Annotated in this window: 85 protein-coding genes (1 of these 85 cut by a window edge); 34 read left to right on the forward strand and 51 right to left on the reverse strand. The window is 68.8% G+C overall.

Annotated features, from left to right (window positions below; translation table 11 throughout):
- From ACPYN9_RS09730 to ACPYN9_RS09740, 3 genes are all read right to left on the reverse strand, one after another.
- Window positions 1–1,371, reverse strand: the 5' portion of a protein-coding gene (locus ACPYN9_RS09730) for a hypothetical protein (RefSeq protein ID WP_424466086.1). Its footprint begins 177 nt before the window's first position; the window shows 1,371 of its 1,548 coding nt (coding positions 1–1,371); its start codon is at window positions 1,369–1,371; its stop codon lies beyond the left edge, outside the window.
- A gap of 68 nt (window positions 1,372–1,439) precedes the next feature.
- On the reverse strand, window positions 1,440–2,285 hold the full coding sequence (locus ACPYN9_RS09735; RefSeq protein WP_424466088.1) for a hypothetical protein: 846 nt from the start codon (window positions 2,283–2,285) through the stop codon (window positions 1,440–1,442).
- Window positions 2,286–2,302: 17 nt separating this feature from the next.
- Window positions 2,303–2,596 carry a hypothetical protein gene (locus tag ACPYN9_RS09740; protein WP_424466222.1) on the reverse strand — a complete coding sequence of 98 codons (294 nt, stop codon included), beginning with the start codon at window positions 2,594–2,596 and terminating at the stop codon, window positions 2,303–2,305.
- Between the two features lie 318 nt (window positions 2,597–2,914).
- Here ACPYN9_RS09740 and ACPYN9_RS09745 point away from each other — a divergent pair, with 318 nt between their 5' ends.
- The 3 genes from ACPYN9_RS09745 to ACPYN9_RS09755 are packed head-to-tail and all read left to right on the forward strand — an operon-like array spanning window position 2,915 to window position 5,603.
- Window positions 2,915–3,427, forward strand: coding sequence for a hypothetical protein (locus ACPYN9_RS09745; RefSeq protein WP_424466090.1), 513 nt, complete (start codon window positions 2,915–2,917; stop codon window positions 3,425–3,427).
- Window positions 3,424–4,602, forward strand: coding sequence for a M23 family metallopeptidase (locus tag ACPYN9_RS09750; RefSeq protein ID WP_424466092.1), 1,179 nt, complete (start codon window positions 3,424–3,426; stop codon window positions 4,600–4,602). Before ACPYN9_RS09745 ends, ACPYN9_RS09750 begins: the two co-directional genes overlap by 4 nt.
- Entirely contained in the window at window positions 4,602–5,603 is a 1,002-nt protein-coding gene (locus tag ACPYN9_RS09755; RefSeq protein ID WP_424466094.1) for an FHA domain-containing protein, read from the forward strand. The genes ACPYN9_RS09750 and ACPYN9_RS09755 overlap by 1 nt, the downstream gene beginning before the upstream one ends.
- A 31-nt stretch (window positions 5,604–5,634) precedes the next feature.
- On the opposite strand, the gene ACPYN9_RS09760 is transcribed toward ACPYN9_RS09755, so the two are convergent.
- The 3 genes from ACPYN9_RS09760 to ACPYN9_RS09770 form a co-directional block, all read right to left on the reverse strand.
- Window positions 5,635–5,898: a glutaredoxin family protein gene (locus tag ACPYN9_RS09760; RefSeq protein ID WP_424466096.1), complete on the reverse strand. Its 264-nt coding sequence runs from the start codon at window positions 5,896–5,898 to the stop codon at window positions 5,635–5,637.
- 126 nt (window positions 5,899–6,024) lie between these two features.
- On the reverse strand, window positions 6,025–6,123 hold the full coding sequence (locus tag ACPYN9_RS09765) for a 30S ribosomal protein bS22 (protein ID WP_082775156.1): 99 nt from the start codon (window positions 6,121–6,123) through the stop codon (window positions 6,025–6,027).
- Between the two features lie 123 nt (window positions 6,124–6,246).
- Entirely contained in the window at window positions 6,247–6,459 is a 213-nt protein-coding gene (locus tag ACPYN9_RS09770) for a helix-turn-helix domain-containing protein (RefSeq protein WP_424466099.1), read from the reverse strand.
- Window positions 6,460–6,669: 210 nt separating this feature from the next.
- Between ACPYN9_RS09770 and ACPYN9_RS09775 the strand changes: the two genes are divergently transcribed.
- The gene (locus ACPYN9_RS09775; protein ID WP_424466100.1) at window positions 6,670–8,127 is read left to right on the forward strand and encodes a TrkH family potassium uptake protein; all 1,458 of its coding nucleotides are present in this window, start codon (window positions 6,670–6,672) and stop codon (window positions 8,125–8,127) included.
- Window positions 8,120–8,788, forward strand: coding sequence for a potassium channel family protein (locus ACPYN9_RS09780; protein ID WP_068478414.1), 669 nt, complete (start codon window positions 8,120–8,122; stop codon window positions 8,786–8,788). Before ACPYN9_RS09775 ends, ACPYN9_RS09780 begins: the two co-directional genes overlap by 8 nt.
- Here the strand turns inward: ACPYN9_RS09780 and ACPYN9_RS09785 are convergent.
- On the reverse strand, window positions 8,781–9,839 hold the full coding sequence (locus ACPYN9_RS09785) for an AsnC family transcriptional regulator (RefSeq protein WP_424466102.1): 1,059 nt from the start codon (window positions 9,837–9,839) through the stop codon (window positions 8,781–8,783). The two genes, ACPYN9_RS09780 and ACPYN9_RS09785, sit on opposite strands and share 8 nt — an antisense overlap.
- A gap of 109 nt (window positions 9,840–9,948) precedes the next feature.
- On the opposite strand from ACPYN9_RS09785, the gene ACPYN9_RS09790 reads away from it, so the two are divergent.
- Both ACPYN9_RS09790 and ACPYN9_RS09795 read left to right on the forward strand, forming a co-directional pair.
- Window positions 9,949–11,523 (forward strand): AbgT family transporter, encoded by a 1,575-nt coding sequence (locus ACPYN9_RS09790; protein ID WP_424466103.1) that lies wholly within the window; start codon window positions 9,949–9,951, stop codon window positions 11,521–11,523.
- A 56-nt stretch (window positions 11,524–11,579) separates the two neighbouring features.
- Complete coding sequence (locus ACPYN9_RS09795; RefSeq protein WP_424466105.1) at window positions 11,580–12,779, forward strand: M20 family metallopeptidase; 1,200 nt, start codon at window positions 11,580–11,582, stop codon at window positions 12,777–12,779.
- 133 nt (window positions 12,780–12,912) lie between these two features.
- Here the strand turns inward: ACPYN9_RS09795 and ACPYN9_RS09800 are convergent, their stop codons facing one another.
- The 3 genes from ACPYN9_RS09800 to proC all read right to left on the reverse strand — a co-directional run bounded on the left by ACPYN9_RS09800 (window position 12,913) and on the right by proC (window position 16,677).
- Window positions 12,913–14,118 (reverse strand): CPBP family intramembrane glutamic endopeptidase, encoded by a 1,206-nt coding sequence (locus ACPYN9_RS09800; RefSeq protein ID WP_424466107.1) that lies wholly within the window; start codon window positions 14,116–14,118, stop codon window positions 12,913–12,915.
- A gap of 85 nt (window positions 14,119–14,203) precedes the next feature.
- Window positions 14,204–15,757, reverse strand: coding sequence for a J domain-containing protein (locus tag ACPYN9_RS09805; protein ID WP_424466109.1), 1,554 nt, complete (start codon window positions 15,755–15,757; stop codon window positions 14,204–14,206).
- 80 nt (window positions 15,758–15,837) lie between these two features.
- On the reverse strand, window positions 15,838–16,677 hold the full coding sequence (gene proC, locus ACPYN9_RS09810) for a pyrroline-5-carboxylate reductase (RefSeq protein ID WP_424466110.1): 840 nt from the start codon (window positions 16,675–16,677) through the stop codon (window positions 15,838–15,840).
- Between the two features lie 114 nt (window positions 16,678–16,791).
- Between proC and ACPYN9_RS09815 the strand changes: the two genes are divergently transcribed.
- The gene (locus ACPYN9_RS09815) at window positions 16,792–17,091 is read left to right on the forward strand and encodes a hypothetical protein (RefSeq protein WP_424466112.1); all 300 of its coding nucleotides are present in this window, start codon (window positions 16,792–16,794) and stop codon (window positions 17,089–17,091) included.
- A 54-nt stretch (window positions 17,092–17,145) separates the two neighbouring features.
- Here the strand turns inward: ACPYN9_RS09815 and ACPYN9_RS09820 are convergent, their stop codons facing one another.
- Entirely contained in the window at window positions 17,146–17,607 is a 462-nt protein-coding gene (locus ACPYN9_RS09820; RefSeq protein ID WP_424466113.1) for a nucleoside deaminase, read from the reverse strand.
- Between the two features lie 81 nt (window positions 17,608–17,688).
- Here ACPYN9_RS09820 and upp point away from each other — a divergent pair, with 81 nt between their 5' ends.
- The 4 genes from upp to ACPYN9_RS09840 all read left to right on the forward strand — a co-directional run bounded on the left by upp (window position 17,689) and on the right by ACPYN9_RS09840 (window position 20,376).
- Window positions 17,689–18,324 carry a uracil phosphoribosyltransferase gene (gene upp, locus ACPYN9_RS09825; RefSeq protein WP_424466114.1) on the forward strand — a complete coding sequence of 212 codons (636 nt, stop codon included), beginning with the start codon at window positions 17,689–17,691 and terminating at the stop codon, window positions 18,322–18,324.
- A 379-nt stretch (window positions 18,325–18,703) separates the two neighbouring features.
- On the forward strand, window positions 18,704–19,399 hold the full coding sequence (locus tag ACPYN9_RS09830) for a winged helix-turn-helix domain-containing protein (RefSeq protein WP_424466115.1): 696 nt from the start codon (window positions 18,704–18,706) through the stop codon (window positions 19,397–19,399).
- Between the two features lie 196 nt (window positions 19,400–19,595).
- Window positions 19,596–20,060 (forward strand): MarR family winged helix-turn-helix transcriptional regulator, encoded by a 465-nt coding sequence (locus tag ACPYN9_RS09835; RefSeq protein WP_424466116.1) that lies wholly within the window; start codon window positions 19,596–19,598, stop codon window positions 20,058–20,060.
- On the forward strand, window positions 20,044–20,376 hold the full coding sequence (locus tag ACPYN9_RS09840) for an ArsR/SmtB family transcription factor (protein ID WP_424466118.1): 333 nt from the start codon (window positions 20,044–20,046) through the stop codon (window positions 20,374–20,376). The genes ACPYN9_RS09835 and ACPYN9_RS09840 overlap by 17 nt, the downstream gene beginning before the upstream one ends.
- A 102-nt stretch (window positions 20,377–20,478) precedes the next feature.
- Here the strand turns inward: ACPYN9_RS09840 and ACPYN9_RS09845 are convergent, their stop codons facing one another.
- The 4 genes from ACPYN9_RS09845 to ACPYN9_RS09860 are packed head-to-tail and all read right to left on the reverse strand — an operon-like array spanning window position 20,479 to window position 24,760.
- Entirely contained in the window at window positions 20,479–21,594 is a 1,116-nt protein-coding gene (locus ACPYN9_RS09845; RefSeq protein WP_424466120.1) for a bifunctional 2-methylcitrate synthase/citrate synthase, read from the reverse strand.
- Between the two features lie 54 nt (window positions 21,595–21,648).
- Window positions 21,649–22,548 carry a methylisocitrate lyase gene (prpB, locus tag ACPYN9_RS09850; protein ID WP_424466122.1) on the reverse strand — a complete coding sequence of 300 codons (900 nt, stop codon included), beginning with the start codon at window positions 22,546–22,548 and terminating at the stop codon, window positions 21,649–21,651.
- On the reverse strand, window positions 22,548–24,083 hold the full coding sequence (locus ACPYN9_RS09855) for an MmgE/PrpD family protein (RefSeq protein WP_424466124.1): 1,536 nt from the start codon (window positions 24,081–24,083) through the stop codon (window positions 22,548–22,550). Before ACPYN9_RS09855 ends, prpB begins: the two co-directional genes overlap by 1 nt.
- Window positions 24,080–24,760 (reverse strand): GntR family transcriptional regulator, encoded by a 681-nt coding sequence (locus tag ACPYN9_RS09860; RefSeq protein ID WP_424466126.1) that lies wholly within the window; start codon window positions 24,758–24,760, stop codon window positions 24,080–24,082. Before ACPYN9_RS09860 ends, ACPYN9_RS09855 begins: the two co-directional genes overlap by 4 nt.
- 173 nt (window positions 24,761–24,933) lie before the next feature.
- Between ACPYN9_RS09860 and ACPYN9_RS09865 the strand changes: the two genes are divergently transcribed.
- Complete coding sequence (locus ACPYN9_RS09865) at window positions 24,934–26,019, forward strand: AI-2E family transporter (RefSeq protein ID WP_424466128.1); 1,086 nt, start codon at window positions 24,934–24,936, stop codon at window positions 26,017–26,019.
- Window positions 26,020–26,034: 15 nt separating this feature from the next.
- Here ACPYN9_RS09865 and ACPYN9_RS09870 read toward each other — a convergent pair whose 3' ends face one another.
- Both ACPYN9_RS09870 and ACPYN9_RS09875 read right to left on the reverse strand, forming a co-directional pair.
- Complete coding sequence (locus tag ACPYN9_RS09870) at window positions 26,035–26,571, reverse strand: DUF1990 family protein (RefSeq protein WP_424466130.1); 537 nt, start codon at window positions 26,569–26,571, stop codon at window positions 26,035–26,037.
- 27 nt (window positions 26,572–26,598) lie between these two features.
- Entirely contained in the window at window positions 26,599–26,976 is a 378-nt protein-coding gene (locus ACPYN9_RS09875) for an ankyrin repeat domain-containing protein (protein ID WP_424466132.1), read from the reverse strand.
- A gap of 149 nt (window positions 26,977–27,125) precedes the next feature.
- On the opposite strand from ACPYN9_RS09875, the gene ACPYN9_RS09880 reads away from it, so the two are divergent.
- A complete protein-coding gene (locus ACPYN9_RS09880; RefSeq protein ID WP_424466134.1) occupies window positions 27,126–27,491 on the forward strand; it encodes an META domain-containing protein in 366 nt (121 codons plus the stop codon).
- 151 nt (window positions 27,492–27,642) lie between these two features.
- Window positions 27,643–28,596 (forward strand): beta-ketoacyl-ACP synthase III, encoded by a 954-nt coding sequence (locus tag ACPYN9_RS09885; protein WP_424466136.1) that lies wholly within the window; start codon window positions 27,643–27,645, stop codon window positions 28,594–28,596.
- A 203-nt stretch (window positions 28,597–28,799) separates the two neighbouring features.
- Here the strand turns inward: ACPYN9_RS09885 and ACPYN9_RS09890 are convergent, their stop codons facing one another.
- The 10 genes from ACPYN9_RS09890 to ACPYN9_RS09935 form a co-directional block, all read right to left on the reverse strand.
- Complete coding sequence (locus tag ACPYN9_RS09890) at window positions 28,800–29,951, reverse strand: ROK family protein (RefSeq protein ID WP_424466137.1); 1,152 nt, start codon at window positions 29,949–29,951, stop codon at window positions 28,800–28,802.
- Window positions 29,952–30,052: 101 nt separating this feature from the next.
- Window positions 30,053–31,213 carry a multiple monosaccharide ABC transporter permease gene (gene mmsB / locus ACPYN9_RS09895; RefSeq protein WP_424466224.1) on the reverse strand — a complete coding sequence of 387 codons (1,161 nt, stop codon included), beginning with the start codon at window positions 31,211–31,213 and terminating at the stop codon, window positions 30,053–30,055.
- A gap of 44 nt (window positions 31,214–31,257) precedes the next feature.
- Complete coding sequence (gene mmsA, locus ACPYN9_RS09900) at window positions 31,258–32,772, reverse strand: multiple monosaccharide ABC transporter ATP-binding protein (RefSeq protein WP_424466139.1); 1,515 nt, start codon at window positions 32,770–32,772, stop codon at window positions 31,258–31,260.
- A 161-nt stretch (window positions 32,773–32,933) separates the two neighbouring features.
- Window positions 32,934–34,055: a multiple monosaccharide ABC transporter substrate-binding protein gene (chvE, locus tag ACPYN9_RS09905; RefSeq protein WP_424466141.1), complete on the reverse strand. Its 1,122-nt coding sequence runs from the start codon at window positions 34,053–34,055 to the stop codon at window positions 32,934–32,936.
- Between the two features lie 188 nt (window positions 34,056–34,243).
- A complete protein-coding gene (locus ACPYN9_RS09910; RefSeq protein WP_424466142.1) occupies window positions 34,244–35,659 on the reverse strand; it encodes a GH1 family beta-glucosidase in 1,416 nt (471 codons plus the stop codon).
- On the reverse strand, window positions 35,656–38,004 hold the full coding sequence (yicI, locus tag ACPYN9_RS09915) for an alpha-xylosidase (protein ID WP_424466144.1): 2,349 nt from the start codon (window positions 38,002–38,004) through the stop codon (window positions 35,656–35,658). Before yicI ends, ACPYN9_RS09910 begins: the two co-directional genes overlap by 4 nt.
- A 14-nt stretch (window positions 38,005–38,018) precedes the next feature.
- Window positions 38,019–38,900, reverse strand: a complete 882-nt coding sequence (locus ACPYN9_RS09920) for a carbohydrate ABC transporter permease (RefSeq protein ID WP_424466145.1) — start codon at window positions 38,898–38,900, stop codon at window positions 38,019–38,021.
- Window positions 38,897–39,871: a carbohydrate ABC transporter permease gene (locus ACPYN9_RS09925; RefSeq protein ID WP_424466147.1), complete on the reverse strand. Its 975-nt coding sequence runs from the start codon at window positions 39,869–39,871 to the stop codon at window positions 38,897–38,899. The genes ACPYN9_RS09920 and ACPYN9_RS09925 overlap by 4 nt, the downstream gene beginning before the upstream one ends.
- Window positions 39,872–39,932: 61 nt before the next feature.
- A complete protein-coding gene (locus ACPYN9_RS09930; RefSeq protein ID WP_424466148.1) occupies window positions 39,933–41,216 on the reverse strand; it encodes an ABC transporter substrate-binding protein in 1,284 nt (427 codons plus the stop codon).
- A gap of 150 nt (window positions 41,217–41,366) precedes the next feature.
- A complete protein-coding gene (locus ACPYN9_RS09935) occupies window positions 41,367–42,524 on the reverse strand; it encodes an ROK family protein (RefSeq protein ID WP_424466150.1) in 1,158 nt (385 codons plus the stop codon).
- A 127-nt stretch (window positions 42,525–42,651) separates the two neighbouring features.
- Here ACPYN9_RS09935 and xylA point away from each other — a divergent pair, with 127 nt between their 5' ends.
- Window positions 42,652–43,848, forward strand: coding sequence for a xylose isomerase (gene xylA / locus ACPYN9_RS09940; protein ID WP_424466152.1), 1,197 nt, complete (start codon window positions 42,652–42,654; stop codon window positions 43,846–43,848).
- A 203-nt stretch (window positions 43,849–44,051) separates the two neighbouring features.
- A complete protein-coding gene (gene xylB, locus ACPYN9_RS09945; protein WP_424466225.1) occupies window positions 44,052–45,494 on the forward strand; it encodes a xylulokinase in 1,443 nt (480 codons plus the stop codon).
- Window positions 45,495–45,616: 122 nt separating this feature from the next.
- Here xylB and ACPYN9_RS09950 read toward each other — a convergent pair whose 3' ends face one another.
- A complete protein-coding gene (locus ACPYN9_RS09950; RefSeq protein WP_424466154.1) occupies window positions 45,617–46,039 on the reverse strand; it encodes an Hsp20/alpha crystallin family protein in 423 nt (140 codons plus the stop codon).
- 146 nt (window positions 46,040–46,185) lie between these two features.
- Window positions 46,186–47,118 (reverse strand): DNA-3-methyladenine glycosylase family protein, encoded by a 933-nt coding sequence (locus ACPYN9_RS09955; RefSeq protein WP_424466155.1) that lies wholly within the window; start codon window positions 47,116–47,118, stop codon window positions 46,186–46,188.
- Between the two features lie 109 nt (window positions 47,119–47,227).
- Here ACPYN9_RS09955 and ACPYN9_RS09960 point away from each other — a divergent pair, with 109 nt between their 5' ends.
- From ACPYN9_RS09960 to ACPYN9_RS09980, 5 genes are all read left to right on the forward strand, one after another.
- Window positions 47,228–48,145: a rhodanese-related sulfurtransferase gene (locus tag ACPYN9_RS09960; RefSeq protein WP_424466156.1), complete on the forward strand. Its 918-nt coding sequence runs from the start codon at window positions 47,228–47,230 to the stop codon at window positions 48,143–48,145.
- Window positions 48,146–48,492: 347 nt separating this feature from the next.
- Window positions 48,493–49,854 (forward strand): branched-chain amino acid ABC transporter permease, encoded by a 1,362-nt coding sequence (locus ACPYN9_RS09965; protein WP_424466158.1) that lies wholly within the window; start codon window positions 48,493–48,495, stop codon window positions 49,852–49,854.
- Window positions 49,855–49,863: 9 nt separating this feature from the next.
- Complete coding sequence (locus ACPYN9_RS09970) at window positions 49,864–50,844, forward strand: branched-chain amino acid ABC transporter permease (protein ID WP_424466160.1); 981 nt, start codon at window positions 49,864–49,866, stop codon at window positions 50,842–50,844.
- Complete coding sequence (locus ACPYN9_RS09975; protein WP_424466162.1) at window positions 50,837–51,874, forward strand: ABC transporter ATP-binding protein; 1,038 nt, start codon at window positions 50,837–50,839, stop codon at window positions 51,872–51,874. Before ACPYN9_RS09970 ends, ACPYN9_RS09975 begins: the two co-directional genes overlap by 8 nt.
- Window positions 51,871–52,683: an ABC transporter ATP-binding protein gene (locus ACPYN9_RS09980; RefSeq protein WP_424466163.1), complete on the forward strand. Its 813-nt coding sequence runs from the start codon at window positions 51,871–51,873 to the stop codon at window positions 52,681–52,683. The genes ACPYN9_RS09975 and ACPYN9_RS09980 overlap by 4 nt, the downstream gene beginning before the upstream one ends.
- A 656-nt stretch (window positions 52,684–53,339) precedes the next feature.
- Here the strand turns inward: ACPYN9_RS09980 and ACPYN9_RS09985 are convergent.
- The gene (locus ACPYN9_RS09985) at window positions 53,340–54,695 is read right to left on the reverse strand and encodes an ABC transporter substrate-binding protein (protein ID WP_424466165.1); all 1,356 of its coding nucleotides are present in this window, start codon (window positions 54,693–54,695) and stop codon (window positions 53,340–53,342) included.
- Between the two features lie 110 nt (window positions 54,696–54,805).
- Entirely contained in the window at window positions 54,806–55,282 is a 477-nt protein-coding gene (locus ACPYN9_RS09990; protein ID WP_424466167.1) for a GNAT family N-acetyltransferase, read from the reverse strand.
- Window positions 55,283–55,369: 87 nt separating this feature from the next.
- On the opposite strand from ACPYN9_RS09990, the gene ACPYN9_RS09995 reads away from it, so the two are divergent.
- Window positions 55,370–56,389 carry an MDR family oxidoreductase gene (locus ACPYN9_RS09995; protein WP_424466168.1) on the forward strand — a complete coding sequence of 340 codons (1,020 nt, stop codon included), beginning with the start codon at window positions 55,370–55,372 and terminating at the stop codon, window positions 56,387–56,389.
- 52 nt (window positions 56,390–56,441) lie between these two features.
- Here the strand turns inward: ACPYN9_RS09995 and ACPYN9_RS10000 are convergent, their stop codons facing one another.
- Window positions 56,442–56,792, reverse strand: coding sequence for a winged helix-turn-helix transcriptional regulator (locus ACPYN9_RS10000; RefSeq protein WP_424466169.1), 351 nt, complete (start codon window positions 56,790–56,792; stop codon window positions 56,442–56,444).
- An 81-nt stretch (window positions 56,793–56,873) separates the two neighbouring features.
- On the opposite strand from ACPYN9_RS10000, the gene ACPYN9_RS10005 reads away from it, so the two are divergent.
- Window positions 56,874–57,533: an FMN-dependent NADH-azoreductase gene (locus tag ACPYN9_RS10005; RefSeq protein ID WP_424466171.1), complete on the forward strand. Its 660-nt coding sequence runs from the start codon at window positions 56,874–56,876 to the stop codon at window positions 57,531–57,533.
- Window positions 57,534–57,811: 278 nt separating this feature from the next.
- Here ACPYN9_RS10005 and ACPYN9_RS10010 read toward each other — a convergent pair whose 3' ends face one another.
- From ACPYN9_RS10010 to hemE, 12 genes are all read right to left on the reverse strand, one after another.
- Window positions 57,812–58,450 (reverse strand): DedA family protein, encoded by a 639-nt coding sequence (locus tag ACPYN9_RS10010; RefSeq protein WP_424466172.1) that lies wholly within the window; start codon window positions 58,448–58,450, stop codon window positions 57,812–57,814.
- Window positions 58,451–58,494: 44 nt separating this feature from the next.
- Entirely contained in the window at window positions 58,495–59,847 is a 1,353-nt protein-coding gene (gene hemL, locus ACPYN9_RS10015; protein ID WP_424466174.1) for a glutamate-1-semialdehyde 2,1-aminomutase, read from the reverse strand.
- Window positions 59,844–60,869 (reverse strand): porphobilinogen synthase, encoded by a 1,026-nt coding sequence (gene hemB, locus ACPYN9_RS10020; RefSeq protein ID WP_424466175.1) that lies wholly within the window; start codon window positions 60,867–60,869, stop codon window positions 59,844–59,846. The genes hemL and hemB overlap by 4 nt, the downstream gene beginning before the upstream one ends.
- Window positions 60,870–60,964: 95 nt before the next feature.
- Window positions 60,965–61,876, reverse strand: coding sequence for a uroporphyrinogen-III synthase (locus ACPYN9_RS10025; RefSeq protein ID WP_424466177.1), 912 nt, complete (start codon window positions 61,874–61,876; stop codon window positions 60,965–60,967).
- A 42-nt stretch (window positions 61,877–61,918) separates the two neighbouring features.
- Entirely contained in the window at window positions 61,919–62,842 is a 924-nt protein-coding gene (gene hemC, locus ACPYN9_RS10030) for a hydroxymethylbilane synthase (protein ID WP_424466178.1), read from the reverse strand.
- Entirely contained in the window at window positions 62,839–64,032 is a 1,194-nt protein-coding gene (locus ACPYN9_RS10035; protein ID WP_424466227.1) for a ferrochelatase, read from the reverse strand. The genes hemC and ACPYN9_RS10035 overlap by 4 nt, the downstream gene beginning before the upstream one ends.
- 89 nt (window positions 64,033–64,121) lie before the next feature.
- Window positions 64,122–64,916 carry a hydrogen peroxide-dependent heme synthase gene (gene hemQ / locus ACPYN9_RS10040; protein ID WP_424466180.1) on the reverse strand — a complete coding sequence of 265 codons (795 nt, stop codon included), beginning with the start codon at window positions 64,914–64,916 and terminating at the stop codon, window positions 64,122–64,124.
- A 59-nt stretch (window positions 64,917–64,975) separates the two neighbouring features.
- Entirely contained in the window at window positions 64,976–65,272 is a 297-nt protein-coding gene (locus ACPYN9_RS10045) for a DUF3618 domain-containing protein (RefSeq protein WP_424466182.1), read from the reverse strand.
- Window positions 65,265–65,726 carry a phage holin family protein gene (locus tag ACPYN9_RS10050; protein WP_424466184.1) on the reverse strand — a complete coding sequence of 154 codons (462 nt, stop codon included), beginning with the start codon at window positions 65,724–65,726 and terminating at the stop codon, window positions 65,265–65,267. Before ACPYN9_RS10050 ends, ACPYN9_RS10045 begins: the two co-directional genes overlap by 8 nt.
- A 30-nt stretch (window positions 65,727–65,756) precedes the next feature.
- Window positions 65,757–66,077 carry a YtxH domain-containing protein gene (locus ACPYN9_RS10055; RefSeq protein ID WP_424466186.1) on the reverse strand — a complete coding sequence of 107 codons (321 nt, stop codon included), beginning with the start codon at window positions 66,075–66,077 and terminating at the stop codon, window positions 65,757–65,759.
- A 97-nt stretch (window positions 66,078–66,174) separates the two neighbouring features.
- Complete coding sequence (locus ACPYN9_RS10060) at window positions 66,175–67,713, reverse strand: protoporphyrinogen/coproporphyrinogen oxidase (protein ID WP_424466187.1); 1,539 nt, start codon at window positions 67,711–67,713, stop codon at window positions 66,175–66,177.
- The gene (gene hemE, locus ACPYN9_RS10065) at window positions 67,710–68,861 is read right to left on the reverse strand and encodes a uroporphyrinogen decarboxylase (protein WP_424466189.1); all 1,152 of its coding nucleotides are present in this window, start codon (window positions 68,859–68,861) and stop codon (window positions 67,710–67,712) included. The genes ACPYN9_RS10060 and hemE overlap by 4 nt, the downstream gene beginning before the upstream one ends.
- A 141-nt stretch (window positions 68,862–69,002) precedes the next feature.
- On the opposite strand from hemE, the gene ACPYN9_RS10070 reads away from it, so the two are divergent.
- Together ACPYN9_RS10070 and ACPYN9_RS10075 are read left to right on the forward strand one after the other, a co-directional pair.
- Window positions 69,003–70,349, forward strand: a complete 1,347-nt coding sequence (locus ACPYN9_RS10070; RefSeq protein WP_424466191.1) for a glutamyl-tRNA reductase — start codon at window positions 69,003–69,005, stop codon at window positions 70,347–70,349.
- A 191-nt stretch (window positions 70,350–70,540) separates the two neighbouring features.
- Window positions 70,541–71,041: a hypothetical protein gene (locus tag ACPYN9_RS10075; RefSeq protein WP_424466192.1), complete on the forward strand. Its 501-nt coding sequence runs from the start codon at window positions 70,541–70,543 to the stop codon at window positions 71,039–71,041.
- 55 nt (window positions 71,042–71,096) lie between these two features.
- Here the strand turns inward: ACPYN9_RS10075 and ACPYN9_RS10080 are convergent, their stop codons facing one another.
- Window positions 71,097–73,109, reverse strand: coding sequence for a M13 family metallopeptidase (locus ACPYN9_RS10080; protein WP_424466194.1), 2,013 nt, complete (start codon window positions 73,107–73,109; stop codon window positions 71,097–71,099).
- Between the two features lie 90 nt (window positions 73,110–73,199).
- Between ACPYN9_RS10080 and ACPYN9_RS10085 the strand changes: the two genes are divergently transcribed.
- Both ACPYN9_RS10085 and ACPYN9_RS10090 read left to right on the forward strand, forming a co-directional pair.
- On the forward strand, window positions 73,200–74,561 hold the full coding sequence (locus ACPYN9_RS10085; RefSeq protein ID WP_424466196.1) for an MATE family efflux transporter: 1,362 nt from the start codon (window positions 73,200–73,202) through the stop codon (window positions 74,559–74,561).
- 175 nt (window positions 74,562–74,736) lie between these two features.
- Window positions 74,737–75,867 (forward strand): hypothetical protein, encoded by a 1,131-nt coding sequence (locus tag ACPYN9_RS10090; protein ID WP_424466197.1) that lies wholly within the window; start codon window positions 74,737–74,739, stop codon window positions 75,865–75,867.
- On the opposite strand, the gene ACPYN9_RS10095 is transcribed toward ACPYN9_RS10090, so the two are convergent.
- On the reverse strand, window positions 75,864–77,015 hold the full coding sequence (locus ACPYN9_RS10095) for a hypothetical protein (RefSeq protein ID WP_424466199.1): 1,152 nt from the start codon (window positions 77,013–77,015) through the stop codon (window positions 75,864–75,866). The two genes, ACPYN9_RS10090 and ACPYN9_RS10095, sit on opposite strands and share 4 nt — an antisense overlap.
- A gap of 147 nt (window positions 77,016–77,162) precedes the next feature.
- Here ACPYN9_RS10095 and ACPYN9_RS10100 point away from each other — a divergent pair, with 147 nt between their 5' ends.
- The 5 genes from ACPYN9_RS10100 (at window position 77,163) to ACPYN9_RS10120 (ending at window position 81,280) form a co-directional block, all read left to right on the forward strand.
- Window positions 77,163–77,795, forward strand: a complete 633-nt coding sequence (locus tag ACPYN9_RS10100) for a LysE family translocator (RefSeq protein WP_424466201.1) — start codon at window positions 77,163–77,165, stop codon at window positions 77,793–77,795.
- Window positions 77,796–77,905: 110 nt separating this feature from the next.
- The gene (nucS, locus tag ACPYN9_RS10105; RefSeq protein ID WP_424466202.1) at window positions 77,906–78,601 is read left to right on the forward strand and encodes an endonuclease NucS; all 696 of its coding nucleotides are present in this window, start codon (window positions 77,906–77,908) and stop codon (window positions 78,599–78,601) included.
- A 70-nt stretch (window positions 78,602–78,671) separates the two neighbouring features.
- Entirely contained in the window at window positions 78,672–79,439 is a 768-nt protein-coding gene (locus tag ACPYN9_RS10110; RefSeq protein ID WP_424466203.1) for an HAD hydrolase-like protein, read from the forward strand.
- A 114-nt stretch (window positions 79,440–79,553) separates the two neighbouring features.
- The gene (locus ACPYN9_RS10115; RefSeq protein ID WP_424466205.1) at window positions 79,554–80,036 is read left to right on the forward strand and encodes a DUF3224 domain-containing protein; all 483 of its coding nucleotides are present in this window, start codon (window positions 79,554–79,556) and stop codon (window positions 80,034–80,036) included.
- Between the two features lie 83 nt (window positions 80,037–80,119).
- A complete protein-coding gene (locus tag ACPYN9_RS10120; protein ID WP_424466207.1) occupies window positions 80,120–81,280 on the forward strand; it encodes an AAA family ATPase in 1,161 nt (386 codons plus the stop codon).
- A gap of 81 nt (window positions 81,281–81,361) precedes the next feature.
- Here the strand turns inward: ACPYN9_RS10120 and ACPYN9_RS10125 are convergent, their stop codons facing one another.
- The 4 genes from ACPYN9_RS10125 to ACPYN9_RS10140 all read right to left on the reverse strand — a co-directional run bounded on the left by ACPYN9_RS10125 (window position 81,362) and on the right by ACPYN9_RS10140 (window position 85,064).
- Window positions 81,362–82,060 carry a GNAT family N-acetyltransferase gene (locus ACPYN9_RS10125; RefSeq protein WP_424466208.1) on the reverse strand — a complete coding sequence of 233 codons (699 nt, stop codon included), beginning with the start codon at window positions 82,058–82,060 and terminating at the stop codon, window positions 81,362–81,364.
- Window positions 82,061–82,171: 111 nt separating this feature from the next.
- Window positions 82,172–82,636: a peroxiredoxin gene (locus tag ACPYN9_RS10130; protein ID WP_424466210.1), complete on the reverse strand. Its 465-nt coding sequence runs from the start codon at window positions 82,634–82,636 to the stop codon at window positions 82,172–82,174.
- Between the two features lie 211 nt (window positions 82,637–82,847).
- Window positions 82,848–83,777 (reverse strand): HpcH/HpaI aldolase/citrate lyase family protein, encoded by a 930-nt coding sequence (locus ACPYN9_RS10135; RefSeq protein ID WP_424466228.1) that lies wholly within the window; start codon window positions 83,775–83,777, stop codon window positions 82,848–82,850.
- A gap of 123 nt (window positions 83,778–83,900) precedes the next feature.
- Window positions 83,901–85,064, reverse strand: a complete 1,164-nt coding sequence (locus ACPYN9_RS10140; protein WP_424466212.1) for a hypothetical protein — start codon at window positions 85,062–85,064, stop codon at window positions 83,901–83,903.
- A 94-nt stretch (window positions 85,065–85,158) separates the two neighbouring features.
- Here ACPYN9_RS10140 and ACPYN9_RS10145 point away from each other — a divergent pair, with 94 nt between their 5' ends.
- On the forward strand, window positions 85,159–86,094 hold the full coding sequence (locus tag ACPYN9_RS10145) for an N-acetylglucosamine kinase (protein WP_424466213.1): 936 nt from the start codon (window positions 85,159–85,161) through the stop codon (window positions 86,092–86,094).
- A gap of 105 nt (window positions 86,095–86,199) precedes the next feature.
- On the opposite strand, the gene ACPYN9_RS10150 is transcribed toward ACPYN9_RS10145, so the two are convergent.
- A partial coding sequence (locus tag ACPYN9_RS10150; RefSeq protein ID WP_424466215.1) for a DUF222 domain-containing protein occupies window positions 86,200–87,371 on the reverse strand: 1,172 nt, incomplete at its 5' end.

The raw sequence follows: 87,371 nt of genomic DNA on the forward strand, positions 1-87,371 counted from the left end.
GGCCGCCGACCCGGAGGTGGCCGCCGACCTGGAAGCGGCGGCGCCGGACGAAGCCGCGGATGACGCGCCGGAGGTTCCGGGGCGCCCGCTTGCGCCTGGAGGTGGCGCGGCTGGCGGACGTGCGGCCGAGCCGCCTGGCGGACGTCCTGGGCTCCTCGCGTTACCCGGCGAGCCCGTGCTCCCCTGAGGCCCGGGGCTCTGGCGTGGGCGCGCGCCGTCCGGCACACGATCGGCGACCGACGTCGCGATCGACGCTCCCCCGCCGCTCGATGCGAGCGCCCCAACCATTGGCGTGACGAACCGCATGAGCGCGGGGAGCGCGACGATCGCCAGGGCCAGGATCACCAGCCCGGTGTAGGTGGTCAGCACGGCAGTGCCGCCAGGGTTCGGCGCTTCCCCGCTCATGCGGAAACCGGCGGCGTAGACGATCGCGGCTGCGGGCTTGTAGAGCACAAACGCGGTCAGCCAGGCCACGCACCGCTGGAACCAGCCGCGGCCGAGCTCGGTGTTCGTCGCAGACGCGGCCAGCGGCAGGATGCCGGCGAGGATGACGAGCATCCCCCCGCGCACGATCATGAGCAGCACTTGCACCACCGAGACGAGGCCGACGATGGCACCGATGAAGATCCCGTTCGCGATGCCGGAGGTCGCCGCACCGCCCGAGCTGCCGGCCGCGGCACCCACCAGCCCTGCCGGCGACATCCCGAGCATGACGCCGACGTTGTCCTTGAAGCAGTTGGGTGCGCCGTCGAGGTCGCACTCGAGCGACTCGTCGATGATCCAGGAGGCGAAGGAGTCGCCAGCCCTGACGAGCAGCCACTCGATCGTGAGCCCGGCACTCGAGACCACGACCAGCGTGAGCAGGCTCTTCACGAGCTCCTGCCCCGGCCGCGCTCGCTGCTCCCAGGCCATGCGAGCGCCGCCGATCATGACCGACACGATGGCGCACGCCCCGGCAAGCCACCACGTCGACGCCTGGAGGAAGGTCGCGGTGTTGGTCGACGCGGCCGGTGCGGTCGGGATGAGCGCAGAGACCACCGAGGAGGCTCCGGCGATCAGCACCCCACCGGCGAGCACCGCGAAGAACCTGCCGTGGAACGGGATGCCGTCGCCGGACCGGATCCGCAGGCCAACCATGACGGCGAGGAACACGAGCCCGATGACCGCGACCGTGCCGGAGATCCAGCTGACGTACCCCAGGACGGTCGAGAGCTGCGTCTCCACGACGTCCGTGGGGGCGGAGAGCGGGGAGCCGGCCGGGGCCCCCGTCGTGCCGAGGTCCGGGGTCGGCACGTCGACCCACATCGTGCCAAGCGTCGACAGCTGCTCGGCGACCCACTCGTTGACGTCGTTCTGCAGCGCGTCTCGCATCCGAGTCCACATTGACGAGGCCACCTCCTTCGAGAAGCACTCAAAGTCCCCGATTCCGCAGTCGCCCATCAGGCGCTCCATCTCACGTAGCCGCCGACGTCGCTGAGGGCTTGCATGCGCACCGGACGCGGTTCGTGTGTCGGGATGCGCCAGTCGCCGTCGACCCATTCGAGCTCAACGACGGCCGCGATGAAGGTGCTGGCGCCGTCGACGGTTACTCGTTGCGCGACGTCGACCCGCGCCGTAGTGCCGTCGAACGCGAGCATCCGGTAGCCGACGATCTGCATGCGGACGACGTCGCCCGTCGCCGCCGACTCGGCCAGGAGCGCGTCCCGGTGCGATCCGGGCGCGAGTGCGTACTCGAGGACCGGGCCGCGAAGGCCCGGCGTGTTCGACTGCACGAGGAGATTCGCGGCGGCCGAGAGCGCACCTTCCGGCGATCGCTGGTAGCAGTAGGCGAAGCCGCTGTCGTGCGTGGCCGCGGGGCCCGCGTGCGGCAGGGTCGGGGCGAGGTTCACGTCGACGTCGCGCCAGCTGGTCTCCGGGGCGATCGCCAGCCGCCAGGTCGACGCGTCGCCGGTGGCCGCGGCCTGCTCCGGGTTCGGGTCTGGCAGGCCGCAGCTGCTCGGCGTCGCGACGTCGACGCCGTCACTTCCGTCGCCGCGGCCGTCTTCGAGCTCCTCGGGGCCGCCAGCGGGGCTCGTGGTCGAGTCGGGGGTGGATGCGGCTGCGAGCGCGGCGTGATCGGCCGCCCCGTCCGAGGCGGCGAGGATCGAAACGACGAGTCCCGCCAGGATCAGAAGCGAGACGCCGACGGACGCCGTGGTGAATCCCGGGCGCTGCAGCGGTGATCTCGCGGAGACGACGCTGGCCTCGTGCCGAGGCGCAGCGCGGCGGCCTTGCCGAGCGTGCATGGTGTTCGCCGACCCGCTCAGACGAAGAAGCCGACGAGACTTGTGGCCGCGGAGATGATGATGACTCCGCCGAGCGCCATACCGATCTTCCCCGCGTGTTCACCGCCTTCGCCACGTCGCGACTGGATCGCCATCATGGTTCCTGCCGCGATGAGCCCGAGGACGCACACGGCGAGCCCGACCCATTTCACCCAGCCGAGGAGGGTCGTGAGGCCCTCCGTGCCTGGAGGTTGCACCGGGTCGGGGTCGGGCAGTGCGCTGAGGCGCGCGGAGGCGTCGAGCAGCAGTTCGGTCAATGCGCCGGTTGTCATGGTCAATGGGCTCCTGTCGAGATGATGGCGTGCGCAAGCGCGCCGAAGGGTGGTTCCGCGCGCGGCGGAGTCGGGCCTCCACCGGGGAGGGACGCGAGCGCTCGAGTCGGCTCGCGACGCACCGCCCCGCGGTGCGAGAGCCGGTGCGTCGAGACCTCAGATCGGGTCTCGCCGGTCGCACCGGCCCGGCTCTGGGAGAGGACTCTACGCACGACCGAGCGGGCCACTCGGAGTTATCCACAGCCCACGTTCGGGGCGCGGCGATCGACCTAGATTGTTGCTCGCCGCGACGGAACCGTGGCAGGGAGGAGGTGCCAAGTGCGCCGTGAGATGACTGTCGTCGCGCTCGCCATGCTTGCCGCGACGCTCTGCGGATGCGCGCCCTCACCGGAACGAGGGCCCGGCAGCGACCTGGACCTGGCCGCGAGATCGACGCCCCTCGCCCACCTGTCGGCCGAGGAGCATCTCGAGGCGGAGGCAGCCCAGCCCTCGCCGACGCACGGCCCGGCGTCGGACGCCGAGGCCATCGCCGTCGCATCCGCGACCCTCGCCGCCTACGCCCGCTCCGACCTCCCGCAGCGACGCTGGCTCGAAGGGCTCCGGCCGCACCTGACCGCTGCCGCGCTCACGTCGCTGGGTTCGGTCGACCCCGCGGCGATTCCGATGGCGACGGCCTCCGGGCCGATCGTGCTGCAGCGAGACTCGAGCGGGTACCTCGCCCACGCCGAGGCCCCCGCGGGTGGTGGCGCATTCCAGCTCCTCCTCGTGCGCGAGGCGTCCGGGCCCTGGCTCGTCAGCAGCATCTCGATTGCGGAGGACGGTGGCTCGTGAGCGCACGGAACTCAGCCTGGTGGGGCCTCGCGCTCGCCGTCCTGCTCGCCCCGGGGCTGCTTCTCGGCGGTCTCGTGGCGGCCGTCATGACCGGCAGCTCTCTCGTGAGCGCCATGGTGTGCGCGACATCGGGTATCTCGATGCCCCTGCCGCAGGACGGGGACGCGTCGCACGCCGCTGCCGCCGCGCCGCCGCTCGACCCCGCGGCCGCGGCGTCACTGACTGCCAGCACCGTGATCGACGGCGAGCCCGTCGAGTTCGCCGGCGTGCAGCTCACCAACGCCGCGCACATCCTCGCGGCCGGCATCGGGCTGGGCCTGGATACCCGCGATCAGGTCATCGGAGTGATGACGGCAATCGGAGAGTCGACGCTCCACGTGCTCGACCACGGCGACGCGCCGGGGCCGGATTCGCGCGGCCTCTTCCAGCAGCGGGGCAACGGGGCGTGGGGGAGCTACGCCGACCGCATGGACCCGCACACCAGCGCGAGCAATTTCTTCGCCGCGCTCCTCGAGGTGGCAGAGCGCTCCGCGCTCACGCCGTCGGAGGCCGCGCATCGAGTGCAGGGGAACGCAGACCCAAACCACTACGAGAAGTACTGGGAGGCGGCGGTGGCCGTCAGTGAGACTGTTCTCGGCACACGGACGGGCCTTTCGGGCAGCCCCGCCGCGGCAGCAACGGAACAGGTCGCGCGAGGGAGCGCCGCCTGCGGCTCTGGAAGCGCGCCGGCAGGCGCCGCCGTCAGCGCGACAGCGGTGAGTCCGAGCGGATGGGCGCCACCCGGCGAGGGCGGGCTCACCGACGCCTTCGGCAACAGGTTCCACCCGACCGCCCTCGAGTGGCGAATGCACAACGGCATCGACCTCGCGGCGGGAGGCTGCGGAGGGCAGATCTGGGCCGCGCAGGCCGGAACGGTCGTCGAGGCGGCGCCGGACAGCGCGGGCAACGGAACGATCCGCATCGACCACGGTGCTGGCCTCGTCACGAAGTACCTGCACATGGAGGCCGACGGCTACCTGGTCGAAGTCGGGGCTGTCGTCGCCGCCGGTCAGCAGATCGCCATCACCGGCACGAGCGGGCAGTCGACCGGCTGCCACCTGCACTTCGAGGTGGTCGTCGACGGCAGTCGCGTCGACCCGGTCCCGTTCCTCAGCGCGCGCGGGGTGACCTTCTGATGGCGAGGCGGCGGGCCCGCGGCCAACTCGAACCGGGCGCGGCGGTTCCCACCTGGCCTCGCATCTCCGCGACCCTCGGGCCCGACGGACGCGGAGAGGTGTCCTGGAACTCGGTCCCCGAGACCATCTCCGCCGACGACCTCGAAGCGGCGCGAGCAGCCATCGTCGCGCGCTGCACACGCCTGGCCCAACAAGTCGCGCGCGCGGTCCGACTCGAGCTACACGAGGACGGGCGGACGCAGCGGCTAGCCGTCTCCCCGACGGGCACCGTGCAGACGATCGACGCCGACGGAGTGCCGGAGCTCGACGCAGCGGAGGGACGCGGCCGAACGCCGGTCGTCGGCACCTGCCTGCACTGCTCCGGCCCCGCAGGGGCAGCTGACGCGCACTGCCACGGCTGCGGCGCAGCGGAGCCCCTCAGCCGAGGGCCCCAGACGCCCAGCGGTCGAGGCACTGATGGCAGATCGCGCATCCGCCGTCACCCCGCACGCGCCGGAGGGGAGGACAAGATCCCCACAGTTCGGCCACGGACCGGACGGCGGGCACTCCGTCGCGACGCCGAGCCGGGCGTGCCGGCACGCGAGCGTGAGCCCGAGCGCGAGCCCGAGCCCGAGCGCGAGCGCGAGCGCGCACGACGATCGCACCGGCACGCGGCGGGGCGTCCGCAGGCAACCCGAGCCCTGGTGATCGAGTTCGAGGAGGAACCCCCTGCGGTGCTCGCCGGCAGCGCGGCGCTCGGGCGCAATCCCTCGCCAGTCGACGGACGCATTCCGGTCCGCGTCGACGGCCACGTCGACACGGTCTCACGCACACACGCGCTCGTCGACCTCGACCGCGCCGGGCGCATCCTCGACACCGACTACCACTCCACGCACGGCACACACCTCAACGGTGCACGCACCTCGACGTTCTCGCCGGGCGTCGTCTACCGCGTGCCAGAGGGAGCCGAGCTTCGCCTCGGAGACCTGGTCTGCCGCGTCAGCACCACGACCCAGGCCTAGCGCGCACACACGGCACGCCAACAGCCTCCCGTCAGCGGTGACTCGCCGCCGCGACCGCCGCATCCAGTCGCTCGGCCTCGACGAACCACTGCGAGTGCTGCACCCCGTCGATGAGCACGACGGGAATGAGCTCACCGTACTGCCGCTGCAGGCCCTCGTCGTCGAGGATATTCAGCACCGACAGCTCAGCTCCGTAGCGGGCCGCGATCTCGCGGACAACCGGCTCCGCGTCCTCGCACAAGTGGCACCCCGGCTTGCCGAGGAACGTGAGCGTCGGAACTCGTGCATCCGTCATACCTCGAGTCTCGCAGACCAGGGGCCTCCTCGAGGGCGCCCGCACATCGCACCCCGGTCGCAGCCACAAGGCGACTTAACGCAGAAAACGCCCGGCCCGAGGGCCCGGCGCTCTGCGTCGTCGCGACTACTTCTTGTTGCGACGCTGGTGGCGAGTCTTGCGAAGCAGCTTGCGGTGCTTCTTCTTCGCCATGCGCTTGCGGCGCTTCTTGACTACTGAACCCATAGGAACATCCTTTATCTACAAGTACGAGGTGCGCGCAGCGGTGGGCTGCGGCATCGCTCGCGCCAGCTTACACGTCACCTGCCGGTAACCCTGAGTCCAACGGAATTCAGGGCGCTGCAGGACTCAGGCGCTGTGCTGGCCGAGCTCGTCTCCGCGGCCGGACTGCTTGATGGCTTCGGAGACCGCCGACTCCGGCACCCGGAACGAGCGGCCAAAGCGCACCGCGGGAAGTTCACCGGAGTGCACAAGTCGGTACACCGTCATCTTCGAGACCCGCATGAGTTCTGCCACCTCGGCAACGGTGAGAAACCGCACATCAGACAGGTCGTTTGTCATGTGTTGCAGCTCCAAGGTGACGGATGGTCCGCGCGTGACGGAAGTGAAGTGAGTGTCAGTTGAATACCTTATGGCCCGGAGTACCGCAGAAACAAGGTGCAGAGCGAATCATCCTGTGCCATGTATTCGCGATTCCACCGGCGAGGAGTAGCATGACCGACGCCTCGCGCACGCGAGGCGTCAACGACTGTGCTGTGAATTGGGGATGGGATGCGCACTCCGCGGGCCTCGAGCATCCCCGCGCCGGTGGACACGGACGGGTTGCTGCGGCGCATCGTCGCAGCGATCGGTCGGAAAATCGACGACTTCGCCCACCACACGCCCTCTCGCTTCGCCGTGATCATCTTCACGAGCATCATCCTGCTGTGGACGACGATCTACATGCTGCCGATCTCGTCGGCGGATGGCACGGTCACCCCGTTCCATGAAGCGCTCTTCACGGCGGTCTCGACCATCTGCGTGACGGGCCTCTCAGTGGTCGACATGGCGACGCACTGGTCGGGCTTCGGCCACTTCATGGTGTTCCTCGGCATGCAGGTCGGCGCCATCGGCGTGCTGACCCTCGCGAGCATCATGGGTGCGATCGTGACGCGCCGCCTCGGCCTGCGGCAGAAGCTGGTCGCGGCGAGCGACAGCAACGCACTGCGCACGCACGCGGGCCCCGTCTCCGAGTCGCAGGCCGTGAAGCTCGGCGATATCGGCGGCATCCTCACGACCGTCGCGATCTCGCTCGTCATCATCGAGACGTTCATCGCGCTCCTCATCATTCCGCGCCTGCTGATCGCCGGGGAGCCGCTCTGGGATGCGATCCTCGACGGCTTCTTCTGGGCGACGTCGGCGTTCACCAACACCGGGTTTATGCCAACGAGTTCTGGCATCGAGCCGTTCGCGACGGATGCGTGGATGCTCACGTGCCTCGCCACGGCCGTGTTCCTCGGCAGCCTCGGCTTCCCCGTCATCTTCGCGCTCACACGCTGGGTGAAGACGAGGCAGCGCATCTCCGTGCACGTCAAGATGACGCTCTCGACCACCGTGCTCCTCTTCGTGCTCGGCGCGGCCGCGATCTACTTCCTCGAGGGCGACAACCCCGAGACGATTGGTGCGCAGAACCCGTGGTTCCGCCCGGTGACGGCAGGCTTCATGTCGGCGATGACCCGCTCGGGCGGGTTCTCGACGATCGACCTCGCCGACGCCGACCCGGCGACGATGCTCGCCATGCAGATGCTGATGTTCGTGGGCGGCGGTAGCGCGTCGACGGCGGGCGGCATCAAGGTCACGACCCTCGCCATCCTGTTCCTCGCCGCGTTCGCCGAGGCCAAGGGCGTCAACGACATCCAGGCGTTCGGCAGGCGCATCCCGAACGACGTGCTCCGCCTCGCCGTCAGCGTCACGCTGTGGGGCGCGACGATCGTGGCCGTCTCCTCCATCTCGCTCATGCACTTCGCCTCGGTGCCCTTCGACGAGGCGCTCTTTGAGGCGATCAGCGCGTTCGCGACCTGCGGGCTCTCGACTGGGCTCACCGGTGACTTACCGGAGCAGGGCGCGTACATTCTCTCCATCACCATGTGGCTCGGCCGCGTCGGCACAGTCACCATGGCCGCAGCCCTCGCTTCCAGCGAGCACAAGCAGCTCTTCAGGCTGCCTGAAGAAAGGATCATCGTTGGGTGAGCCGATTCCACACAATGCCCCAGTGCTCGTCATCGGCCTCGGCCGGTTTGGCGCCGCGACGGCAGGTCAGCTGCAGCGGCAGGGCCGCGAGGTGCTCGCGGTAGACACCGACGAGGGCCTCGTGCAGAAGTGGGCGGAGCGGGTGACGCACGCCGTGCAGGCGGATGCGCGCAACATCGAGGCGCTGCGACAGATCGGGGCCCACGAGTTCGCGGTCGCGGTCGTCGCAGTCGGCACCTCGCTCGAGTCGAGCGTGCTGGTCACGGCGAACCTCTCCGACCTCAAGGTGCCGCAGATCTGGGCCAAGGCGATGTCGGCGACGCACGGCAAGATCCTCGGCCGCATCGGCGCGCATCACGTCATCTACCCGGAGCGCGAGGCCGGCGAGCGCATCGCGCACCTGCTCTCGGGGCGCATGCTCGACTTCATCCAGTTCGACGACGACTTCGTGCTCGTGAAGCTCTACCCGCCGAAGGCGATCCGTGGGGTGCCGCTCATGGAGTCCGGCGTGCGCACGAAGTACCGCGTGACCGTCGTGGGTGTGAAGAGCCCGGGCAAGCCGTTCACCTACGCGATGGCCGACACCGTGGTTTCCAACCACGACCTCGTCATCGTGTCCGGCTCGGCCTCCGACGTGGAGCGCTTCGCCGCCCTCACGTAGTCGTCGTCGCTGGCGGGTCGCCAGCCGGGTTCGCGGATGCCATGCCGTCGACCCACGGGACATGACCGGTCCGGCGCTGCTCGGCGTCGAAGACGTGCCCCATGCGCTTGCTGTAGTGCAACATGATGCTGCGCTCGACGACCCGAACGTCCGAGTCCTGCACGATCTGCATCTCCACCTCTGGCGCCTCGGCGAGCGAGCTCAGCCAGACGATGGCGTAGAGGTTCGCGCTTCCTCCCGCGAGCGCGGCGCAGGCACGGACCGACTGCCGCCCGCTGATGCGAGCCGCTGCGGCGTACAGGCGGCCAGCCGGCACGACCATCCAGAGCACCAGCGAGTACGGCCAGCGGGGCTGCTCGAGCTGCACGTCGATTCGCTGCACGATCTGCCCGGAGCGCACGGCACGCCGCACGAAGCGCCGAGCGTACGCTTCCGAGACACCGAGCGCCTCGGCGAGTTCGCTGCTCGGCGCACGACCGTTGCGTTCGAGGATGCTGATCGCCGTCGCCAGGGCGGGCGTCAGCGGCGCTGCCGGCGAGGTGCTGCCCTCCCGTGACTGGACGTGCCGGGATGCGACCCCGAAGCCCGACCGCCAGTGCGACCCGTCCAGGAACATGCGGGTCACGAGCATGGTGCGCAGGCGCACGACGTCGGCGTGCGAGGTGAGGCCGACGCGCAGGAACCGTCGAAGCTCGTGCACGTCAGGGACAAGCACGGTGAGCATGAGGTCGTGGTCGCCGGTGATCTCGGCGATCGTGACGACCCGCGGGTGTCTGACGAAGGCCTCGATGACATTCTCGACCGTGCCAGGTCGGCACTGGACGGCGACAATGGCGGTGACGACGCCGGAGTTCCAGCCGGCGTGCGTGGTCACCCATGCGGCGTCGCCGTCGAGCAGTCGTCCCCATCGTCGGCGCGCGGTCGGCGCGCTGACTCCGATGGCCTGCCCGATCTGCGCCCAGGGCGCCCGCGGGTCCTCCTGCATGACGTCGATCAGCGCGAGGTCCGATTCGGACAACGCGGGCAGCGGATTTCGGGCATTGAGGTCCATATCGAACATCCTGTCCCAATTCCTGGCCCGATGTCGCCACCGAAACACACCCGTAAAGCAGAATCAGGACACTCAGGACAACGAAGTCCCCATGAACATCGGAGCGCACATGACTCGGACTGACACCACGGAGCTCACGCTCGCAGAGGCGCCAGGACTCAGCGGAAGGATGCTGCGCGGCGTCGAGCGCGTCGGCAACCGACTCCCGCATCCGTTCTTCCTCTTCCTCATCCTCGCCGGTCTCGTCGCGATCGCCTCGGCCATCGCTGCCGGCCTCGGGGCGACGACGACCGACCCCGCGACGGGCGAGGTCGTCCCGATCCGGAGCATCCTCTCGTCGGAGGGACTCGTCTACGCGGTCTCGACCGCGATCGAGAACTTCATCACGTTCCCGCCGTTCGGCCTCATCATCACGGTCATGCTGGGCATCGGCGTCGCGGAACGCACCGGCCTGCTGAGCACGTTCATGCGCGCGACGGTCCTCTCCGCCCCCAAATGGGCCGTGACCTACGTCGTCGTATTCGTGAGCCTTATGGGCAACCTCGCCTCAGACACGGCGGTCATCATCCTTCCACCGCTCGCGGCGGCGGCGTTCCTCGCCGCCGGTCGGCACCCCCTGGCCGGGTTTATCACGTCGTACGCGGCGGTCATCGCCGGATTCAGCGCCAACGTGGTCCCCGCAGGCACCGACGTGCTCATGTCTGGAATCACCACGAGCGCCGCGCAGATCGTCGACCCCGGTGCCGAGGTCTCTGTGCTCGCCAACTACTACTTCTTCGCCTCGTCCACCGTGATCCTCTCCATCGCGATCACGTTCGTCTGCCAGCGATTCCTGGAGCCGAAGCTCGGCACATTCGTGCCCCCGACGAACACCCTCATCCCGAGCGCACTCACCCCCGACACCGATTCGGGGCCTGTCACGAGCAGGGAGCGTCGGGCGCTCCTCATCGCGACCGCGGCGATCGTTGTCTACCTGGCGATCTTGGTTGTCCTCCTCCTGCTGCCCGGTTCGGCACTCCAAGGTGAGGCCGGAGCGATCCTGCGCTCGCCGTTCATGTCGAGCATCCCGATGTTCATCCTGTTCATGTTCCTCGTGGGCGGTGTCACCTACGGCATCACCGCTGGAACGCTGACGAGCTGGGCGCAGGTGCCGAGCATGATGACGGAGGCGGTGAAGGAGCTCGTGCCGTTCATCGTTGTCATCTTCACGGCCGCCCAGGCCATCGCCTGGTTCTCGTGGTCCCAGATCGGGTTGCTCCTCGCCACCGGTGGAGCTGACGCGATGGAGGCGACGGGGCTCGGCGGAATCGGCGGCCTCATGATCTTCAGCGTCTTCGTGTTCGTCCCGGCGCTCCTGCTCACCAGCGGATCGGCCCTCTGGACCCTGCTCGACCCGATCTTCGTGCCCATGTTCATGTTGAACGGCGTCGACCCCGCGTACGTGCAGGCGGCGTTCCGCATCACCGACTCCGCCTCGAACCCCCTCGTGCCGATGAACCCGCTGCTTCCGGTCGTCCTCGGCCTCATGCAGAAGTGGGCGCCGAAGGGCGGACTCGGCACACTCTTCAGCCTCGTCATGCCATTCACGATCGTGATCTGGGGTGTCTGGCTGTTGCAGCTGCTGGTGTGGGGAATCTTCGAGCTGCCCGTCGGCCCCGGCCACTCGCTCATGATGGGCGGCTGATGGGCGCGCCCCACGACTTGACCCCGACCCCCGAACACAGTGGAGGAACACTGAACATGGACATCCGCACAGACAGTTTGCCTGCCATCGTCGACGAGCTCAGCAGCCACCTGCCCGCTCGGCTCCCCGGCCTGGTCGATGTGGCCGCAGACCTGCACGCCAACCCCGAGATCCGCTTCACGGAGGTGCATGCTGCGGCGAGGCTCACCTCCGAGCTCGAGTCGGCTGGCTTCGCCGTGGAACGCGGTTTCGCTGACCTCGACACGGCGTTCGTTGGCCGATGGTCGACCCCGGATGCTCGCGAAGACACCCCCACGATCGCCGTGTTCTGCGAGTACGACGCGCTCGAAGGCATCGGCCACGCCTGCGGCCACAACCTCATCGCGGCGAGCGGCCTGGGCGCTGGCCTTCTGCTCAAGGACGCGCTGACCGCGACCCCAGGCACTCCGGCGAACGTCGTCGTCATCGGGAGCCCGGGCGAAGAGGGCGCGGCAGGCAAGGTCCCGATGATCGAAGGCGGCGTGCTCGACGGCATCGACCTCGCGATCATGGTGCATCCGGCGGCGACGAACACCGTCGGCGGGTCGACGCTGTCGCGGGTGGCCCTCGATGTCGAGTTCACGGGCCGCGCCAGCCATGCAGCCGCGAGCCCTGAGACGGGCATCAACGCCCTCGACGCGTCGACCCTGTCGCTGACGGCGATCGGGCTGCTCAGGCAGCAGCTCAGCGACGACGCTCGCGTGCACGCGATCGTCACCGACGGTGGCCAGGCGCCGAACATCATCCCCGAGCGCTCGGCACTGCGCATCTTCGTGCGCGCAGGCGAGCGCGACCACCTGCTCGAGGACATCGTGCCCAGGGTGCGCGCCTGCTTCGAAGGTGCCGCCATCGCGACCGGATGCTCGGTGCTGATCGAGGAGAACACGCCCGCTTACTACTCACTCATCTCGAACCCGGTGCTGTCGAGGCTCGCGGAGGCGGCCTACGGGCGCCTCGGGCGCGAGGTCACGGAGGAACCCATCACCGGCTCCACCGACATGGGGAACGTCAGCCACGTCGTCCCGGCCATCCACCCGATGATCCAGCTCATTCCAGACGGCGTCACGCACACGCGCGAGTTCGCCGATGCCGCCGGCGGCCCGAACGCGTCGGCGACGATCGCAGACGGCGCTGCCATGCTCGCCGCGACGGCCCTCGCCGTGTTCCGCGAGCCAAACCTTGCGGTGGAGGCGAAACGCGCGTTCGACGCGCGCTGAGCACCGCCCGCCGCGGGGCCGGGCCGCGGCACGCCCCACGACGGAGATCGCTGCCAGTCGACACGCCCGAATGGGGTCCCCCGTTCAGGCGTGTCGTCTGGCAGCGATGGCGTATCCGCCGGGATGCGCGGTGCTAGGCGCCTGGGGCGGGCGGCTGCTGACCGTAGCCCTGCGCCGTCGGAGCCTGCCCGAAGTTCTGTGGCGGCACCTGCCCTGAGGTCTGGCCCGGCACCTGTGGCGTCGGAGCGTAGGCCTGGCCGGGAACATGGCCGTAGGTCTGCATCGGCTGCTGCGCCGCGAGCTGCGCCTGCTGCTGCGCGTACAGCTCGTGGGCTGCGCGTGCTTCGTCCTCGCGACGCTGCTTGGCGGTGACAGGCGGGGCCGTCGTGGTCTCGATGCCCTCCTTCTTCGCTCGCCAGATGACGTACGCGGCGACCAGTGCGAGGAACACTGCTGGGAGCAGCATGATGGGGCCGCCCGCACCGGCGGAACGGTCGATGCCCTCGTTGAGCTGGCCGGTCAGCACCGAGGGGATGAACAGCATGACGTTGTTGGCCGCGTGGATGAGCACGGCGCTCTCGAGTCCGCCCGTGTACTTCACGGTGAACGACATGATCACGCCGAAGAAGAAGTAGTAGCCGATGAGCCACACGTCGCCCGCCCCGTGGGCGAGGCAGAAGAGCGTCGCCGAGACGACCGTGCCGACGACGAAGGACAGCTGCGGCGACGAGAGCCACGATCCTGCGGCCCGCTGGAAGCCGCCGCGCGCGACGTACTCTTCCGACGCGGCCTGGAACGGGGTCGTGAGTAGCACGAACACGAGCATGAGGATCGCGGCGCCGTCGATATTGACCTCGGCGGGCTCGAGTAGGAAGAGGCCGAGCGAGTAGACGGCGAAGAGCGGCACGATGACGATCGCGAGCCTGCGGAACCAGGCCCAGCGGAAGCGGCCGGTGACCGAGGAGATCGTGCCGGGTCGCACGCCGAAGAACATGCGCTGTCCGAGGTACGCGAGCGGCAGGAGTGCGGCGAGCGCAAGGTTGTTCGTCACGAAAATCGACGGCGTCATGGGGATGACGCCGCCCTCCACCATGGAGGTCAGCTGGGCCTCGGAGAGCTCGCCGGTCAGCCCCGCGATGAGGAAGCCGGCGAGTCCGATCGTTATGGAGGTGAGGAAGTAGCCGGCGATCAGGAAGACGATGAAGACCAGACCTCTCCACCACCCCCTGCCTCGACCGATGGGGCTCAGGGCGTGGTCGTAGGTGAGTCTGCTGCTGGGGGGCTGCTCGGTGAGCCGTGCACTCCCGGCGGGGGTCGGTGTCATGCCGTGGTTGCTCATGTCTCGACGGTACTCAGCGGCGGATGCCCGGGGATCGGCCGCAGGAATGATTCCGCGTCCAGGCGGCTCGGCTGCGCGACGGAGGTCAGCGCTTGTGGGCGATGAGGTCGCGAAGCAGCAGGCGGTCGACCCGGTTGCCGTCACCGGCGAGCCAGTCGCCGACCTCGCGGAGCAGTGACTCGGTCGTGGCGAGGCGGACCCGCTGCCAGGTGAGCGCATTGTCGACCTCGAGCGGGCCTTCCCGCTCGGCGACGACCGTCATCCAGCCGCGGACCACCGACATCTCCCCGAAGAGCTCGTGGAACCGCTCGACGGCGTGCGGGAAGTCCGCGGCGGGTGAGGAAAAGGCAACACCGTCGTGCGTGAGCTCCCCGTCGCGCGAGATGCCGTAGGTGCCGGGCGCCCACAGCTCGTCGTTGATGAGCGCGACCCTGCGACCGCTGATGACGGCGTGGGCGATGACGCCGGCCGCCTGTCCAGGTACGCGTAGGCCGTGCACGATGCGCACGCCCGGGATGCGCAGCAGCTGGGCGAGCGGTTCGCCGACGGAGCGCTGAGCGAGGAACGCACGCATGGGGTTCGTTCCGCCCGCCGTGCCCCCCGCATCCATGGCCGTCTGGCCGGGTTCACCCCAGACGCGACCTCCGCCGCCCGCCGGAGGCGCGGACTCGTTCGCGAGCTGCACGAGCAGCCGCTCCCGGGTCACCGCGGCCCGACGATCATTGAGGCTCGACCAGGCGAAGTAGCCGGAGACGGCCGCGGCGAGGTAGATCGCGGCCTGCACGAGCAGGCTCGCGAAGGCTGGGTTCTGCAGGCCGGTCGTGGTGGCGAAGAGCGACATGACGCCGAGGGTCGCCGAGAGCACGCCCGCGATGACAGCCACCGCCAGCGTGGCGAGCCACAGCACCAGCGCCCAGCGCTGCGCGCGCACGCGCAGCCGGAGCGTGAGCCACCCAGCGCTCAGCCCCACGTAGGCGACGACGGCGGGCCACATGGTCGGCGCCTCGCCGGGGCCGAGCATCGGAACCGTGAGCCGGGCGAACGAGGCATCGAGGATGAGCATGAGGGCGCCGACGAGCACGATCGCCGCGTGCACGGAGACCGCGATGATCTCGCGCCGGGTGTAGGGGCGCTTGGCCGCGACCGCGGGCGGCCAGTAGACGGGCTGCTCGGGCCATCGCGTGCGGAACCAGGCCATGCGGCGGACGTCGAAGACCTGGGCAGGGATGCGCGTGGGCGGCGGCGCATCTCTGGTCGCCGGCTCCGCGTGGGCGCTTCGGCGCGGGGTGGAGGTCTGGGAGGCTTTCGTCGCGCCGGAGCGGGGCGGGGTCCGGAACCGGCCGCCCCCACCTGCGGAGCGCCTGCTCGTGGGCGCCCACTGGGTGCGCTGCTGCGTGCGGACGCGGCCCGAGCCGCCGCTCGCGAGCCAGGCGTCGTGCTCCCTGCGCGTCGCCTCCTCCGTGAGCACCTCGACCGCGAGGCGGACTCGGACGAAGTCGTCAGCGCTGCCGCCGAGGTCGGGATGCGACTCGCGCTGCCTGGCGCGTCCGATCCGGCGGATCTCTTCGAGCGATGCAGTTCGGGAGACGCCGAGCACGAGGTACAGGTCTTCCGTGAAGACGTGCCTCCGACCGCTCATGGCCGCCCCTCCCGCTGCTGGTTCAAGTTCACAAGCCTATGCGCCGATCTCGTCCGCTCCCGTCGCCGGGCGGACGCAGGTCACGAGTTCTCGGCGGCAAGCTCCGCGGAACGACGCTGGTTGGCCTGGAAGGCGCGCTCGAACGTGCTCGCGAGGTCCGCATCCTGCAGCACGGCCACCGAGCGCTCCGTCGTTCCGTTCGGGCTCGTTACGCGGCGGCGAAGCTCGGAAGGCTCGGTCTCGGGGTCGCGCACGACCATTCCGACGGCCCCCTCGAACGTGCCGACGACGAGCTCCTTCGCGAGCTGCTCGTCGAATCCGAGACGCCTGGTGGCGTCGAGGTACTGCTCGATCAGCAGGAACACGTGAGCGGGTCCGGAGCCTGACACGGCAGCGAGCGCGTCGATGCGCTCCTCGTCGACGGTGGCGACTCGTCCGACACTCTCGAACAGCGAGACGGCGACGGCGAGCGACGCCGGGCTGGTGGACGCGTTCGCCGCGAGGCCCGTCACCCCGAGCCCGATGCTGGCGGGCGTGTTGGGCATGGACCGGACGATCTGCGCCCCGGCGGGCAGCCGCGCCGCGAGGCTCTCGAGGCGCACACCGGCGGCGACCGAGATGACCACAGCATCCGCCGCGATCGACGGGGCGATCTCATCGAGCAGCGCACCGATGAGGTAGGGCTTGACCCCGAGCACGACGACGTCGGCACCATCGACGGCCGCCTGGTTCGCGCGGGGGTCGTCTTCGAGCGCGGTCGTCGTGACTCGCCCATCGCGCTCCGCCGCGGCGGCGGAGGCCGAGGACTTCGTCGTGACCCGCACGCGCGCCCCCTCGCCGAGGGGCGAGTCGAGGAGGCCTCGCAGGATCGCGCCGTTCATATTGCCGCCGCCAAGGAACGCATACGTCAGTGCCGTCATACCCGGATTGTACGGATGCACCACCGACAGTCGCCGAATGCATCGTCTGCTCTGAGAGCCGCCAGGGTGGTCTCGGTATGCTGGCCGTTACTCGTCACCGTCGAAGGGGAACTCGTGCCGAATACGGAACTCGCCGCACACATCCGCGAACTGCTGCTCGAAAACCCGCACGTGGGTGAAGTGCTCCAGGTGCGCAGCGTGGAAGTCGATGACCGGGTCACGCTCGTCGGCGTGCGCGTCTCGGTGCTGAACCTCCCGCAGGTGCTCGACCTTCCGCCGGTGCTCGCGCAGCTCCGTGCCCTGGTTCGCGAGGCGGCTCCGCACGCCGAAGCGATCTTCGTGGAGCCCGACGTCACGGAGCGGCACAACGTGCACGTGAGCACCGAGTCGATCGTCATCCGCTCCGTCGACTGACGTACCCGTCGCCTGACGCGCTCCGTCGACTGATGCACCCGTCGTCGGCCTCGCTCAGTCTCGGAAGAACCCACGCACGAGCGCTGCGCATTCCGGCTCCCGCACGCCGGCGATGACGACGGCGCGTTCTGGCAGTCGCCGGTCTCGCACGAGGTCATAGCGTGAGCCGACGGCGCCGGCCTTGTCGTCCCAGGCCCCGTACACGAGGGTGCTGATGCGCGAGGACAGGATCGCGCCCGCGCACATGGCGCACGGCTCAAGCGTGACGACGAGCGTGCATCCGTCGAGCCGCCACGTGCCCAGCCGCTCGGCCGCCCGCCTGAGGGCGAGCACCTCGGCGTGGCCCGTCGGGTCGCCCGTCAGCTCGCGCTCGTTGTGCGCGGTGGCGATGACGCTGCCGGATGCGTCGGTCACGACGGCGCCGATGGGCACGTCGTCGCTGGCGAGCGCAAGCTCGGCTTCGGCGAGGGCGGTGCCCATGAGCTCGCTGAGTCGCTCGTCGACGTGGAGGGTCACGCTACCCATCCTCGCACTGCACGATGCGGCGGTCTGCGCGGCGGTCACCGGGATGCCGTCGGCTTCGTTACTCTGTATTTCATGCGCCTGCACGTAGCCGACCACCCGCTCATCACCCACAAGCTCTCGGTGCTGCGGGACGAGAAGACCTCGTCGCAGCAGTTCCGCTCGCTGGTCGAAGAGCTGGTGACGCTGCTGAGCTACGAGGCCACGCGCGATGTCCGCACGGAGTCCTACGAGCTGCAGACGCCCGTCGCCAAGACCACTGGTCTGCGCATGACCGACCCGGTGCCCCTCGTGGTGCCGATCATCCGCGCGGGCCTCGGCATGCTCGACGGGTTCCTGAAGCTGGTGCCGAACGTCGAGGTCGGCTTCCTCGGCATGCAGCGCAACGAGGAGACCCTGCAGCCCGAGACGTACGCGAAGCGGCTTCCCGAGAACCTCGCCAACCGGCAGTGCTTCGCGCTCGACCCGATGCTGGCGACCGGCGGTTCACTCGTCGCCGCCATCGACTTCCTCTTCGACGCAGGTGCGGTCGACGTGACCGCGATCTGCATCGTCGCGTCGCCCGAGGGCATCGAGCGGATGCGCGAGGCGTTCGCGGACCGGAACGTCACGGTGGTCGTCGGGGCGCTCGATGAAGGCTTGAACGAGGACGGGTTCATCGTTCCCGGACTCGGCGACGCCGGCGATCGCCTCTACGGCGTCGCGGAATAAACTTCGCGTCACCTGTTGACATGTGCCGTCACGAGGAAACATACTGGCGGCATGACGAACATCTCGCGACCCCTGACCGCCTTTTCGGCGACGGGAACCGCTGGCATGATGATGCCCAGCAACGCGATGTGCTGTCGAATGTGCCGCTGACTCCGGACCACCCCGTCGAGTCGCCGCACCTCCCGCCTCCTTCTCTCGCGAAATCCGCACATCAAGAAGGAATCCCGCGCCCCCTGGGCCGGCGCGATCCACGTGCGTTCTGCACCGGACCGCATCCCGTCGAGGCTCCAGCCCCTCGGCATCGTTCGCGAACCTCCGCGAACCGCACCCGCATCTCGGCGGGTGCCATGAGCATCATCACCTCAAAGGACTTCACCCCATGTCTCTCGCAACCGACTTCCGCCGCCCCCGCACCCTGAATGCCGTGACCCAGATTCCAGAGACCCCGCGCCCCGCCTACGTCCAGGCGGTCCCCGCCGCGCCAGAAGCGCGCGGCTTTGTCCTCTACGTCGGCCTCGATGAGGCGAAGGCAAACCTCGACGGCACGACGCTCACCGAGCTCGTCGAAGCACTGAAGCGCGTGACGGCCGAGGTCGCTCCCCACGCGGAGACGCACGCGGCCGTGGCGCTCGCTCCGAAGGGCGCGGGCGGCCGCGACGTCGAGGTCGTGCGCCTCGCCCTCCAGGACCCGCAGGCCCTGGCCGCGCGAGGCGTGGAGGAGGAGCACCAGCCGGATTCGGCGGAGGGCGTCACCATCGACACGACGCGCAAGCGCGTGAGCGTCTCGGGCGAGAACGCCGGGCTCACGTACAAGGAGTTCGAGTTGCTCCAGGCGCTCGTGCTGCGCGAGGGTCGCACCGTCGACCGCACCGAGATCATCGACATCCTCTGGCGAGACAGCGACGAGGAGCGCCCGAACGAGCGCACCATCGACGTGCACGTGCGTCGCCTGCGCTCGAAGCTCGGTGCCTACGGCGACATCGTGCGCACTGTGCGCGGCACGGGGTACCGCTTCGACCGTCACGCCGATGTCGAGGTCCTCTACCCGAACGCACAGTCCCCGGACCGCCTGTAGCGAAGCCGCGGGCACCCCGCAAGGCGCGCCGCCCTTCACCAGGGGCTCCGCCCGGGTCCCCGCACAACAGGTCCGCTGCGCCGCAGAGAGCGCTCTCATGCGGGTAATTCCGGCTTTCGTCGCGCCGATTCCTTCGCCTGGTGTACTGGCCAGTACACTCGACGGAAGCTGCCGGGACGAAGAAGCGGGAGGCTCGATGCCGACGACAAGCAACCCAGTAGAGGCTTGGGAGTCGCTCTTCCGCGCGCAGGTGTCGATCATGCGCGAGCTCCGCGGCGAGTTCTCGAGCAACTCGATGTCGATGAACGAGTACGACGTGCTCTTCAACGTGGTTCGCGAGCCGAACGGCCGCATCCGCCTGCGTGACCTGAACCGGAACGTGCTCATCACGCAGTCGTCGGTCTCGCGGCTCGTCGACCGCCTCGTCCAGCGGGGCTACCTCGTCAAGATCGACGACAGGCTCGACCTCCGCTCCACCCTCATCGAGATCACGCCTGACGGCCGCGCCGAGTTCACGCGCGCGGCTCGCACGCACATGCGCAACATTCAGGAGCGCATGACGAGCGCACTCGATGCAGAGGAGCTGCGAACGCTCCAGCACCTGTGCACGAAGCTCCGCCTCGGACAGGCCGGCGGGCGCGGGCGTGACCACGACGCCTGAGTTCGCCTGGGCCGGCGACGGGGCCCCGGCGCCCCTCGACGCGGCAGCGGCGAATGCGCTCGCCCACGGACTCCAGGTGCTCGCTGACCCGACGCGGCTGCGCATCCTCTCGCTCGTCGCAGCAAACCCCGATCGACCGACAACCGTGACTGAGCTCGTCTCGGCCCTCGGGTGCGCGCAGTCGACCGCGTCGCACCACCTGCGGATCCTCGTGGACGGCGGGTACCTCAGCTACGAACGCAGCGGCACGTGGGGGCTGTACCGTCTCGAGGCGTCAAGGCTCCTCGAAACGTCAGCGAGCATCCGCCCCCGCTGAGCCCCAACGTTCGGGCTGGAACGTTCGCTTCGTTGCCGGAAGTGTTCCAGCACGAAGCGATGTTCCCATCCCGAAACCTCGATCCTGGCGGGGGCTGACTCGTCAGCCGTCCAAGTGGCGCTCGTCGACGCCGTTGTAGACCGCCAGCGGGCGGATGAGCGAATTGGCGGCTGCCTGCTCCCTGATGTGCGCCGTCCATCCGGTAATGCGGGCGGCCGCGAAGAGCGGCGTGAACGTCGGCGTATCGAACCCCATGAGGTGATAGACGGGACCTGCCGGGTAGTCGAGGTTCGGTTTGATGCCCTTGCGCTCGCCGAAACTGCGCTCGAGGGCCTCGGAGAGCTCAAGCAGGTCGCGGCGGTCGTAGTGCTCGGCGAGTCGCTCCAGCGCCGCGTGCATAGTGGGCACACGTGAATCGCCGTTCTTGTAGACGCGGTGGCCGAAGCCCATGATCTTCTTCTTGCTCGCGAGTGCATCGTCGAGCCACGCCTCGACGTTCGCGGCGTCGCCGATCTCGGCGAACGTGTGCATGACGGCCTCGTTCGCGCCGCCGTGGAGGGCTCCCTTGAGCGCACCGATCGCTCCGACGACGGCCGAGTAGAGGTCGGCGGTCGTCGACGTGATCACCCGCGCGGTGAACGTGGATGCGTTGAAGGAGTGCTCGGCGTAGAGCACCATCGAAATACGGAAGGCGTCGACGACCTCGGGGGCCGCTTCCTCGCCGAAGGTCATCCAGAGGAAGTTCTGCGAGTAGTCGAGGTCGTCGCGGGGCTCGACGAGCTCGAGCCCGTGCCTGCGGCGCTGGTCGTAGGCGACGATCGCGGGCAACGCGGCGAACAGGGCCTTAGCTTTCGCCAGTTCGGCTTCGGGCGACGGGTCCTCGGCGTCGGGGTCGTTGGCGCCGATGACGCTCACGGCCGTGCGGACGACGTCCATTGGATGCGCGGTCGTCGGCAGCGCGTCGATCACGGCGCGCACGTTGTCCGCGAGCGCGCGACCTGCCCGCTCGTCTGCGGTGAACTCGGCGAGCTCGGCTTCGCTGGGGAGCTCGCCACCCCACAGCAGCAGGGCGACCTCCTCGAAGCTCTTCTGCGCCGCGAGCTCCTGCACCGGGTAGCCCCGGTAGAGCAGCGAGTTGGTCTCGGGGTTGACCTTCGAGATGGCGCTGTAGTCGACGGGCACCCCTGCGAGCCCCTTGTAGATCTCCTGCTCAGTCATCGTTGACCTGGCCTTTCCTGTGACGTGTGCTGCTGGGACGGGCGCTGCATGGTCTCAGCGCTTGACCGTGAAATTGAACACTCCGCTGTCGAAGTGGTTATACCCCTCGTAGTCGACAAGCTCGTACAGCTCCGCGCGGTGCTGCATCTCGTCGAGCTTGCCGGCGAGGGTGCCGTGCGCGATGAGTTCGTCGAGCGCCCCGGCCGTCGCGCCCATGGAGATGCGGAGGGTCGAGACGGGCCAGATGACGAGGTTCATGCCGACGTCGGCGAGCTGCTGCACCGTGAAGAGCTCGCTCTTGCCGAACTCGGTCATGTTGGCGAGCAGCGGCACGTCGATCGCGGCGCGCATGGCCTCGAACTCCTCGAGCGATGCCATGGCCTCGGGGAAGATCGCGTCGGCACCAGCATCGACGAGCTTCCTGGCGCGGTCGATCGAGGCGTCGAGGCCTTCGACGGCCCGAATGTCGGTGCGGGCCATGACGAGGAAGTTAGGGTCGCGACGCGCATCCACCGCGGCCCTGACTCGCTTGAGTGCGGTTTCCTCGTCGACCACTTGCTTGCCGTCGAGGTGCCCGCAGCGTTTCGGGTTGACCTGGTCTTCGATGTGCATGCCGGCGAGGCCCGCGTCTTCGAGCTCTTGGACGGTGCGGGCCACGTTCATGGGCTCACCGAATCCGGTGTCGGCGTCGATGATGGCCGGCAGCTCGGTCATGCGGGCGATCTGCCTGCCGCGGCCGGCAACTTCGGTGAGCGTGGTGAGGCCGATGTCGGGCAGGCCGAGGTCGGCCGAGAGCACCGCACCCGAGATGTAGACGCCTTCGAAGCCCTTCTGCTCGATGAGGCGGGCCGAGAGCGGGTTGAAGGCGCCGGGGAAGCGCAGCAGCTCGCCGCTCGCGAGGCTCGCGCGGAAGGCCGCGCGCTTGTCGGCCGGGCTGGTCTTCGCGTACAGCATCAGAAGATCCCTCCGCCGTCGCTGAACTCGATCACGCCGGGCAGCGCGACGAAGCCGAGCTGTCCGAGCTCGCCTGGCGCGAGCTCTGGCAGGCGCTGGACCGTGTCGAGGAACCGCTCGATCTCGTGGTCGTCGACGACGTCGGCCGCGAGGGTGCGGAATTTGTCGACGTACTCGGCGCGGGCGAACGGCCTGGCGCCGAGGGGATGCGCGTCGGCGACCGCGATCTCGTCGCGGATGACGCTGCCATCGGTGAGCGTGATCTCGACGCTGCCGCCGAACGCCTTCTCGGCGATGTCGAGCGAGTGGTAGCGGCGCGTCCACTCGGGGTCTTCCTCGGTCACGACCCTCTTCCACAGCTCGACCGTGTCCGGTCTCGCCGCGCGCTCCGGCGCGTACGAGCCGACGTGATGCCAGGCGCCGTCCTGCAGGGCGACGGTGAAGATATAGGGGATCGAGTGGTCGAGCGTCTCCCGGCTGGCCGTCGGGTCGTACTTCTGCGGGTCGTTGGCGCCGGAGCCGATCACGAAGTGTGTGTGGTGCGAGGAGCGGATGAGGATGCGCTCGATGCGGTCGGGGGCCGTGGCGAGCTGCGGGTGCTCGTTGTGGAGCTTGCGGGCGAGGTCGATCCAGGCCTGGGCCTGGTACTCCGCCGAGTGCTCCTTCGTGTAGCTGTCGAGGATGGCGGTCTTCGCCTCGCCGGCGCCGGGGAGCGGCACCTGGTAGCGCGCATCCGCACCCCCGAGCAGCCAGGCGATGACGCCGTCTTCACCCTCGTAGATGGGGGTGGGGCTCGTCTGGCCGCGCATCGCGCGGTCGACGGCCTCGACCGCCATCTTGCCCGCGAAGGCCGGGGCGTGCGCCTTCCACGTGGAGATCTCGCCCTTGCGCGACTGCCGGGTCGCGGTTGTCGTGTGCAGCGCCTGGCCGACGGCCTGGAAGATCGTCTCGGTGTCGAGGCCGAGCAGCGTGCCGATGCCGGCCGCCGCCGACGGGCCGAGGTGCGCGACGTGGTCGATCTTGTGCTTGTGCAGGCAGATGCCCTTGGCGAGGTCGATCTGAATCTCGTAGCCGGTCGCGATGCCCCGCACGAGCTGCTCGCCGGAGATCGCCTTCTGGCCGGCCAGGTGCTGGGCGACGGCCAGGATCGGCGGGATGTTGTCGCCCGGATGCGAGTACTCGGCCGCGAGGAACGTGTCGTGGTAGTCGAGCTCGCGCACCGCCACGCCGTTCGCCCAGGCCGCCCACTCCGGGGAGGTGCGCTGCGCATCCTCGAGCCCGAACAGCGTGGAGCCAGCGCCGTGGCGTGAGACGCCGTGCGCGAGCGCCTGGTTGCGGGCGGCCACGATGGGGGCACGGGCGAGGGAGGCGGCCGCGACCGCGGCGTTGTCGATCACGCGGTTGATGACCATGTCGGTCACCTCGTCCTGGACCGGCACGGGGTCGGCGGCGACCTCGGCGATCTTCCACGCCAGCTGGTCGTGGCGCTCAAGGTTCTCGTCGCTGCGGTGGACTCGGACGTCGTGGAGGTTCACGTGGAGGGGATCCCTTCGGGAGAGCTTGGCTGTGGCGCGCTCGGCTGCAGGGAGGCGAGCGCCGTTGTGAGGCTGCGGTGGAGGTGGAAGTGGGTTGCGTGGGACGCGAGGCGCGGGTCGTTCGCGAGGATCGCATCCACGACACCGAGATGCTCGCTCGCCGCCTCGCGGAGGCGGTCGGGATTGTGGCTCGAGAGCCGACGCACACGCGAGGAATGCAGGCGGCACGATTCGAGGGCCACGCTCAGATACTCACTCGCGGCCGCCTCGTCGATGGCACGGTCGAGGGCGTCCACGAGTTCGAAGTACTCGGCGATGCCCTCCTGGCCGAGGTCGAGGAGCCCGGGGGCCTCGAGCAGGCGGATGCGGAGGCGCTCGAACTGCGCGGGGTCACGGCGCATCGCGGCGAGGGCCGCGGCCTGCGTCTCGAGCGCCTCGCGGAGCTCGTAGAGCTGCACGACCCGCTCCGGGCTGATCTCGGAGACGACGAGCACGCGGGGCGACTGACTGCGTACGAGGCCGTCGGCGAGGAGCCGAGTGAACGCGCCGCGGACGGGCGTGCGGGACACCTCGAGGCGACTGGCCTGCTCGACCTCGGTGAGCACGGTTCCAGGCAGGAGCGCACCGGCGAGGATCTCCTCACGGAGCACCGCGTAGACGCGATCGCTGGCGAGCATGAGACCTCCTCGTTCGAACTCCCACCAATGTATGCACTGAGTCGCCGTTCAACAAGATTTCTCCAGTGATTGCCAGCCTTTGCATACATAACCGTGGCGCCCGAACGTGCCCTAGCCTTGGCGAGCAGGCCCGCCCGCGGGCACGCGCATCCACCGTCGCCGAGGAGGCACCGATGTCCGACCGATCACGACCGGCGATCGCCAAGACAGCGACCGATCTGTTCCGCAGGAACCCCGTCATGTGGGGCTTCTCGGTCGCGATCGGGCTGCTCCTCGCCGCCCTGCTGGCAACAACCGTCATCCAGCTGCAGTCGGTTGTGCTCTCGGTCTTCATCGCGTTCTTCATCACGCTCGGCCTCGACCCGCTCATCCGCCTCCTCCAACGGTGGGGACTCAAGCGCGGCATGGCGATCGTCTCAGTGATCGTCGTCTTCGTGCTTATCGTCGCCGGGCTCATCTGGATCGTCGTCCCGATCCTCGTCAGCCAGATCAGCACCCTCGTCACCACCGTGCCGCAAGAGATCACGCGCCTCAACAACGAGGGCTGGTTCGACACCATCAACGAGGCCACGAACGGCGCGGCAAGCAACGCGCTCGACTGGGCGCAGAAGACGGCGACCGACCCGAACACGTGGGCCACGATCGGCGGCGGCGCCGTGCAGGTCGGCTCCACGATCGTGAACGGGGTCAGCACGGGCCTCTTCGTCTTCATCCTGACGCTCAACTTCATCGCGACCCTCGGAGGCATCAAGAAGGCCGGCTACTCGCTCGTCAACGCCTCCGTGCGGCCCCGCTTCGAGGAGTACGCGGAGCGCATCATGGCGTCGGTCGGCTCCTACCTCAACGGCATGGTCGTGCTCGCCTTCATCAATGCCGTCTTCAGCGGGCTCCTCCTGTGGGCGGTCGGCGCCCCGTACCCGTTCGTGATCGCCGTGATCTGCTTCTTCATCACGCTCATCCCGCTCATCGGAACGATCATCACGACCATCTTCATGACGGTCATCGCGCTCTTCGCCTCCCCCATCGCCGCGCTAGTTGTGCTCGTCGCGATGCTCGTTTACATGCAGGTCGAGGCGTACATCCTCACGCCCCGCGTCATGTCGAAGGCCGTGCAGATCCCCGGCTCCCTCGTGCTCATCGCGGCGCTCGCCGGCGGCACGCTCCTCGGGCTCGTCGGGGCGCTCGTCGCGATCCCCATGGCGGCCGGCGTGGTCCTGCTCGTCCGCGAGGTCGTGATCCCGCGCAAGGCGCGCGCCTGACGCGCCGGCGACACCTCAGCGCAGCGCGCGAACGTACCGCCGGCGTGCGACGAGCTGCGCGACCCTGAGCAGCGGATGCAGCGCCCGCCACGCACCGGAAGGCGCCGGGCTGGTCAGCGAGCGGATCGTGAACTCGACTCGCGCATCCACCCGACACACAACAAACGCCTCCTCGCCGCGCACGGGGTGACCCGGGAGGGTGCGGTACGCGAACCCGACCCGATCGGGCTGCTCGACGACGGCCACGACCTCGACGGGCTCCAGGATGCGCACCCCGCCCCACCCGGCCACGATCGTCGGCCGCGCGTCGACCGTCGCAGGCGTATCCGCCGGGTGCACCTCGAAGCCACTGCGCGTCTTCACCCGCCACAGCAACACATCCGCCGCCGCTCGCCGCCAGAGCTCGTCGCCCTCCCCGATGACCACGGTCGTCTCGAAACGGCGAAACGGGGCCGCCGCGGGTGACCCCGAGTCTGGCCCCACGCGCGGCGACAAGGCCGGCCACACGTCGAGGTGTGGCTGCGTGAGCGAGTGCGGATCGGGTGCGGGCATGCACCTAGCCTGGCACTGACGGCCGGGTCAGCTCAGCAGGTGCGCCTGCCCGAACATCTCGGCGGTCGCCCGCGCCGACGGCGTCCCGGCGTCGAGGTCGGCACCGGCGCCCCGCAGCAGCCGCACGATGTCGTCCTCCCCCTTGAAGAGAGCACCGGCGATCGGCGACTGGTCACGGGCGTTGCGCAGATCGACGTCTGCTCCGCTGCCAATGAGCGCCTCCACGGTCCCCGCGTGCCCGCTGTAGGCCGCAAGCATCAGCGCGGTGTTGCCGGCCGCATCCTGCAGGTTCACGGGCATGCCCTGATCGATGAGCTTCAGCAGCGTCTCGCTGTCGCCGCGGCGGGCACAGCCCATGGCGAGCTCCGTCAGCGTCAGCACCTGTTCGGGGGTCAGTTCGGGCATGCCACCAGGGTAGGCGCTCCCCCGCGCTACGCACCGGAGGACGACCCGCGCCGGATCCCGCGGCAAAGTGCGGCCAGCGCAGCCGAAACGACGCGGCTCGAACCGCCGACTCGCTACGATGTGGCCATCCCCTGAGCATCGGAGCCCACGTGAAGAAGATCGGCGTCAGCGTCGCCATCGCGGCAGCAACCCTCCTGTTCCTCTCCGGCTGCGCACAGTCGGCGGCATCCGCAGCGGGCACCTGGGGAACCCCAGACTCGAGTGGCCAGGGCGAGCCAGGCCTGAACCTCGCCGACGACGGCAAGGTCACCGGCAACGACGGCTGCAACCGCCTCATGGGTGACTGGACCGAGACCGACGGAAAGGTTGCGTTCGGCGCGCTGGCCTCGACCATGATGTTCTGCGAAGGCGTCGACACGTGGCTGGTCGCCGCGACGTCAGCCGAGGTCGACGGCGACTCGCTCATTGTCTTCAACGAGGCCGGCGAAGAGATCGGAACCCTCCCCCGCGGCTAACGTCTCCGCGCCCGCACCCGGGCGTCTCTTCGCGCGCGCAACCGTCGCAATCCGCCGCACCTCCGCGCTCCGAATAGCCCCACAGAGACAGTCACTGACCGGAGGGTAGGATTCTGCGTTGATCATGCTTTCCTTCTCCCAGCCTCAGCCAGTGCACTCGCGCATCGTCGGAGTCGGCTACGAGTCGCCAGAGCGAGTCGTCACCAACGACGAGCTGTCGCTGACCCTCGACACCAGCGACGAGTGGATCACCTCACGCGTCGGCATCCGCGAACGCCGCCTGGCGGCCGACGGGCAGAGCGTCACCGACCTCGCGGCAGCCGCGGGCGTCAAGGCGCTGCTCTCCGCCGACGTGCATGGCACGGACATCGACATGGTCATCGTCGCCACCATGACCGCCATGGACCGCTCGCCGTCGACAGCCGCGCAGGTCGCGACACGCATCGGCGCCGCGCATCCGGTCGCCTTCGACCTCAACGCCGCCTGCGCGGGCTTCTCTCAGGCGCTCGCCGTCGCCGACCAGGCCATCCGGGCGGGGTCCGCGAGCCGGGCACTCATCATCGGCGCCGAGCGCATGAGCGACTTCATGGATTGGACCGACCGCACCACCGCCATCCTCATGGCCGACGGTGCCGGGGCCGTCGTGCTCGAGCGCAGCGAGACCGCGGGCGTCGCCCCCGTCGCCTGGGGGTCGCAACCCGAACTCGGCAACCTGGTGCGCATCCAGCAGCCATCTGGCCGCTTCGAGCAGGAAGGGCGCAGCGTCTTCCGCTGGGCCATCACGCAGGCGCAGCACGTCGCGATCGACGCCCTCGCCAAGGGTGGCGTGCGAGCAGAAGACCTCGTCGCGTTCGTCCCGCACCAGGCGAACCTGCGCATCATCGACGCCCTGGGCAAGCAGCTGGGGCTCGCCGATGAGGTCGTCGCCCGCGATGTCGTGTACTCCGGCAACACGTCCGCGGCGTCCATTCCTATCGCCCTCGCCAAGCAGGTCGAGGCGGGCGTCGCCGAACCCGGCGGGCCCGCGCTGCTGCTCGGCTTCGGCGGCGGCTTCTGCTACTCGGGCCAGGTCATCGCGTTCCCCGAGGTCCGCAACCCCGCCTAGCCGGCCCCGGCGCACATCCTGCCGACCCGCCCGTCCCACCGTCCTGCCTGCGTGCAGCCTCGGGCGTCATCAGCGGAGTCTGCGGATGAGTCCCTCATCTCCGGATGGGTTGCGAGCCATCCGGAGATGAGGAACCCATCCCGAGACGTGGGGTGGAACCCAGAGACCAAGCAGGCGCGAGCGACGAAGAAGGCGCGCGGACCCTAGCGGCGCAGGTGGGCGCGCTCGATGAGCGCCTGGAATTGGAGCTCGGCGGCGCCGATGAATAGCAGGTCGCTGCCGAGACCGGCACGCACGACTTCGACTTCTCCGTAGTTGGGGGCCAACGTGTGCTCTTCAAGGATCTCGAGGAAGTAGTCGCGTTCGAGGTCGAGGAGCACTCCGAGGAACCCGCCGAGCACAACCCGCTCCGGGTTGAGGATGTTGATCATGTTTCGCACGCCGACACTGAGGACCCCGAGCTGCCGGTGGGTCTCGAGCTTCACGGACGGGTCGGTGCTCTGGAGCAGCATGCGTTCGAGTTCGTCGTCGCTGGCGCTCTTCGTGCCGAGGGCGGCGAGCAGCCGACGCCTGCTGACGACCCGTTCGAGTTCGTCGTCTCCTGAGGTACCGAGGGCCGCGGGGGTCGCGACGAGGTTGTGGCCGAACTCGCCCGCGTAGCCGGCGACGCCGTGGAGGAGGCGGTCGTCGGCGATGATGCCGCCGCCGATACCGCTGGCGCCGCCGTTCATGTAGAGCATGTTGCTGATGCCGCGGCCTGCGCCGAAGATGTGCTCGGCGACGGCGCCAAGGTTGGCGTCGTTGGCGGCGAGCACGGGCAGCCCCGTGGCTTTCTGCAGCTGCTCGGCGAGGGGCACGTCGCGCCATTCGAAGTGTGGGACCCAGCGCACGAATCCGTCGGAGGCGCGCACGAGGCCGGGCACGGCGACGCCGATGCCGACGCACTCGTAGAGCGTGTCGAGGCTTTCACTGAGGCCCTCGACGAGGGCCTTCACGATGGCGACGGCCTCTTTCGCTGTCGGTGGCTTGTCGGTTTCGAAGCGGATGCGCTTGAGCAGCTCGCCGCGGAAGCTGACGACGCCCACGTTCAGCGCATCCACCTCGGGGACGACGGCGACGGCGACGATCTTGTCGCAGAGCCCGACGATGGGGCTCGGCCGGCCGACGAGGTTGGTGGCGACGGGCTCCTGCTCCTCGACGATGCCGCGGTCGGCGAGCTCGGAGACGAGGGCCGCGATGGTGGATCGGTTGAGGCCCGTCTCGCGGGTCAGCTCGGCTCGGGAGGCTTGGCCGCCGCGGTGGAGTCGTTCGAGGATGATCGAGAGGTTGGAGGTGGCGACGCGATCGGTGGGCATGCCTCTCCTCTCTCTCGTGTAGTCGGATGTGGTCGTGCGAGTGTCGGCGGGCTGCGCCGTTCCGTCGCCCGCGCCGCGGTGGCGCGGGCGACGGAGACCGGTCAGCTTCGTCCGCCGCGGCGCTTGCCGAGTACGTCGATCGCGACCGCGAGCAGTAGCACGAGGCCCTTGATGACCGACTGCCAGGCCGAGTCGACCGACAGGATCGAGAGTCCCATGTTGAGGACACCCATGATCATCGCGCCGATGACCGCGCCGATAACGGTACCAACTCCACCGGTCACTGCTGCGCCGCCGATGAAGGCCGCGGCAATCGCGTCGAGTTCGTAGGTGTTTCCGGCGGATGCGACGGCGCCACCTGCGCGAGCCGTGGTGACGATACCGGCGAGGGCCGCGAGCACACCCATATTGACGAAGATGAGGAAGTTGACGCGTTCGGTGCGAACACCGCTCATCTTGGCGGCGAACAGGTTGCCACCCATGGCGTAGACGTTCCGGCCGAAGACGGTGCGCTGCAGGATGAACGTGTAGAGCATGATCAGCACGGCCAGGATGATGAGGATGATCGGCAGGCCCTTGTGCGCCGAGAGAAGCCACGCGAAGGCGAGCACCGCGATGGCGACGATCGCGAGCTTCGCGATGAGGGCTGCGCCCGGCTCGACGGGGAGGTCGAGCTTCTTGCGGCGGGCGCGAGTGCGCAGCTGGCTGCCGATGACGGCGGCGACGACGACGAGGGCGATGAGCATCGTGACGACGTCGTGTCCGCCGAGCATCGTGCCGAACGACTGCGGCAGCGAGCCCTTGCCGATGGCGACGAACTCGTCGGGGAGGGCGTTGATGGTGCCGCCGGTGAGGAGCACCAGGGTGAGGCCTCGGAAGAGGAGCATGCCGGCGAGGGTCACGATGAACGCGGGTATGCCGACGTAGGCGATCCAGAACCCCTGCCAGATGCCGATCACCGCCCCGGCAGCGAGGCCGATGAGCACTGCCGCGAACCACGGCATGCCCCATTGGGTGATGGCTATGGCTGTGAGCGCGCCGACGACCGCGACGACGGATCCGACGGACAGGTCGATGTGGCCGGCGATGATGACGATGATCATGCCGACCGCGAGGATCAGCACGTAGGCGTTCTGCTGGATGAGGTTGTTGATGTTGGCGGGCAGCAGCAGCTTCCCGCCGGTGAGGATCTGGAAGAGGATGATGATGACGGCGAGTGCGCCGAGGATCCCGTACTGACGGACGTCGACCGACATCCTCATCTTCCGGGTGCCTGCTTCGTTCGCGGCCTCGGTGTTCGTGGTGGTCACGACTCGTCCTTTCCAGCGGTCATGTACTGCATGAGGAGTTCCTGGGTTGCGTTCTCTTTGGAGACCTCACCGGTGAGGCGTCCTTCGGAGATCGTGTAGATGCGGTCGGCGAGGCCGAGCAGCTCGGGGAGCTCTGAGGAGATCACGACGACCGCCCTGCCCTGTTCGACGAGCTTGTTGATGAGTCCGTAGATCTCGTACTTGGCGCCGACGTCGATGCCGCGGGTGGGCTCGTCGAGGAACAGCACGTCGGGGTCGGTCTGCAGCCACTTGCTGAGCACGACCTTCTGCTGGTTGCCTCCGGAGAGCTTGCCGGTGAGGGTCGCGACGCTCGCCGTCTTGATGTTCATCGACTTGCGGTAGCCCTCAGCGACGCCGTTCTCTTTGATGCCATCGACGATGCCCCAGCGCGCAACTTTCTTCGCGGCGGCCGCGGAGATGTTCGCCTGGATGTCGCCGATGAGGTTGAGGCCCAGGTGCTTGCGGTCTTCCGTGGTGTAGGCGAGGCCGTTCTTGATGGACTCGTCGATCGTTTTCGTGGAGATCGGCTGGCCGGCCTTGTACACCTGACCGGTGATGTTGGTGCCGTAGCTGCGTCCGAAGATGCTCATGGCGAGCTCGGTGCGGCCCGCGCCCATGAGTCCCGCGAAGCCGATGATCTCGCCGGCGCGCACGTGGAACGACACGTCATCCACGACCTTGCGGCTGGGGTCGGCTGGGTGATGGACCGTCCAGTTCTCGACGCGCAGCTTCTCTTCCCCGATGACCGCGTCGCGCGGCGGGAACATAGAGCTGAGCTCGCGGCCGACCATGGCGCGGATGATCCGCCCCTCGGTCGCATCCGCTTCGCTCATGTCGATGGAGTCGATCGTCGCCCCGTCGCGGATGATCGTGACGCGGTCTGCGATGCGCCTGATCTCCTTGAGCTTGTGGGAGATGATGATCGACGTGATGCCCTGGTCGCGCAGCTGCTCGATGAGGCCGAGGAGGTGCGCGGAGTCTTCGTCGTTCAGCGCCGCGGTCGGCTCGTCGAGGATGAGCAGCTTCACGTCTTTAGAGAGCGCCTTCGCGATCTCGACGAGCTGCTGCTTGCCGACGCCGATCTCGCGGATCACCGTGGCGGGGTTCTCGTTGAGACCGACCCGCTTGAGCAGCTCTGCCGCTCGACGGTTGGTCTCGTCCCAGTCGATGATGCCGAAGCGCTGCACTTCGTTGCCGAGGAAGATGTTCTCCGCGATCGACAGGTAGGGGCTGAGGGCGAGCTCCTGGTGGATGATGACGATGCCGTCGTGCTCGCTGTCGTTGATGTTCTTGTATCGCACCTCGCGGCCATCGAACTCGATGGTCCCCTCGAAGGTGCCGTGGGGGTAGACGCCGCTCAGGACCTTCATGAGCGTCGACTTGCCCGCGCCGTTCTCGCCGCAGATGCCGTGCACCTCGCCGCGCCGAACTTCGATGTCGACGCCCGAGAGGGCCCGCACACCGCTGAATTCCTTCACGATGTTCGACATCTTCAGGATTGTGTCGTCTTGCACCATTGCTCCGTCTCACTTTCCGAGCGTCGCTGCTCGGCATTGCTCCGCGCCTGTGCGCGAGCTGCCACAGAGGCGCGCTCGGGCTGGTGTGGGGGCACAGCCAGCCCGAGCGCGTTCCGTGTGGTGTTGGTGACTCGTTAGAGTCCGACGTCCGATGCCTTGAGGAAGCCGCTGTCGATGAGCTTCTCCTGCACGAGGTCCTTCGTGACGACCTCAGGGTCGAGGAGGTACGAGGGGACGACCTTGACGCCGTTGTCGTAGCTCTCGGTGTCGTTCACGTCGACCTCGGTGCCTGCCTTGAGGGACTCGATCATCGCGAAGACCTGGTCTCCGAGGAGTCGCGTGTCCTTCCAGACCGTCATCGACTGCTTGTCGGCGAGGATGTTCACGACCGAGGCCTTGTCGGCGTCCTGGCCCGTGAGGATGGGCCACTCGGAACCTGGGGTGTAGCCGGAGGAGACGAGCGCCTCGGCGATGCCCTGGGCGAGGCTGTCGTTCGGGGAAAGGACGACGTCAACCTTCTTGTCGCTGTAGTTCGAGGCGAGACGGTTCTCCATCTCGTCCTGAGCGCCAGCGCTCTCCCAGCCCTGGATGCCGACGGTGGCCCAGTCGTCGTTCGACTTAGGTGCCTTGCCGGAGGCGACGACGAGCTTGCCTTCGTCGATGTAGGGCGTGAGGACGTCCCATGCGCCGGAGAAGAAGAACTTCGCGTTGTTGTCGTCCGGGCTGCCGGCGAAGGGCTCGAGGTAGAACGGGCCGGGCTGGTTCTCGAGGTCGAGCGTGTCGACGATGTACTCGCCCTGGAGCTTGCCGACCGCGTAGTTGTCGAACGTGGCGTAGTAGTCGACGTTCTCGGTGTCGTTGATGAGGCGGTCGTAGGCGATGATCGTGATGCCTTCGTCAGCCGCGTCCTGGAGGACCGGTGCGAGCACCGAGCCGTCGATGGCGGCGACGACGAGCACGTCAACGCCGGAGGCGATCTGGTTCTGGATCTGCGAGATCTGCGTGTCCGGGTCGTTCTCGGCGTACTGCAGGTCGGTCGTGAAACCGGCCTCGTCGAGCTTGCTCTGGAGCTGTGCGCCGTCGTTGATCCAACGCTCGAGCTCGCGGGTCGGCATGGAGATGCCGACGCTCTCGATCTCGACTGCTGCTCCTGCGTCGCCGGTTGCTGCTGGGTCTGCTGGCGCGTCGCATGCGGTGAGACCGAGTGCGAGGCCTCCAACGACTGCGAGACCGAGCAACTTCTTCGTTGCTGACATGAAGGTCATTTCCTCTCTGAAATGTCTTGCCCTAAGTTGTCGCGCCAAACATATACCCACTTGGGTGCCCGCGCGACTCGTTCAGAGAATTTCGTGACCGAACTGCGACCATCCTGTTCCTGACTGGCGGGCACGTCCCGTGCGCGTGCCCGCCAGATCCACGTCAGTCCTTGGTTGTCTCCTCCAACTTATTCACCACTGAGCTCGTCAATTTGTCGGTGTTCGATGAGGTCGGCGAGCCAGCGACCGCTTCCCTTGATGATTCGCTCCTGCGTCTCGTAATCGACGAACACGATGCCGAATCGCTTCGAGTAGCCGTACCCCCATTCGAAGTTGTCCATGAGCGACCACACGAGGTAGCCGCGCAGGTCGACACCGCGCGCCATCGCTCGCGCTGCGGCCGCGAAGTGGCGGCGCAGGTAGTCGACGCGGTCGGGGTCGTCGACCGACTTCTTGTCGCCGTCGACGGAGACCGTGTCCGCGAAGGCGGCCCCGTTCTCCGTGATCATGAGCGGGAGGTCGGGGAACTGCTCGCTGAGCGATACGAGCAGGTCCTCGAGCGCATCAGGTGCGATGTTCCACCCCATGTCGGTGTACGGGCCGGGCTGTGGGAGGAAGTCGATGTCGGTGCTGCCAGGCCACGGCGAGCCACCCATGTCCTTGTGTCCGTCGTTCTTGACTCGGTCGCTCACGCCGTCCCAGGTGCGGACGGTGACGGTCGAGTAGTAGTTGACGCCGAGGAAGTCGATGGGCTGGTGGATGCGCGCGAGGTCGCCGTCTTCGACGAACGACCAGTCGGTGACGGATGCGGTGTCGCGCAGCAGGTCGTCGTCGTAACGGCCGAGCAGCATGGGCGACGTGAACGCCCGGTTCGCGAGCGCATCCACCCTCCGCTTCGCCTCCGCATCGTCGCCACGCGGGACGTGGAAGTTGAGCGTGACGGACACCTCTGGCTCGTTACTCGCGGCGCTGCGAATGGCGGAGACCGCGAGCCCGTGGGCGAGATTCAGGTGGTGCACCGCCGCGAGCGCCTCCGCGCCGTCGGTCCGGCCTGGCGCGTGCGCGCCGGAGCCGTAGCCGAGGTAGGCGGAGCACCACGGCTCGTTGAGCGTCGTCCACGTGTGCACGCGGTCGCCGAGATGGGAAGCCGTGAGGTGCGCGTACTCCTCGAAGCGGAAGGCGGTCTCCCGGTTGACCCACCCGTTCGCGTCTTCGAGGGCCTGCGGCAGGTCCCAGTGGTAGAGCGTCGCGATGGGGCGGATGCCGCGCTCGAGCAGGCCATCGACAAGGCGGTCGTAGAAGGCCAGGCCTCGCGGCTCGACGCGTCCCGATCCCTGCGGCTGGATTCGCGGCCAGGCGATGGAGAACCGGTACGCGTCGAGCCCGAGCTCAGCCATGAGGTCGAGGTCGGATTCGAGGCGGTGGTAGTGGTCTGCTGCGACGTCGCCGGTGTCGCCGTTCCAGGTCTTGCCCGGTGTGCGGCTGAACGTGTCCCAGATCGAGGGCCCGCGTCCGTCTTCGGCGGCGGCACCCTCGATCTGGAAGGAGGCGGTCGCCGCGCCGAGGACGAAGTCGGACGGGAAGGTGGCGAGGGTGCTTGTCATCGGGCGATCCTCGCCGCCCCGCCGCTTGCGGCGACTCGGGTGCCGGCAACCTCCAGCGACCACGGAGTGTCGTTCGGCCCGGTCGCCGTCACCTCGTCGGCGTCCCAGGAGACGTCGAAGGCGGCGCTCGCCCCGCCCGGCGTGCGCACGGTGACGCGGGTCGTCGTCTCGACGGCACTCGGGTAGGCCGAGAGGACGGCTCCGTCCAGGTAGTCGTGGTCGGGGCGGTCGACTCGGTCGTGCCGTGCGATGACGGCGCCCTCCCTGACGTAGAGGGGCAGGCTGTCGAAGCCGTGACGCTCCCGGCGCCAGGCGCCGCCGTCGACGGTGCTGCCGTCGAGCAGTGAGGTCCAGCGGCCGGCTGGCAGGTAGAACTCGACCTCGCCGTCGGCGGAGAAGACCGGCGCGACCAGGAGGTGTTCGCCGAGGAGGTACTGGCGCTCGAGATACGCGCAACTCGGGTCGTCCGGGAACGCGAGCGCCATGGCGCGCATGATCGGGATGCCCCGCTCGTGTGCATCCAGGCCGGCCGCGTAGAGGTAGGGCATGAGTTGCAGCTTCAGGTGCGTGAACGAGCGGAGCACGGAGACGGCACTCTGGGGGTCCGACTCGTCGAGCCCGTCGGCTTCGTCGAAGACCCACGGCACCCGGTAGGAGCTGGAGCCGTGCAGCCGCGAGTGGCTGCTGAGGAGGCCAAAGGCCACCCACCGCTTGAAGACACCCGCATCCGGCATGCCCTCGAAGCCGCCGATGTCGTGGCTCCAAAACCCGAAGCCGCTGAGCGCGAGCGACAGGCCTCCGCGGAGCGTCTCGGCCATCGACACGTAGCTCGAGGTGGAGTCGCCGCCCCAGTGCACGGGGAGGCGCTGGCCGCCGACGGTGGCCGAGCGGGCGAAGAGCACCGCGTCACCCTCGCCGCGGGCCTCCTCGAGCACTTCGAAGACGGCCTCGTTGTAGAGCTGCGTGTAGTAGTTGTGCATGCCGACCGGGTCGGACCCGTCCGCGTACACGACGTCCACGGGGATGCGCTCGCCGAAGTCGGTCTTGAAGCAGTCGACCCCCTGTTCGATGAGCCCGCGCAGCTTGTCCTGGTACCAGGCGGTCGCCTCGCGGTTGGTGAAGTCCACCAGCGCCATGCCTGCCTGCCACTTGTCCCACTGCCAGACATCGCCGTTCGGCTTGCGCACGAGGAACCCGCGCTCCTTGGCCTCGGCGAAGAGGTGGGAGCGTTGCCCGATGTACGGGTTGATCCAGACGCTGACGCGCAGGTCCTTCTCGTGCAGCCTCGCGAGCATCCGCTCGGGCTCCGGGAACGTGCGCGCATCCCAGGTGAAGTCGGACCAGTTGAACTCGCGCATCCAGAAGCAGTCGAAGTGGAACACGCTCAGGGGAAGCTCGCGCTCGGTCATCGCGTCGATGAACTCGTTGACCGTCGACTCCTCGTAGTCGGTCGTGAAGCTCGTCGAGAGCCAGAGCCCGTACGACCAGGCCGGCACTTTCGCGGGCCTGCCGACGAGCTGCGTGTAGCGCTCGAGCACCGCCTCGGGGCTGCCGCCGCCGATGACGTAGTAGGTGAGGCGCTCGCCTGGCACCGAGAATTGGACCCGCTCGACGGCCTCCGACCCCACCTCGAAGCTGACGTGACCCGCGTTGTCGACGAGCACGCCGTATCCACGACTGCTCAGGTAGAACGGCACGTTCTTGTAGGCCTGCTCGCTCGACGTCCCGCCGTCGGCGTTCCAGACGTCGACGGTCTGCCCGTTTTTGACGAGCGGCCCGAACCGCTCGCCGAGGCCGTAGATGACCTCGCCGACGTCGAGCGAGAGCTGCTCGTGCAGGTAGTTCTCGGCGAGCGGCAGCGCCATGCCTGACCTGGGCGGGCCGACGACCCCCGGGTCGACCTGCGCGTCGCGCTGCAGGCCGGCGTAGCCGACGGAACGGTGCCCGCTGCTGGTGAGCACGCGGCCCTCCGACTCGAAGGACAGCGACCACGGCGCGCCGCGGGTCGCGCGCAGCGTCAGGCTTCCCGAGGTCAGCGTGCCCTCGAGCTCGTCGAGGTCGACCTTCGCGTGTCCGCTGGTGGCGCCGGGGAGCGAGAAACCGAGCGGGGGCCTCCCGCCCTGGTGGTGCTCAATCGTCACCCCGATGACGTCCGGGAGGGGCGAGTGGATCGAGACGGTCAGCACTGGCCTGTTCAGCGTGTCGCCTCGCGTGCCGATGGCCTTCGTGGGGGCCGTGATCTGCAGGGCCGCTCCGTCGTGCGACCTCTCGATGTCGTACGCCTCCTGCGCGTACAGGACCTCGACTCCTGGGCGGATCTGCCAGAACCCGTCGGTGAACTTCATGGTTGCCTTTCGGACTACTTGACTGCGCCCGCGGTGATACCGCGCGTCAGCGTGCGTTGGAAGATGAGGAAGAAGATGAGCGTCGGGATGACGCCGAGCAGGGCGGATGCGCTGGTCGTGGTGACGTCCATCATTCGGTCGCCCTGGAGGACGCTGACCGCGACGGGCACGGTCTGCGACGCGTTGCTGACGAGGAACGTCAGCGGGATGAGGAACTCGTTCCAGGTCCAGATGAAGAAGAAGATGATGAGCACGCTCAGGGTGGGCATGCTGATGGGGAACACCACTCGCCACAGCACCGTCCAGCGGCTGGCCCCGTCGAGCGCGGCGGCCTCGAGGATCTCCTTCGGGAAGGTGCCGAGCACGGATGCGAGCAGGTAGGTGCCGAAGGCGCTCTGGATGACGGTGAAGATGATGACGACGCTCCACGGGTTGTCGTAGAGGCCGACCGCTTTGAACATGTTGTAGAGCGGGTAGAGGAGCGCTTCCTGCGGCAGCAGGTTCGCGAAGAGGAACGCGACGATGATCCACATCCGTCCCCGCACGCGCCCCACCCCGATCGCGTACGCGTTCAAGAAGGAGATGAGCACGGCCGCGACCGCGACGGTGCCGGAGATCCAGATGGAGTTCCACAGCTTCTGCGGGAAGTTCGTGCGCTCCCAGAACGCGACAATGCCGTCGAAGTAGAGGGAGGAGGGGAAGGCGAGCGGGCCGCCTGCGCTGTAGTCGCTCGGCGACTTGAACGAGTTGAGCAGGATGAGGAGGAACGGGAAGACGATGATGAGCCCGCCGATCACCGTGAGGGTGATCGCGATCCAGTCCTTGCCGTTGGGTGCGAGGTACTTGGACCTGGGGCGACGAGGGGTCCGCTGCTTGGAGGCTGCTTCTGTGGTCATAGTCCTGCACGCTCCTTCCGCTCCACCGAGGTCTGCGCCCTGATGAAGAAGATCGCGACGATGGCGATGACGATGGTGAGGGCGGTGGCGATCGTTGCGCCGTAGCCGACCTGCTGTGACTGGAAGAACTCGCTGTACGCGTAGTAGCTCGGTACGAGCGTGCTCGTGCCCGGGCCGCCTCGGGTCAGCACGTAGATGGGCCCGAAGACCTTGAGCGCCGCGATCGTGCACGTGAGGGTCACGACGAACACCTCTGGGCGGATCTGCCCGAGCGTGATGGCGGTGAACCGGTCCCACCAGCCGGCCCCGTCGAGCTCGGCGGCCTCGTACAGCTCGGGGTCGACGCGCTGGAGCGCCGCCATGAAGATCACGATGGGGTAGCCGAGCTGCACCCAGACCAGCACGAGCATGATGCTGAGCAGCGCCGTGTCGGGGCTCCCGAGCCAGTTGCTGGCGAGCGCCCCCAGCCCCACGGACTCGAGCATGACGTTGAGCGCCCCGTTCTCCGGGCGCAGGATCCAGCCGATCACGATGCCCGCGATGGCCATGGGCAGGATCTGCGGCAGGTAGTAGGTCGCGCGGAGGAAGCTCGCGATGCGCCCGCCGAACTTCTTGCCGACGACGTCGAAGAGCACGACGGCAACAAGCAGCCCGAGCGCAGTCGGGACGATGACCATGGCGACGATCATCGCGATGGTGTTGCGGAACGACGCCCAGAACGCGGAGTCGCCGAACAGTTTCACCCAGTTCTCGAGCCCGATGAACTCGGGAGGCCGGATGCCGCGGTATTCGGTGAAGCTGAGGTAGACGTTCCAGAAGAGTGGGACGACGATGACGACGATGAGGAGCAGGGCGCACGGAATCAGGTACAGCCACCAGCCCCACCGTGATGCGCCGCGCTCCGGGAAGGAGCTGACGTCGGCGGGAAGCGCCCCGCGCGTTCGTTTCTTCGCAAGCTGAAGCTGAGCCATGGTGAGTTCTCTTTCAGAATCCGCGGGCCGGGGCGCGGGTGGCGCCCCGGCCCGCATCTGATTACTCGCGGAAGTCGACCGCGTAGGAGTCGTACGACTGGCCGAGGCTGTCGAGCACCTCGTCGGAGGTCTTCGTCTTGTTCACGAGTTCCTGGAGCTGCGCGACGAGCTCGTCGTAGAAGGTGGGCGTCGGCCAGTCTGGGTAGAAGGCCAGCCCGTCCTTCTCGTTGATGTCGTTGAAGGCGGAGATCAGTTCCTGGCTCTTCGGGTCGGTGATGTCATCGACCTCGGCCGCGACGGGGAGGCCACCGTTGTTGCCGATGATCGCCTGGATCTCGGGGCGCATCGTGATCTCGATGAACTTCATGGCGAGGTCAGGGTCGCCGGCCGCCGCAGGCACGACCCACATGTTGCCCGCGGAGCCGAGGCTCAGCTCGGTCTCGGGGAACGGGACGATGCCCCAGTCGAAGCCGGAAATCTCGTCGACGAAGCGTCCGTACCACCAGCTGCCGGAGACGAAGATCGGCGCGTCGCCGTTGATGAACGACACTCCCGCATCCTCGGCCTTGAGGCCGGAGGCGTTCGGGGAGATGTAGCCGGCGTCGACGTACTCGACGATCTTGTCGGTCGCGGCCTTCATGGCCTCGCTCTGCCAGTCGACCTCGCCTTCGTAGAGCTGGTAGTCGTTGACGAAGTCGCGGTCGGACTCCTGGAGCACGAACTGGTACCAGAGCTGGCCGAGCGGGTACTCGAGCCCGGCCTGCGCGAGCGGCGTGATGCCGGCGTCGCTGAAGGTCTTGAGGGCGCCCTCGAACTCGTCCATGGTGGTGGGCACCTCGATGCCCTGCTCGGCGAACGCCGCCTTGTTGTAGTAGACGGTCACGAACTCGCCATAGTTGGGCACGCCGTACCATTCGCCGGAGCCCATGACGCCGTCTTCGCTGTAGCGCGCCGTCGTCTGGAGCGCTGGGGCCAGCTTGTCGGCCCAGCCGTACTCCTCGACGGATTCGGTGATCGGCGTGAGCAGGCCCTGGCTGGCGAGCAGCCCGGCCGTCGCGTTGCCCTTGGTGTATTCGAGGATGTCTGGAGCCTGGTCAGAGTTGAGCACCTGGCTGGCCGTCTGTCGGATCTGCTCGAAGCTCTTCTCCTCGAACTCGACCGTCGCACCGGTCTCTTCCTCGAAGATCTTGATGGCTTCGTCCCAGGCGATGCCCATGGCGCTGTTCTCGGCTTCGAAGTGCCAGAGGGTCAGCACCCCGTCGCCTTCCGGAGCGCTTGGACTGCAGCCCGCCAGGGCGAGGCTGCTGGCCGCGATCATCGCCGCGGCGACCCATTTCTTACGCACGAGTGAACTCCCTTGTTCGTCCTGCAGACACGTCGGCCACGCCGACGAAGTGACGTCAGCCGTCCGAACTGACGTGACGGATGCTTGCGTCGGGTCCGTCGGGCAACAGTCTGAGTCGATGCGAATGTTTTTGTCAAGCAGCGAAACAAATTAGGTGCGAGTGAGCAATCCTCGGATGGCGACGACCGCAGCCCCCTGCGCGTAGTTGTCGAAATGGAACGTCGGCCGCTCGATCCGCACCTGCGAGAAGTCGACCTGCTCGAGGTACTCGGTGGCGCCGGATACGAACTCGTCGTGCGCCAGGTCGAGCATGTGACACCCCTCGCCCATGATCGCGACGATCTCCGGGTCGACGGTGTTGACCGAGTCGGCAACCGCGACCCCGAGGGCGAACGCCGCGCTGCGGAACGCCGCCATCGCCTGTTCGTCGCCCCGCGCCGCACGCTCGAGCGCCACCGGGTACTCGCCGGGTCCGACGCCCGCGTTCACCTCGATCGCGGGCATGGTCACGAAGCTGTGGATGCAGTCCTGGTGCCCCTTCGCGCACGTCACGCCGCGCCCCGCCATGCGGCTGTGGCCGATGCGCCCGGCCCTCCCATGCGCGCCGGGCGCGGTGTCGTTGGCGACGACGAGGCCGCTGCCGATACCGGCCCCGAGCCCGTACACGACGAGCGAACGATGCGTGCCGAGCCCGCCGAACCAGTGCAGGGACGCCGCGAGCGCGTGCACGTCGTTCGACATCGACGTGGGCAGACCCGTGGCCTCCGAGATGAGCCGCGATAGTGCGATCCCGTCCCAGCCGAGGAAGTTCGACCGATGCAGGACCTCGACCCCGCCCACGTTCGAGACATCGCCGGCGACCCCAACTCCGATCGCCACCGCGAGCTGCGAGTCCGCCGTCACGTCCCCCACGAGGCGCGCGACCAGCGCGACCACCGCATCCACCGACCGATTCGGCAGCGGCGCCGAGGCCTTTCGGACGACCTGTGCCGTGAGGTCAGTGACGACCACGTACGCGGCCTCGCCCGTGAGCTTGACGCCGACGAAGTGCGCGCGTTCAGGGCGCAGGAAGAGGCTCTCCGACGGCCTGCCTCGGTGGCCCGAGGCCTGGATCTCGCCCTCTCCGAGGAGTCCGGCGTCGATGAGTTCGCGGGCGATGCGCGTGAGGCTCGTGCGCGAGAGCCCCGCAGCCTCAGCCAGCCGCGCTCTCGAGCGAGGCCCGCGGAGCAGCAGTTCGAGCAGGATGACGCCCTGCGTCTCACCGAGTTCAGGCCAGGGCTCGAAGGAGGCGGGAGTCGCGTCGCTCATTGCGCGAGCATAGCCCCGCTCCGAGCGCAGCCGACATCGCGCGCACATCCAGGCTGGCGACCCGGCGTGATCTCATATATGTTGGTCAACGCAACATTTTTGCGTTCAATGTCGAACTAGGAGGACCATGTCCACGCCAGCCCCCACCCCCGCCGACAAGTTCTCCTTTGGTCTGTGGACCGTCGGCTACAACGGGACCGACCCGTTCGGCGGCCCGACGCGCGCCGACCTCGACGTCGTGCACGTGGTCGAGAAGCTCGCCGAGCTCGGGGCCTACGGACTCACCTTCCACGACGACGACCTGTTCCCCTTCGGCTCGACCGACGAGGTGCGCGACTCGCAGATCTCGCGCCTCCGCGGTGCGCTGGATGCGACGGGCCTCGTCGTTCCCATGGTCACCACGAACCTCTTCTCGGCCCCCGTCTTCAAGGACGGCGGCTTCACCTCCAACGACCGCGACGTGCGCCGCTTCGCGCTGCGCAAGGTGCTCCGCAACCTCGACCTCGCAGCCTCGCTCGGCGCCGAGACGTTCGTCATGTGGGGCGGCCGCGAGGGCGCCGAGTACGACTCCGCGAAGGACATCCGCCAGGCGCTCGAGCGCTACCGTGAAGCCGTGAACCTGCTCGGCGACTACGTCACCGACAAGGGCTACAACATCCGCTTCGCGATCGAGCCGAAGCCGAACGAGCCCCGCGGCGACATCCTGCTCCCCACGGTCGGCCACGCACTCGCCTTCATCGAGACCCTCGAGCGCCCCGAGCTCGTCGGCGTGAACCCCGAGGTCGGGCACGAGCAGATGGCCGGGCTCAACTTCGCCGCGGGCATCGCGCAGGCGCTCTACCAGGGCAAGCTCTTCCACATCGACCTCAACGGCCAGCGCGGCATCAAGTACGACCAGGACCTCGTGTTCGGTCACGGCGACCTGCAGAACGCGTTCGCGCTCGTCGACCTGCTCGAGAACGGCGGCCCCGACGGCGGCCAGACCTACACGGGCCCGCGCCACTTCGACTACAAGCCCTCCCGCACCGAGGACGAGAAGGGCGTGTGGGAGTCGGCAGCGGCCAACATGCGCACCTACCTGCTCCTCAAGGAGCGCGCCGCCGCGTTCCGCGCCGACCCCGAGGTGCAGGAGGCACTCGCCGCCTCGCGCGTCGACGAGCTCTCCACGAACACGCTCGGCGAGGGCGAGACGTACGACGACTTCCTCGCCGACCGCTCGGCATTCGAGGACTTCGACGCCAACGCGTACTTCAACGGCAAGGGCTTCGGCTTCGTGCGCCTGCAGCAGCTGGCACTTGAGCACCTCATGGGCGCCCGCGGCTAACCACCCCGAGACCCGCACGACGGCCTCCCCCGTCCCCCGCGCAGAGCTGCGGCGGATGCACGCGCGTCCCACGACGCACGCGCATCCGCCCCAGCTCTGTCGTGCATCCCCAACGTCACCCGGCACCGCCAGGCCCGCCGCCCGGTGGGACTGACCCCGACCACCCAACCGCACCACAGCGCCCGCTCTACAGAAAGCAGACCATCATGCTCGTCGCCGGCTTCGACTCGAGTACGCAGAGCTGCAAGCTCGTCATCCGCGCCGCGGAATCGGGCGAGCTCATCCGGCAAGGGCGCGCCGCCCACCTCCCTGGCACGGAGATCGACCCAGCGCACTGGTGGTCGGCCCTCGAAGCCGCGACCGCGGCCGCGGGAGGGCTCGACGACGTCGCCGCGATCTCCGTCGCCGGACAGCAGCACGGCATGGTGGCGCTCGACGCCGACGGCCGCGTCGTCCGCGACGCCCTCCTCTGGAACGACACGAGAAGCGCTGGCGCCGCCCGCGACCTCATCGCCGAGTTCGGCCAAGAGAAGCTCGTCGAGCGCACCGGCCTCGTTCCGGTCGCCTCCTTCACCATCACGAAGCTCCGCTGGCTGCGCGACGCGGAACCGGAGAACGCCGCCCGCGTGGCCGCCGTCGCGCTGCCCCACGACTGGCTGACCTGGCGCCTCCTCGGCTACGGGCCCGCAGACGAGAGCCCCCTCGGCCCCGACCTCACGAAGCTCACCACCGACCGCTCCGACGCATCCGGAACCGGGTACTGGTCGCCGTACACCGGCGAGTACGACCGCGAGCTGCTCGTCGCGGCACTCGGCCACGACGTCATCCTGCCCCGAGTGCTCGGCCCCTCCGAGGTCGCCGGGACCACCCCGGCCGGCGCGCTCGTCGCCAGCGGCGCGGGCGACAACGCCGGTGCAGCACTCGGTCTAGGCGCCCGCGCAGGCGACGTGGTCGTCTCCATCGGCACCTCAGGCACCGTGTTCTCGGTCGCCGAACGCCCGGTCGTCGACCCGAACGGCGGACTCGCAGGGTTCGCGGACGCAACCGGCGAATACCTGCCCTTGTCGGCAACCCTCAACGCCGCCCGGGTCATCGACACGACCGCAGCCGTGCTCGGCGTCGACCACGAGCAGTTCGGCCACCTCGCAGCCTCAGCCCCGGTCGGCTCGGACGGCCTCGCCTTCGTGCCCTACCTCGACGGCGAGCGCACCCCGGACCTGCCAGACGCGACCGCATCGCTGCTGGGCATGACCCGCGCATCCTTCACTCGCGAGAACCTCGCCCGCGCGGCCGTCGAAGGCATGCTCGGCAGCCTCGCCCAGGCACTCGACGCACACCGCGCCCTCGGCGTCGAGGCAAAACGCGTCATGCTCATCGGCGGCGCCGCCCTCAGCGAGGGAGTGCGAGCGGTCGCACCAACGCTGTTCGACGTGCCGGTCGAGATTCCAGCACCCGGCGAATACGTCGCCGACGGAGCCGCCCGTCAAGCCGCCTGGATCGCGACCGGTCAGCGCCCGGAGTGGCCCGTCGAGACGATCGCCCGCCTCGAGCCGAACCCCGACGCGCAGCTGCGCGCCAGGTACGCCGCCGCAGCCCAGCTCACGCGCGACAGCGAAGAGCGCGGCACCGGACTGCGCGCCGTCTGAAGCAGAGACGCAGAGACGCAGAGGAGGGCGGTGCGCAGGCGCACCGCCCTCCTCTGTGTAACCGAGACCGGCCGAAGCAGTGTCGAGCCCAGGCTCGACCTCGTCCCGGCCGACCCCAGGACCTAGGCCTGGATGGTCTCGACCGTCTCCACCTTCGTGCCGGATTCGACCTCGATCTTGCGAGGCTTCGCGCGCTCGCTCACCGGGACGGTGACCGTGAGCACGCCGTGCTCGTAGCTGGCCGCGATGCGCTCGGTGTCGAGCCCCTGGCCGAGTGTGAACTGCCGGAGGTAGCTGCCGCCGCTGCGCTCCTTCACGAGCCACTTCGCGCCCTCGGCGTTTGTGGTGCTGCGCTCAGCCCGGATCGTGAGCTGCTGGCCGTCGAGGTCGACGTCGATCGAGCTGGGGTCGATGCCCGGCAGGTCGGCGGTGAGGATGTAGTGGTCGGCCTCACGGTAGAGGTCGATGGGCATCGAACGCGGGCTGTTCGGTGCTCCTTGGAAAAGTCGTTCCATTTCCTGGAACGGATCGAAGACGCGTGCCATGTCGTTTCCCTTCCTTGCATGCACAATGTGCATTGAACTTGAGTCGACCGTTGTCAACTTCCGTAGAAAGGAAATTAGCACTCACCACAAGCGAGTGCCAGAAAATTCGCTGAGAAGCCCGTCAGCCCAGGGCGAACGGGGTGCCCTCAGTGGAAACGATGGTCCTGCACCGTCATCCGCGGACCGTGCTTCGGCCGCGGATTGCCCGCGAGCTTGATGAGCCGCACAACCCGCTCACGGTGCCCACGCCATGGCTCCAAGAGCTCGCGCATCCCGTCGTCATCGACGTCGCAGCCCGCAAGCGCCCACCCGACCATGTTCGGGATGTGATAGTCGCTGAAGCTCGGGGCGTCAGGGTCGCCGTGCGAGCGCTGCACGGTCTCGTTGGCCGTCCACACCCCAACGCCAACGATCGACCGAAGACGCCGCAGGGGCTCCTCGGAGCCGGTCGGCAGGCTTGACGCTCGCTCCAACGCGGAGGCCACGGTCGCCGCACGAATCACCGTGCCCGTGCGCGAATGATCGACACCCGCGCGATGCCAGTCCCAGCTCGGAATGCGCCGCCACTGCTCGGGGCGCAGCGGGAGCCGTAAGTGGCGCGGCACCAGACCGACCGGCCCAGGAGCCGCGTCTGCGTAGTCGCGGTGCAGGATGTCCCACGCTCGATGCGCCTCGAGGCCAGTGATCTTCTGCTCGATGATCGCGGCGCTCAGCGCCTCAAACACCGCCCCGGTCTTCGGAAGGCGGAGGCCCTCGTTCAGCCGCCGCACCTCGGCCAGCTCGGGGAGCGCATCCAGGCGCAACTCGCCCCAGTCGTCGTCACGCCCGAGGAGCGCAGGGGCTTCATCAACAGCGATCTCGGCCGCCTCGCCCCACGAGACGATGCGGATGCCCTCCCGCGCCTGCCGGAAGACCGTCGTCGCACCGCCCGCGAGCGCGTGCGAAGTGCGCCACACGTCGCGCGACACGGGATGCACCCAGCAGGTCGGGTCACGCCTGCCGCGCATGAGCGGCGACAGCGTCTGCAGCACATCGACCGGCTGCACCGGCCGATAGAGCGACATGACCCGATCTGGCATAACACCAGCGTAGGCACCACCTCCGACAACGGCACCACGTGGACCCGCGACCGCGCTCACCGGAACGGCTCGGCTCGGCTCGGCTCGGCTCGGCTCGTAAAATCGCACCATGGCTGTTCCCAAGATCGTCCTCTACTACGCGTTCGCGCCCCTCGCCGACCCGGAGGCGATCCGCCTCTGGCAGCGCGACCTCGCGGCGTCGCTGGGACTCCGGGGGCGCATCCTGATCTCGAAGGACGGGATCAACGGCACGCTCGGCGGTGAGCTGAACGCGCTCAAGCGCTACGTGCGCACCACACGCGAGTACCCCGCGTTCAAAGATGCCGACTACAAGTGGTCCGAGGGGACGGGGCTCGACGAGCGCGGACAGAGCCTCGACTTCCCGCGCCTCAGCGTGAAGGTGCGCGACGAGATCGTGAGCTTCGGTGCACCAGGAGAGCTGGAGGTCGACGCCAACGGCGTCGTGGGCGGGGGCACGCACCTCGCCCCAGAGGAGCTGCATGCGCTCGTCGAGGAACGCGAAGACGTCGTCTTCTTCGACGGACGCAACGCGATCGAGGCGCGGATCGGCCGCTTCGAGGGTGCAGTCGTGCCCGAGACCGGGACCACGCGAGACTTCATCGCAGAACTCGAGTCAGGCAAGTACGACGACCTGAAGTCGAAGCCCGTCGTCACGTACTGCACCGGCGGCGTCCGCTGCGAGGTGCTCTCGGCACTCATGATCAAGCGGGGCTTCAGCGAGGTGTACCAGCTCGACGGCGGCATTGTGCGCTACGCCGAGCAGTTCGGCGACGAGGGGCTCTGGAAAGGGTCGCTCGCGGTCTTCGACGCCCGTGAGCACCTCGAGTTCGGCCCGAACACCGAGAAGCTCGGACGCTGCCGGGAGTGCACGGCACCCACCCACCGCACCCAGAACTGCAGCGACCCATCCTGCCGCGAGCGGTTCGTCGCCTGCGAGACCTGCGGCCAGCGCCAACTGCACTGCGCGACACACGGCAGCGCACCCGCCACGGTCGACGCCGCCTGACGCCGCCTGACGCCGAGCAGAACTTGCGCCCCGACGAGACACCTTCCGGTCGGTGACACGCCGGTCTCTGGAAGCGATCTTCACAAGTTTTCGGCCGCATCCGCAGGCCCACAGCGCCACCCGTCTTGCCGCAAGATTTGTGGTGACCTGGAACAAAATTGCGTCCCCACCCACCTCGGTGCGCACAGACAGGGCTTCTCACCGCTATCGTGTGTAGCGGCAGTGAAACATTGCCGATACAAACCATCCGTAGATTCGCAGAGTGGCGAATCATCGCTTGCAGAAATAGCAGTTCCAGAATCTCGTTCAGTCGTCGTGCTCAGGCCGACTCGCACTGGAGGTACTCCGTGCCCCTTCTCCTCAGTCCGCTTCCGCCAGTCGGTTCGCGCTCAGCGACCGCCAGGCGTTCCCGGCTCACCCAAACCCACCGAACGCTCGCGGCGCTCGCCATGGCGCTCTTCGCGTTCCTCGGCGTCTTCGCGATGGCCGGCCCCGCCAACGCGGAAGCCGAGCCCGTCGACGACGAGTCGCCGTACTCGATCAGCGGCATCCTCAACTTCGAGGGCGAGCCCGTCGAGGGCGTCTCGCTCACCGTCGAAGGCGGCGGCTACACCGAGACGGTGGAGTCGGGCGAGGATGGCCGCTGGCGCGTTCCCGTCCCCGGCCCGGGCGACTACACGGTGACGCTGGACACGGAGACCCTCCCCGACGGCGTCGACCTCCGCAACGAGGACGGCGCGACCGCCCAGGTCACCGAAGACGAGTGGTCGACGACCAACGTCGGACGCCTCTTCGCCCTCGGCGAGGACACGAGACAGAGCAGCAACTTCGGATCGCAGCTCATCGAGCGCCTCGTCGCCGGACTCAACTTTGGCCTCCTCATCGCACTCGGCGCGATCGGCATCACACTGATCTTCGGCACGACTGGCCTGAACAACTTCTCGCACGGCGAGCTGGTCACGTTCGGCGGCCTCATGGCATGGCTCTTCGCGGTTGTCATGGGCCTCAACATCTTCGTGGCCATCATCATCGTCGTCATCCTCGGTGCCGCCTTCGGCTGGGCGCAGGACGCGGCGCTCTGGAAGCCGCTGCGCAAGCGCGGTGTGCGCCTCGTGCCCGCCATGATCGTGAGCATCGGCCTCGGCCTCGCGCTGCGCTACGTCTACCAGCTGTTCTTCGGGGGCGCGATCCTCCCGATGAGCTCGGTGGGCCTGAGCGGTGCGATCGAGTTCGGTCCGGTTCGCATCACCGTCGGCTCCCTGCTGAGCATGACCATCTCCATCGTCACGCTGGTGCTCGTCGGTCTGTTCCTCACACGAACGCGCGTCGGCAAGGCGACCCGCGCGGTCTCCGACAACCCGTCGCTCGCAAGCGCATCCGGCATCAACGTCGACCGCATCATCCGCATCGTCTGGACCACGGCCGGCGGCCTCGCCGCCCTCGCAGGCGTCATGCTCGCCCTCTACCGCCAGTCCTCGTGGGACATGGGCTTCCAGGTGCTGCTGCTCATGTTCGCGGCCGTCACCCTCGGTGGCCTCGGCTCCGCCTACGGCGCCCTCGTCGGATCGCTCGTCGTCGGCATCTTCGTCGAGCTCTCGACCCTCTTCATCCCCGCCGACCTGAAGTACGCGGCGGCGCTCCTCATCCTCATCCTGGTCCTGCTCGTCAGGCCCCAGGGCATTCTCGGCCGCCGCGAGCGAGTCGGCTAGGAGACGAACATGGACTGGTCAAACATCCTGAGCAACGCCGTCGGCGAGCTCCTCAGCCCCACCACCGCTGCCTACGCGCTCGCCGCGATCGGCCTCGGAATCCACTTCGGCTACACCGGCCTCCTCAACTTCGGTCAGGCCGCGTACATGCTGCTCGGCGCGTACGCGTTCGCGATCCCGACGATCAGCCTCGGCTGGCCGCTCTGGGCCGCTGTGCTGTGCGTCATCGTGGTCTCGGTCGTCTTCTCGTTCATCCTCGGTGTCCCGACACTGCGGCTTCGAGCGGACTACCTGGCCATCGTGACGATCGCCTCAGCCGAGATTTTGCGGTACATCGTGACCACGACGGGCCTCACGCCTGTTACGGGCGCAGCAAATGGCCTCAACGGCTTCAAGGGCACCTTCGCCGCGATCAACCCGATCCCAGACGGCACCTACGGCTTCGGCCCCTTCACGTACAACGCCTACGACTGGTGGACCCGCATCGTCGGCTGGGGCCTCGTGATCCTCGCGACGCTCCTCGTGTGGGCGCTCATGCGTAGCCCATGGGGTCGCGTAGTCCGCGGCATCCGCGAAGACGAGGATGCCGTGCGCAGCCTCGGCAAGAACGTCTTCGCCTACAAGATGCAGGCCCTCATCACCGGTGGTCTCCTCGGCTCGCTCGCCGGCATCATCTTCATCCTGCCGAGAGCCGTGCAGCCCGCGAACTACACGACGGGCCTCACGTTCTTCATCTGGACGATCATGCTGCTCGGTGGAGCCGCGACGATCTTCGGCCCCATCGTGGGCGCCATGATCTTCTGGGTGGTCCTCTCCCTCACGCAGGGCGTGATCAACGGGCTCATCGAGTCGGGAGCGATCACCTTCCTCTCCATGACGCAGGGCGCCCAGCTCCGCTTCATCATCGTCGGAATCGCGCTCATGCTGCTGGTGGTCTTCAGACCCCAGGGCATCTTCGGAAACAAGAAGGAGCTGAGCTTCAGTGCCTGAGCAGACGAGCCCACCAACGGGCATCCTCCCCACCCACGAATTCGTCGACGGCAAGGTCGGCCCCGGCTGCAAGAAGGTCGACCCGATCGTCATCGCCGACGGCGTCACCAGGCAGTTCGGCGGCAACACCGCCGTCAACGTCAAGCACCTCGAGATCCCGCGCGGCAAGATCACGGCCCTCATCGGGCCCAACGGTGCCGGTAAGACGACGATGTTCAACCTGCTGACCGGCTTCGACAAGCCAAACACCGGCACGTGGTCGTTCGACGGCACCTCGCTCGCGAACGTGCCCGCCTTCAAGGTGGCCCGCTCCGGCATGGTCCGCACCTTCCAGCTGACCAAGTCACTGGGACGCATGACAGTGCTCGACAACATGCTGCTCGGCGCCGACCAGCAGGGCGGGGAGGGCATGCTGCGCGCGCTGTTCAAGCCGCTCTGGCGCGATCGCGAGACGGAGATCACGGCCAAGGCCGACGAGCTCCTCGCGCGATTCAAGCTCGACGCGAAGCGCGAGGACTACGCGGCGTCCCTCTCCGGCGGACAGCGCAAACTGCTCGAGATGGCGCGAGCCCTCATGAGTAGCCCGAAGCTCATCATGCTCGACGAGCCCATGGCCGGCGTCAACCCGGCCCTCGTGCAGTCACTCCTCGGTCACGTCAAGGAGCTCAAGAACGACGGCACCACGGTGTTGTTCGTCGAGCACGACATGCACATGGTCACCAACATCTCCGACTGGGTCGTCGTCATGGCCGAAGGCCAGATCGTCGCCGAGGGTCCGCCCGAGACGGTCATGAAGGACCAGGCCGTCATCGACGCATACCTGGGCGCCCACCACGACCAGGACCTCGGCGACCTCGACATCCAGGAACTGGAAGTCGAGCGCATCGCGGAGGAAGAGGGCGTCGCGGCGGCCGCCGAATACGAGGCGGAGGTGCTGGGCACGACCACCATCGCCGAGGAGATCGCCGAGGCCAAGGCCGAGACCGAGCCCGGCACGACGTCCGGCACGACGGAGAGTGACAGCAAATGAGCGAGACGCAGCCCACCGCATCCGCTGCCGGCACGACGGCGGCACCCAAGGGCGACGCGGTCCTGTCGACGGTCGACCTCGTCGGCGGCTACCTGCCCGGCGTGAACATCCTCAACGGGTGCTCGATCGACGCCTACCCGGGTGAGCTGATCGGCATCATCGGGCCGAACGGCGCCGGCAAGTCGACGGTGCTGAAGGCCATCTTCGGGCAGATCAAGATTCGCGGCGGCAGCGTCATGCTGAAGGGCGAGGACATCACGGGCCTGCGCGCCGACAAGCTCGTCGCGAAGGGCGTCGGGCTGGTCCCGCAGAACAACAACGTCTTCCCGTCCCTGACCATCGAAGAGAACCTCGAGATGGGGCTCTTCCTGCGCCCCAAGGTCTTCAACGAGCGGTTCGACTTCGTCGCCAGCCTCTTCCCGGAACTCGGGAAGCGGCGCAAGCAGCGCGCGAGCTCGCTGTCGGGTGGCGAGCGGCAGATGGTCGCCATGGCCCGCGCCCTCATGATGGACCCGTCGGTGCTGTTGCTCGACGAGCCCTCCGCTGGCCTCTCGCCCGTCCGCCAGGACGAGACGTTCCTGCGCGTTCGTCAGATCAACCGCGCCGGCGTCTCCGTCATCATGGTCGAGCAGAACGCACGCCGCTGCCTGCAGATCTGCGACCGCGCCTACGTGCTCGACCAGGGCAAGGACGCGTATACGGGCACCGGACGAGAGCTCCTCAACGACCCCAAGGTCATCGCCCTCTACCTCGGCACGCTCGCGGCCGACGAGCAGGCGAAGGACGCGGCGCCAGGCGAGGCGCACTAGCCGCGACGCCGGGCACGGCGCACGAGCCACGAGCATCCACCACTCGATCGGGCGGGGCGGACTCCAGCGCAAGCTGGGGCCGCCCCGCCCTTTTGCTTGCAAGCCGCGAGCTCCTGCGCGCACCCCGCGAAGGCCCACGAAGGCCCATCGCTGCCAGCAATAGTGCCGCTCTCCCGCACTCAGTTCTGAGCGCTGCCAGCCAAAACGCCGTTCTCAGCGCATCGAAAGGGCCGGATGGCTGGCAGCGATCGGAGAATCGGAGGGCATCGCGCTGACACGCAGCAGGCCCAGCGGTGCGGCGAGACGGGACGGCGCGGGACGGGGCTAGGCGCAGGCGGGGCTAGGCGCAGGCGGGGCGGGGCTAGGCGCCGGCGAGGCGAAGCGCAGGCGGGGCGGGGCTAGGCGCCGGCGAGGCGAAGCGCAGGCAAGGCGAAGCGCAGGCAAGGCGAAGCGCAGGCAAGGCGAAGCGCAGGCAAGGCGAAGCGCAGGCAAGGCGAAGCGCGGCGAAGCGAGGCGAAGCGAGGCGAAGCGAGGCGAAGCGAGGCGAGGAGGCGGGGGCGAGGGCGAGCGGGCGGGCGGGCGAGCGGATGCGCGGCTCGCGCACGCGGAAGGGCCCGGGATGCGCGCATCCCGGGCCCTTCGCTCAGCGTGTCAGCTTAGAGCTGGCCAGCCTCTTCTCCGATGTTGGAGTAGGTGTTGCCGTTGCCGTACTGGTAGATGCCGATGGTGGCTTCGGACGGGTCGCCGTTCTCGTCGAACGAGATCGGGCCGGAGACGCCGTCGTAGTCGATGTCGGTGCCAGCTTCGAGGAGCGCGACGCAGTCTGCGTAGGTGGTGCACTTCTCACCGTCTGCGGAGACCTTCTGCATGTTGTCCTTGATGGTGGCCGGGTCGGCCGCGCCGCCAGCCTGCGCCGCGAGTGCGGCGAGGATGACTGCGTCGTACGACTCAGCGCCGTACGTGTAGTCCTTCAGCTCCGGGTCGATGCCGAGCAGGCGGGCGCGGAAGTCGTCGGAGGCGACGACGCCGGGGATGGTTCCCTTGGCGCAGTTCAGCGTGCCCTCTTCGAAGTCAGCGGAGTAGTCGGCCATGTTGCCGTCGACCATGTACAGCTTGTCGGCCGGGAAGCCCTTGGTGCCGATAAGCTGCGGGACGATGGTCGCCGTCTGGTCGAACGCGACGAGCGCGATCGCGTCGGGGTCGGCTGCCGTCACGGCGTCGATCTGCGCCGAGAACTGGCTGTCGCCTTCGTTGAACGCTTCGGAGGCGACGACTTCGCCACCGGCAGCCTCGACTGCCGTGGTGATGCTCTCGGAGAGGCCCGAGCCGTAGGCGTCGTTCAGGTAGATGATGCCGACGGATGCGTTGCCGTCGTTGACGATCGTGTTTCCGTTGACGCGTCCCTGGAGGATGTCGGAGGGGGCTGTGCGGAAGTAGAAGCCGTTGTCGTCGTAGGTGCTGAACTCAGCCGAGGTGTTGGCCGGGGAGATCTGCACGACGCCGGCGCCCGTGATCTGGTCGATGACGGTCATCGAGACGCCCGAAGATGCGGCGCCGACGATGGCGGAGACGTTCTGGCTCAGCAGGTCGGTGACCGACTGCGTGGCGATGTCGGTCGACGTGTCGCCCGAGTCACGGTGGACGACGCTGATGTTGCCGCCGAGCACACCGGACGGCGAGGCGTTGATCTCGGCGACGGCGAGGTCGACGCCTGCGATCTCGGGCGGGCCGAGGAAGGCGAGGGTTCCGGTCTGCGGCAGCAGCGAACCGATCTTGAGCGCTTCGGAGCGCTCCTGAGCGGCGGGCGCTTCGGCCGGCGAGACCTCCGTTACGGTCTCAGCCGCGTCCGGGCCGCAGACCGCGGCTGCGGTGTCGCCGTCTGCAGCTGGCTCGCCAGCGCTGTCGCCTGATGATGAGCATGCAGCCAACATGAAGACGCCGACGCTCATGGCGGCGATTCCTGTGGTGATGCGCACCTTCCTGGAGGGAGACGACTTGGCAAAGTTACTCATGGTGCTCCTTTATACGTAAGCAGAGAGCGAGCGCCGCGCAGCGGCGCCCGGATCTCAAGCTAGCCGCGGCACTGCGACCAACTGATTCATGCTTGTTACGAGTGAGTAAATCATGAGTCAGGGTCAGATGTGTATTTCACCATCGGCACGTGCGGAATGTCGTCCTCGAGGAAGTCCTCTCCGCAGCGCTCGTACCCGAATCTGGCGTACCAGCTCTCGAGATGCGCCTGCCCGTTGAGGGAGGTGCCGAGGCCCTCGCGCTCGGCGATCTCGATGAGGTGGCGGATGATCTGGGCCGAGTAGCCGCGCCCTCGGGCGTTCTCGGCGGTGACGACTCGCCCGATGGGTCGTGACCGCTCGGTCGGCAGGTGCTCGTCTGGCCAGCCGAGCGGGAGGAGTCTCGCGTAACTGTGTGGGTAGAGCGGGTCGTCTCCGATGAAGGCGTGCAGGGTGCCGTCGGCGAAGTCGGCAGCGTCGGGGTCGAGGTACACGCAGTCCTGCTCGACGACGAAGATGCTCGAGCGAAGGTGGAGGATGCCCCAGAGCTCTGCTGCGCTGAGTTCTGCGAAGGTGCGGACCGTGATCATGCCAGTCAGTGTGCCAGAGGGCTGGTGCGTCTGGGTTCGGTGTGCGGATGCCGGGGAGCTCCGAGGACCGCACCCTACGATGGCGCCATGGTTCGCGGATACCTGACGACGAAGTCCACCGACGACGCGGGGAAGCCCCGCATCGATGTCGCCTTCGATGAGCTCGGCGATGAGCTCTTCGGCGATGGCCACTTGCGGCGTGGCCAGGTGTTGGTCGATGTCGCCTATTCGAGCCTCAACTACAAGGATGCGCTGCTTTTGGCGGGCAAGCCCGGTGTGAGCCGAGCGGATGTGCTGGTGCCCGGCATCGATGTCGTCGGGGTGGTGCGAGAGTCGCGCACCGAGAACTTCGTGCCGGGCGACCGCGTCGTGCTGAACGGCGCCGGGCTCGGCGAGACCCGACACGGCGGCCTCGCGGAGCTGTGCCTCGTCGACGACGAGTCGCTCATCCACCTGCCCGAGGCGATGTCGCTGGTCGACGGGGCTGCGATCGGCACGGCCGGCTACACGGCGATGCTGTCGGTGCTCGCACTCGAGAAGCAGGTGGAGCCCGGGGACGGGGACGTGCTCGTGACGGGCGCCGCTGGCGGCGTCGGCAGCGTGGCGATCGCCCTGCTGTCCGGCCTCGGGTACCGGGTGGTCGCATCCACGGGCCGCGGCGGTCAGGAGGGCGACTACCTGCGGCGTCTGGGCGCCTCGGAGATCCTCGACCGGCACGAGCTCTCGGACGCCCCTGGCAAGCCGCTGCAGAGCGAGCGGTGGGCTGGCGCGATCGACGCCGTCGGCTCGACGACCCTCGCGAACGTGCTCGCGCAGACGAGGCGCGAGGGGCTCGTGACCTCGTGCGGGCTGGCACAGGGAACCGACCTGCCGACGACCGTCATGCCGTTCATCCTGCGCGGCGTCACGCTGCGCGGCATCAACTCGGTCGTGCAGAGCGTGGAGGTGCGGGCGGAGGCCTGGAACCGGCTGCTGGAGCTCGACAGCGAGCTGCTCGAGTCGATGACGGAGGTCATCGCCCTGGAGAAGGCGCTCGAGTACGCGCAGCCGATCCTCAACGGCAAGGTGCGCGGGCGCACGGTCGTCCGCGTTCGTGGCGACGCCTGAGCTGGCCGCGGCTGCCCTGCACGACACCGGATGTTCGCGGCCGGACCGCGCGTCAGCAGGTCTTGGCGGCCTGCTCGAGGTTCTCCGACGCCCAGGTGCCGAGCTGCTTGAGCACCGGGATGAGCCGCTGGCCTGCGGTCGTGAGCTCGTAGCTGACCGAGATGGGCGGCCCGTTGCTGACGGTGCGCGCCACGAGCCCCGCGGCCGCGAGCTCGCTCAGGCGATCGGAGAGGACGGCGTCGCTGATGCCGGTGACTGCGCGCCTGAGTTCGACGAAGGTGAGCGGCTGGGAGCCGAGCACGTCGATGATCATGCCGTTCCAGCGCTTGCCGAGCAGCGTGAACGCGAGCGAGACGGCACCATCGCACTCTGACTTGACGTGCTCCTGCGCTTGCTCTGCCATGCCGCCAGTGTACTCGTGCTAACCTGCGCAGAGTCGCTCTGGTTTTCATAGCGACTCTGTGAACTTGTTAGGAGCCCCCGCATGTCCCTTCTCCGTATCGACGCCAGCCTCCTCCCCGCCACCTCGGCCAGCCGTGCGCTCGGCGACCTGGTCGAAGCCGAGTGGACGCAGGCCCACCCCGACTCCGTCGTGACCCGACGCAACCTGATCGAGTCGCCCATCCCTGCCGACGCGTGGCAGAACGCGGTCTATGCGGGCTTCACCCCCGAAGAGGACCGCACCGAGGAGCAGCGCGCCGCCGTCGCCCTCGCCGCGCAGCTGGCCGACGAGCTCATCGAGGCGGAAGCCCTGCTCTTCACGGTCCCGCTCTACAACTACGGCGTCTCGCAGCACTTCAAGCTGTGGTTCGACCTCGCCTACACCGACCCGCGCACCAACCCGGGCAGCACCACCCTCGCCGGCAAGCCCGCGACCCTCGCGACGGTCCTCGGAGGCAACTACGACGAGGGCACTCCGAAGGAGGGCTGGGACCACTCCACCCCGTACCTCACGCGCCTGCTCCAGGATGTCTGGGGTCTCGACCTGCGCGTCGTCCAGCGCCCCTTCACGCTCGTCGGCGTGAACCCGGCCCTCGACGCCTTCGCCGACCTGGCCGCCGATCTCAAGGCCGACGCCGAGACGAAGGCGACCGAATCAGGCCGCGAGCTCGCGCAGCTCCGCGGCAAGGCCGACGCCGCCTAAGCCCGAGCTCGCCGCGGGCTGCCACGAGCCGCCCGCACCGCCGCATCCCGCCGCGCCCCGCCGCATCAACCTCGGGATGGGTTTCTCGCTTCGAGATGGGTTGCAACCCATCCGGAAGCGCGGAACCCATCCCGAGACGTGTATCTGGAGCGCGTGTCGTCGAGTCAAGACCGAAGCAGGCGCGCCACACCGAGCGCTTCAGCCCGCCGTTGAGCGCGTCAGCCAGGGACCGAGCGCGTCAGTCAGGGACCGAGCGCGTCAGCCAGGGGTCGAGCGCGTCAGCCCGCCGCCTGGTGCGCCTTGCGCCGGTCGGTGAGCTTCTCGAGCCAGCCGTTCACGACCTGCGCCAGCAGGCCCAGGAGGATGGCAGTCGCAACGGCGAGCACCATCATGAGCAGCGGGTTGTCGGTGCTGAACGACCCGAACACCGCGCCGATGACAACCGCGTATCCGACCCAGACGGCGCTCGCGAGCACCGAGAGCGGCAGGAACCTCGGCATCGACATGCGGGCGTCGGATGCGGCGAGCACGGTCGCGAGTCGCCCCATCGGCAGAAGCCTGACGGTCACCATGACCCATCTGGGCCTGGTCTTCAGCTGATCGCCGACGCGCGTCCGTACGGCCGTGAGCCGCCGCCCGTTCATCCAGCTCCACTTGCCAAACCCGATGCCTCGGGCCAGCCAGTAGGTGCCGATGTCGCCGAGCACCATGCCGACGACGCAGAAGGCGAAGAGGCCGAACAGGTTGATGAGGGCGGTCCACCCCTGGTCGCCTGCGGTGAGCGCGGAGAGGGCAACGACCAGCGATTGGCTTGGCAGGAACGTCACGACGCCGCCAATGAGGAGCACGAGGGCGATGACGGCGAAGCTCCAACCGGAGCCTCGCAGGTCGAGCACCCAGTTCGTCAGCTCTTCCACTCGGCGCCTTGGCCTCTCGTTCGTAGTTCGGGGATCACGCGACCCTAGGCGGGTGCCGAGGCGTTCGCGGCAGCCCGGGCCGCGGCCGGCAACGCAGCGAGGACGCGGTCGATGGCAGCGTCGTCGTGGGCGGCCGACACGAACCAGGCCTCGAACACGCTCGGCGGCAGGTTGACCCCCGCGTCGAGCATGGCCGCGAAGAACGGCGGGTAGCGCCAGGCTTCCTGTCGCTTGACCTCGTCTTCGTTGCGTGGGCCTCCTCCGGTGCCGGTCCAGCCGAGGGCCGCGCCGTCTCCGAAGGTGAAGCTGAAGAGGTTGCCGACGTTCTGCACCGAGTGGGCGACGCCCGCGGCGGTGAGCGCCTCGGAGGTGGCGGTGCGGATGCGCGCGGCGGCCGAGTCGACGCGTGCATACACGGAGGCGTCGGCGAGCGACAGGGTGGCGATGCCCGCGGCGACGGCGACGGGGTTTCCGGAGAGGGTTCCCGCCTGGTAGACGGGACCCTGAGGCGCCAGGTGGCTCATGACCTCTCGGGAACCACCGAGCGCGGCGACCGGCATGCCGCCGCCGATGACCTTGCCGAAGGTGTAGAGGTCTGCCTGCCACCCGCCCGAGGCCGCGCTCTTCTGCTCCTCGCCCCACCAGCCGGCGGGGCCGGTGCGGAACCCGGTGAGGACCTCGTCGCACACGAGCAGCGCGCCCTCGCTCGAGCAGAGTTTGGCGAGCTCGCGGTTGAAGCCGGGCTCAGGCGGCACGACGCCCATGTTCGCGGGCGAAGCCTCGGTGATGACGGCCGCGATCTGGCCGGGATGCTCGGCGAACGCGGCGCGCACGGCCTCGATGTCGTTGAACGGCACGACGATCGTCTGCGAGGTGATCGCCTCAGGCACGCCAGCGGAGCCTGGAAGCGCGAGCGTCGCGAGACCGGAGCCTGCCGCAGCCAGCAGCCCGTCGGAGTGGCCGTGGTAGCAGCCGGCGAACTTCACGATGAGGTCGCGCCCCGTGTATCCGCGCGCGAGCCGCAGCGCCGTCATCGTGGCCTCGGTGCCGGTCGACACGAGGCGCACCTGCTCGATCGGCGCGATTCGCTCGACGACGAGTTCCGCGAGGAGCGTCTCCGCCGGCGTCGGAGCCCCGAAGGACAGCCCGCGTGCCGCCGCATCTTGCACAGCCTCGACGACCGCGGGATGCGCGTGGCCCAGCAGCATGGGCCCCCACCCGCTGACCAGGTCGACGTACTCGTTGCCGTCGACGTCGGTCAGGTACGGGCCCTTCGCCGAAGCGGCGAACGGAGGCGTGCCGCCCACCGAGCCGTAGGCGCGGACAGGCGAGTTCACCCCGCCCGGGGTCACGTCGAGCGAGCGGGCGAAGAGGGTTGCTGAAGCTTCGTGGTTCATCGTGCATCCACTCTGCCACGGGCCACCGACACTGCCGTGCCCGATTGCTCGTTGAGGGCTCGAGCAAGCTCGCTCGCGTAGTAGGTCAGCACGGCGTCTGCACCGGCGCGACGAATGGAGGTGACGGATTCGGCGATCGCACGGTCACGGTCGATCCAGCCGTTGGCCGCTGCCGCCTCGATCATCGCGTACTCGCCGCTGACCTGGTAGGCCCAGACGGGCACGATCGACTCGGCCGCGACGTCGGCGAGCACGTCGAGGTAGGAGCCGGCCGGCTTGACCATGACAACGTCGGCGCCCTCCTCGATGTCGATGAGGGCCTCGCGCATGCCCTCGCGGCGGTTCGCGGGATCCAGCTGGTAGGTGCGGCGGTCGCCTTGCAGCTGCGAGTCCACGGCCTCTCGGAAGGGCCCGTAGAACGCCGACGCGTACTTCGCCGAGTAGGCGACGATGGCGACCTCGGTGTGCCCGGCCGCGTCGAGGGCGGTGCGAGCGCTGGCGACCTGGCCGTCCATCATCCCGGACATGCCGAGCATCGCGGCTCCTGCATCCGCCTGCGCGAGCGCCATGGCGTCGTAGCGCTCGAGGGTGGCGTCGTTGTCGACGCGGCCACGCGCATCCAGCACCCCGCAGTGGCCGTGGTCGGTGAACTCGTCGAGGCACAGGTCGGTCTGCACGACGATGTCGTCCCCGAACTCGTCGGCGAGCGCTCGCGCCGCCACGTTGAGGATGCCGTCGGGATCGGTCGCTCCCGAGCCGATCGCGTCGCGCGTCTCAGGCACGCCGAAGAGCATGACCCCGCCGACGCCGAGCGACGCCGCCTCCTCCACCGCGCGGCGGAGCGACTCAAGCGAGTGCTGCTGCACGCCGGGCATCGACGAGATCGCGATGGGTTCGCTGACCCCCTCGCGCACAAACAGCGGCAGGATGAGGTCGTTCGGGTGCACGCGCACCTCGCGGACCTGGCGGCGCACGGCGTCGCTCTGGCGCAGGCGGCGTGGCCTGCGGCTCGGGGAGATCATGCGATCGTGTCCTTCCTCAGAGTGCAGGGCCGTGGTTCGCGTCTGCGCGACCCTGCGTGAATTGCCGCAGCGTTCTCACGCAGCGTCTGCGGACCTCAGCGGTCTCCTGGGGTCTGCCCGCGGCCCTCGTCGAGCGCCGGGATGTCTTCCTTCGGCACGGGCTTGCTGTCGTGCTCGGCCTGCAGCTCAGCCTCGAACGCGCGGAGCGCCTTGAGGTCGATGGCCTCGGTGACGGGCATGTCGCTACCGCTCGCGAGCCACTCGAGGCCGTCGAGGAGCGAGGCTACCGAGCGCTGCTTGGCGACGACGTCGACCCGAAGGCCGAGCTGCCTTGCGTCCTTCGCCGTGCGGGGGCCGATCGCGGCGATGTAGATCTCATCCGGGATCGGCGAAAACTGCTTGTCGACCTGCTCGGCCACCGAGCCGCTCGTCACGAGGATCGCGCGAATGCGGCTGTTGCGGATGTCGTACTGGATGCTCTCGGCGGCCGGAACGCCGACGGTGCGGTACGCGACGACCGAGTCGACGAGGTGGCCGCGCCTGGCGAGCCCTTCGGCGAGCGTCGGACGCGCGACCTCGGAGCGAAGCCACAGCACCGAGATGGGTGGCTGGTGGCGCGCGGCCTCCGCCCACTCGAGCAGCAGGCCCTTGGCCGAGTTGTCGTGGGTCGGCACGAAGTCCACTCGGTAGCCGGCCGTCGTCAGCGACGCGGCCGTCGTCTCGCCGACCGCCGCGATGAGCGTGTGGTCCGGCACCTTGACGCCCAGCGAGTGCATCACATCCGCCGCAGTTGCGCTCGTCACGGCCACCCAGTTGTAGTGGCCGCTCTCGAGGAGGCGGATCTTCTCGGCCAGGATGCGCGAGTCGCTCTCGTTCGGGCTCGCGAAGTTGATGAGGGGCGCGGTGATCGGGAAGGCGGAACGGGCCCGCACGGCCTCTGCGACGTCGCCGCCCCAGACCCCTCCGCGAGGTACGAGGATCTTCCAGCCCTTCAGCGGTGCATCCATCGCGGCTCCTCCGTTCACGTCAGGACCCTCCGTTCAGGCTGTTCAGGCCATCAGCGCGGCAGCACCCTGATCGAAGAGGTCCGTCGAGATGAGCGTGACCAGTTCTGCCTGGGCGGCTTCGAGTGCATGGGGGTCGGAGACCTCCACGGCACGCCTGCTGGAGACCCGCGAAGATCCGTCTACTGCATACACGGTAGCCCACGCCTCGAACTTTCCGTCCGCGTATCGGGCGGTTGCGCCGACCGGAGCCGCGCATCCGGCCTCGAGCGTCGCGAGAATGCCACGTTCGACGAGCACCGCCGCACGCGCCGCAGGGTCGTCCAGCTGCGCGACCCCCGCTGGGGCGTCGTCGTCGCGAACCTCGATGGCGAGGCAGCCTTGCCCTGGGGCGTTGGGGAAGTGTTCGAGGTCGAAGCGCTCGGTGATGGCGTCGCCGAAGCCGAGGCGTTCGAGCCCCGCCGTGGCGAGCACGACGGCGTCGAGCTCGCCGTCGGTCACGAAGCGCAGTCGCCGCTCGACGTTGCCTCGGATGTCGCGGATCTCGAGGTCGGGTCGCAGCGCGAGCAGCTGCGCGACGCGTCGCGGGGAGCCGGTGCCCACCTTCGCGCCGCGGGGAAGCTGCTCGAGTGTCAGTCCGGATGCGCCGCCGAGCGAGCAGAGCGCGTCGCGCGGGTCTTCCCTGACGGGGTAGGCGGCGACGGTCAGGCCCGGCGCCTTGGCGGTCGGGAGGTCCTTCAACGAGTGGACGACGAGGTCGCATTCGCCTGCGAGGAGCGCGTCCCGCAGTTCACTCGCGAACACGCCGGTGCCGCCGAGCGACGACAGGGCCGCGCGCGTCACGTCGCCGTGCGTCGTGACGCGGACCAGCTCGGTCTCCTCGCCGGTGATGCGCTCGAGCTCGCGCGCCATGGTGGAGGTCTGCGCGACCGCGAGCGCGCTGCCTCGCGTGCCGATGCGCAGGGTCACGGCAGGAGTCCGGAGACCGCCGGCTTGAAGCCGAGCCGCTTGTTGGCGCAGCAGCCGGGACGACACACGTCGAACCATGGCCCGATCGAGGTCATCGCGGGGCGCTCGCCGACCGGCGTCGCGTCGCGGCGCTCGAGCACGAGGTCGACGAGGCCTTCGACGTACTTGGCGTGGATGCCCGGGGTCGGGGTCCGGCGGAACGCGAGCCCGGCGTCGGCCGCGGAGTCCTTGGCCTCGTTGTCGAGGTCCCAGAGCACCTCCATGTGGTCGGAGACGAATCCAATGGGGACAACGACGACGGCCTTCGCGCCCTTGGACGGGAGCTCCTCGATGACGTCGTTGATGTCGGGCTCGAGCCACGGCTGCGACGGCGGGCCGGAGCGCGACTGGTAGACGAGCTGCCAAGACAGCTGCTCGGGAACACGGCCCGCGATGGTGGTGTCTTCCGCAAGCTCCTGCAGGGCGGCAAGTGCAACGACCTCTGCGACGGCGAGGTGCTGCGCGGCATACGCGCCGCTCTCACCGAAGCCAGCGCCGGGAGGGCCGGAGTTCTCCGCATCCGCCATGGGCACCGAGTGCGTGGTGAAGAGCACCTCGACCTCGGTGGCCAGGTCGAGGTCGGCGTCGTCCTGCGCGAGGCTGAGCACCGCATCTCGCACACCCTCGATGAAGGGTGCGACGAAGCCGGGGTGGTCGAAGAACGCGCGGACCTTGTCGATGGTCATCTGACCGCCGAGGCCCGTGTCCTCCAGCGCGTCGGCGAAGTCTTCGCGGTACTGGCGGCAGCTCGAAAACGACGAGTAGGCGCTGGTCGCGATCGCGATGAGCGTGGAGCAGCCGGCTTCGCGCGCGCCGAGGAGCACGTCGTTGAAGTAGGGCTCGGAGTTGCGGTTGCCCCAGAAGACGGGCAGGTCGATGCCGCGACGCTCGAGCTCACGCTCGATGGACGCCTTGAGCTGACGGTTCTGCTCGTTGATCGGGCTGACGCCGCCGTAGTGGCGGTAGTGGTGCGCCACCTCTTCGAGGCGTTCGTCTGGGATACCGCGGCCGGCCGTGACATTGCGCAGGAACGGGATGACCTCGTCCTGGCCCTCCGGCCCGCCGAAGGAGGCGAGCAGGATGCCGTCGTAGGCGACGGGCTCTGTCGTGTGCTCCGGCCCGAACTTGGCGGCGTCGGATGCGGCACTCACGGCGGCATTGACCTCCACGCGCGTGAAGGTCGCCGGGTTCGGCTTGCGCGGCTCGGAGCGGCCGCCCTGCGGCTGTGCGGCGACGTCGGTCACTGCAGCACCTCGACGATCTCGGAGGTCTGCACGAATCGACCCGTGTAGAACGGCACCTCCTCGCGCACGTGGCGGCGAGCATCGGTCTGGCGCAGGTCGCGCATCATGTCGACGAGGTTGAGGAGGTCGTCGTCCTCGAGGGCCAGCAGCCACTCGTAGTCGCTGATACCGAAAGCGGCGACGGTGTTGGTGAGGGTCGACGTGTAGGCAGAGCCCGCCTTGCCGTGCTCGGCGAGCATCTGGCGGCGCTCGTCCTCCGGCAGCAGGTACCACTCGTACGATCGCACGAACGGGTACACGGTGACCCACTGGCGCGGCTCCTTGCCGAGCATGTACGCGGGCATGTGCCTGGCGCTGAACTCGGCGGCGCGGTGCACGCCGACGATCTGCCACGAGGGGGTGAGCGGCGCGATGAGTTCGCTGCGGCGGATCTGACGCAGTCCCCACTGCAGGCTCTCGGGAACCTCGCCGTGCAGCCACACCATGAGCTCGCCGTCGTGGCGGAAGCCGGACACGTCGTAGAACCCGCGGACCTTGACGCCGTTTTCGGCCAGCTCGGCGACGATGCCGTCGAGCTCGTCGACCGCCTTGATGGCGTCGCGGCCGGAGAGCACCAGCTCGTTGAGCGACTCTCGTCGGAAGACCGAGATCATCGTGTACTCGGTGAGTGCCCCGCCTCCGCCCTGCTCCTCTGGTGCCGCGTGGGCTTCTGGAGCGCCCTGCTCGGCGTTGGCTGCGGACGTGGCGTTGGGCTCGGCGGCGTAAGCCGGGACCTCATTCGAGTGGGTCATGGTCCTATTCTACGAAATGTCGAGGAACGTTGGGGGTGCGGCAAGGGCCGCCTGGGCGCTCAGCGCGAGCGGCGGAACAGGGCCACAGCGGCCGTGATGCCACCGGCCACGACAACCGCGGCGCCCGTGGCGAGGCCGGCGAGGAGCAGCGGGTTGTCTTCCTTCAGGCGCTGGATGCTGTGGCGCGTCGAGTCGAGCAGCTCGCGCCCGCGGATGCGCGGGTCGACCTTCACCTCGATCGCGTCGAGCGTGGCCGCGAGCTCGCGCCGCGTGCGCTCAATGTCGGCCTTCAGCTGGCCGTCGTTGCGCTTATCTTCCTTCTTCGCGAGCGTCGCCTCGCCGTTCTGCTCACTCATACTGTCCGAGCCCCTTCACTGCGTTGACATCCTGCTTGACGCTGGCGATCGTGCGCTCCGGCGCGAGCGAGCCGGCGCGCTTGAGCGCGACGTAGCCGGCGAGGCCGAGCACGATCACGAGCAGCAGGAACGCGCCTGCCACGATGAGCGCGGAGAGCCACGGCGCGAACACGGTGTTCAGTCCGAGGATGGCGGCGGTCACGAGCACGGCCCACAGGGTGAGCGCGAAGAAGGCCGCGCCGGCGAAGAGGCCGACGGCGATCCCGTACTTCGTGCCGGTCGAGATCAGCTCTCGCTTGCCCTGCTCGACCTCGTCGCGCACAAGCTTCGTGAGGAGCTTGGGGACGTCCGTGACGAGCGTGCCGAGGCTCGCCCTCGACTTCGGATTGGCCCTCGTGCGGCCGATGCCGGGGAATGGCCCGCGGATCGGCGCCTTTTCTGACGACTCAGACATGGGTGTGTCGCTCTCTGCTGGGAGTGCTGGTTAGGACGCGTCGCTGCTCGGGTTGCCCACCGTGCCGGTGGGGGCAGGCGGCTGCGACTTCGAGGAGCTCTTCTTGCCGTTGTCCTTGACCGCCTTGGTGACCTGGGCCGTCACGAGCTTCGCTCCGCTCACGGCCGCATCCGCGACCTTCGGGGCGAGCTTGCGGGACAGCTCGTCGACCTCTGCGCGCTTGGCGCGGACGAGCTTGGTGTCCCAGACCGTCTTGGCGACGGAGGAGATCTGGTCGTAGCGCTTGCGACCCGCGCGAGCACCGAGGACATACCCGGCACCGAGGCCAAGCACAAACACGAACTTCTTCATGGAAACTCCTATCGTTCGCCGGTACGCCGTCGATCGGTCAATCGGGCGCCGTCAAGCCACGCAGCAAGCCTAGTCCTGCGAGGCATCTCAACTCGCGCTAAGCCTGTGCGTCATCGGGGAACAGTTCGTCGATGGCCCGGAAGACCCCGGGCACGACACTCGCGAGGCCCGTGCCGTCGATCCAGGTGCCGGCGAGGGCGAGTCCGGCCGCCGCCTGCGCCGCGTCCCTCGCGCCCTTGAGGACCTCGGTGCGGCCGAGCCGCGCGGCCGGAGCCGGGATGCGCCACACGTGCCTCGCGAGCGCCACGACGTCGCCCGGGGTGACCGGGGTTCCGAGCAGGCGGCTCGCGTCGGAGCAGGCGAGCTCCCGCACCTGCTCGTCGTCGAGGCCTCGCGTGAGCGGCTCCGCTCCGCCGCGCACATCTGGGCCGTACGAGAGACGCAGCACGTGCATCCCCTCGCCGGCCGCCGTCTCCTGCCATGGCCACTTCGCGGTGACATGTGTGAGCGCTTTCGCGCGGATGCTCGTGCTGGGCTCGCCGACGAGCACGCCCGTACCACGGGGGCTCGCGTCGAGGGCGGGCGTACTGACGAGCAGGGCGACGACCTCGGCGGGCACCGAGACGGCGCCGGACTCGGACGGTGCAGAAGACTCGGACGGTGCGGACGACACGGACGACACAGACGCGTCGGGCGTCCCCGTTCTCGGGATGTCGACCGTCGAGAGGACCTGCCCGGCGAGCACCACCTCACCATCCGTGAGCTCGACACGCCACCGCGCGCATCCACGCGCCGAGTGCTGCGCATCGGCCGGCCTCGAAGCCAGCGGCTGCGGCTCGGCCTGTCGCTCCCCCGGGAGCGCTTCGATGCTCCGCACTGGGGCGCTGACGCGGACCTCGACGCCGAACTCGTCGAGCTCCCGCTCGAGGCGAGCGATGACGCGATGCATGCCGCCCGCGACGGTGCGCACAGCGGCCCCTGGTGGCGCGTTGAGGCGCAGCGCGGCGACGGCTCCGGCCAGCGATCCCTGCTCGCGCAGACGCGTCGCCAGCCCCGGGATCAGGACCCGGTGGTCGAGTTCAGCGGGATCGAGCGAGTAGACGCCTCGCGTGACGGGGGCGACGAGGCGGCCGAGCACGGTCGGTCCCATGCGGGCCAGCACAAGCGATTCGAGGTCGACTTCGTCGGCGCCGATCGCCGCATCCAGGCCTTTGTCGCGCTCGAGCTCGGCGATACCGTCGTCGCCAATCGCGGCGTGCACGGCAGCTCGCGACGTCGGGTCGAGGAGCGCGGCCTCACCTGGAATCCCGAGCAGCCCACCAGCTGGCATAGGGGCCGCAGCCTCGTCGGTGACGACCCACGAGCCGAGCGCGCGCGGCTCGACGACCTCGTCGAGCATGTCGAGTTCCTGGAGGAGCGCGGCGAAGGCGCCGCCCCTGGTGGCGAACGCCTCGGCGCCGATGTCAATCGGGAGGTCACCGAGCTGAGCGCGGCGGATCATGCCGCCGAGCTGGTCAGTGGCCTCGAGCAGCAGCACCCGCACGCCCCGCGCGGCAGCACGCCTGGCGGCGAGCATGCCGGCGATCCCGCCGCCGACGACCAGCAGCTCGGGTCGCGTCGGGGGCAGCTCGGTCACTCGACCCGACCGCCGTCGGCGACACGACCGCCGTCGGGCAACGAGTGCGCGAAGTCCACCAGGCCGGTGAGTACGGCGGGGTCGGCCGATGGCGGCACGCCGTGGCCGAGGTTGAGAATGTGCGCCGGGGCCGAGTTGCCGCGGCGCACGACGTCGCGGACGTGCGCCTGCAGCACCGCGTCACCGGCACCGAGGACGGCGGGGTCGACGTTGCCCTGCAACGGCACGCCGCCGCCGAGCCGCCGCGAGGCCTCATCGAGCGTGATGCGGTCGTCGACGCCCATGACGTCGGCCCCGATCGCATGCAGGTCTGGGAGCAGCTCGGCGGTGCCGACGCCGAAGTGGATCGTGCGCACCCGCTCGCCGGCGGGCGTGCGCAAGGCGCGGACGCGCTCGAGGGCGAGGCCGCTCGATGCCGCGATCGACGTCTGGTAGCGCTCGCGACTGAGCGAGCCGGCCCACGAGTCGAACAGCTGCACGATGCTGGCACCCGCACGCACCTGCGCCTCGAGGAAGGCGGCCGAGAGCTCGGCTATGGCGCCGGAGAGGTCGGCCCAAGCGTCGGAGTCGGCCTGCATAAGCGTGCGCGTACGGAGGTGGTCTTTCGACGGGCCCCCCTCGACGACGTAGGCCGCCACCGTGAACGGGGCGCCGGCGAAGCCGATGAGCGGCGTCGAGCCGAGTTCCGCGACCGTCAGCGCGACGGCCTCGCTGATCGGGGCGAACAGCTCCGGGCTGATGCGCTCTCGGATGCGCGCCGCGAACTCGTGGGCCTCGGCCGAGGAGCGCACCGGGTTCTCGAAAACCGGGCCGGTCCCTGGCACGATGTCGACGGCCTCGCCGATGAGCTTCAGGGGCACGACGATGTCGCTGAAGAACACGGCCGCGTCGACGCCGTGGCGGCGCACGGGCTGGAGCGTGATCTCGGCCGCGAGCTCAGGGCGCAGGCAGGAGTCGAGCATCTCGATACCTCGGCGCAGCTCGCGGTACTCCGGCAGCGAACGGCCTGCCTGCCGCATGAACCACACCGGCAGCGTCTCGGGTCGATCTCCGCGGGCGGCGCGGATGAGTGGAGCATCGCTCGTGAGGCCCGAAGCTAGGGGATGCGAGTCGCTGAGCGGCAGAGGTGCGGGAGCTGTCTGGGTCACCGGACCATTCTCCCACCAGGCGCGCGCGGCCAGTTCAGGCGGGCATCCGGCACCCACGACGTCCGCCGCCGGATCGCAACAGCTTTCAGGGAAGGTATGGCTCTTAAGCGAACGCGCGAAGAACTTCTACAATAAGTAATCGTGTTGCTGTGTCTGAGTGCCAATCACCGCACCGCGAGCTTCCCAGTTCTCGAAAAGCTCGCGGCGCGCGACGACGGCGCGCTGGAGTCCGCGCTCCGCGACGCCCCCGGCGTCGACGGAGCCATTGTGCTCTCCACCTGCAACCGCTTCGAGATCTACCTCGAAATCGACACGGCGCAGCCGGTCACGCCCGAGCTCATGCCGACCATCGCGTCGGCCCTCGATGTCTCCGTCGAGACGCTGCGCGCCAACATGTCCGTCATCCACGACACCCAGGTGCCCGAGTACCTGTTCGCCGTGTCGAGCGGCCTCGAGTCGGTCGTCGTCGGCGAGGGCGAGATCTCGGGCCAGGTTCGTCGGGCCCTCGAGGAGTCGCGTGCTGCCGGCATGTCGACCTCGCAGCTCGAGCGTCTCTTCCAGTCGGCCTCGACCACGTCGCGGGGCATCAAGTCGGGCACGAAGCTGCAGAGCGCGGGCCGCTCGCTGGTGCGCCTCTCCCTCGAGCTGGCCGCATCCCAGATCGCCGACTGGAGCACGGCGCACGTCGTACTCGTCGGCACCGGATCGTACGCGGCCGCTTCCCTCAAGGCCCTCCAAGACCGAGGGGTCACCCGCGTCGGCGTGTACTCGCCCTCGGGCCGCGCGCACAAGTTCGCGGAGCGCGACGGGGTCTTTGTCATCGACGGCGAGAACCTGCCGGAGCACCTCTCGAACGCCGACCTCGTCGTCACCTGCTCGACCACCGACACGGTCGTCATCGACTACGACCTCATGCTCGGTGCGCGCCTCGCGCCGGGATGCTCCGAGGCCACGCTCATCATCGACCTCGGCATGCCACGCAACGTCGACCCGGCCGTTGGGCGCCTCGACGGCGTCTCGGTGCTCGACCTCGAGACCATCCGCATCCACGCACCGCTCGAAGAGCTGGGTGCCGCCGACGAGGCCCGGTGCATCGTGTCGCGAGCCGCGAGCGAGTTCGTCGAGCAGCAGGCAGAGACGAGCGTCGCCGAGGGCATCGCCGCGCTTCGCTCGCACATCACCGACATCGCGCGCGCGGAGACCGAGCGGGTCGCGGGCAAAGACGAGTCCGGCATCGCCGAGGCCGCGCTGCGCCGACTTGCCAATACGCTCCTGCACAGCCCCTCGGTTCGTGCGAAGGAACTTGCCCGCGCAGGACGCGGCGACGAGTACCTCGATGCGATCGAGCTGCTCTTCGGCATCACCGTCGACCGCACGGCACCCGAGCCGAAGCCAGCCGTCGCGCCGATTCTGAAGGCACCACTCCCCCGCGCCGCGGATACGGAAGGCGACGGGGCCCTCGAGTGCCCCGTGCACACCTCCTCATAGCGCCACGACACAGGCTTCGCCCTGTGCGTCCAATTCACGGGGAACGCGGTTCGGCTCACCGAGATCTCGCTGCCCGCGGGGGACAATCGTGATGCGCCGCTCGCCCCGTCAGCTGCTCCTCGCCCGGGTGTCCGGCGCACGCCCCGAGCCGTCCGCCGGGGTGCACGTTCCGTCGATGGGAAACCCTGCGAATGCCTCGCGAACACCGCTCCACGCTGCTTGCCGGCGCCACCGCCCTGACTGCACTGCTGGTGCTGAGCGGATGCGCGGGGGACGGGCAGTCGGACGGCGCCGAGACCGAGGAGGCGATGCAGGCACCGGGCACGTCGATCGCCGATGCATTGAGTGAGAACGAGATGGGTGGCACGCTCGACTTCGGCGCGCTGCTGCCGAGCGGCGCGACCGGCGCCGTCATCGCGTGCCCCGGCGACACTGTCGAGTCGCTCGCGGAGACCACCGGCCTCGACGCCGGCAGCTTCCAACTCCCGGACGGCACGCTGCCGGTCGCGGATGGCTCGTTCGGGCTGCTGTTCGGCGACGCGGAGGACCGCATCACGACCTCGGCGGTGTACCCGGTCGAGTCGGTCGACCTCTGCTCCGGCGCCGCCGTCGCATCCACCTACCTTGGTTCGGGCGCGTTCATCATGCTCGCGAAGGACGGAGAGGTTTGGGCGCCCACCGGCGTCGAATAGACGTCGCCGCGCATCCCGGGCCAGCGAGCCGAAGCCCGCTGGCCGGTGGTGCGCGCTACCAGATGGTGACGCGCGCCTCGGGTGCGAGCCACAGGGCGTCGCTCTCGGTGACATCGAACGCTTCGTAGAAGGCGTCGACGTTGCGGACGATCTGGTTGCAGCGGAACTCAGCGGGCGAGTGGGGGTCGACGGCGAGCAGCAGCTTCGCGTACTCGGGGCGAGCCTTCTGCTGCCAGGCCTGCGCCCAGCTGAGGAAGAAACGCTGCGCGGCGGTCAGGCCGTCGATCACGTCTTCGTCGTCTGGTGCGAAGCCGGCGTCGGCCCGGTAGGCGCGGTACGCCTTCCAGGCGATGCCGAGGCCGCCGAGATCGCCGATGTTCTCGCCGATCGTGAGCTCGCCGTTGACCTTCTGCCCGTCGGTGCCTTCCGGGGAAAGCTCGTTGTACTGGTCGATGAGCGCGCGCGTGCGCTGTTCGAACGCGGTGCGGTCGTCGGCCGTCCACCAGTCTTCGAGGCGCCCGTCTCCGTCGTACTTGGAGCCCTGGTCGTCGAAGCCGTGGCCGATCTCGTGGCCGATGACGGCGCCGATGGCACCGAAGTTGGCCGCGGGGTCCCGGTGCTCGTCGAAGAACGGCAGCTGGAGGATGGCCGCGGGGAAGACGATCTCGTTCTCGCCGGGCGAGTAGTAGGCGTTGACGGTCTGCGGGGGCATCATCCACTCGTCGCGGCGCACGGGCGTGCCGAGCTTCGCGAACTCGTGGGCTGCTTCGAAGACGGATGCGCGGCGCGAGTTGCCGACGACGTCGTCGTCTTTGATTTCGAGGTCGGAGTAGTCGCGCCACCGGTCGGGGTAGCCGATCTTGGTGACGAACTTCTCGAGCTTCTCGAGGGCGCGCTGGCGGGTTTCCGGGCTCATCCACTCGAGGTCGGTGATGGAGGCACGGTAGGCGCCGGTGAGGTACCCGACGAGCTCGAGCATCTTGGCCTTGGCGGTGGGCGAGAAGTGCCGCTCGACGTAGGCCTTGCCGATAGCCTCTGGCAGCTTGCCTTCGGCGTGGCCGGTGCCGCGCTTCCAGCGTTCGCGCTGCTCGGGCGTGCCCTGGAGGGTCTTACCGTAGAACTCGAAGTTCGCGGCTGAGGCGGAGGGCGCGAGGATGCCCGAGTACTGCGAGGCGATGCCCCACACGAGCCAGTCTCGCCAGGCCTGCAGGCGGTCCGCGCTGAGGAGACCGGCGACGCCCTCGAAGAAGTCGGGCTGGCGCACGATGACGCGATCGAGGGCACCTGCTGGCGCGCCCCAGCGGCTGGTCCAGCCGGTGAAGTCGACGTTCGCGTAGGCGGCGCTGAGCTCGTCGAAGGTGCGCGGGTTGTAGGCGAGCTCGGCCTCGCGCGACTTCACGACGTCCCAGTGGAGTGCCGCGATCTCGGTCTCGAGCGCGAAGACGCGCTCGGCCCGCTCCTCGGCGGCGTCCAACCCGGCGAGGCCGAGCATGCGCGCGACGTGCGTGCGGTACTGCTCGCGGATCTCGGCGTACTGCTCTTCGCGGTAGTAGCTCTCGTCTGGCAGGCCGAGGCCCGACTGCTCAAAATAGAGGGCGTACTCGGCCGGTGACTTGAGGTCGGGGTACACGTAGGCGGAGACGAACGAGCCGAGGCCGGTGCGCTCGAGGTCGCCGAGCACGTGGAGGAACTCGTCGATGGTGGATGCGGCGAGCGCGCGCTCGATGTCGGGGCGGACCGGGTCGAACCCGAGGGCCTCGAGCTTCTCCTCGTCCATGAACGCGGCGTAGGCGTCGGCCGCCTTGCGGAGCTCGGTTCCTGGCTCGGCGTCCTTGCCGCTTTGGAGGATGTCGAGGACCGCTTTTTCGGCGTCTTCGCGCAGCTGAATGAAGCTGCCGTACGCCGGGAGGTACGCGGGAACCTCGGTGGCGGCGATCCACTTGCCGTTGGTGTGCCTGAACAGGTCGTCGGCCGGGCGGACCGAGGCGTCGAGCGCATCGAGGTCGATGCCCGAGGAGAGCTGCTCGGTTGCGGGAGCGGTGGAGGCGAGGTCGTCCGTCTGTGACATGCCTCTCAGGCTAGAACACGCCACCGACACGGGCGCTGAGATCACCTCTGGGCGAACACGGGACGTCACGCGCGCTGGGACAATGAGCGGGTGCGCGCATCCAGCAACTCCCCGAAGCGAGACCGCACCGATGCCCGCGCGCTCGACCGGAGCATCCTGACTCTCGCGGTCCCCGCCTTCGGGGCGCTCGTCGCCGAGCCGCTGTTCCTGCTCACCGACACCGCGCTGGTGGGTCACCTGGGCGACACGGCGCTCGCCGGCCTGGGCGTCGCCGCGACGATTCTGCACACGGTCGTCGGCATTATGGTCTTCCTCGCGTACACCACCACTCCAGTGGTCGCGCGCCTGCTCGGCTCGGGCGACCGTCCCGGCGCGATCAGGGCCGGGATCGAGGGGATGTGGCTGGCAGCGTTCTGCGGCGTCGTGCTGCTGCTCGTGGGCTTGCCCACGAGCGCCCCGCTCGTCGGGGTCTTCACGAGCGATCCCGCCGCGATCGAGGCCGCGAACACGTACCTCTCGCTCAGCCTGTGGGGACTCCCAGCCATGCTGCTCGTGATCGCGGCCATGGGACTGCTGCGCGGCCTGCAGAACACGAAGGTGCCGCTCGTCGTCGCCATCGCGGGCTTCGCCGTCAACGCCGCCCTCAACGCGATCTTCATCTACGGCTTCGGGTGGGGCATCGCAGGTTCGGCCATCGGCACGGTCATCGCGCAGTGGGGCATGGCGATCGTCTACATCGTCATCGCGATCCGCGCGGGTCGCGAGCTCAACGTCTCGCTGCGACCCGGCATCGGCGACCCACGCATCGTGTTCTCGGCCAACGCCTTCATGGTGCTGCGCACGCTGACGCTGCGCGCGTCCCTCGTGGTCCTGGTGTGGGCGGCGGGCCAGCAGGGGGTCGCCGAACTGGCCTCGCTGCAGATCCTCCTCTCGGTGAACAGCCTCATCGCGTTCACGCTGGATGCGCTCGCGATCGCTGGGCAGGCGATGGTCGGGCACGCGCTGGGTGCGGGTGATACGAAGCGAGTCACGGCCGTCTCTCGCCGGCTCAAGCAGTGGGGGTTCTGGTTCGGCGTCATTCTCGCGGCGATCTTCGCGGCCCTCGCCTGGGTCCTCGGCTACGTCTTCACGAGCGACCCCGCCGTGCTCGCGCTCCTGCCCGTCGGATTCCTCATCCTGGCGGCAGGCACCCCGATCGCGGGGTTCGTCTACGTGCTCGACGGCATCCTGATCGGCGCAGGCGACGTGCGCTACCTGGCACTCGCGGGCATCCCGCCGCTGATCGTGCTGGTCGTCGGGGTCGCGGTGGTGCTGCCACTCGGGATGCAGGGGGCGCTCGGGCTCGGGCTGCTGTGGGCGTCGTACGCCATCGGCACCATGGGCGCTCGGGCGCTGGTGCTCGGCGCCCGCGAGCGCGGCACGAAGTGGCTGGTTCCGGGCGCATCACGCTGAGCGGCGAGCCCTTCGGCGTCTGAGATTCGGGATCCACACCCGAAACCGGGGAGTTCTCCCCATGGCTCCCTGGGTAATTTCCTGCAAATGTGGGGGAATCAGAGCCGACCCCGAGGCTCGCGGTCGCCGTGCACCCTTGACGCCGGCGCAGACAGACCCCCCCTGGAGTTCCACCATGCGCGCATCCCACCCGTCGAACAGCGACTCAGGCAACGCCTCGAGCGACAGCAAGCTCCCCTCCCGCCGATCCGTGATCACGGCGGGCGCCTGGAGCATCCCGCTCGTCTCGTTCGCCGTGGGCGCCCCGACGGCCTCGGCAAGCACGACGACGTCCGGGTTCGACCTCGCGATCGTCGGCCTGCAGTTCGGCGAGACGCTCCCGCTCTTCACCCCCGACTACACGCAGCGATACTCGTCGTACACGCCGTTGAGCAACTTCGCGGTCGCGAACTACGGCGAGGAGGCCTCGCCCGCCGAGGGGTTCCGCGCCAGCTACACCGTCGACAACGAGCTGGCTGAGCTCGACCGCGTCGGCTACCGGGTGGCTGGGGCCGCGGACCCGGTCTACGTCGACGACGTCGAGAAGATCGTCAACGGCACGCGCACCGAGTACCGGTGGCTCGTCCCCGTCTCCGTTCCCCCGAATGAGTCCACCGATCCGCTCTTCCCGACCGGCGCGGTCGCGTTGGTTGTGGAGTCGACGGTGCTCCTCCGGTACCCGAACGACGCCTACGACCCGGAGAAGCTCGTCGGGTCCCTCGTCAGCGCGACGTCGCTGGTGCCAGAGACGAAGACCGACAACAACGTGCTGCAGGGCATCGGCAAGAGCGAGCTCGAGCCCGCGTCCCCCTACGCCGCGCAGACCGAGGTCACCTTCGAGACGGTGCCTCTCGGCACGGGCCCCGCCCGCACGAGCCGCCCGACGTCGGTCAAGATCACCTCCATCGGTCCGCGCCCACTGCCGGCAACCGGGTCTGCCGTCGTCAGGTTCGACTCCCGCTCCACGACGACGTTCTCGATCGGCAACGTGCGCCTCAACGGAACTCAGACGAGCGCGTACCTGCAGAACGTCACCGCGCCGGAGCGCCAGCCCTGGGTGACCCTGCAGGAGCTGCTGGCCGAGTTCGGCTCCCCACTTGCCGCGGAGAGTGTCCTCGAGTTCGACCTCGTCTACGACGATCCGGGCCTCGCGTCGTACGACGTGGAGTCCACCGCGGGACACGCGGGCTTCTCGCCGGCGGACAACAGCGACCGCGACCAGCGCACCACCGAGTTCGCGTACGTCTACGGCGAGATCCCGGCCTAGCGGCTGGACCGCGGCGACTCGGCCGCTGGGTCGAAGGGGGCTCTCGTGAGGTCAACGAGGGCCCCCTCGCCGCGTCCGCTGCCATCCAGCGATGGAAGCGACCACCACTGTGCGATGCATGCGACCGCGACGAGTGCGACAAAGCCGCTGATGAGCTTGTCGGTGACGGATGCGACGAGGTTCGACGAGAGCACGGCGAGCCCCTGAGGTTGGCCGAGCAGCTGCAGCGTCCACACGACGTTCTCACCCGCATGCCCCGTGCCGCCGTGGAAGAGGAGCAGGATGATCGGCACCGCGACGGCCGAGCAGCAGACGGCGACGATGACGTTGAGCAGGAAGTAGCGGGGGATGGTGGATGCGAGGCGGAAGCGGCGGGCCCCGTAGCCCCAGACGAGGGCACCCGCGACGTTCACGAGCGAGAAGAAGAGCGACGGCGGCCCGCTGAGCCACACCCCGCCGGCGTTGCTCACGACCGCCACGACGACACCAGCCCACGGGCCGATCGCGATCGCGGTGATGGCGGTGCCGATCATGTCGAGGAACAGGGGGAGGCGGAAGGCCGCGACGACGTAGTGGCCGGAGAGGTTGATGAGGATGCTGACAGCCATCACGCCGAGCACGACGCCCCAGCTGACGGCGCGCCTCGCCGCGGGTGGGCTCGACGGGGGCGAGCTCGATGAGTGCAAGCTCGGCGGAGGCGCTGCCGAGCGTCTCAGGAGTTCAGCTTGCTGGGCGGTCGCGGTCGGATCTGCTGGTCCGGTCGCCTCGGCCGCATCGACGTCAGCGGTCTGCCCGACGGACGGATCATTCGGCGTGTGCTTCGGCTCTTCAAGTTCGAAGGACAGGTTCGACGGCAGGGCCCTGTTCGCCCGCTCGACCCAGCTCGGAACGGCCTCGCTCGGCACGCCAAGGGCTTCGACGATTTCGCCGACGAGACGCCCGTCGAGGCGCGAGCGGCCCGGCCTGAAGGCGTCGTAGATCGTCGTCCGAGCCGGCCCGGTCGCGTCGTCCGAGCCGCTCTTGCGTCGGCGGTTGTCGCGGATGCGCGCGGCGATCTCGGCGAAGGCGACCCCACCGGACTCCGCCCGGAGTCGCCGCAGGTCTGCGACCACTGCGTCGCACGTCTCCTGCCCAGCGGCGTCAGCCACGATGTCGCCCACCCGTCTTGCCCAGACCAGTTGCCCAGCTCCCAAGGTATCAGCGCGAGCAGACCGCGCTCCGGCGTCTCGACGCCGGGGGTCACCGTGGTTTGAGAAGTGCTCGCCTTCGGCATCGCGGCGGGGTACGTTCTCGTCATGGTCCCGCTCGAAAGCCTCTTCGCGTTCGCGATCGCGTCGGTGCTGCTCATCCTCATCCCGGGCCCGAGCGTGCTCTTCGTCATCGGCAGGTCGATCGCGCTGGGTCGCCGCGCGGGCGTGCTGAGCGTCGTCGGCAACGCGATCGGGATGATCCCGGCCGTGCTCGCGGTTGCCCTCGGCGTCGGCGCGCTCGTCGCCTCGTCGGTGGTGGCGTTCACCGTGATCAAGATCGCCGGCGCCGTCTACCTCGTCTGGCTCGGGGTGCAGGCCATCAGGAACCGCAACGCGCACCTGTCCGAGGAGGCGCCGCAGCCCGCGAGCGCGCTGCGTCTCCTCACGCAGGGGTTCATCGTGGGCAGTACCAACCCCAAGACGATCGCCTTCTTTGTCGCCGTGCTTCCCCAGTTCGTGTCGCCGACGGCGGGCCCGGCCTGGTCGCAGCTCCTCGAGCTCGGCATCTGCTTCCTGGTCCTGGCCCTCATCTTCGACGGCACGTGGGCCCTTACCGCGGGAACCGCCCGAGCGTGGTTCGCTCGCTCCCCCAAGCGCATCTCGGGGATGTCCGCGACCGGAGGCGCCATGATGATCGGCCTGGGCGGCGTGCTCGCCCTGTCGGGCGCGAAGAGCTGAGCGGATGCGCGCGGCCGGGGGGGGCCTCGCGCGTAGCTGACGCGCCCGCGCAGGCGGCCCACCCGGCGCGCACGACGACCGGGCGCATCCCGAGCGATTACCCTCGTCTGGTGCGTCTTGTCATTGCGAACTGCAGCGTCGATTACATCGGCCGCCTCACCGCCCACCTGCCCATGGCCCCTCGCGTGCTCATGCGAAAGGCCGACGGCAGTCTCCTCGTGCACTCCGACGGCGGCAGCTACAAGCCGCTCAACTGGATGAGCGCCCCCTGCTCGATCGTCGAAGAGGCACCGGATGCGACCCAGGTCGAAGCGGGCATCACGGCCCTCTGGCGGGTCACGCAGACCAAGACGGGCGACCAGCTGCTCGTCACGATCGGCGAGGTTTTCAGCGACCACTCCCACGACCTCGGCAAGGACCCCGGCCTCGAGAAGGACGGCGTGGAAGCGCACCTGCAGAAGCTGCTCGCCGACCAGATCGACCTGCTCGGCGACGGGCACGCGCTGGTTCGCCGCGAGTACATGACGGCCATCGGGCCCGTCGACATCCTCGCGCGCGACGAGAACGGCGCATCCGTGGCCGTCGAGATCAAGCGGCGCGGCGGCATCGACGGCGTCGAGCAGCTCACCAGATACCTCGAGCTCATGAACCGCGACCCGCTGCTCGCGCCGGTCTCCGGCGTCTTCGCGGCGCAGGAGATCGCTCCGCAGGCGCGGACGCTCGCCGAGGACCGCGGGATCCGCTGCGTGATCCTCGACTACGACGAGATGCGCGGCGTCGACCCGCGCCACATGCGTCTTTTCTGAGGCTCGCACCCCAGCCGTTCAACTGGCTGTCGCCTTCTGCTCGGACACCCCTCACTACACTGGCTCGGACATGACGCACTCACGTTCAACAGACATCGCACCCCAGTCCCCCGCTGCGCCGCGGGCGACGCCGATCGTGCAGCCGGCACCGACGCCGAGCACGAACCTCGTGGACCTCGCGCGCGGCACGGGCGTCGCCCCCTTCACCGCGGTCCTGTGGGACCTCGACGGAACCATCAGCGACTCCGCGCCCGGCATCCTGAACAGCCTCCGCGCAGTGCTCTCGAGCTACGGCCTGCCGATCCCGAGCGACGCGGAGCTGCTGAAGCACGTCGGCCCGCCGATCCACGAGACCTTCGCGGCCTACGGACTCGACCCTGTCGAGGCGACGGAACGCTACCGCACCATCTACCGCGAATCCGACTCGTTCATCGGCGACCCGTATCCGGGCATCCTCGACCTCATCCGCGACGTGCACGCCGCAGGCATTCCGCAGTCGACCGCGACCAGTAAGCCGGAGACCTCGGCGCGGGTGATCCTCGAGAGCTACGGGGTGGCCGACCGGTTCCTCACGATCACTGGAGCCTCCGACGATGAGGTCCGCTCGGCGAAGGCCGACGTTATCGAGGAGGCGCTCCGACGCCTCGAGGTCGCCGGGGTCGACCTCAGCAACGTGCTCATGATCGGCGACCGCTTCTACGATGTGCAGGGCTCGGCCGAGCACGATGTGCCCGCCGTGTACGTCTCGTGGGGCTACGGCCGCCTCGGCGAAGAGGAGGGCTCGGTGGGTGTGGCCGATTCCGCTGAGCGACTGCGCGCCTTTCTGGCACTGGGCTGAGCCAAACTCCACCACACGCCACACCCAGCCACGAGGCCGGCCCGAAGCTGGGGCGGCTGTCCTGACTTGCGCTGTTCCAGTTGCTTTGTCGGTGCCCCGTCGTATCCTCATGGCATGCGCGCAGAGAGCTCTTTCACCATCGAAGCCTGGGACGCCAACGGCCGCGCCGTCGGGGTCGAGACCGCAGCGCCGCTGGGCGGCGCCTTCATCATCCGTGCCATCGCTGGGGGCGACATCGAGGGGCGCAGCGAGGTGCTCTTCGCGGGTGCCTTCAACGAGAAGCACGGCTCGGGCACGTACGTCGCGATCGACGCCTTCGAGGGAACCATCGCGGGAAGATCGGGCACGTTGGCGTTCTGGCACGCCAACTCCGTCGCGCGAGGCCGCCCGGCGGCTGGCGGTGGTGTGCTGCACATCGTGCCCGATTCCGGCACCGGCGAGCTGAGTGGGGCGAGCGGCACGGGCGAGATCATCGCGCGAGGCGACGACCACACGCTGGTGCTAGAGATCGAGTTCGACGACGCCGACGAGGTCGAGATCGACGGTGAGGTGTTCGCCGGCGAGGTCGAGGCGGGCACGTCGAAGGCCGAGGCCTGAACGCGGGTCTGCCGACCGTGCCAGCGACGCCGAGACCCGCAGCCGCAGCCGCGCCTCGGAACCCCTTCACTCCGTCCTTCGGGGTGACGCCTCCGCTGCTCGTCGGGCGGTCGGCGATGCTCGCCGCCTTCGAGGCCGCGATCGACGGCACGCCTGGCGAGGTGGGGCGGGCCACGCTGGTCACGGGGCTCCGCGGGGTCGGCAAGACCGTCATGCTCAACGCGCTCGAGGACATCGCCGTCTCGCGCGGCTGGCTCGTCATCTCCGAGACGGCGACGAAGGGGCTCGCCGAGCGCATCACCACCGAGGCGCTCCCGAAGCTGCTGGCGGAGCACGACCCGCGCACCAGCAAGCGGCGCATCACCGGGGTTACCCTGCCGATGGGGTCTGGCGGGTTCGTGTCGACGGTCGAGGATCGGCACAAGCCGGTCGCCAACATGCGCTCGCAACTGACCGCGCTCACGGGCCTCCTCGCATCCAACGGCACCGGCGTCCTCATCACGGTCGATGAGATTCACCGCGGGGCCATCGACGACCTGCGCGAGATCACGACGGTCGTGCAGCACGCGTTCCGTGAGGGGCTCGACGTGGCGTTCGTGGGGGCGGGTCTGAAGCCGAACATCAACGAGCTGCGCAGCGACCGGATGCTGACGTTCCTGCGTCGCGCGCACGTTCAGGAACTCGGTCAGCTGAGCTACGAGGCGTCGGCGAGGGCCCTCTCGGAACCCATCGCGGAGGCAGGCCGCGGCATCGAGGACGACGCCCTCGACTACGCGGTCCGAGGCACGCAGGGCTACCCGTTCCTCGTGCAGTTCATCGGCGCGAAGTCGTGGCAGGAGGCGGGCGATGCCACGCGCATCCGCTTGCCGCACGCCCGCCGGGCGGTGCGCTTAGCGAGGCAGGCCATGGGGCAGTACATCTACGAGCCCACGCTGGCCGCCCTCTCGGTGGGCGACCGCACCTACCTGGCGGCGATGGCGAGCGACGACGGACCGTCGCTGTCCAGCGATATCCGACTGCGCATGCGGGCGAAGGCCCAGTACGTCGGCGTGTACCGGCAACGGCTCATCAACGCGGGCATCATCGAGCCCGCAGGGTACGGCCGGGTGCAGTTCACGACCCCCTACCTCCGCGAGTACCTCAGGGAGCACGTCGTGAGCGAGGCGATCGCCCTACCGCAGGGCCGCGCCTTCCCGCCACCGCCTGACGACGCCGACGACGCTGACGACGCTGACGACGAGTGACCGCGAGGCCCGCAGGTCGGGTCAGGCCAGCGCAGGTCAGGTCAGGTCAGGCCAGCGCAGGTCAGGTCAGGCCAGCGCAGGTCAGGGGACGCGGACGCCCGTGAAGGGCGTGGCGCGGCGCAGCTCGAAGCCGAGCTTCTCGTAGGCGGCGATCGCGCCCGTGTTGATGGCTGCGGCGTGCATGAGGGCACGGTCTCCGCGCTGCTGGATGTGGAAGGCGACGTCGAGCACGAGACGGGAGGCGAGGCCCTGCCGTCGGTAGTCGGCGTCGGTAGCGACGGCGCTGATCTCCGTCCAGCCTTGCGGGTGGAGGCGCTCCCCCGCCATGGCGATGAGCTTCCCGTCGCGGCGGATGCCGACGTAGCGGCCGAGCACGTAGGTGCGGGGCAGGAACGGGCCCGGCTGGTTTCGTTCTACGAGGGCGAGCATGTCGTCGGCGTCATCGGCGCCGAGCTCGACGACCTCGTCGTCGGGGCGGGTCTGCAGGCGGTCGGTCTCGACGAGCTGCACGCCTTCGCCGCGCCAGGTCTGCGTCCACCCGGCTGGCACCTCGGGGTCGGCGTGGGAGATCGCCAGTTCGGCGCCAGAGCCGAGCAGCTCCGCGATCGCGTCCCAGACGCCCGGCTCCTCCCAGGAGCGCACGCCGAGGAACGGCGACACGTCAGCCGGGTAGCGCTTGACCAGGTCGCCGCCGATCGCGAGGTGCGCGTGTGCCCCGGTGAGGGAACTCCAGGCGGGGTTGTCGAGCACGGACGTGGAAGCGATGGTGGTGTCGGTCATGGTGTCCTCGTGACGGTGGATGTGCATCCGATTGTCACGCAGACGGCCGCCGGCCCCTCGCGTCGTGACCGAGCGTTACGGCCGGTTGCTTCCGAGCGGCGAGGCGAGGGTTCAGGCGCCCAGTTGTGAGCGCAGCTCCTGCACGTGGCCGTCGGGGTCGACGTCGTAGGCGACGTACGAGAGCTTGCCGCGCGCATCCACGATGAAGCTCGAGCGGATCACGCCGGTTCCGGCGATGCCGGCGACGGGACGCTCACCCCAGGCGCCCCACTCCATGGCGGTCGCGCCGGAGTCGCTGAGCAGCGAGTACGGCACCTGCTGCTCCTCGCCGAAGATGGCAAGCTCTCGCGGCTGGTCGAGTGAGATGCCGAGCACCGTGACTCCGGCCCCGCTCAGGGCGCCGAAGTTGTCGCGGAAGTCGCAGGCCTGCTGCGTGCACTTCGAGGTTCCGGCCTTCGGGTAGAAGTAGACGACGACTGGCGAGCCGGCGAGGTCGCTGAGGCGGATGATCTCACCGTGCTGATCGGTGAGCGCGAAGTCGGGGGCGTTGTCGCCGACGCTGAGAGTGGTGACCAAGATTGCTCCTCGCTCGGGAATCTGACCTGCCCGACTCTAGCGAGCGCGCATCCACGGTCGCCTGTGAACGACGCACGGGCCGCCGGCCGCCCGGGAAACCGGGGCGTGGGCGGCCCGTGCGGGTCGAGCCGGCCCGGGCCGACTTGGGACCTGGCGGCGTGGGACCGAAGCGACGTGTACCGGGTCGATGTGGACCGAATCGACGTGGCGTCTACACCTCGACGGTGATGCCGAAGGCTTCGGCGAGGCGCAGGATCTTCCGGGCGCGACCGAGGCGGGGCAGGTCGCTGCCGTCGCGGACGACGCCGCCGGAGGCGTCGAAGTCGGCGAGGAACTCGCGCGCCCAGAGGATGTCGCTTGTCTGCGGGCAGATGACTTCGTTGACGACTGCCGTCTGCTCGAGGCGGAGGCAGAGCTTGCCGGTCATGCCGTGCTCGAGCGTCCACTCGGACTCGTTGCGGAGAACGCGAAGGCTTTCGTCGGTGGTTGGGCCGTCGACGGGCCCGGGCAGGCCTGCTGCCTTCGATGAGACGGTGAGGCGGGAGCGTGCGTAGGCCATCGCCTCGCGGGTTGCCCACATGCCGGTGTCGCGGCGGAAGTCGCCGCTGCCGAAGGCGAGACGGAAGGCTCCGTCGGCGCGGGCGATGTCGGTGGCTTCCTCGAGGCCGAGGGCCGATTCGATGAGCGGCACGACGGGGATGCGCGCGCCGAGGCGCTGGTACGTGTTGACGACCTGTTCGGCCTGCTCGGTCTTGGCCAGCACGACCCCCTGGAGGCCGGGAACGCCGGCGAGTTCATCGACGTCGTCGGCCCAGAAGTCGGAGAGGGTGTCGTTGATGCGCACCCAGGCACTGTTGCCTGCCTTGAGCCAGGCGATGACGTCGGCTCGGGCTGCGGCCTTGTGCTTCGGGTCGACGGCGTCCTCGATGTCGAGGATCACGACGTCGGCGCGGGATTCGGCGGCCGCATCGAACGCTTCCGGCCTCGAGGCAGGGACGAGCAGCCATGACCTGGCATCTGCCGCCGGTACGACGTGACCGACTGTTGACGTGGGGTGGGGGCTCGCTGGAACGTTCAGAACTCTCGCCTCATTCATCGACTGGATGCACGGGCCGGCTCGACCACGCACGGCCGCGGAAATCGCAGCCAAGGTGTGAGCTTAGTACGACGAAACCGGGCGTCCTTTTGCGGACCCCTACAAGAACTGCCTTGTCTCCCTGATCGGGACGGCCTCGACCGGCCACGTTTCGGCACGAATCTCGATTCAGTACGAGTATGGAATGAGGCCGAGGAAGAAGTAGAAGATTGTGGGAATCAAGATCGTGGCGCCGACGACGGCGCCGACGGCGGCCGGCATGTTGCGCCAGGCGCTGGCTCGGAGGGCGAGGATTCCGAACACGATCGCCGCGACCGAGGTGAGCACCTGGAGGGCGATCTGCAAGGGGTTGAGGATTTCGTAGATCTGGAAGCCGCCTCCGCGGGCGAGGACGCTCATGACGAAGGACAGGAAGGTCGCGAGGACCCAGCCTCCCAGGGCGCTCGCGAGCGAGATCATGCCGAAGCGGTTGGCCACGAAGGAGAGCTCCTCGCGGAGGCTCGAGAACGTGAGGATGCGACGCGGGGCGGGCGCGTGCGGTGGCTGGTAGGCGCCGGGCTGGGCGCCCGCGGGATCGGGCTGGCCGTACCCGCCGGACTGGGCGTACCCGCCGGACTGGCCGTACCCGCCAGGCTGGCCATACCCGCCGGGCTGCGCGTACGCACCGGACTGGCCGGAGGCGTCAGGCTGCGCGTATGCGCCGGACTGGGCATAGGCGCCGGGCTGAACGGGGGCGTCGGACTGGCCCGGCACACCGGACTGCCCCGGCACGCCGGGCTGCCCGGGCACACCGGACTGCCCTTGGGCGCTCGGTTGCCCGTACGCGCCGACGTGTCCGGCAGAGCTCGCCTGTGCGTAGCTACCGGACGGCGCGTATCCCGTTCCCGCCGCCGGCGGGTGGCCGCCTGGGAGATGCGACTGCGGCGTTGTCGGCGAAGCCGGCGTCGAGATTGCAGACGGCGTCGCAGACGGAGTTGCAGACGGCGTGGGCGTTGGCGTCGCGGTTGCGTTGCCGTAGGGCGCCTGATGCTGTTCCTCGGCAACTCTCCACTGCGACTGGCTGGGGGCCGCGTCGGATTGGTCGCCGGTGCAGCCGTCGCCGCGAGCTGCGCCGTGCTGGGCTTGGCCGTAGTCGGCTTGGCCCTGGCTGGATTGACCGTACGCGGTCTGGCCGTACTCGCTCTGCCTGGGGTTGTAGGCAGCCGGCTGGATGCTCGGCGGGGTGCCGTAGTCGGACGAGCGGGGCGCGGCGCCTGCTGCGTCGCTGTGCGCGTTCTGGCTCGGCTGCGATTCGGCGCTCGGCTGTCCATTCCACTGGCTGGGTGTTGTCATGGCTTCACCATAGGTGGGTGGGCATGGTCGCGATATGGGCAGCTCTGCCCGTTGCGCGCCGGGATGGTCGCTGGACTGCAATACGATTCGGTGCATGACGACGACGTATTCCCCTGCGCCTGTTCTTGCGATCGATGCCGGCCAGAGCGGAATTCGCTCGCAGATCGACGCTGGCGAGGTGCGTTCGTTCGCGGCGATCCGCACCGATCTGCCGCTGGCTCCGCAGCTGGCGAGTGTGGTGGAGCAGTCGTTGCGCGATTCTGGGTTGACCGGGGTCACGGTTTCGGGTGGCGTTTCCGGTGTGACGCATGCGCAGACGGTGGCCGATGAGCTGGCTCTGCTGGTCGAGCCGTTCGGGGTGGCGAGGGTGTTCATCTCGCACGATTCGATCTCGGCGTTCCTTGGGGCGCTTGGTTCTGAGCTGGGCGCGGTCGTGGCGGCGGGAACGGGTGTGGTGACGCTCGCGGTCGGCGAGGATCGCCTTGCTCAGGTCGATGGCTGGGGGTATCTCGTCGGCGATGCCGGATCTGGATACTGGATTGGCCGCGCGGCCCTGGATGCGGTGATGCGTGCCTTCGATGGGCGCGGGCCGGAGACGGCGCTGACGGAGGTTGTGCTCGCGCATCACCCGGATCTGCCGAGCATGTATGTGTCGCTGCAGACGAACGAGGGCAAGGTGCGTCACATCGCGTCGTTCGCGCGGTCGGTTGGCGACCTCGCGGAGACGGATGCGGTGGCTGCGGGAATCCTCGAAGCCGCCGGTTCGCAGCTGGCGATCTCGGTCGCGGCGGGGCTCGGACGGGTGGGCTTGCCCGGAGGACGGGACGCCGTGCAGGTGCGTGCCATTGGCAACGTGTTCTCGTCGCTGCACGTCGCGGCCGCGTTCCGGGCCTCGCTGCTCGAGCTGGTTCCCGAGGCGCGCGTCGCGGTGGGCGAGAGCCACCCGCTCGACGGGGCGGCCATGCTCCCACACCTCGAGAAGGATCACGCCCTCATCGCTTCGATCGGCGTCGTGACCCTCGACGGCTGACGTCGTGACCCTCGACGGCTGACGGGAGTCTGAGCCGCGCCCTCGAGGAGCGCGCGACGAGTCGTGCTGTGCGGGTTTCATGTTCCTCTCGTTCTCGGTTCCTGGTCATAATCGGCGGTTCTGCTCGGGTCGAGGCACGGGGGTGCCCCTGCGTGTGGTGGTGCGTCGTCGTGGGGCTCGCCGCCGCACGTAGTGCGGGGGTGTGGCGTGCACGTGCCATCGGCCGTCTGGTCCGTGGGTCACGTTTAAGTGTCCGCGGTGGACTTCGTGGTGGTGGAACGAGCACAGCAGGATGCCGTGGTCCACGTCGGTGGGTCCGCCCTCGCTCCAGGGCTGGGCGTGGTGGGTTTCGCACCACCGGACGGGGGCCCTGCATCCGGGGGCGCGGCAGTGCTTGTCTCGGGTGAAGATCGCTCGGCGTTGGGCGGTGGTGAAGAGGCGGCGTCGCCGGCCGAGGTCGAGGATCTCCCCGTTCGGGGCTTGGCGGGCGACGCGCACGAACCCGTCACACAGGAGCTTCGCCGCGAACGACGCGGGCACGGGCTCCCCGGTGTGCTCGAGATGCGGCACGTCTTCAGGCCGGGTCGCGCCGCCCGCGATTCCGGCATCGGTGGTCACGACCACCAGTGTGGGCGCTTCCCCACCGATCCGGGGCGCGTTCGGCGACTCGGCGTAGCCGGCGAGCACGGACGCGAGCGCGTCGATGCGCCGCTGCGGGGTCGTACGGGTGTCTTCGAGCGGGTGATCGCTCTCGGTGCTGCCATCGCGGACGTTCGTGTCGCCGTCGACAATGAGCCTGTCACTGCCGGTTCCGCTCCAGTCGACATCGACGTCGGCGTCGGCGTCGTTACCGGTGCTGCCGTCGCCCCAGGCGCCCGAGTCGCTGTTCGCGCCGAGTGCTGGTGCGAGCGGCTCCCCACACCCCGTCACCGTCGCCTCGGCGGCGGCGGCGGGGAACTCGACCGCCCGGCGGGGTGAGAGGTGCGCGTCCAGCACCGAGATCAGCTGATCGCCCTGCTCCGCGGTCGCGACGAACTTCCCCGTGACCGCGCCGTCCGAGCGCCGCGACCACCACAACCCACGCTCCGCCGCGATCTTGTCAGCCCGAGGCTCGTCCCCATCCGGATCCAAATACGACACCCACAGGGCCGTCTGCACCTCCAGTGCCTTCGGCGTGGCCGGCTGCTCGTCCTCCGGGTCCAACCCGCACGCCGACGCCACCAACTCCGCCTCCGCCCGCGCCACGTCCTCCACCTCGACACGGTTACGCGTGTGAT

The sequence above is a fragment of the Pseudoclavibacter helvolus genome, from assembly GCF_049707175.1.
In the GTDB taxonomy this organism is placed as follows: domain Bacteria; phylum Actinomycetota; class Actinomycetes; order Actinomycetales; family Microbacteriaceae; genus Pseudoclavibacter; species Pseudoclavibacter helvolus_A.

Coding starts and splice junctions, on each gene's coding strand:
- ACPYN9_RS09735 (WP_424466088.1), bottom strand. CDS start 2,285: ATGCACGCTCGGCAAGGCCGCCGCGCTGCGCCTCGGCACGAGGCCAGC.
- ACPYN9_RS09740 (WP_424466222.1), bottom strand. CDS start 2,596: ATGACAACCGGCGCATTGACCGAACTGCTGCTCGACGCCTCCGCGCGC.
- ACPYN9_RS09755 (WP_424466094.1), top strand. CDS start 4,602: ATGGCGAGGCGGCGGGCCCGCGGCCAACTCGAACCGGGCGCGGCGGTT.
- ACPYN9_RS09760 (WP_424466096.1), bottom strand. CDS start 5,898: ATGACGGATGCACGAGTTCCGACGCTCACGTTCCTCGGCAAGCCGGGG.
- ACPYN9_RS09765 (WP_082775156.1), bottom strand. CDS start 6,123: ATGGGTTCAGTAGTCAAGAAGCGCCGCAAGCGCATGGCGAAGAAGAAG.
- ACPYN9_RS09770 (WP_424466099.1), bottom strand. CDS start 6,459: ATGACAAACGACCTGTCTGATGTGCGGTTTCTCACCGTTGCCGAGGTG.
- ACPYN9_RS09775 (WP_424466100.1), top strand. CDS start 6,670: ATGCGCACTCCGCGGGCCTCGAGCATCCCCGCGCCGGTGGACACGGAC.
- ACPYN9_RS09785 (WP_424466102.1), bottom strand. CDS start 9,839: ATGGACCTCAATGCCCGAAATCCGCTGCCCGCGTTGTCCGAATCGGAC.
- ACPYN9_RS09790 (WP_424466103.1), top strand. CDS start 9,949: ATGACTCGGACTGACACCACGGAGCTCACGCTCGCAGAGGCGCCAGGA.
- ACPYN9_RS09795 (WP_424466105.1), top strand. CDS start 11,580: ATGGACATCCGCACAGACAGTTTGCCTGCCATCGTCGACGAGCTCAGC.
- ACPYN9_RS09800 (WP_424466107.1), bottom strand. CDS start 14,118: ATGAGCAACCACGGCATGACACCGACCCCCGCCGGGAGTGCACGGCTC.
- ACPYN9_RS09805 (WP_424466109.1), bottom strand. CDS start 15,757: ATGAGCGGTCGGAGGCACGTCTTCACGGAAGACCTGTACCTCGTGCTC.
- proC (WP_424466110.1), bottom strand. CDS start 16,677: ATGACGGCACTGACGTATGCGTTCCTTGGCGGCGGCAATATGAACGGC.
- upp (WP_424466114.1), top strand. CDS start 17,689: ATGCGCCTGCACGTAGCCGACCACCCGCTCATCACCCACAAGCTCTCG.
- ACPYN9_RS09830 (WP_424466115.1), top strand. CDS start 18,704: ATGTCTCTCGCAACCGACTTCCGCCGCCCCCGCACCCTGAATGCCGTG.
- ACPYN9_RS09835 (WP_424466116.1), top strand. CDS start 19,596: ATGCCGACGACAAGCAACCCAGTAGAGGCTTGGGAGTCGCTCTTCCGC.
- ACPYN9_RS09845 (WP_424466120.1), bottom strand. CDS start 21,594: ATGACTGAGCAGGAGATCTACAAGGGGCTCGCAGGGGTGCCCGTCGAC.
- prpB (WP_424466122.1), bottom strand. CDS start 22,548: ATGCTGTACGCGAAGACCAGCCCGGCCGACAAGCGCGCGGCCTTCCGC.
- ACPYN9_RS09860 (WP_424466126.1), bottom strand. CDS start 24,760: ATGCTCGCCAGCGATCGCGTCTACGCGGTGCTCCGTGAGGAGATCCTC.
- ACPYN9_RS09865 (WP_424466128.1), top strand. CDS start 24,934: ATGTCCGACCGATCACGACCGGCGATCGCCAAGACAGCGACCGATCTG.
- ACPYN9_RS09870 (WP_424466130.1), bottom strand. CDS start 26,571: ATGCCCGCACCCGATCCGCACTCGCTCACGCAGCCACACCTCGACGTG.
- ACPYN9_RS09875 (WP_424466132.1), bottom strand. CDS start 26,976: ATGCCCGAACTGACCCCCGAACAGGTGCTGACGCTGACGGAGCTCGCC.
- ACPYN9_RS09890 (WP_424466137.1), bottom strand. CDS start 29,951: ATGCCCACCGATCGCGTCGCCACCTCCAACCTCTCGATCATCCTCGAA.
- mmsB (WP_424466224.1), bottom strand. CDS start 31,213: ATGAGGATGTCGGTCGACGTCCGTCAGTACGGGATCCTCGGCGCACTC.
- mmsA (WP_424466139.1), bottom strand. CDS start 32,772: ATGTCGAACATCGTGAAGGAATTCAGCGGTGTGCGGGCCCTCTCGGGC.
- chvE (WP_424466141.1), bottom strand. CDS start 34,055: ATGTCAGCAACGAAGAAGTTGCTCGGTCTCGCAGTCGTTGGAGGCCTC.
- ACPYN9_RS09910 (WP_424466142.1), bottom strand. CDS start 35,659: ATGACAAGCACCCTCGCCACCTTCCCGTCCGACTTCGTCCTCGGCGCG.
- yicI (WP_424466144.1), bottom strand. CDS start 38,004: ATGAAGTTCACCGACGGGTTCTGGCAGATCCGCCCAGGAGTCGAGGTC.
- ACPYN9_RS09920 (WP_424466145.1), bottom strand. CDS start 38,900: ATGACCACAGAAGCAGCCTCCAAGCAGCGGACCCCTCGTCGCCCCAGG.
- ACPYN9_RS09925 (WP_424466147.1), bottom strand. CDS start 39,871: ATGGCTCAGCTTCAGCTTGCGAAGAAACGAACGCGCGGGGCGCTTCCC.
- ACPYN9_RS09935 (WP_424466150.1), bottom strand. CDS start 42,524: ATGAGCGACGCGACTCCCGCCTCCTTCGAGCCCTGGCCTGAACTCGGT.
- xylA (WP_424466152.1), top strand. CDS start 42,652: ATGTCCACGCCAGCCCCCACCCCCGCCGACAAGTTCTCCTTTGGTCTG.
- ACPYN9_RS09950 (WP_424466154.1), bottom strand. CDS start 46,039: ATGGCACGCGTCTTCGATCCGTTCCAGGAAATGGAACGACTTTTCCAA.
- ACPYN9_RS09955 (WP_424466155.1), bottom strand. CDS start 47,118: ATGCCAGATCGGGTCATGTCGCTCTATCGGCCGGTGCAGCCGGTCGAT.
- ACPYN9_RS09960 (WP_424466156.1), top strand. CDS start 47,228: ATGGCTGTTCCCAAGATCGTCCTCTACTACGCGTTCGCGCCCCTCGCC.
- ACPYN9_RS09970 (WP_424466160.1), top strand. CDS start 49,864: ATGGACTGGTCAAACATCCTGAGCAACGCCGTCGGCGAGCTCCTCAGC.
- ACPYN9_RS09980 (WP_424466163.1), top strand. CDS start 51,871: ATGAGCGAGACGCAGCCCACCGCATCCGCTGCCGGCACGACGGCGGCA.
- ACPYN9_RS09985 (WP_424466165.1), bottom strand. CDS start 54,695: ATGAGTAACTTTGCCAAGTCGTCTCCCTCCAGGAAGGTGCGCATCACC.
- ACPYN9_RS09990 (WP_424466167.1), bottom strand. CDS start 55,282: ATGATCACGGTCCGCACCTTCGCAGAACTCAGCGCAGCAGAGCTCTGG.
- ACPYN9_RS09995 (WP_424466168.1), top strand. CDS start 55,370: ATGGTTCGCGGATACCTGACGACGAAGTCCACCGACGACGCGGGGAAG.
- ACPYN9_RS10000 (WP_424466169.1), bottom strand. CDS start 56,792: ATGGCAGAGCAAGCGCAGGAGCACGTCAAGTCAGAGTGCGATGGTGCC.
- ACPYN9_RS10005 (WP_424466171.1), top strand. CDS start 56,874: ATGTCCCTTCTCCGTATCGACGCCAGCCTCCTCCCCGCCACCTCGGCC.
- hemL (WP_424466174.1), bottom strand. CDS start 59,847: ATGAACCACGAAGCTTCAGCAACCCTCTTCGCCCGCTCGCTCGACGTG.
- hemB (WP_424466175.1), bottom strand. CDS start 60,869: ATGATCTCCCCGAGCCGCAGGCCACGCCGCCTGCGCCAGAGCGACGCC.
- ACPYN9_RS10025 (WP_424466177.1), bottom strand. CDS start 61,876: ATGGATGCACCGCTGAAGGGCTGGAAGATCCTCGTACCTCGCGGAGGG.
- hemQ (WP_424466180.1), bottom strand. CDS start 64,916: ATGACCCACTCGAATGAGGTCCCGGCTTACGCCGCCGAGCCCAACGCC.
- ACPYN9_RS10045 (WP_424466182.1), bottom strand. CDS start 65,272: ATGAGTGAGCAGAACGGCGAGGCGACGCTCGCGAAGAAGGAAGATAAG.
- ACPYN9_RS10050 (WP_424466184.1), bottom strand. CDS start 65,726: ATGTCTGAGTCGTCAGAAAAGGCGCCGATCCGCGGGCCATTCCCCGGC.
- ACPYN9_RS10055 (WP_424466186.1), bottom strand. CDS start 66,077: ATGAAGAAGTTCGTGTTTGTGCTTGGCCTCGGTGCCGGGTATGTCCTC.
- ACPYN9_RS10075 (WP_424466192.1), top strand. CDS start 70,541: ATGCCTCGCGAACACCGCTCCACGCTGCTTGCCGGCGCCACCGCCCTG.
- ACPYN9_RS10080 (WP_424466194.1), bottom strand. CDS start 73,109: ATGTCACAGACGGACGACCTCGCCTCCACCGCTCCCGCAACCGAGCAG.
- ACPYN9_RS10090 (WP_424466197.1), top strand. CDS start 74,737: ATGCGCGCATCCCACCCGTCGAACAGCGACTCAGGCAACGCCTCGAGC.
- ACPYN9_RS10100 (WP_424466201.1), top strand. CDS start 77,163: ATGGTCCCGCTCGAAAGCCTCTTCGCGTTCGCGATCGCGTCGGTGCTG.
- ACPYN9_RS10110 (WP_424466203.1), top strand. CDS start 78,672: ATGACGCACTCACGTTCAACAGACATCGCACCCCAGTCCCCCGCTGCG.
- ACPYN9_RS10115 (WP_424466205.1), top strand. CDS start 79,554: ATGCGCGCAGAGAGCTCTTTCACCATCGAAGCCTGGGACGCCAACGGC.
- ACPYN9_RS10125 (WP_424466208.1), bottom strand. CDS start 82,060: ATGACCGACACCACCATCGCTTCCACGTCCGTGCTCGACAACCCCGCC.
- ACPYN9_RS10140 (WP_424466212.1), bottom strand. CDS start 85,064: ATGACAACACCCAGCCAGTGGAATGGACAGCCGAGCGCCGAATCGCAG.
- ACPYN9_RS10145 (WP_424466213.1), top strand. CDS start 85,159: ATGACGACGACGTATTCCCCTGCGCCTGTTCTTGCGATCGATGCCGGC.